97 protein-coding genes (2 of these 97 running past the window's edge) are annotated in these 115,343 nt (G+C 46.0%); 37 read left to right on the forward strand and 60 right to left on the reverse strand.

Features of this window, described 5'->3' with window-relative positions; translation table 11 throughout:
• From cysS to recG, 6 genes are all read right to left on the reverse strand, one after another.
• On the reverse strand, positions 1-966 hold the 5' portion of the coding sequence (cysS, locus tag ACLWBD_RS10400; RefSeq protein WP_413568132.1) for a cysteine--tRNA ligase. 483 nt of this gene lie to the left of the window's left edge; only the first 966 of its 1,449 coding nucleotides appear in the window; its start codon is at positions 964-966; the stop codon falls past the left edge of the window.
• A gap of 7 nt (positions 967-973) precedes the next feature.
• Complete coding sequence (gene gltX, locus ACLWBD_RS10405) at positions 974-2,455, reverse strand: glutamate--tRNA ligase (protein ID WP_413568133.1); 1,482 nt, start codon at positions 2,453-2,455, stop codon at positions 974-976.
• Positions 2,456-2,675: 220 nt separating this feature from the next.
• Positions 2,676-3,170, reverse strand: a complete 495-nt coding sequence (locus ACLWBD_RS10410; protein WP_063208489.1) for a CarD family transcriptional regulator — start codon at positions 3,168-3,170, stop codon at positions 2,676-2,678.
• 176 nt (positions 3,171-3,346) lie between these two features.
• Positions 3,347-5,488 carry a S8 family serine peptidase gene (locus ACLWBD_RS10415; protein WP_413568134.1) on the reverse strand — a complete coding sequence of 714 codons (2,142 nt, stop codon included), beginning with the start codon at positions 5,486-5,488 and terminating at the stop codon, positions 3,347-3,349.
• Positions 5,489-5,586: 98 nt separating this feature from the next.
• Positions 5,587-5,994, reverse strand: coding sequence for a hypothetical protein (locus ACLWBD_RS10420; protein ID WP_063208493.1), 408 nt, complete (start codon positions 5,992-5,994; stop codon positions 5,587-5,589).
• A 63-nt stretch (positions 5,995-6,057) separates the two neighbouring features.
• Complete coding sequence (gene recG, locus ACLWBD_RS10425; protein WP_413568135.1) at positions 6,058-8,145, reverse strand: ATP-dependent DNA helicase RecG; 2,088 nt, start codon at positions 8,143-8,145, stop codon at positions 6,058-6,060.
• Positions 8,146-8,204: 59 nt separating this feature from the next.
• Here recG and ACLWBD_RS10430 point away from each other — a divergent pair, with 59 nt between their 5' ends.
• The 6 genes from ACLWBD_RS10430 (at position 8,205) to ACLWBD_RS10455 (ending at position 14,027) form a co-directional block, all read left to right on the forward strand.
• Positions 8,205-9,152: an HD-GYP domain-containing protein gene (locus ACLWBD_RS10430; RefSeq protein WP_063208614.1), complete on the forward strand. Its 948-nt coding sequence runs from the start codon at positions 8,205-8,207 to the stop codon at positions 9,150-9,152.
• Positions 9,149-9,544, forward strand: coding sequence for a hypothetical protein (locus ACLWBD_RS10435; RefSeq protein WP_413568136.1), 396 nt, complete (start codon positions 9,149-9,151; stop codon positions 9,542-9,544). Before ACLWBD_RS10430 ends, ACLWBD_RS10435 begins: the two co-directional genes overlap by 4 nt.
• A gap of 94 nt (positions 9,545-9,638) precedes the next feature.
• On the forward strand, positions 9,639-10,382 hold the full coding sequence (locus ACLWBD_RS10440; RefSeq protein ID WP_413568137.1) for a hypothetical protein: 744 nt from the start codon (positions 9,639-9,641) through the stop codon (positions 10,380-10,382).
• An 88-nt stretch (positions 10,383-10,470) separates the two neighbouring features.
• Complete coding sequence (locus ACLWBD_RS10445; RefSeq protein WP_413568138.1) at positions 10,471-10,953, forward strand: hypothetical protein; 483 nt, start codon at positions 10,471-10,473, stop codon at positions 10,951-10,953.
• On the forward strand, positions 10,950-11,831 hold the full coding sequence (locus ACLWBD_RS10450; protein WP_413568139.1) for a trypsin-like serine peptidase: 882 nt from the start codon (positions 10,950-10,952) through the stop codon (positions 11,829-11,831). The genes ACLWBD_RS10445 and ACLWBD_RS10450 overlap by 4 nt, the downstream gene beginning before the upstream one ends.
• Positions 11,832-11,885: 54 nt before the next feature.
• The gene (locus tag ACLWBD_RS10455; protein WP_413568140.1) at positions 11,886-14,027 is read left to right on the forward strand and encodes an ATP-binding protein; all 2,142 of its coding nucleotides are present in this window, start codon (positions 11,886-11,888) and stop codon (positions 14,025-14,027) included.
• Here the strand turns inward: ACLWBD_RS10455 and ACLWBD_RS10460 are convergent.
• The 4 genes from ACLWBD_RS10460 to ACLWBD_RS10475 form a co-directional block, all read right to left on the reverse strand.
• Positions 13,961-14,413 (reverse strand): YiiD C-terminal domain-containing protein, encoded by a 453-nt coding sequence (locus ACLWBD_RS10460; RefSeq protein WP_063208505.1) that lies wholly within the window; start codon positions 14,411-14,413, stop codon positions 13,961-13,963. The genes ACLWBD_RS10455 and ACLWBD_RS10460 overlap by 67 nt on opposite strands.
• Entirely contained in the window at positions 14,404-15,249 is an 846-nt protein-coding gene (locus tag ACLWBD_RS10465) for a rhodanese-like domain-containing protein (protein ID WP_063208507.1), read from the reverse strand. The genes ACLWBD_RS10460 and ACLWBD_RS10465 overlap by 10 nt, the downstream gene beginning before the upstream one ends.
• Positions 15,250-15,401: 152 nt before the next feature.
• A complete protein-coding gene (lysS, locus tag ACLWBD_RS10470) occupies positions 15,402-16,880 on the reverse strand; it encodes a lysine--tRNA ligase (protein ID WP_063244721.1) in 1,479 nt (492 codons plus the stop codon).
• Positions 16,881-16,961: 81 nt separating this feature from the next.
• Positions 16,962-17,885, reverse strand: a complete 924-nt coding sequence (locus ACLWBD_RS10475) for a class I fructose-bisphosphate aldolase (protein WP_063208509.1) — start codon at positions 17,883-17,885, stop codon at positions 16,962-16,964.
• A gap of 197 nt (positions 17,886-18,082) precedes the next feature.
• On the opposite strand from ACLWBD_RS10475, the gene ACLWBD_RS10480 reads away from it, so the two are divergent.
• Both ACLWBD_RS10480 and ACLWBD_RS10485 read left to right on the forward strand, forming a co-directional pair.
• On the forward strand, positions 18,083-18,628 hold the full coding sequence (locus ACLWBD_RS10480; RefSeq protein WP_413568141.1) for a NifU family protein: 546 nt from the start codon (positions 18,083-18,085) through the stop codon (positions 18,626-18,628).
• Positions 18,615-19,958: an MATE family efflux transporter gene (locus tag ACLWBD_RS10485; protein ID WP_253696847.1), complete on the forward strand. Its 1,344-nt coding sequence runs from the start codon at positions 18,615-18,617 to the stop codon at positions 19,956-19,958. The genes ACLWBD_RS10480 and ACLWBD_RS10485 overlap by 14 nt, the downstream gene beginning before the upstream one ends.
• On the opposite strand, the gene ACLWBD_RS10490 is transcribed toward ACLWBD_RS10485, so the two are convergent.
• The 4 genes from ACLWBD_RS10490 to ACLWBD_RS10505 all read right to left on the reverse strand — a co-directional run bounded on the left by ACLWBD_RS10490 (position 19,955) and on the right by ACLWBD_RS10505 (position 27,306).
• Positions 19,955-22,654 carry a hypothetical protein gene (locus ACLWBD_RS10490; protein ID WP_063208512.1) on the reverse strand — a complete coding sequence of 900 codons (2,700 nt, stop codon included), beginning with the start codon at positions 22,652-22,654 and terminating at the stop codon, positions 19,955-19,957. The genes ACLWBD_RS10485 and ACLWBD_RS10490 overlap by 4 nt on opposite strands.
• Before the next feature lie 113 nt (positions 22,655-22,767).
• Positions 22,768-24,162 carry an MFS transporter gene (locus ACLWBD_RS10495; protein ID WP_063208514.1) on the reverse strand — a complete coding sequence of 465 codons (1,395 nt, stop codon included), beginning with the start codon at positions 24,160-24,162 and terminating at the stop codon, positions 22,768-22,770.
• Positions 24,163-24,259: 97 nt separating this feature from the next.
• Positions 24,260-26,335, reverse strand: coding sequence for an AarF/UbiB family protein (locus ACLWBD_RS10500; RefSeq protein WP_413568142.1), 2,076 nt, complete (start codon positions 26,333-26,335; stop codon positions 24,260-24,262).
• Between the two features lie 176 nt (positions 26,336-26,511).
• Positions 26,512-27,306 (reverse strand): MOSC domain-containing protein, encoded by a 795-nt coding sequence (locus tag ACLWBD_RS10505; protein WP_413568143.1) that lies wholly within the window; start codon positions 27,304-27,306, stop codon positions 26,512-26,514.
• A 300-nt stretch (positions 27,307-27,606) separates the two neighbouring features.
• Between ACLWBD_RS10505 and ACLWBD_RS10510 the strand changes: the two genes are divergently transcribed.
• A complete protein-coding gene (locus tag ACLWBD_RS10510) occupies positions 27,607-27,912 on the forward strand; it encodes a helix-turn-helix domain-containing protein (RefSeq protein WP_063208519.1) in 306 nt (101 codons plus the stop codon).
• Complete coding sequence (locus tag ACLWBD_RS10515) at positions 27,909-28,427, forward strand: hypothetical protein (protein ID WP_413568144.1); 519 nt, start codon at positions 27,909-27,911, stop codon at positions 28,425-28,427. Before ACLWBD_RS10510 ends, ACLWBD_RS10515 begins: the two co-directional genes overlap by 4 nt.
• On the opposite strand, the gene ACLWBD_RS10520 is transcribed toward ACLWBD_RS10515, so the two are convergent.
• The 7 genes from ACLWBD_RS10520 to ACLWBD_RS10550 all read right to left on the reverse strand — a co-directional run bounded on the left by ACLWBD_RS10520 (position 28,424) and on the right by ACLWBD_RS10550 (position 33,987).
• Complete coding sequence (locus ACLWBD_RS10520; protein ID WP_413568145.1) at positions 28,424-28,849, reverse strand: hypothetical protein; 426 nt, start codon at positions 28,847-28,849, stop codon at positions 28,424-28,426. The genes ACLWBD_RS10515 and ACLWBD_RS10520 overlap by 4 nt on opposite strands.
• 151 nt (positions 28,850-29,000) lie before the next feature.
• Complete coding sequence (locus ACLWBD_RS10525; protein WP_063208523.1) at positions 29,001-29,972, reverse strand: deoxyhypusine synthase family protein; 972 nt, start codon at positions 29,970-29,972, stop codon at positions 29,001-29,003.
• A 112-nt stretch (positions 29,973-30,084) separates the two neighbouring features.
• On the reverse strand, positions 30,085-31,140 hold the full coding sequence (locus tag ACLWBD_RS10530; protein WP_063208525.1) for a class I SAM-dependent methyltransferase: 1,056 nt from the start codon (positions 31,138-31,140) through the stop codon (positions 30,085-30,087).
• Positions 31,141-31,209: 69 nt separating this feature from the next.
• Positions 31,210-32,013, reverse strand: coding sequence for a hypothetical protein (locus ACLWBD_RS10535; RefSeq protein WP_063208527.1), 804 nt, complete (start codon positions 32,011-32,013; stop codon positions 31,210-31,212).
• Positions 32,014-32,145: 132 nt separating this feature from the next.
• Positions 32,146-32,295, reverse strand: a complete 150-nt coding sequence (locus ACLWBD_RS10540; RefSeq protein WP_172795340.1) for a hypothetical protein — start codon at positions 32,293-32,295, stop codon at positions 32,146-32,148.
• Complete coding sequence (locus ACLWBD_RS10545) at positions 32,292-33,182, reverse strand: ThiF family adenylyltransferase (RefSeq protein ID WP_063208529.1); 891 nt, start codon at positions 33,180-33,182, stop codon at positions 32,292-32,294. Before ACLWBD_RS10545 ends, ACLWBD_RS10540 begins: the two co-directional genes overlap by 4 nt.
• A 10-nt stretch (positions 33,183-33,192) precedes the next feature.
• Complete coding sequence (locus tag ACLWBD_RS10550; protein ID WP_413568146.1) at positions 33,193-33,987, reverse strand: TatD family hydrolase; 795 nt, start codon at positions 33,985-33,987, stop codon at positions 33,193-33,195.
• Between the two features lie 79 nt (positions 33,988-34,066).
• Between ACLWBD_RS10550 and ACLWBD_RS10555 the strand changes: the two genes are divergently transcribed.
• Positions 34,067-35,125 (forward strand): hypothetical protein, encoded by a 1,059-nt coding sequence (locus tag ACLWBD_RS10555; RefSeq protein WP_413568147.1) that lies wholly within the window; start codon positions 34,067-34,069, stop codon positions 35,123-35,125.
• Positions 35,126-35,168: 43 nt separating this feature from the next.
• Here ACLWBD_RS10555 and ACLWBD_RS10560 read toward each other — a convergent pair whose 3' ends face one another.
• Positions 35,169-35,846 (reverse strand): DedA family protein, encoded by a 678-nt coding sequence (locus ACLWBD_RS10560; RefSeq protein ID WP_413568148.1) that lies wholly within the window; start codon positions 35,844-35,846, stop codon positions 35,169-35,171.
• Between the two features lie 238 nt (positions 35,847-36,084).
• On the opposite strand from ACLWBD_RS10560, the gene ACLWBD_RS10565 reads away from it, so the two are divergent.
• On the forward strand, positions 36,085-36,798 hold the full coding sequence (locus ACLWBD_RS10565; RefSeq protein WP_413568149.1) for an RluA family pseudouridine synthase: 714 nt from the start codon (positions 36,085-36,087) through the stop codon (positions 36,796-36,798).
• A 267-nt stretch (positions 36,799-37,065) separates the two neighbouring features.
• Here the strand turns inward: ACLWBD_RS10565 and ACLWBD_RS10570 are convergent, their stop codons facing one another.
• Positions 37,066-37,995: a hypothetical protein gene (locus ACLWBD_RS10570; protein WP_063208539.1), complete on the reverse strand. Its 930-nt coding sequence runs from the start codon at positions 37,993-37,995 to the stop codon at positions 37,066-37,068.
• A 151-nt stretch (positions 37,996-38,146) separates the two neighbouring features.
• Here ACLWBD_RS10570 and ACLWBD_RS10575 point away from each other — a divergent pair, with 151 nt between their 5' ends.
• On the forward strand, positions 38,147-39,328 hold the full coding sequence (locus tag ACLWBD_RS10575; RefSeq protein ID WP_063208541.1) for an endonuclease/exonuclease/phosphatase family protein: 1,182 nt from the start codon (positions 38,147-38,149) through the stop codon (positions 39,326-39,328).
• Positions 39,329-39,430: 102 nt separating this feature from the next.
• On the opposite strand, the gene ACLWBD_RS10580 is transcribed toward ACLWBD_RS10575, so the two are convergent.
• From ACLWBD_RS10580 to ACLWBD_RS10600, 5 genes are all read right to left on the reverse strand, one after another.
• Positions 39,431-40,381: a hypothetical protein gene (locus tag ACLWBD_RS10580; RefSeq protein WP_413568150.1), complete on the reverse strand. Its 951-nt coding sequence runs from the start codon at positions 40,379-40,381 to the stop codon at positions 39,431-39,433.
• 83 nt (positions 40,382-40,464) lie between these two features.
• Positions 40,465-41,649, reverse strand: coding sequence for a THUMP domain-containing class I SAM-dependent RNA methyltransferase (locus ACLWBD_RS10585; RefSeq protein WP_413568151.1), 1,185 nt, complete (start codon positions 41,647-41,649; stop codon positions 40,465-40,467).
• Between the two features lie 3 nt (positions 41,650-41,652).
• Complete coding sequence (locus ACLWBD_RS10590; protein WP_253696857.1) at positions 41,653-42,714, reverse strand: hypothetical protein; 1,062 nt, start codon at positions 42,712-42,714, stop codon at positions 41,653-41,655.
• 14 nt (positions 42,715-42,728) lie between these two features.
• Complete coding sequence (locus ACLWBD_RS10595; RefSeq protein WP_413568152.1) at positions 42,729-45,029, reverse strand: hypothetical protein; 2,301 nt, start codon at positions 45,027-45,029, stop codon at positions 42,729-42,731.
• A complete protein-coding gene (locus ACLWBD_RS10600; protein ID WP_413568153.1) occupies positions 45,019-46,377 on the reverse strand; it encodes a hypothetical protein in 1,359 nt (452 codons plus the stop codon). Before ACLWBD_RS10600 ends, ACLWBD_RS10595 begins: the two co-directional genes overlap by 11 nt.
• Positions 46,378-46,498: 121 nt before the next feature.
• Between ACLWBD_RS10600 and ACLWBD_RS10605 the strand changes: the two genes are divergently transcribed.
• Both ACLWBD_RS10605 and ACLWBD_RS10610 read left to right on the forward strand, forming a co-directional pair.
• Entirely contained in the window at positions 46,499-47,542 is a 1,044-nt protein-coding gene (locus tag ACLWBD_RS10605) for a glycosyltransferase family 9 protein (protein ID WP_413568154.1), read from the forward strand.
• On the forward strand, positions 47,539-48,828 hold the full coding sequence (locus ACLWBD_RS10610; protein ID WP_413568155.1) for a 3-deoxy-D-manno-octulosonic acid transferase: 1,290 nt from the start codon (positions 47,539-47,541) through the stop codon (positions 48,826-48,828). The genes ACLWBD_RS10605 and ACLWBD_RS10610 overlap by 4 nt, the downstream gene beginning before the upstream one ends.
• Positions 48,829-48,879: 51 nt before the next feature.
• Here the strand turns inward: ACLWBD_RS10610 and ACLWBD_RS10615 are convergent, their stop codons facing one another.
• Positions 48,880-49,641 carry a substrate-binding periplasmic protein gene (locus tag ACLWBD_RS10615; protein ID WP_413568156.1) on the reverse strand — a complete coding sequence of 254 codons (762 nt, stop codon included), beginning with the start codon at positions 49,639-49,641 and terminating at the stop codon, positions 48,880-48,882.
• A 178-nt stretch (positions 49,642-49,819) separates the two neighbouring features.
• Between ACLWBD_RS10615 and ACLWBD_RS10620 the strand changes: the two genes are divergently transcribed.
• Both ACLWBD_RS10620 and ACLWBD_RS10625 read left to right on the forward strand, forming a co-directional pair.
• Entirely contained in the window at positions 49,820-50,953 is a 1,134-nt protein-coding gene (locus ACLWBD_RS10620; protein ID WP_413568157.1) for a hypothetical protein, read from the forward strand.
• Entirely contained in the window at positions 50,940-54,335 is a 3,396-nt protein-coding gene (locus ACLWBD_RS10625) for a hypothetical protein (RefSeq protein WP_413568158.1), read from the forward strand. Before ACLWBD_RS10620 ends, ACLWBD_RS10625 begins: the two co-directional genes overlap by 14 nt.
• Here the strand turns inward: ACLWBD_RS10625 and ACLWBD_RS10630 are convergent.
• On the reverse strand, positions 54,332-55,072 hold the full coding sequence (locus ACLWBD_RS10630; protein ID WP_253696860.1) for a helical backbone metal receptor: 741 nt from the start codon (positions 55,070-55,072) through the stop codon (positions 54,332-54,334). The two genes, ACLWBD_RS10625 and ACLWBD_RS10630, sit on opposite strands and share 4 nt — an antisense overlap.
• Positions 55,073-55,177: 105 nt before the next feature.
• Between ACLWBD_RS10630 and ACLWBD_RS10635 the strand changes: the two genes are divergently transcribed.
• Entirely contained in the window at positions 55,178-56,470 is a 1,293-nt protein-coding gene (locus ACLWBD_RS10635) for an enoyl-acyl carrier protein reductase FabMG (RefSeq protein WP_413568159.1), read from the forward strand.
• 2 nt (positions 56,471-56,472) lie between these two features.
• Entirely contained in the window at positions 56,473-57,315 is an 843-nt protein-coding gene (locus ACLWBD_RS10640) for an MBL fold metallo-hydrolase (RefSeq protein WP_413568160.1), read from the forward strand.
• 249 nt (positions 57,316-57,564) lie between these two features.
• Here ACLWBD_RS10640 and ACLWBD_RS10645 read toward each other — a convergent pair whose 3' ends face one another.
• Complete coding sequence (locus ACLWBD_RS10645) at positions 57,565-58,278, reverse strand: hypothetical protein (protein ID WP_063208564.1); 714 nt, start codon at positions 58,276-58,278, stop codon at positions 57,565-57,567.
• A 67-nt stretch (positions 58,279-58,345) separates the two neighbouring features.
• Here ACLWBD_RS10645 and ACLWBD_RS10650 point away from each other — a divergent pair, with 67 nt between their 5' ends.
• Genes ACLWBD_RS10650 through ACLWBD_RS10660 form a run of 3 tightly spaced genes read left to right on the forward strand, consistent with a single transcriptional unit; the run spans position 58,346 to position 61,924 of the window.
• Entirely contained in the window at positions 58,346-59,488 is a 1,143-nt protein-coding gene (locus ACLWBD_RS10650; protein WP_413568161.1) for a phospholipase D-like domain-containing protein, read from the forward strand.
• A gap of 43 nt (positions 59,489-59,531) precedes the next feature.
• A complete protein-coding gene (locus ACLWBD_RS10655) occupies positions 59,532-60,134 on the forward strand; it encodes an ATP-binding protein (protein WP_063208566.1) in 603 nt (200 codons plus the stop codon).
• Complete coding sequence (locus tag ACLWBD_RS10660; protein ID WP_413568162.1) at positions 60,134-61,924, forward strand: hypothetical protein; 1,791 nt, start codon at positions 60,134-60,136, stop codon at positions 61,922-61,924. The genes ACLWBD_RS10655 and ACLWBD_RS10660 overlap by 1 nt, the downstream gene beginning before the upstream one ends.
• On the opposite strand, the gene ACLWBD_RS10665 is transcribed toward ACLWBD_RS10660, so the two are convergent.
• From ACLWBD_RS10665 to ACLWBD_RS10675, 3 genes are all read right to left on the reverse strand, one after another.
• Entirely contained in the window at positions 61,921-63,855 is a 1,935-nt protein-coding gene (locus ACLWBD_RS10665; RefSeq protein ID WP_413568163.1) for a response regulator, read from the reverse strand. The genes ACLWBD_RS10660 and ACLWBD_RS10665 overlap by 4 nt on opposite strands.
• Before the next feature lie 104 nt (positions 63,856-63,959).
• A complete protein-coding gene (locus ACLWBD_RS10670; protein ID WP_063208569.1) occupies positions 63,960-64,430 on the reverse strand; it encodes a hypothetical protein in 471 nt (156 codons plus the stop codon).
• Between the two features lie 41 nt (positions 64,431-64,471).
• Positions 64,472-66,244 carry a SpoIIE family protein phosphatase gene (locus tag ACLWBD_RS10675; protein ID WP_413568164.1) on the reverse strand — a complete coding sequence of 591 codons (1,773 nt, stop codon included), beginning with the start codon at positions 66,242-66,244 and terminating at the stop codon, positions 64,472-64,474.
• Between the two features lie 173 nt (positions 66,245-66,417).
• Here ACLWBD_RS10675 and ACLWBD_RS10680 point away from each other — a divergent pair, with 173 nt between their 5' ends.
• Positions 66,418-68,586, forward strand: a complete 2,169-nt coding sequence (locus ACLWBD_RS10680) for a FecR domain-containing protein (protein WP_063208571.1) — start codon at positions 66,418-66,420, stop codon at positions 68,584-68,586.
• On the forward strand, positions 68,583-70,535 hold the full coding sequence (locus tag ACLWBD_RS10685; RefSeq protein WP_063208573.1) for an ATP-binding protein: 1,953 nt from the start codon (positions 68,583-68,585) through the stop codon (positions 70,533-70,535). Before ACLWBD_RS10680 ends, ACLWBD_RS10685 begins: the two co-directional genes overlap by 4 nt.
• A gap of 70 nt (positions 70,536-70,605) precedes the next feature.
• On the opposite strand, the gene ACLWBD_RS10690 is transcribed toward ACLWBD_RS10685, so the two are convergent.
• From ACLWBD_RS10690 to ACLWBD_RS10715, 6 genes are all read right to left on the reverse strand, one after another.
• Positions 70,606-71,085, reverse strand: coding sequence for a YcnI family protein (locus ACLWBD_RS10690; RefSeq protein ID WP_413568165.1), 480 nt, complete (start codon positions 71,083-71,085; stop codon positions 70,606-70,608).
• A gap of 110 nt (positions 71,086-71,195) precedes the next feature.
• A complete protein-coding gene (locus tag ACLWBD_RS10695) occupies positions 71,196-71,648 on the reverse strand; it encodes a hypothetical protein (RefSeq protein ID WP_063208577.1) in 453 nt (150 codons plus the stop codon).
• Positions 71,649-71,738: 90 nt separating this feature from the next.
• A complete protein-coding gene (locus tag ACLWBD_RS10700) occupies positions 71,739-72,152 on the reverse strand; it encodes a hypothetical protein (protein WP_063208579.1) in 414 nt (137 codons plus the stop codon).
• 152 nt (positions 72,153-72,304) lie between these two features.
• Positions 72,305-73,027, reverse strand: a complete 723-nt coding sequence (locus ACLWBD_RS10705) for a DUF3750 domain-containing protein (protein ID WP_413568166.1) — start codon at positions 73,025-73,027, stop codon at positions 72,305-72,307.
• Between the two features lie 104 nt (positions 73,028-73,131).
• Positions 73,132-73,539 (reverse strand): response regulator, encoded by a 408-nt coding sequence (locus tag ACLWBD_RS10710; protein ID WP_063208581.1) that lies wholly within the window; start codon positions 73,537-73,539, stop codon positions 73,132-73,134.
• Between the two features lie 62 nt (positions 73,540-73,601).
• Entirely contained in the window at positions 73,602-74,480 is an 879-nt protein-coding gene (locus ACLWBD_RS10715; protein ID WP_413568167.1) for a ChaN family lipoprotein, read from the reverse strand.
• 157 nt (positions 74,481-74,637) lie between these two features.
• Between ACLWBD_RS10715 and rpmG the strand changes: the two genes are divergently transcribed.
• The 3 genes from rpmG to ACLWBD_RS10730 are packed head-to-tail and all read left to right on the forward strand — an operon-like array spanning position 74,638 to position 75,973.
• On the forward strand, positions 74,638-74,817 hold the full coding sequence (gene rpmG, locus ACLWBD_RS10720) for a 50S ribosomal protein L33 (protein ID WP_061836191.1): 180 nt from the start codon (positions 74,638-74,640) through the stop codon (positions 74,815-74,817).
• Entirely contained in the window at positions 74,817-75,353 is a 537-nt protein-coding gene (dcd, locus tag ACLWBD_RS10725) for a dCTP deaminase (RefSeq protein WP_063244760.1), read from the forward strand. The genes rpmG and dcd overlap by 1 nt, the downstream gene beginning before the upstream one ends.
• Positions 75,335-75,973: a hypothetical protein gene (locus ACLWBD_RS10730; RefSeq protein WP_063208585.1), complete on the forward strand. Its 639-nt coding sequence runs from the start codon at positions 75,335-75,337 to the stop codon at positions 75,971-75,973. Before dcd ends, ACLWBD_RS10730 begins: the two co-directional genes overlap by 19 nt.
• Here ACLWBD_RS10730 and ACLWBD_RS10735 read toward each other — a convergent pair.
• From ACLWBD_RS10735 to ACLWBD_RS10750, 4 genes are all read right to left on the reverse strand, one after another.
• Positions 75,927-78,998: a hypothetical protein gene (locus ACLWBD_RS10735; protein ID WP_413568168.1), complete on the reverse strand. Its 3,072-nt coding sequence runs from the start codon at positions 78,996-78,998 to the stop codon at positions 75,927-75,929. The genes ACLWBD_RS10730 and ACLWBD_RS10735 overlap by 47 nt on opposite strands.
• The gene (locus tag ACLWBD_RS10740; protein ID WP_155722581.1) at positions 78,988-80,421 is read right to left on the reverse strand and encodes a transposase; all 1,434 of its coding nucleotides are present in this window, start codon (positions 80,419-80,421) and stop codon (positions 78,988-78,990) included. The genes ACLWBD_RS10735 and ACLWBD_RS10740 overlap by 11 nt, the downstream gene beginning before the upstream one ends.
• A gap of 169 nt (positions 80,422-80,590) precedes the next feature.
• Complete coding sequence (locus ACLWBD_RS10745; protein ID WP_413568169.1) at positions 80,591-81,331, reverse strand: alpha/beta fold hydrolase; 741 nt, start codon at positions 81,329-81,331, stop codon at positions 80,591-80,593.
• On the reverse strand, positions 81,318-82,337 hold the full coding sequence (locus tag ACLWBD_RS10750) for a M14 family zinc carboxypeptidase (protein WP_063208591.1): 1,020 nt from the start codon (positions 82,335-82,337) through the stop codon (positions 81,318-81,320). The genes ACLWBD_RS10745 and ACLWBD_RS10750 overlap by 14 nt, the downstream gene beginning before the upstream one ends.
• Positions 82,338-82,427: 90 nt before the next feature.
• On the opposite strand from ACLWBD_RS10750, the gene ACLWBD_RS10755 reads away from it, so the two are divergent.
• On the forward strand, positions 82,428-83,231 hold the full coding sequence (locus ACLWBD_RS10755; protein WP_413568170.1) for a DUF1338 domain-containing protein: 804 nt from the start codon (positions 82,428-82,430) through the stop codon (positions 83,229-83,231).
• Here ACLWBD_RS10755 and ACLWBD_RS10760 read toward each other — a convergent pair.
• On the reverse strand, positions 83,228-83,875 hold the full coding sequence (locus ACLWBD_RS10760; protein WP_063208594.1) for an HD-GYP domain-containing protein: 648 nt from the start codon (positions 83,873-83,875) through the stop codon (positions 83,228-83,230). The two genes, ACLWBD_RS10755 and ACLWBD_RS10760, sit on opposite strands and share 4 nt — an antisense overlap.
• Positions 83,876-84,054: 179 nt before the next feature.
• On the opposite strand from ACLWBD_RS10760, the gene ACLWBD_RS10765 reads away from it, so the two are divergent.
• The 3 genes from ACLWBD_RS10765 to ACLWBD_RS10775 all read left to right on the forward strand — a co-directional run bounded on the left by ACLWBD_RS10765 (position 84,055) and on the right by ACLWBD_RS10775 (position 86,295).
• The gene (locus ACLWBD_RS10765; RefSeq protein WP_063208638.1) at positions 84,055-84,717 is read left to right on the forward strand and encodes a hypothetical protein; all 663 of its coding nucleotides are present in this window, start codon (positions 84,055-84,057) and stop codon (positions 84,715-84,717) included.
• An 82-nt stretch (positions 84,718-84,799) separates the two neighbouring features.
• On the forward strand, positions 84,800-85,627 hold the full coding sequence (locus ACLWBD_RS10770) for a hypothetical protein (RefSeq protein WP_413568171.1): 828 nt from the start codon (positions 84,800-84,802) through the stop codon (positions 85,625-85,627).
• A gap of 158 nt (positions 85,628-85,785) precedes the next feature.
• On the forward strand, positions 85,786-86,295 hold the full coding sequence (locus ACLWBD_RS10775; RefSeq protein WP_413568172.1) for a hypothetical protein: 510 nt from the start codon (positions 85,786-85,788) through the stop codon (positions 86,293-86,295).
• Between the two features lie 36 nt (positions 86,296-86,331).
• Here the strand turns inward: ACLWBD_RS10775 and ACLWBD_RS10780 are convergent, their stop codons facing one another.
• The 3 genes from ACLWBD_RS10780 to ACLWBD_RS10790 form a co-directional block, all read right to left on the reverse strand.
• A complete protein-coding gene (locus ACLWBD_RS10780) occupies positions 86,332-89,451 on the reverse strand; it encodes an efflux RND transporter permease subunit (protein WP_413568173.1) in 3,120 nt (1,039 codons plus the stop codon).
• Positions 89,452-89,528: 77 nt separating this feature from the next.
• Positions 89,529-90,515: a DUF6976 family protein gene (locus ACLWBD_RS10785; RefSeq protein ID WP_063208601.1), complete on the reverse strand. Its 987-nt coding sequence runs from the start codon at positions 90,513-90,515 to the stop codon at positions 89,529-89,531.
• Between the two features lies 1 nt (position 90,516).
• Positions 90,517-90,750 (reverse strand): hypothetical protein, encoded by a 234-nt coding sequence (locus ACLWBD_RS10790; protein ID WP_063208603.1) that lies wholly within the window; start codon positions 90,748-90,750, stop codon positions 90,517-90,519.
• A 167-nt stretch (positions 90,751-90,917) separates the two neighbouring features.
• Between ACLWBD_RS10790 and ACLWBD_RS10795 the strand changes: the two genes are divergently transcribed.
• Both ACLWBD_RS10795 and ACLWBD_RS10800 read left to right on the forward strand, forming a co-directional pair.
• Positions 90,918-91,955, forward strand: a complete 1,038-nt coding sequence (locus tag ACLWBD_RS10795) for a sensor histidine kinase (RefSeq protein WP_413568174.1) — start codon at positions 90,918-90,920, stop codon at positions 91,953-91,955.
• A complete protein-coding gene (locus ACLWBD_RS10800; protein WP_413568175.1) occupies positions 91,952-93,301 on the forward strand; it encodes an HD domain-containing phosphohydrolase in 1,350 nt (449 codons plus the stop codon). Before ACLWBD_RS10795 ends, ACLWBD_RS10800 begins: the two co-directional genes overlap by 4 nt.
• A 58-nt stretch (positions 93,302-93,359) precedes the next feature.
• Here the strand turns inward: ACLWBD_RS10800 and ACLWBD_RS10805 are convergent, their stop codons facing one another.
• The 5 genes from ACLWBD_RS10805 to ACLWBD_RS10825 form a co-directional block, all read right to left on the reverse strand.
• Positions 93,360-94,277 carry a hypothetical protein gene (locus tag ACLWBD_RS10805; protein ID WP_373997706.1) on the reverse strand — a complete coding sequence of 306 codons (918 nt, stop codon included), beginning with the start codon at positions 94,275-94,277 and terminating at the stop codon, positions 93,360-93,362.
• Positions 94,278-94,325: 48 nt separating this feature from the next.
• The gene (locus ACLWBD_RS10810; protein ID WP_413568176.1) at positions 94,326-97,430 is read right to left on the reverse strand and encodes a S8 family serine peptidase; all 3,105 of its coding nucleotides are present in this window, start codon (positions 97,428-97,430) and stop codon (positions 94,326-94,328) included.
• A complete protein-coding gene (locus ACLWBD_RS10815; protein WP_413568177.1) occupies positions 97,427-100,837 on the reverse strand; it encodes a hypothetical protein in 3,411 nt (1,136 codons plus the stop codon). Before ACLWBD_RS10815 ends, ACLWBD_RS10810 begins: the two co-directional genes overlap by 4 nt.
• 178 nt (positions 100,838-101,015) lie before the next feature.
• On the reverse strand, positions 101,016-102,032 hold the full coding sequence (locus tag ACLWBD_RS10820; protein ID WP_063204415.1) for a hypothetical protein: 1,017 nt from the start codon (positions 102,030-102,032) through the stop codon (positions 101,016-101,018).
• 193 nt (positions 102,033-102,225) lie between these two features.
• Positions 102,226-104,283, reverse strand: coding sequence for a hypothetical protein (locus tag ACLWBD_RS10825; RefSeq protein ID WP_413568178.1), 2,058 nt, complete (start codon positions 104,281-104,283; stop codon positions 102,226-102,228).
• A 124-nt stretch (positions 104,284-104,407) separates the two neighbouring features.
• Between ACLWBD_RS10825 and ACLWBD_RS10830 the strand changes: the two genes are divergently transcribed.
• The gene (locus ACLWBD_RS10830; protein WP_413568179.1) at positions 104,408-105,130 is read left to right on the forward strand and encodes an FAD-binding oxidoreductase; all 723 of its coding nucleotides are present in this window, start codon (positions 104,408-104,410) and stop codon (positions 105,128-105,130) included.
• Complete coding sequence (locus ACLWBD_RS10835; protein ID WP_413568180.1) at positions 105,078-106,028, forward strand: DMT family transporter; 951 nt, start codon at positions 105,078-105,080, stop codon at positions 106,026-106,028. The genes ACLWBD_RS10830 and ACLWBD_RS10835 overlap by 53 nt, the downstream gene beginning before the upstream one ends.
• 19 nt (positions 106,029-106,047) lie before the next feature.
• Here ACLWBD_RS10835 and ACLWBD_RS10840 read toward each other — a convergent pair whose 3' ends face one another.
• The 5 genes from ACLWBD_RS10840 to folE2 all read right to left on the reverse strand — a co-directional run bounded on the left by ACLWBD_RS10840 (position 106,048) and on the right by folE2 (position 112,832).
• A complete protein-coding gene (locus tag ACLWBD_RS10840) occupies positions 106,048-107,082 on the reverse strand; it encodes a DUF475 domain-containing protein (protein ID WP_063204418.1) in 1,035 nt (344 codons plus the stop codon).
• 39 nt (positions 107,083-107,121) lie between these two features.
• Positions 107,122-109,725 carry an excinuclease ABC subunit UvrA gene (gene uvrA, locus ACLWBD_RS10845; protein WP_413568181.1) on the reverse strand — a complete coding sequence of 868 codons (2,604 nt, stop codon included), beginning with the start codon at positions 109,723-109,725 and terminating at the stop codon, positions 107,122-107,124.
• A gap of 66 nt (positions 109,726-109,791) precedes the next feature.
• Positions 109,792-111,063, reverse strand: a complete 1,272-nt coding sequence (locus ACLWBD_RS10850; protein WP_413568182.1) for a hypothetical protein — start codon at positions 111,061-111,063, stop codon at positions 109,792-109,794.
• Between the two features lie 245 nt (positions 111,064-111,308).
• On the reverse strand, positions 111,309-111,803 hold the full coding sequence (locus tag ACLWBD_RS10855; protein WP_063204421.1) for a Fur family transcriptional regulator: 495 nt from the start codon (positions 111,801-111,803) through the stop codon (positions 111,309-111,311).
• Between the two features lie 117 nt (positions 111,804-111,920).
• Positions 111,921-112,832 (reverse strand): GTP cyclohydrolase FolE2, encoded by a 912-nt coding sequence (gene folE2, locus ACLWBD_RS10860; protein ID WP_413568183.1) that lies wholly within the window; start codon positions 112,830-112,832, stop codon positions 111,921-111,923.
• Positions 112,833-112,955: 123 nt separating this feature from the next.
• On the opposite strand from folE2, the gene ACLWBD_RS10865 reads away from it, so the two are divergent.
• Positions 112,956-113,525, forward strand: coding sequence for a Maf family protein (locus ACLWBD_RS10865; RefSeq protein WP_413568184.1), 570 nt, complete (start codon positions 112,956-112,958; stop codon positions 113,523-113,525).
• Positions 113,522-113,926, forward strand: coding sequence for a cytidine deaminase (locus ACLWBD_RS10870; protein WP_413568185.1), 405 nt, complete (start codon positions 113,522-113,524; stop codon positions 113,924-113,926). The genes ACLWBD_RS10865 and ACLWBD_RS10870 overlap by 4 nt, the downstream gene beginning before the upstream one ends.
• 6 nt (positions 113,927-113,932) lie before the next feature.
• Here ACLWBD_RS10870 and ACLWBD_RS10875 read toward each other — a convergent pair whose 3' ends face one another.
• Both ACLWBD_RS10875 and ACLWBD_RS10880 read right to left on the reverse strand, forming a co-directional pair.
• Positions 113,933-115,015, reverse strand: a complete 1,083-nt coding sequence (locus ACLWBD_RS10875) for an endonuclease/exonuclease/phosphatase family protein (protein WP_413568186.1) — start codon at positions 115,013-115,015, stop codon at positions 113,933-113,935.
• A 144-nt stretch (positions 115,016-115,159) separates the two neighbouring features.
• Positions 115,160-115,343, reverse strand: partial view of a hypothetical protein gene (locus ACLWBD_RS10880; protein WP_413568187.1) — the 3' end only. The gene runs 464 nt beyond the window's last position; only the last 184 of its 648 coding nucleotides appear in the window; the start codon falls outside the window, past its right edge — the gene reads right to left on this strand; its stop codon occupies positions 115,160-115,162.

Below are 115,343 nucleotides of genomic sequence, written 5' to 3' on the forward strand. Positions count from 1 at the left end.
TGCGGAATAAATACGTGCTAAGCCCGACACAGCTCTTTCAACAGCCGCATCACTGAAGTCACTCATTGTACGATAGTGAACGGAAAGAACCATCCACTTGTAGATTTCCGCGTTGTTCGTTTCCAAGAACTCACGCATCGTCACAACATTACCTAAGGACTTCGACATTTTCTGTCCGCCGAAGTTCAGCATATTATTGTGCATCCAGTATTTTACAAAGTGCTTACCGGTGCACCCTTCACTCTGTGCGATTTCATTTTCATGATGCGGGAAAATCAAATCCATACCACCGCCGTGAATATCGATCTGATCACCAAAGATTTTTTGAATCATCGCCGAGCATTCGATATGCCAGCCTGGTCGACCTGGCCCCCACGGAGAAGGCCAAGACACTTCACCTGGCTTCGCCGCTTTCCAAAGAGCGAAATCCATCGGGTTGCGCTTTTTTTCATCGATATCTACGCGGGCGCCCGCCTGAAGTTCTTCAGGGTTGCGACCACTCAGCTTACCGTAGCCATCAAAAGCCGCGATGGAATACATCACGTCCCCTTGAGTTTCGTAAGCGATATTTTTATCCACCAAGGCCTTCACCATATCGACGATGCCGTCCATATGTTCGGTCACCTTTGGATTGTGATCATGAGGACGAAGACCTAAAGAGGCAAAATCCTTTTTATACTCGACGATGTACTTTTCAGACAACGCATGAGGATCCATGCCCAATTCATGAGCACGATTGATAATCTTGTCGTCCACGTCTGTGAAGTTCAAGGCGTAGTCCACTTTGTAACCAGAAGACTCTAGCCAATTTCGAACTAAGTTAAAAAAGACAACTCCACGAAAGTTTCCGACGTGAAGAAAGTTATAAACCGTCGGACCACAGACATACATTTTCACCTGACCTGGAGTCAGAGGTACAAATTCTTCAAGCTGCTTAGACTGAGAGTTGTAAATCTTTAAAGACATCTTTCACCTATAATTGAGCCAAGGCTTTTTCAGCACGCGCGATCAAAGAATCTTTCTTCATCAATGGCACCAGGATTTTTAATTCCGCGCCATGAGGTTTTCCGATCACGGCCACACGAATCGGCATGAAAAGGTTTTTACCCTTTGCACCCGTTTTATTTTTCACTTCATCTTGGATTTTCAAGAACTCTTCTTCCGTCATATAGTCAGACGTATGGGCGCTCACGAGTTCTTTCCAAGCCGTCAAGACCGCTTTCGTGCTTTCCCACTTCATCGCCTCTTCCGCTTCCGGAAGAATGACGTAAGATTTGTCATTCAGTGGCTTATAAAGCTCAATCGCATCCGACAAAATTTCCATATAAGGCTTAAACACCGTGATGGATTTATCCTGCCATACCGGATCTTGCGGAAGTTCCATTTTCTCACGCGCCAAGAACGGTTGAATCGCATTCCAAAGTTCCATATTTGGAAGAGCACGCAAATGTTGCGCATTCATCCATTTAAACTTCACGCGGTCAAAGATTGCACCTGAAGGATTCAAACGAGAGATATCAAAGGCTTGAATCATATCGTCAACCGACATGATCTCTTTACCTTCCGGATGTGACCAACCAAGAAGAGCAATGAAGTTCAAAACAGCCGACGCTAAATAGCCTTCTTCTTTTAGAAGACCACAAGCAACCGCACCCTTACGCTTTGAAAGCTTTTGGCGATCTTCATCTAGAATCAAAGCCATGTGACCAAATTCAGGAAGTGGCCAATTCAAACCTTCATAGATCATCATTTGACGAAGCGTGTTTGGCAGATGTTCTTCCGCACGGAAAACATGCGTGATCTTCATCAAGTGATCATCCACAACACAGCAGAAGTTATAAACCGGCATGCCATCAGAGCGCAGAAGAACAAAGTCTCCGACCATGTCTGAAGGGAATTTCACTTCGCCACGAACTAGGTCGTTCAAGGTGTAGTCTTTCGCCAAACCTCTGGTTTTAAAACGAACCACGCCTTTATTGCCTTTTTCGATATGCTCTAAAGCTTTTTGCAAAGGCCAATCTTGGTAAGGAGAATTCACATGCGGAGAACGGCCGGCCGCTTTCGCCTCTTCACGTTGCTTTTCAATCTCTTCGTCAGTCAAAAAGCAGTAGTAAGCTTTGCCAGCGTTTAAAAGCTGATCCGCATATTTTTTGTAGATATCTTGGCGCTGACTTTGGCGGTACGGCCCCAAGGGTCCCACATCTTTCAATGTTTTCGGATCCACACCTTCCGCCCAAAGAAGATTCAACCACACAAGGTCATCCACCACGCCACGCAAAGATTCTTCCGTGGAACGAGCCTCATCGGTGTCCTCGATACGAAGAATGAACTCACCGCCATTTTTCTTAGCGTAAAGATAGTTGTAAAGAGCCGTTCGAGCTCCCCCAACGTGCAAATAACCCGTCGGAGAAGGTGCAAAACGAACGCGAGGATGAGGCGAAATTTTTGAGGTCATGAGAACTCCAAGTTGCCCAGGCACAAATAAAAAAGGCCTGGTTAGAAACCAAGCCTCGAATTTATTATGTTTTTTATTCTAAGTCTACCACTCAAGGTCGATCAAAAGGGTTCAGCTGCAAGGCGGAGGGGGTTTTCCGAAACGGAAGCGTACTTAAAGTACGCTGGAGAGAAGGAGAACCCCCGACAACGCAGTCAGATGGGCCCTTTTCATCGACCGACTAGCCTGTGATTCCGAAGATGGCTTTCACTTCTTCTTCCATGAAAAGCTCTTCTTGGCTCGTCGCCAATGTCAGCTCTTTCAAAAGAAGACTGCGCGCAGAATCAAGCATCTTGCGCTCACCGAAAGAAAGCTCTTTATCTGCTTTCAAAAGGAATAAATCGCGTAAAACTTCAGCAATTTCGAAAACGGAACCTGTTTTGATCTTTTCCATGTACTCACGGTAACGGCGGTTCCAAGTTTGATTGTCGATTTTGATGTCTTTTTCTTTAAGAATGCCCACGACTTTGTTGGCTTCGTCTTTAGAGATGATAGGACGAAGACCCGCAGATTTTACGTTCGTAGTAGGGATCATGATTTTTAAGCCAGTGTCGACCAGTTGCATGTTGTAGAATGTTGTTTTAGTTCCCAACATTTCTTTGGTTTCAATAGAAACCACTTTTACAACGCCATAGCCGGGATAAACAGCATTATCACCAACATTAAACGTCTGCATTCGACCTCCCCCTTAATTGGACAGAGTTTCAACCTCGTCTGTTCTATCAAATCTGACGCAAGTTATCAAACGAGAGCGGGGTGTTAGGAAATATTTTCAGAGGGTTTTTCAGAACAAAAAAGGCCTGGGATTACCCAAGCCTTTTCTTAAGCATTTCAGCTATTTAAACTAACAAACTAGAGCTCTGTTGCAGTGTAAACAAGAGCGTAAGCTTGCGAGCCATTCTTACCTTGCGGAACTTTAAAGCCTTTTACAGTGAGCTTATAAGATCCAGCCGGAAGACCGGACTTTTCAATCATTTCAAGGTTATTGACGTGATCATTCATGCTGAGAGTCTGACCATTTGGAAGAGTCAAAACTAAGTCTAAGTCATTTACGAGGGCTTGAGCCGCGTTCGCTGACCCCGGAGCATCGGTCCAAACAAGGTTTGCGTAAAGCTTTCCTTCACGAGCCAAAGTGAACTCGTAAGAAACTTCCTGACCTTGCGCCACACCTTGGCGGTTGTCGATGAACTGAGTTTTTGAACCCAAATTCACGATGTTTTGAACGTCCACGCGACCATAACCTTCATCCGAATTTGGACGACGAGTCAAAATCTCTTGCCCGCGAGAAGCGCCGATTTCCCCGAACTGACCTGGATACATATCCACTGCCGTGTGAATCATTGTCGCTTTCATCAAAGCCGCTGATGGTTTCTGGATGTTTAATTTTTCAACCAACACCTGACGAGCTACTGCCGCAGCACCCGCCGTCAAAGGTGTAGCCATAGATGTACCACCCGACCAAACATAGTCTTTATTGTAAGCGCCCCATAATTCAGAAGCGTCTTTTTGTTGAGACTTCACGCTCAAGATGTTTGTGCCCGGAGCCACGATATCTGGTTTCACACGACCATCCGAGGTGGGTCCACGTGAAGAGAACATCGCAATACCGTTTTCGTTATTAGAAATGTAGTCGCTATAGATAGGCTCTGAAGGCCATTCGTCTTTAGCAGCTCTTAATTTGCTGATTGGAACTTGGATACCACCTGTCGTTACCACGTTTTCAGAAGCGCCGACAGTAAGAACGTTTTTCGCTGTTCCTGGAGAAGCCATAGAGTTTGCATCAATACGACCGTCTTTGTTTTTATCCGCACCGCTGTTACCAGCCGCGAAAAGAACAAGCATATCTGGGTTGTCGTACAACCAAGTATCTACTTGAACCGCAAAGTTATCATAAGCACCAAACGTACGAGCACCACCCCAAGAGTTTGTGTGAATGCTAGCGCCATCAGTTTGGGCTTTTGCAAACAAATCACCTAGTTTGGATGGAACGCTTAAGTTCTTAAGCATTGGTGACCACATACCTTCCGCCACCATTTTTGCTTCATAAGCGCCTCCTTTTAGAAGTCCACCAGAAGCTTTTCCATTTCCCATCACCGAACCCGCTACGTGAGTTCCGTGTCCCATGGGGTCGTCCCAAGTTTTTGACCAAAGACCGAAAGGATATCCCGAGATCACATTCCCCGCGAAATCCCCGTGAATCGCATTCACGTTTCCAGAATCTAAACCTGTGTCTGCCATAGATACGATTTGGTTACGACCTGTGAAACCCTGCGCCCAAGCCGCTTGGAATTTCATCACGCGCGTTCCTGGCTCATCACCAGTAAGATCTGAATAATCGCCCGCTGCCGTTGCATGAACATCTGCTGCCAAGTCTTGATCCATCACGAAATGGAAGGATTCAATCTCTGGAGTTGGTTGAACGTGCTCAACACCTGTTAAAGCCGCCACCTGAGAAACAAGTCCGCGAGGAACTAGCGCCATCACTGAGTTTCCATCAACAACTTGAAGTTCTACTTTAGGATTTAAGGCTGCTATTTTTGAAGCCACAAGATCTGCATCTGATGCTTTAAATGTCTTCACAAGAACGGATTGAATAGTGTCTTTATTGAAAACGCTCGCCACATCAAATGAGCTGCTGACTTTGTAAGAAGCAGAATATTTAACGACGGCTTGAACTTCTGGATGAGAATTTTTGAAGCTCAAAAGCTTTGCGTAAGTGCTGCGCACAACCAAAGCATCGTCAGGAAGATAGCCGAAAACTTCAAACTGAGCCTTCAACTTGGCTTTGTCGGCTTCAGTGATCGCCTTTTTAAACTGAACAATATACTCCGTTGGCTGAGTTTCCATCATCCAAGAAGCTGCGTAGTTGTTAGAGATTTTAGTAGTGTCAACCGAACCGCTGTTCATTTTCAAAACAGTTCCGGCACTAGCGGCACTCGCAGTCAAAGCTGCAATCGCCGTGGTTGTTGTGATGCTTTTCACAAGACGAATCATCTGATACCCCCTCATAGGGAAAAATCACATCACGACCGAGGTCGAGTATCAAATGGAATATTTATGTCGCACTGAGTGAAAACTCTAAGTCTGTCGACCTAGAGTTTGTGTGCCATGACGGCCAAGGAAAGATTTCCTGCCATTCTACCTTTGGAATTCATGCCGAACTCCATTTCTTGATTTTCTGGAGCGAAGATTTGCGCGCGCTCAGTGACTTTCGATTGCCCCTTCACACGTTTTGTTACGAGAACATCCATGTAAAGACCGTTTTTGTTTTTCACCTGAGACTTCTTGGCAAAGACCTCCACCAAAGTTTCCGTTTGCCCATCATCAGAAAACTGGCTCACGAAACTTTTTTTGCCGGATTTTGCCACCGTATTTACAGAAATAGGCGACTGACCTTTAATACCGACACGCATACTGACTTTATAAGAGGGAGGAGCTGCCAAAGCAGATAAAGAAATAAATAGAGAAGCTGTTACTACGCTGAAAAATCTTGTTGTCATCTGAACACATCCTTGTGATCCACATCAGAATGACTTAAAAAAAATTTCTTCGCAACTTTATTTTTATGCTATTCCCGCCAACGCTGCAGGCCCATGTTCGCGGAGTAATTCTTCACGCAGTCTTTGATTTTCTAGATAAGCAAGCTTCGGATCTTTTTTTAGAACTTCGAAAGCTGCTTCGCGCGCTTGCTGCAGGATCGCCATGTCACGAACCAAGTTTGCAAGTTTAAATCCGGAAAGACCTGATTGACGAGTTCCCATGAATTCACCCGGGCCGCGCATTTCAAGATCGAATTCGGCAATTTTAAATCCGTCGGATGTTTTTTCCATCATCTCGGTGCGCTGACGACCTTCTTCTGAGACCGCGTAACCCATGATGAGAATACAGAAACTTTTGAATTCGCCCCGTCCTACCCTGCCGCGCAATTGATGAAGCTGGGACAATCCGAAGCGCTCAGCGTGTTCGATGATCATGATATTGGCGTTTGGCACGTCGACACCGACTTCGATCACCGTTGTTGAAACCAGAACTTGGATTTCCTGATTGCGGAATTGAGTCATGACCTGATCTTTTTCATCGGGTTTCATTTTTCCGTGCAAAAGACCAAAGTGAACATCGGGAAACTGCGTTTTTAGTTTTTCGTATTCAGAAACCGCATCCTTGAGATCAATCTTTTCGCTTTCTTCCACCAGCGGATAAACGATGTAAGCCTGACGCCCTTTTTTTAATTGATCCAACATAAACTGCAAAGCTTGCGGTCGTTTGCTTTCATAAGTCACCCGCGTTTGAATCGGACTTCTGCCTGCTGGCATTTCATCAATAATAGAGACATCCAAATCACCATACACCGTCATCGCCAAAGTTCGCGGGATCGGTGTCGCGGTCATCACTAAAAAGTGGGGAGACTTGCCTTTGTTCTTTAAAACACCTCTTTGCTCAACCCCAAAACGATGCTGTTCGTCGATGATGACAAGACCTAAATTTGCAAACTGCACTTCATCTTCAATCAAAGCATGAGTGCCGATGATCAAGTCTATCTCGCCAGCCTGAAGAGCTGCTAGCATTTGCTTTCTTTCAGAGGCTTTTGATTTTCCCACCAGCAAAGCCAAGCGGACACCCAAAGGCTCAAGGACCTTACGGGCGTTTTTAAAGTGCTGCTCTGCTAAGATCTCTGTCGGTGCCATCAAACAGGATTGATAGCCGCTCTCCATGGCGTAAAGAGCCGCCATAAAGCTGACCAGGGTTTTTCCGCTCCCCACGTCCCCTTGAACCATACGATGCATAGGGTGGGTCTTTTCCATATCAGATTTGATTTCGCCAAAGACTCTTTTTTGAGCGTTGGTCATCGTGAATGGCAACGAAGCTTCCAGGGCTTTTAACTTTTCCGCTTTGTTTTTGATTTGCGGTGCACCCTCTTTTTGGAATCCCGTTTTTCGTGACGCTAGGTAGAGCTCCAACCAAAAGAACTCATCAAAAATGATTCTTTTTTGTGCGGCACTCTTAAACTCCGCATACTCCTGAGCACGGCTGGGCTCAGGGAAATGGATTTCCTTCAGGGCATCTTGACGCTTTTTTAGCTGATATTTTTCTAAAATCCATTTAGGCAGGGCTTCTTCGGGCCACTCTTCCATTTGCGCAAAAGCCGCACGAACAAGCTTCATGATTTTTGCCGTCGCAAGGCCTTCGATCTCCGTATACAGAGGAATCAAAGCATCCTGTGTTTCTTCGTCCGGCTCAATGTCGCGAATATCGGGGTGATGAAACTCAATGCGCCCACGATATTCGATCACCTTCCCCACGACGCGCACTTCGGTGAAGGGCTTAAATCTTTCAAAGTATCCCTTATAAGGAACGCGGAAATATTTGCAGTGAATTTGTCCCGAAGAATCGCGAACGACCACGTCGTACATTTTCCGCGTCGAGCGTCCCATGTTGATACTATGAACTGTCACAACTTGAGCCTTGATGCTGACAATGTCTCCTGGTTTGAGACTAGAAATGTTGCGAGCGGCTCTCTGATCTTCGTAGGCTCTGGGATAGAACTCAAAGAGGTCCCCTAGAGTCTTTAATCCCTTGCGGGAGAAGAGATCTCCGAGCTTGGGTCCGACTCCCTTTAGGTACTGAATCTGTGTGTCTAGACGAAGGGCCATCGCCTTCGATTATTCAGGAATTTCTATCTAAGTCAATGTATCCATGGCAGAATTTTCGTATGACGTCTCCATCCTATTTCCGTATACGTTTAAGCACCATCCGCCCCGATAAAGTCACTTCGTTCGATATCTACGTGCTCGTGGATCAGAAGTATATTTTATATCTTCGCGCGGGAGATCGTCTTTCTGACGGAAAGATTAAAAATCTGCACCGCAAAGACACTGGGGATTCATTCTTCGTATTAGCAGAAGACAAGCAAAAATATCGCGACTGGGTTCGTGAAGAAATGAACTCCAGCATGATCGATCCTTTCGAAAAGGCCGCGATTTTGCGCGAATCTTCGGTCGCTTTAATGGAAGATCTTTTTGAAAATCCAGATGTAAACCGTGCATTGGATGACTCGCGTCCGATCATTAAAGATTTTATTGATTTGATGGAAAATGCCCCTGAAGCCATGGGCTTTATGATTTCTTTGTCAGGACATGACTTCTACACTTACAACCACTCTTTGGATGTCAGTATCTATTCTTTAGGTTTGGGTAAAGCCTTGGGATACGATGCGAAGACTTTAGAAGAACTGGGTGTGGGCGCTCTTTTCCACGACATCGGAAAACGTAACGTCAGCTTAGACATTCTTTGCAAAAAAGGTGGCTTGACGGATGCGGAATGGGAGCAGATGAAAATGCATCCCCAATACGGACTTGTTATTTTAAATAACCATCCCAATATCAGTGATGCTATTAAGGCAGCTTGCTTTGAGCATCATGAATCTTGGTCTGGCAACGGTTACCCACAACAGTTAGTCGCCGAAGAAATTCATCCCTTCGCTCGTATTGTGGCGATCACCGACACGTACGATGCGATGACGACTCAACGCTCTTACAACGTGCCGATGACTCCCCTTGATGCCGTGACGATGATGAAAGAAAAGCTGGCGGGTCGTTATGATCCGGACATGCTTAAGGCGATGTACTCGGTGCTATTTAAAATCAAGGTGGCTTCATGAGACTTGCGATAAAGTCTGTCGTTTTGATCGCAAGCATTCCGCTTTTTGCTTTTGCCATAGAACCTACAAATCCTTCCGGATTCTGCGATCGCTTCATTGGTGAAAAAGACATTGAAGCCTGCAAAACTCGCACAGAAAATGAAGAAGTCGACTGGTATGCCGTTACCGTCTGCAACTTACAAAAAGACGACAAAGCCTTTTGGAACTGCTGGGAGAGCGTTAAAGGAAAAAGCTTTGACCCCAAAGCTTTAGCTCAGTGTACGGAGTCTGAAGACTTCAGCGATGAAGACCGCCAAGCTTGCGTTCTTAAAGCCGGTGGCAATCGAAAACCCGCCTCGCAAAATACGAGCCCTCCTTTTCAAAACATGAAAATCGACAAACGGGGCAAATAAGTCCCGTTTACTTTTTAGACATCCCGGAATTTATTTCTGGGGTTCTTCGTTACTTCCCCACAACTCTCTTAAAATTTGATAAAAGCCAGGCCTTATGAAAAAGGCACTTCTTTTTGTTGGCGCATTGATGGGACTTAGCTTGACCGGTTGCAGTTATGCACTAGAAGAGCTGGGTGTATTTAAAACGGATGGTTCCGGTCTTCCGCAAATAGGTTCTTTTGCAGCCTTTCGTGATCAATCTGTTTCATTCGAGGTGGTGAAAGCCACGTCCCTTCGCACATGCCAAGAGTGTCATGCCAGCGGCAGCCGCGCCATGGATACAGCTGAAAAAGTATTAGCACAAAAGGACTCTATTTTAGGCGCCGTTCAACGCGAAACCATGCCTCCCCGCTCTGCAGGGTACAAAGCATTGAACGCCTGTGAAAAACAGATTTTAGAAACTTGGTTGGACGATCAAACTCATGATCGCAAAGACGTACAGAAGGTCAAAGACTTAGCGGCGTGTGCGGATGCCGAAGCGCCTAAAGAAAAGCCAGCCACAGACTTTAAAGCTTTGGAGCTGAGCTTTGAAAACTTAAAAGCGGAAATCTTCAATGCCAAGTGCATGGTCTGCCATTCTAAGGAAACGGCCAAACGCACGGTTCTTGACGACCTTCAGGTCATCAAAGAAAAAGGGCTTATAAAAGAGAGCGCCGCAGACAGCGTGCTTTATCAAATCGTCGTCCCCGGCATGTACAAACGTTTTATGCCACCTCAAAATGGCAAATACGGAATCAAGCCATTAACGCCAGAAGAAACGGACTATCTAAAGCGCTGGATTGATGCTGGCGCCAACTAAGCTGTCGAAATTTTAGACACGATAAAAACTTTTCCTAAACACACTGTGCAGGGCGAAGCTTCGCCCTGTTTTTGTTATATTGGCCTTCATGAAATCTATGCTTCTGCTACTCACTCTTATCGCAACCTTCCCCTTGTATTCCTTCGCGAAGCCACCAGCATGTTTGGATAAAAAAGATCGCATGGATTTTAACGAAAGCCGTCTGCTCTCATATCGTGACGAGATGGAAAAGAAGTTTACCGCTCGCGCTTTTATTCAAGGCCGCATCGTCGAGGTGATGGAAGACCGCCAGAAGCACGTGCATTTTGAAGTGGATTTGGACGAGGATTTATCAACCAGTGATGACCGCATCGAAGTCATTTATAATACTAAATTTGGTCCTTTACCCGACTTCAGAGCCGGAGATATTTTAGTAGCATGTGGTGACTTCGTGGTGGATCCTTACTCTCCATTTAAAGCTGTCGTGCATTGGTTGCACATGAGCCCGAATCTTAAATCTCATGAACATGGATATCTTTCCATCAATGGAATCGTCACAGGCCTAATCAACCCGAAACCGGAGAAGAAATGAAATATTTTATACTTCTTCTACCATTTTTGGTTGCAGCTTGCGGTCAAGGCCCCTCAGCCACTTCGAATGTTGTTGTGAACGACGGCCAGGGTGTTATTTATGGCGAAGACACGCGTAAAGATGTCGACTCTGTCGGAGACATCTCACAAGTGGCGCAAGCCACCGCTATGCTCGTGCAAGAATATAATCTTGCAAAAAAAGACGGCACATGGAAACCACGTCTTTCGACCTTGGGTCGCAGTTGGCCGTTGTGCGAAGACGAAAAATTTTTGGATCAACCGCTATTAGGTTTTTGCAGCGGTGTTTTGATCGCTCCAGATAAAGTTCTTACAGCCGCCCACTGCGTGCAAAAGAAAGACTCTTGCACCGACACGAAGTTTGTCTTTGCGTGGACGTCGAATAAAGCCCTTCAAACTTTCAAAGAAGAAGAGGTCTTTCACTGCAAGAACATCGTAAAACAGGAAAGCAGTCTTTCTCGCGGGACGGATTACGCTATCGTTCAATTGGACCGTGAAGTCCCTGGAGCAAAGCCTGTGCAAATTTCTAAAAGGAATCTAGAAAAAGGCGAAAAAGTTCTGAGCCTTTCTTATCCTTTAGGTCTTCCGATGAAACAAGATGCCGGCATCGTGACAGAATACTCTGCAGAAAAGCAGACATTCAAAGCTGAAGTCGACACCTTTGCTGGCAGCTCAGGATCTCCTCTTTTTGACAGACAAGGAAACCTGGTCGGCATCTTAAGTCGAGGCCAGGAGGATTTCCTAGAGGACGACATCTATCGCGTTCGCACCCAAGGCGGTTGCATTCGCTTTAATCGCTGCCAAAGCGGTTCCTGCTTTGGTGGAGAGATGTTCTTTAAACCTTCGACTATTGACCTTTAGCACATTTCACAGTCGTTCTTAGCCCGCATTTCTTATTCTGCCTAGAATAGAAATATGGATAAAAAACGTTTGCCGTGGTGGACTTGGGTTCTTCCTTTCATTGTTCTCTCGCTGGGGACGTGGGCCAGTCTGCCTTTTACATCGATTCAAGGCGTTTATTGGATTTACTTTCCAATCAATTTAGGTGTGGCAATGACCTTGTGGTGGGGACCGCGAGTTCTTATTGCCGTATTTTTAAACGGCCTTTTAGCGGCTCCGCTTTTAGATTTACCCCGCCCTGTCCTGTATCCCGTTTACGCTATACCTGAAACTTTAGAAGTTTTTATGGCATGGATGCTTGTTAAAGAACGCTTTAAGACATTTTCTTCGTGGCGCCCCAGCCCCAAGAACATCACTTTATTTTCTGTGTATGGAATTTTGATTCCTTCGGTTGTCGCCTCGGCCCTGATCCAAGCGATTTTTGTTTTCACAAAATTCAGTTCTCCCGAAGCCTTTTTGTGGAACACCCTGGTCACCGCCATTGGAGATATGACAGGAGCTGTTTTCATTACTCTTCCTGGGATGATTTTGTTAACACCTTCATTATTTAAGAGGGAGCTTTCTCTTTTTCCGATCGACACACGCCCCCCTCTTCGAATGTCTTACTTAACTAAGAAAGAACGTCTGGTCTGGATCGCGGGGATCACGGGATCGGTATTCTTAGGAATGTCCGCGCCTTTTACACAAACTTGGTATGTCTTCGGGATCGGGCTTTTGCTTTCTGCGGCTTGGTACGGACTTTATGCCGCTATCTTGATGAACACGATCATTATGATGTTGGCGGTGCCACTTCCTAAACTTCTGAGCCTTCCTTGGGCGAACGATCCCTTTGTTTTACAAACACCCGCGACACTTTTGACTCTTTGTTATTGTTCACTTTTAACGGGTGCGGCAATCACTACTTTGACAGACAAACTTGTCAAACTACGAGAAACAGAGACCGAACTTAAAGCCGCTCGCGATCAGGCGGAAGATGCTTCACAGGCGAAGTCAGAGTTTTTGGCTCGCATGAGCCACGAGATCAGGACGCCGTTGAATTCTGTTCTAGGTATGCTAGAGCTCCTTAAGGAAACTCAGCTATCCAAAGACCAAGCCCGGTATTTAACTTTATTCAGTCATGCGGGTGAAAACTTAAAAGCCCTTATTAATGACCTTTTGGACTTTTCTAAAATCGAAGCCAAAGCGTTGAGTGTTGAAAACGTCAGTTACAACTTACACGCGACCATTCGCAGTGTTTTTGAAATTCTGCAAATTAAAGCCGAAGAAAAAGGTCTGCACTTTGAACTGCAACTGGAAAACTCTGTTCCGGTTCAACAGTGGGGGGACCCCACTCGTCTGCGCCAAGTGCTTTTTAATCTTATCGGGAATGCCCTTAAATTCACGTCAGAAGGAAACGTTAAAGTCATTGTGAAAATCGTAAATGAAGGGGGCGAAAAGATTTCTATTGAGGTGCAAGACACCGGTATCGGTATCCCCCGCGAGAAACAAGCCAAACTCTTTTCACCGTTCTTCCAAGCCGATGTGGGCATTTCGCGAAAATATGGAGGCACGGGATTGGGTCTTGTGATTTCTAAAAATCTTGTCGAGATCATGGGCGGAGTCTTGGAGATGAAAAGCCTCTCCGGCCGCGGAACGACTTTCCGCATTCTTCTGCCTCACCGACCAGATACCACCACTCATTTGGAAAAAAAATCTTCTCCGGCAGCGGCTTGGAATACATTGTTCCCAAACAAGCGCTTCCGCATACTCTTAGTGGATGACTCTGAAGACAACCGTGTTCTGATCATTCACTACTTAAAAAATCTTCCTTTTGATTGTGAAGAAGCCGTGAACGGCCAAGAGGCCGTTGAAAAATTCAAAGCCAAACGTTACGACCTGATTTTTATGGATATGCAAATGCCTATCATGACAGGATACAAAGCCACCGAGACGATTCGTCACTGGGAGGAAGAAATGAAAATTCCGCACACGCCAATAATTGCTTTAACGGCAACCGCCGTGGTGGAAGATTTAGAGCGCACTTTGACGTCGGGATGCGATGCCTATGCAGTCAAACCTGTGAAGAAGGCCGAAATTGTGCAGATCTTAGTTCAAAGTTTAACGACGAAGTCACCCTTCAAGGAAGACTTCAATGAACCGCCGTCAGCGACGATGTGAGACTGGATAATCCCACGAACTTTTCCCTTTTCTTGAAGAGTTTTATAAAATTCCTCTTCCTCTTTTTTTGACGGAAACTTACAAATCACTTCGAAGTCCGTTTCAACCGGGCGAAGATATTGGATCTCCCCTTTGGCGATCACAATATTTTCCGTGGGAATGTTCCGCTCTTTAAGGCCCGCTAGAACCAATGCATAAGCAGACAATACGGCGACGGCATACTGGCTTCCACCGAAGGCCGTGCCTTTGTGATTCTTGCTTTTTTCTAAAGCCACTTTGAAATGCACTTCGTGAGAGCGAAAAGTAATAAACTCAATACCAAGATGCTCGTAAAGAGTGATCTTATCTTTTAGAATATTTATGAGCTCTTGCGGATTTACTTCCACTGCTCATAACCTCCGGCAAAGTTCGTGGCTTTTTTAAAGCCGAGGTATTGCAAAGCATAGGTGGCAGCACCCGAACGAACACCGTGATTGCTGATCACTAAAATGCGTGTGTCTTTGCCAATATTCTTTTCAGATAGAAGTCTTTCAATTTTTTTGTCTGGAAGACCTTTTTCACTAAAGAATGAGGTCCAATCAATATTAAGAACCGGCGTTTTCACTTCGCTCATTTGGGCCAAACTACGCAGAGCAAATTCTTGCGAAGAACGCACGTCAAGGATCACGATCCCATGACCGCCATTCAAAGCCTGATTTTTAAATGTCTTAAAATCCACTGCCAATTCATCTTGAACCACAGGTTTCCAGTAAGGTTTATTTTGAACCGGAGGGACTTCGCGGGTTGTATTCATTTCGCGATAAGAGTTGTGAAGGACTGTGTACACTTCTTTCACGCCCAGCACTTTTAAAGTCCAAGCAACACGCCCTTCTTCTCCGGCACCTTGAGGGCCCTTTCCCAGCACTAAAACCTTGGTGTCCGGATCCACACCAATCAAAGACAAACGACGAGCCAAAGCAAACAAATCCCCTTGCAGCAAACCGCGAGATTTAGGATTTTGCGAAGAGAAGTCTTCCCATCGCACATTGATAGCGCCAGGAACATGAACAAGATTAAATTCAAATGGAGGACGCGCATCCAAAATCACCGGATTGCCCTTGATGAGTTTTTCCGCCGTGACACTTTCACCCATCACCGGTTCTTCAGAAACCACTTTCGTAGGCTGTTGCTGACACCCTAAAAAAAGCACCACACTGATCAATGTTAAAACAAAGCTTTTCATCAAAGAGTCCTTTAAAAAATAAAAAGGGGCATATCGTCCCCTTTTACTCACCCGTGCGTAACAAAATGGTCGCGGCCGCGGCGCGAGGAGGAAGGCGTACTCCTAGTACGCCGACGACGAGCAACAAAGGCCCCGGCCATTTGGTTAGCACCCTACTTGGTAATTCTCATTGTAGGGAAGAAGATGATATCACGGATACTTGGACGATCGGTCATGATCATCACAATACGCTCGATACCAATTCCCACACCACCTGTCGGCGGCATACCCGCATCGATCGCTAACAAGAAATCTTCATCCATCGGATGAGCTTCTTCGTCATTTGCACGATTGGCTTCTTGCTCTTTCAAACGGGCCAATTGATCTTCTGGATCATTCAACTCGGAATAAGCATTCCCGATTTCCATGCACGCAGCAAACGGTTCAAAGCGCTCGACCAAACGGCCATCGCGACGGTGAATTTTCGTCAACGGAGAAATCTCTACCGGGTGATCCATCACGAAGGTCGGTTGCCACAAGTGCTGTTCTGCTGTCAGTTCGAAAAGTTCCATGATCATCTCGCCTTTTTTACCCGGCTTTTCGATGTCACCACCGTTTTTGCGGATGGCTTGGAACAACTCTTCTTCCGTCGCTTTATCGGGATCAATGCCCGCGTATTCGCGAACACCATCAAAGACCGTCAGACGGCGCCAAGGAGGAGTAAAATCAATCTCTTTCCCTTGGTAAGACACCTTCATGCTGCCCGTGATTTTCAAAGCCAATTGCGAAATCAGCTCTTCAAACTGTTTCATTTGATAGTTGTAGTCTGTGTAAGCTTCGTAGAACTCAAGCAACGCGAACTCTGGATTGTGAGTACGGTCGATACCTTCGTTACGAAAGTTTTTAGAGATTTCATAAACTTTTTCAAAACCACCTACGATCAGGCGTTTCAAATAAAGCTCTGGTGAAATTCTCATGTACAGCTTCATATCCAAAGCTTTGTGATGAGTTGTAAATGGAGTCGCCGCGGCACCACCGTAAACCGGTTGCAAAGTCGGAGTTTCCACTTCCATAAAACCACGGTCGTCTAAGAAACGACGGATTTCTTTGATGATCTTAGAGCGAGTTTCAAACACCTTGCGAGACTCGGCATCCGAGATCAAATCCAAGTGACGATGACGATATTTGATTTCGATATCTTGAACACCGTGGAATTTTTCTGGCAAAGGTTCAATTGTCTTCGTCAAAATTTGGAAGCTTTTTACGTAGATTGAAAATTCGCCTTTTTGAGATTTAAAGACGTAACCTTCGATACCGACGATATCGCCCAAATCCACTAGATTGAAAGCTTCACGGTCTTTTTCCGCAAGCTCTTCAGTTTTTACGTAAACCTGCACTGTGCCTGTTTGATCCTGCACGTTGAAAAAAGAAGCCTTCCCCATCATACGCAAAGTCATCAAACGACCCGCGATACGATAAGAGAACTCAGGCTTCTTTTCACCGGCTTGCAAAGTCGCCGCATGTTCAGCTACGACTTCCGCGATCTTCGCTTTGTTTTCAAAAACGTACGGATAAGGATTGATGCCTTTTTCGCGAAGAGCATGAAGTTTTTTACGTTTTTCTGCTCTGAGTGGATTTTCATGAATGGACATTAAATTGAGCTCCAAAAATTATTACGAGGAAAAAGAACCTGGTACCTTTTTCCCACGAAGGGAAGCAGGTACCTTTGATGACTATAGTTTTTTGCCGGCGAAGGCTTCCATGACGTTGTGAAGAAGTTCAAGAGCTTCTTTCTTAGGACGTTGGAAGGCGTTACGGCCCATGATCGAACCAAAACCGCCACCTTGAGCTAGATCAGAAACCTCTTTTAAGATTTCTTCTGTGCCTTTAGCTTCTCCACCAGAGAAGATCACGATGCGTTTGCCTGCAAAGCAAGATTGAACAACGTGACGAGCGCGGTCTGCCAATGAAGATACTTTGATACCTTGTTCTTGGTAAACTTTCGCCGCTGCGGCTTGTTCGATGTGAGCTGTTGGCGGTTTTACTTTGATGATGTGAGCGCCCAATTGAGCAGCGATGTGTGCAGAGTACGCGATCACGTCGATAGCTGTTTCACCCTCTTTAGAGATTTGTTCGCCACGCGCGTAAGACCAGATCACGACAACAAGACCCGCCGCCTTCGCTTCACGAGCCGCTTGTGCGATTTCTTCGTATTGACCTTTGCGTTCTGCAGATCCTGGGTAGATTGTGAAACCAATACCCACGCAACCCAATCTCAAGGCATCGTCGATGTAAGACGTCAATGCAGAGTGCGGGCGCTTGTCTGTGTAAAGAGTGTCAGAGTTATTGATTTTAAGAATCAATGGGATTTCGCCAGCGAAGTCACGAGCTACAGCTTCGATAGCGCCTAGTGGAGCGGCGTAAGCATTGCAACCCGACTCGATCGCCAGCTGAATGTGGTAAGCAGGATCATAACCATCTGGATTTTTCGCGAAAGAGCGAGCCGGACCGTGTTCAAAACCTTGGTCCACCGGCAAGATCACCATTTTACCTGTGCCTGCAAGTTTACCGTGATTCATGATGCGAGCCATATTAGCTAGCACTCCAGGATTATCAGCTCCGTACCAACTCAAAATCTCTCTAACTCTAGGTGTCATCTCTGCTTCCCTTTCGATTAATCAGCGTAACTTCAAATAAAGCTCACAAAATAGACTGCAAAACCGCATAAATTGAGGCTTAAGCCGAGATAAGTTAGTAATATTTTTTGAGATAATCAAGCGCGTCTCATGGATTAACACGCTTGGCAGAAAACACTCTGTGATATACTGTGCCTTGTCCGCAAAAGAGGTCTTTTATGAATAAAGTGACGTTCGAAAACACACCCAATCCATCGACAATGAAGTTTCTTTTAGGAAAACAAGTGACTTCAGAAGGATTTGACTGCCCGACAGCAGAAGAAGCCGAGCGTTCACCATTGGCCTCGAAAATCTTTGGTTTTCCTTGGACAAGCTCCGTTTACGTCGGTCCTGACTTTATCACTGTGACGAAGCAAGACTGGGTCGAGTGGGACCTTCTTGCTCAACCTTTAAGCGGATTGATTCAAGAACACATGGATCGTGATGAACCGGTCGTGGTTGAGTTTGTCGCCATGCCTGAAGACGATGAAAACGACTTGCCGATTGTTCGTAATATCAAGTCTGTTCTAAACCGTGAAATCCGTCCGGTGGTGGCTTTGGACGGCGGCGACATCGCTTTCTATAAATACGAAAACAATATTCTTTACATCCACATGAAGGGTGCATGCTCCGGATGTCCAAGTTCGCAAATCACGTTGAAAGACGGCATTGAAACGCGAATGAAGGAACTTTTCCCGGAGATTCAAGAAGTTGTCTCAGTCTAAGTTTTTCCACGAAAGTAAACTCTTAGCCAAACTTTCAGGCCCTATCGTTATCGGACAAGTTGGTCAAAATCTGATCACCTTGGCTGATACGATCATGGTAGGTGCTTTAGGTCCTTTGGCTTTAAGCGCTTCGGCTTTTGCCGGCAGTGTTTTCATTGTCTTTTTGATTTTTGGTATTGGCATGTTGTCCCCGATCACCGCTCTTTTTGCGCGGATGCAAGGGCAAGAAAATTATCCTTATGGAGGCGTGCTACTTCGTCACAGTGTTTTTGTGGCCTTGGGAGTGAGTGCTTTCACCATTGGTTTGCTTTATCTGCTTGCGCCGAACCTGCATTGGTTTGGACAAACGCCCGACGTTTTGGAGCTGGGAGGCAGTTTCTTTAAGATCATCACCTGGTCCATTCTTCCCAGCTTGATTTATCAGACTTACAAACAGTTCACCGATGGAATCGGTAAAACAAAAGTTGCCATGTATGTGATGATGTTGGGCGTAGTCCTGAATATCGCCGGCAACTATGTTTTGATTCATGGGCATTATGGATTTCCTAAAATGGGACTTGATGGCGCCGCCTGGGCGACGCTGATAGCGCGTATCGTGATGGCTGTTATCATGATGCTTTATGTTCACGTACATCCTCACTTTAAGCATTACATGCAAGAGCGTTGGACTCACCGCTTTGATCATCATCTTTTAAAAAATCTGATCCGCTTAGGTATCCCGAATGGACTGACTTACATCTTTGAAGTGGGGGCCTTTTCAACGGCTGCTGTGATGATGGGATGGTTCGGTGCCGGACCGCTTGCCGCTCACCAAATCACAATCAGTCTGGCAAGTACGAGCTTTCTTATCACTTTAGGTATTGGCATCGCGGCTTCCATTCGCGTGGGTTATGAGCTGGGTCGTGGAGATTACTCCTTAGCGCGCTTTGCTGGATTCACGGCGATAAAACTGGGCGGCGCCTACATGAGCTTATGTGCTCTGGGATTTTTCTTTTTACGTGAATGGTTTCCGACCTTCTACGTGAAAGACGCTGACGTTATTGCGTGGGCGGCGCAGTTTTTTATTGTCGTTGCCATCTTTGAAGTCTTTGACGGTGTTCAGGCCGTGGCGATCGGCGCTTTGCGCGGAATGAGCGATACGCAGTGGCCAAGTATTATCGCCTTTTTTGCTTATTGGGTTATGGGTTTGCCGTTGGGGTACCTGCTGGCTTTCCACTTAGGTGTAGGACCTGTGGGAATTTGGATTGGTCTTTTAATTGGGCTGATTTTCGCAGCGATACTTTTAACGTGGAGATTCCACGTTCTTAGCAGAAGATTTTTAAAAGTCTAAAACTCGTAAACGCAACGGAATCCGCTGTCTGATGATAACGTCATCGCGTCTCCGTAACGAAGAGTGCTAAATACACCAATGGCTTTGGCACTTGTTGTGACAGAACTTCCACCTCTCCAAATGGCGCTGACTGAAGTTACTGACAGATCTACTTTTCCGAATCCGCAATATTCAGGGCTGCCCGGTAGATCACAGGACTGTGTTGTTCCATATTTCGTCTTTACGCTTCCGGTGGCAAGAGCAGACACATATTCTAGCGTCGCCGCTGACACAGAGTCTGCGTCGGAAACAGGTTCTAGCGCATTTCCGGCCATATCCCAGACGGATTGATTAAACGGCAGTATGTGTTTACGTTTATTACCAGTACTTGCACAGACAGAGGCATTGGACTGCGGATAGCAAGGATCACTTTCTACCACTTCACTCAAAGCTATAATTTGATTGTTCCCTCGATGAAGGACACCAGAGCCGACAGCAAAATTTGTCCAGTTGTCTGGTCGTTTCGCAATTAGGTCAGCCACGGCATTCCAATGAGTATTGCTGATAAGACTGTAACCCGCTCCTAAATTGTTACAACCTTGCGTCGCTTGCATAATATTGGCATTCACAGGCAACCCACTAGACACGAATTGCGGCGCATGCGACGCTCCTTTGGCTTCATAACGGGCGACGCAAAAAGGTTGTGTTATAAACGTGGGGTTATACACGTAAGCAAAATTGGTCGGACACGCGGTAGAGACGAAATACCCTTGAGTGATGCCACTCGCGTTTGAGAAGGGATCCTTCACTTGAACTTCAACTCGATATTGCACACCTGGTTCCACCAAGGCTGCATTTAACGGCAACCCGGAAGTGGACGAAGCCACTTGCGACCATCCCATGATTTGCAGGTTGTCACTTTGGCGAGAAATCTTCATCCAATAAGTCAGGGCATCAGGATCAGCCGGTGGCGTGAAGGTTATCGAAGGAGTTATGTCGATTCTTTTAGGAACGGCGGTAATTGAAAGTCCCGTCACCGAAGCAGGAGCCAAAGAGTCAATACCTAGATTCCAGGCCGACAACCGATTTGACGCTTCAGTTGGCAATACAAGGCTTGCATCAAGCCCATTGATAGAATCTTTGATGCTTCCCCCATTTAAAGTGACACTTGTCACTTCCAAAGGATTCACATCTATATTCATACCGGGCACGTAAGTAAAACGAACTACCTTACTATCCGTTCCAGAAACGATAGCAGCAGAAGTGAAAACAACATTTTCTCCTGTATTTAATGTCACTTTCGGAGAACCCGTAATAGTGACACTGCGACTGAACTGAATATTAAGAACAATGTTTTGCCCGGATATGTAAGTGATACTTGTCACATCACTGTAGACTTTAGCAATTGTTGGCACTGGCAGCTGTACAGTGAATGAATAAGCATTGTTTAACGCCGTGGTGACCCGATTTAAATTATCTTTGGCGCTAGCATAAACTTTATAAGCTACACCGTTTGTCAGCGTGCAAGAATTGAAGATCGCATAGCCTGTCGTCACATTTTGTGAAGGGCATATTACCGCACCGGCCGTATCTTTGATCTGGACATCATAAGAAACGGCATCAGGAGAGTTAGAAAAATCCACGCGCAAGACTGTGCCCGTCAAAAGATTATCAATCGTATTATCGTCCGCTGTGGACTGAACACCTGTAATGGTGAAGTCACCCGGTCCTGAGGTATCTTTCGTTACGCTAACCGTGACGCTCGTTGCGTTTCCTACCGCATCGGTTTGCTGAACCTGTATATCTGAAAGCCCTTCTGGAAGAATGATATCACCTGAAAACTCTTTCGTCGCAGAGCACGTAAAAGAAGTAGAAAGAATCCCATTCACTTTCACGTTCACCGGCATAAGGTCTTCACTGCATGTTCCTTCCATGGCAAATGAAGTTCCCGTTGAATAATCCGCATCCGTAAGTATGGCACCTGCCGCGGGAGTAATGATATGAATTTCTGGTGGCGTAAAGTCGGCGGTGACCGTCTTTTCAATTTCTGCGTAAGCACGGCTGGCCGCGGAAGCTGTGTGCTTTACTTTGTAAGTGAGCGGGCCCGAAGCTATCGAAGATTTTAAGGTGGCATTTAAAGAATAAGTACCGCTATCACAGGTCACCGTTTGTTTCGTTTCAAACACGTCTGTGATCTCAACAAACCCCGCCTGCTTTGAGCATGTTCCGGAGACAGTGTAACCACTCGCAACTTGATTCGGCCCGATCAACGAAGATGTTGCTGAAACTTCTGGAGCTTTGAATAGAACATTCAGAGTTTTATAATAAACAGAAATTTCGCCTTCGTGACTTTTCACCGCCCAACGAATTTGAAAAGGCTGACGGAAATCCCCGGGAGCAGACGGCATAAAAGGAGCCGCATAGGAACTTGGAATGCTGAAAGAGATCTTACTGTCATCGGCGCAATTCGCGTCACCACCGGCGATGAGGTCTGTGCTTTTCGTCCACGCTTTTGTCTCGGGATTTTGAATTTCTATGTATTGAATATTTGCGCTGCATTCGGCTTCGAGTTGAACTGAAGACTCATTCGCATCCGGCAGCAGATCACCGCTCGTTTCGTTCGTAATTTTAAATTCAGATTTATTCAGAATGGAGGGATTTAAGAAAGCCATTTCCAATGAACGTTCCGTGCATGCCGAAAAAAGCATGGCGAACATAAGACATACAAATACATGGATTGGCGCCCCTAACCGCATACTAGACTTATCGGAGCGCCCCTCGCGAATCTGAGATTCAAATTGAGAATACCCAGATATTTATCGATATTTGTTTAGAGCCGCGTCTTCCCATTTTGAGACGGAGCAATCGAGTGCCAGCGAACACTGCGATCTTCCTTGATATAAAGGCTTCCAATAACAAAAGTCATCAAGGCGATTCCGATGGGATACATCAACCCCGCGAAATGATTTCCCGTTGACGCCACAAGCGCCGTCCCAATAAAAGGCACAAGCCCACCGAAAACACCGTTTCCGATGTGATAAGGGAGGGACATCGACGTGTATCTGATTTGCACCGGAAATAGCTCCACTAAGAATGCCGCTATCGGACCATACACCATGGTTACGTAAATCACCTGAATGAACACTAAGACGGTTAGCATAACGACGTTAGGATTCAAAGCCGTCGCCGTGGGATTTGCAGGATCCCAACCTGAGTAAGTTTCCATCGCACGATAAATCGGATAGTAAGTTAAAGCGGCAATCAAACATCCCGCCATCATGATTTTCTTGCGACCGATTTTATCTGACATCGCCCCAAAAACAATGAAGAATGGAGTCGCAAAAAGAAGAGCCATGGCAATAATCTGATTTGCCAGAACAAACTCCACCTTCAAGACGGTCTGCAAATAATAAAGAGCATAGAACTGACCCGTATACCAAACAACACCTTGCCCGGCCGTCGCTCCCAGAAGTGCTAAGATCACCATGCGACGATTTTCAGGTTGCATGAAGCTTTCGCGCAGAGGACTTTTCGAAGTTTTTCCCTGAGCCTTCATTTGCATAAAGACAGGAGATTCTTCCATACGGCGACGGATCAGGTAAGAAACAACGACTAGAACCACCGACAACAAGAAAGGGATACGCCAGCCCCAGTCGGCAAACTCTTCTTCCCCCATGGTTAATCGAGTCACTAAGATAACCCCGAGTGAAACGAATAGACCTAATGTGGCTGTGGTCTGAATAAAGCTTGTGTAAAACCCGCGCTTCCCGTCAGGACTGTGTTCCGCAACATAGGTGGCTGCACCACCATATTCCCCTCCTAACGCCAAACCTTGAAGCAAACGAAGCAATAGTAACAGAATCGGAGCAAAAATTCCGATGCTTTCATAGGTCGGAAGTAAACCAATCACTGTGGTCGCAAGCCCCATGATAAGAAGCGTGATCATGAAGGCATACTTACGACCGACAACATCCCCGACTCTCCCGAAAACCAAAGCTCCGAAAGGTCGGACGATGAATCCCGTCGCAAAGGTTGCTAATGTCCCTAATAGGGCGACAGTCTCGTTCCCCTTCGGGAAAAACTGCGCCGAGATAATGGTCGCCAAACTTCCAAAGATGTAGAAGTCGTACCATTCAATCAAAGTACCCGCACTGGAAGCGGCAATGACCTTCCAGACGTTCCGTTTTTCTGTTGCACTAATGGTTGCGTCCGCCGATGAAGCCATGACAGGGTCCCCCTTTTTTCTCCATTGTGGAGAGGGGAACACCTGGCAACAATCAAATAGTTTATTGATTACTCACTCGTAATTCGGCGGAGAGGGACTAAAGGAAAATAGCTTCGCAGCGCAAGCCCACTGCCGCCGGAGCCGTGATCTTTTCACTTGGGCCGAAGATCACGCCCTTCATTTCGCTCCAACCCAACTTCATTAGATCGGTGCGAGAGATCTTTTCTTCCACTACCAGCTTTTGATAAACCATGGCCGGATGCGCCACCGCGTAACTCTTCATCATGCTCGTCACGGTCAGCTTACTTCCGGCATCCGCTAAAAGCTTGTTCACGATAACGATACCGCGGTTCAGACTGACAAACTCATAAGGAAGTTTGATTCCATTATCCATCGCAAAAGCTGTCCAGTGCTCTAAAGACGTATTCACTTCGGCACCAGATTTGATTCGGCGAATGCGTTCTGCCACCAAGCTTTGTAACTGCGTCTGGTTCACCGTGTTTCTGTTCTTATCACTTAAGTTCCAGAAGGCACGCGCAATAAGCTCGGCGTTCATAAGCTCCGTTCCCGCACCCAACACCATCACTTGACGCTGCATGGATTCAGAGATCACTCCGCCCATACCGAAGTCAAGAATGTGCAAACGAATTTTAGGATCCGTGACATGCATCATGAAGTTACCTTGATGAAGATCCGAGTGATAAAAGCCGCCACCAAACATCACTTCGTTCGCCCAAAGTTTCGCCATATTTTCGATAACGGCTTTTTTCATTTCAGGAGCCACTTCTTTATAAAGCGCCACTTCTTTATCCAGCTTTTTACCGATCACCATCTCCTGAACCATCAAATTTGATTCACCTGTGGACTCGTAAATACGAGGCACATTGAATTCGATGTAGTTCTTGTATTCTGGCGTTTTCATCAACACAGTCCCGTCGTAACGAGTCTTTGCTAGTTTCTGACGGCGAATCGTATCTTCTTGACTAAGCTCTGCCGTCACCGTTGCGGTGATATCTTCAATAATCGGCGTGAGCTTTGGCGCACCCGTTTTACGGAACTCAGGATTGTTATCCAGAATCTTCGCGACTTCAGTCAGGATCACTTTATCTTCTTGCACTCTTTCAGCAATGCCGGGTTTGATAAAACGAACAACCACGTCATGACGTTTTCCATCGACCATGATCTTTGCGCGATGAACTTGCGCCATTGTTCCTACGCCCAAAGCTTTTCTTTCAAAATAAGTGAACTTGTAGTTGCCATGTTCTTTGCTGACGATTTGCTCTACCTGCACCCAAGGCACCGGACGTACAGAGTTTTCAAGAGCACGAAAGACCTCGAGCATTTCGGGACCTAGATCGGCTTGGCGAGCCACAACTTGCAAAAGCTTTTGCAATTGAGGACCACTGTTTTGAACCATGATCTCAAATTTTTTCATATCCGAGACCAAAAGGTCTCCGCCTAAGTAAGAAGACACGATGAGCTTTTTTGATTCTGGCGACAAGCGCGAGAAGTACTCACTGAACATGGTCTCCATGAAGATTCGCATAGTCTTATCTTGTTGTTGCGCGAAACCGTTTTGCGCGATTTTTTCACCCACGCGGTCTAACTCTTTCATACGGTCGGCCAACAAAGCTTCACTTTCCTGCAATACCCAATTCTCTGCAATTTTTTGCGCTTCTGGATTTTGCAAAAGAGCCATCGCTTGACCCGCTAGCTTCTCCATATCCAAAGGCTCAGCACCATTTTGCTTTTGCGCCATGTTTTTGAGCTGCTCTTGCTGCCACTCTAAATAGGTATCAATCTGCTTTTGAATGCGCGGGCTTTCGGCTTCAAAGATTTTCATAGCGCGAGGGCCTTGCTTTTCAAGGATTTCAAGATCTAGTTTCACGCTGTGAGTATTGGGCCAGGCCCCTTTATGAAGACGCAAGAACTCTTCAAAGTTCTTCACTTTCACATGCTCCACTTCTTTATTATAGATGCCCTGAAAGTAAGCTTTGGCGCGCTCTAGAATTTCTTGCTTATTTTCTTGCGATTCGCCCTGAGCTAAAAGTGCATAAGTCAAAGCCAGTCTTTGCTCAAAAGACAGGTGCAACCCAGTGGAAGCCGGAGTGGCCGCCACCGCAAACTTCACAACAAACACAAACAAAACAAATATGAATTTTGCCTTAAACATTGCTTCAACCTTGGAAAGAGACGTTCATTCGGGAAGCAAGAGTGCACGGACCAGGCCGATGTTAAGATGCGATGAGGATTTTATGGACTGCTAATGGATTTTACAGCGACGTAAATTGGCAGCCCCTGGGTCATTTTTACCTGTTGATTAAAGGGAGGCTCAGGATTGAAAAAACCTTACGCCAGCACCTGTACGGTATCTGTTTTTTGGATCAGACCTTCGTTTTCAGGTATCCACAGAGTCCCGAAAAAGACCCCCGCTCCCTCCTTACGATAAGTCGAAAGAGTTTTTAACGGCTCAGGGCCTTTCTTTTCGCCCGTGATTTGATCAATGGTGATCATCACACAGCGAGCACTTTTTTTGGGTTGGGAAAATGTGACCTCCCCGACACGGATGCGACTCCATCCGTCCTCCTCAAAAGCGGTCTGGCCATGAAACACGATATTAGGACGAAAGCGGTCGATACTCACGGGTTCAGATAAGCGCGAATTAAGATCTTCAAGACTTTTCGTATTTACCAGTAATAAGGGTCTTGCGTCAGCAAACCGCACTTCAGGCTTCCAGGTTTCTTCTTGTAAAGAACGCACACGTCGTTGCGAGAACGGAGCATAGCGGACAAGTTTACAGTTCACACCCAAGTATTGTGAAATACCCTGCGAGTATAAATCAGGCTCTAGGGCTGCCTCAAAGCTGTCATTCCAAACCTGCACCGTGATTTTTCTTTTGAAAGAATTGTTCTTTGAAATTTTAAAGAACATTTTTTGAAAACCGATGGTTAAAGAAGCCTCATCTTGAAAGACCTCAATCGTCGCAATCTTGGGTAGCGTTCTTTGCGAAAGAAATTTTCCATTTTCATCGACGAGCATCCATTGGCGATCCCCTTCCGGGCCTTCCGATGTGATTTTCATATCTTTCACGCTTTGGGCTCGCGCGGATTTAATGGGATAGATAAAAAGCTCTTCGATTTTCATGTTAATGATGCTTTCGTTTTGTTTCAGCAAATGCAAGCCTTAACTGGCAGTGTTGCATTCCCCGCTTGCATTTCTAAGGGGCCTTTATATACTGACCTTGCCAAACGGCTTTGAGGCTTTTGTCTGTTGCCTAAATAGACTACTCGTAGGGCTGATGTTTTCAACTCGTTATCAGCTCGATTAAGACACATCGAAATAATTATCCGTTCACGAGAACTTGTTCTCTGAAACGAGAATTTTGTACCTGAATCATGAAAGTTTTTAAAAACTAAGATTGGTTTGGTCGAAAGGTCTTTTTCTATGAGCCTGACTCAAAGTTTACGTCGCATCTTAGATGATCGAAAGCTCACCGTAGCCCAGCTCTCTCGCCTTTCCGGCGTGCCCGCAAAAACCATTTACCATTGGCTGGCGGGACAACAGCCACGCAAGATCGAACATCTGTTTCGCATCAGCGATATTTTAAATCTTTCCATCGAAGAGCTATATGGTCGCAGCAAGAAAGAACCCCACGTGGATCTGATTCCCACCCAACTGACCGAACAAATCAATGCCGGCATCTATGAGGTGATACTTCGTCCTTATGGAAAACGTCAGGATGAGCCGTGAAGGAATCCTGGCGTTTAGCTATCATCGCGCTGGGCTTGTCTATCTGCCTTCTTCTTTTGGCAGAGGCCAACTCTTCACAGCCCTTTTTATGGAGTGAGATCATCGAGCGTTATCGGTTTCATCGGAATACCGCGCACTTTTTATCCGAAACCCAGGATCTTTTCGAAAACTCACAAGCCTGTGGACTCTTTTTACTTAATAAAAAGCAAAACATCTTCTATCAGGGCCTGGCTCTGGAATCTTCCGAGACGCCTTTAGAAATCACCGACCAGCTGAAAGGTCGCGTTCCCTCGGGAGTTGAAATTCAAAAACTATGGTTCGGTGATTATTTACAGAAAAAGAATATTCGTAAGATAGACGGCAAGTCCTACATCCAATTTTCAACGCGGCTTTTCTTTGAACTGAAAGCGATCCCCCATCCTTGGATTGAAGTTAAGAAGGCTTCTTTTCCTGCTCATGTCGTCACCAATCACGAAGGAGAGATCTTAGATTGCGCAGCTCAGGCTTCGTACTAGCCAGCCTTTCTGATTTCCGCCGTTCCCGAAATTAAAATACCTTGGATGTTATCCCCTGAAAAAATCGGCACGGCCATCTTCACTTCGTGCGTAGCCATAAGTCCCTGACTGAAATTTTCTTTAGTTTCGTAGGTGCGGGTTTGACTTAATTCTTTCCCTAAGAGGGCCTGAGCTACCAGTGCTTTAAAACGGTCGTACCCATCATTTTGAAAGCCCCACAGTGTTTTAAGATCATAGTAACAAAGATCTAATGGTGTGTAAGAAGTCACTCGTTGCATAGTCTTATTATAAAAAAGCAGATCGCCGTTGGCGTTCCAAAGGCGCACCAATTGAGAATCATCCAACAAGCGGATGGCCGTATTATCGACTTCTAAATTTCGTGAGTTTAAAAAAGACTTTAAGAGCATAACGGATTCTGCCATACATCCCCCACCAGTACTGCCATAGAATAGCGAACAGGGGGCCGGACTTCCAACTCGCAAACCGAAATCTTAACGCTCGTGTTTCAAAAATAAAAAGGGTCTCTGTTCGAGACCCTTTTCTTAACTGACTTTTTACTATGGGTACAAAAACTTACCAACCCAAAACATATCCGAAGATCAAAGGCGCACAAATAGTCGCATCTGATTCAACGATGTAGCTTGGAGTTGTTGGAGCCAATTTACCCCAAGTAATCTTCTCATTTGGAATAGCGCCAGAGTATGAACCGTAAGATGTCGTAGAGTCAGAGATTTGGCAGAAGTAGCTCCACAAAGGAACATCTTCGTGACCCAAGTCTTGCTCAAGCATCGGAACCACACAAATTGGGAAGTCCCCAGCGATACCACCACCGATTTGGAAGAAGCCTACAGGAGCCGCTTTAGAAGCACCCATGTACCACTCTGCCCACGTCTTCATGTACTCGATACCACCTTTAACCGTCGTCGACTTTTTGATGTCACCTTTAATGCAGTGACCAGCAAAGATGTTACCCAATGTGGAGTCTTCCCAGCCCGGAACAACCATTGGAAGATTTTTTTCAGCCGCAGCTAACAACCAAGAATTTTTTGGATCAATTTGGTAGTACTGCTCAAGCTTTCCAGAAAGAAGGATTTTGTACATGAATTCGTGTGGGAAATAAGACTCGCCTTTTTTATCAGCGTCTTGCCAGTATTCCAACACCACGTTTTCAATACGACGGATGGCTTCTTCTTCAGGAATGCAAGTGTCCGTCACACGGTTTAAGTGCTTTTCCAAAAGTTTTTGTTCATCTTGCGGAGTCAAATCACGGTAGTTCGGAATGCGCTCGTAGTGATCGTGAGCAACCAAGTTGAATACGTCTTCTTCAAGGTTTGCACCAGTACAAGAAATAGCGTGAACTTTTCCTTGGCGGATCATCTCTGCCAATGAAAGACCCAACTCAGCTGTCGACATAGCACCTGCTAGTGTCACAAGCATTTGGCCTTTGTTATCGATGTGCTTTTTGTAGCCTTTAGCTGCGTCTTTCAATGCAGCGGCATTAAAGTGGCGGTAGTGATGATCGATAAACTGTGTAATAGGTCCCATTTCAGCTCCTTGTGTTTTTAATGAAAGCTGAAAGGCTTCACGCCGGGTGAACCGTTTAAAGACTTCTAGCTACCATCAAAGGACCCCGAAAGTAGCACTTTTAACGTAAAACTCAAGAAGAGAATGGCTTTTGCCCGACAACGGCCTTGGCGAAAAAGCCTTGATCCTTTTTAATCTTCGCGAAGCCTTGGTAAGACAGCAGCCCTTCCATCGGATTCATGGTGTAGTTCTTGTAAAAAGGTTCATGAAAATCCACCGGGAATTGCTCTAAAGCCCAATCAAAGTCTTTGGCATCTTCTTTTTGCACAGAGTCGACAAAGCCAAAAAGCCCCCCTTCTTTAAGGACACGGTGGCCTTCAGCAACGGCTTGGCGACGAATCTCTAAAGGAAGTTCATGAAACAAAAAGCAAGAATAAACAAGATCGAACTTGCCGCCTTGGAAAGGCAAATCTTCTGCCGCCCCTTGCACAAAATCCAGGCGATCGAAATCGTGCAAATTGTCCTGCGCCTTTTTCAAGTAAGGGTAACTTAAATCCAAAACCGTGATACGCGCCTTCGGGAAAGCGAGCTTCATAAAACGAGTGAGTCTTCCCGTTCCGGCAGCGACTTCTAAAAAGTGAAGCCCTTCCCCTTGCCCCGGATAAACATCCTTCACTAATGGAATAATCAGTCGGCGCATGGCATCCGCAGCACCGGAAAACAGAATCTCCACTTGGTGCTCATAGAGATCCGCAGACTCTTTCGTCAGATAACCACCGGTTTGAAAATGAAAATTACGTTGGTAGTATTCAGGAAGTTCTTTTAGAAATTCATTCGCTTCGTCATTAAAATCTTTTTGATTTCGATCCGTACGACGTTTGGCGATCTGATAGCCATCCATGATAATCCGCGGATAACGACGAAAATGTTCGGCCAGATTTTCAGGCTTTAAAACATCCATCGGATAATAGCCGTGCTGAATGTTTTCAGCGTCTTTCTTTAAAAGACGATACAACTCTGTATAGGCCAATTTCATTTTCTGCGGTTCAAGAGATTGACGGTGCTTGCGTTTGCCCGTCGTTAAGAATTCAAAAATGGGAAGAGAAAACTGCTGGGCTGCAAAGTGAGCGGAGCGTGCTAAAGAGTATCCAAGAGTGATTTTGTCCTGATAAGGAATTCGCAGCTTCATAGAAACCTTCTTTCCTTATCAGAATACCCTTGCGTCCCTGGATACACAAGGACCGACGATACGATGATGCTACTGTTCCTTGGCAATTGGCAGCGTGCAACGACCGTAGGCCACAAGCCCCTGCGGGATCTGATCCTGCGTCAAAAGGGCGGAATCCCGCTGTCGAGTGCGCGCCAAGGCATGTGTGCTTTCTAAGGAAGACTCGAAATACTCAACACCCACCACTTTGTGTGTTTTTGTTTCACGGTAGATGACGGTGTGAGTGATAGAATAAGGCACGCGGTCGGAGGTCTTTGCCAGTGCCGCTTTACCTTTATTTTGATAGGCTTCCATTTGTTTTTGATAGAACTCATTCTGGTGACGATCAACCGATTCAATCGTGGCCTCAATCACTTCTGTCGCGACAGCACTTTGCCCTTCAGCCAAAGCGAGAGACAAAGAGGTCCCATGTATTTTTGCCGAGTTAAAATAGGCATTGATATTTTTAAATCCAGAATAAAAACGACGAGAAATTTCGGCTGCAGATAACTCTTTCACTGAGGCTTCTTCAGAAACCTCAAAACCGACACAGTTTTCGAAGTGCCGAGTCAGGTCGGTTGTTTTCACACGCTCTTGCCAGGAAAGAACCCCGGGAATAACGACAGAGTATTCGGTGCTGTAAATATCATTCGTCGGCATTTTAAAAAGTTCAATACCGGGCCTAGGAGCAATACGTCCGCGAGCATCGACAGAATAAATATTCTTAAGAAAAGCATAGGAGCGATCGAACAACACCGCGTCTTCAGAGCTGAGCGAGGTCATGGCCGCTTGGGATGACAAAGAAAGGCTGACAATAAAAGACGAAAGAAGGAAGGCCATTCTGGGCTTTTTCATAAACGACTCCAATGAATTTCTAAGGAGCCATAAGTATGCCATCCCAAAGAGCATCTGAAGTCTTTATGAAGTCAGGGCTCTGCCTAAGAATCTAGGCAGGCCGCCAAAAAATGGCACCGAATAGGCTGAATGCTATTCGAGAGAGGCAGACACTTGAGCGGCTGCGGCCGCCTTGCGAGCGATCTTTTTCTCTTTATACCAGTGAACGAAAGTGGCTCCGACCAGAGCAAAGCCAATAAGGATAATAATTCCGATCAAAGTGAACCATGCTAAAACTATCATTCTTCACCCACATTTTTTGTTGGTGCGTTGGCCGCTTTAACATCAGCATGGATCTGGTTCACGATATAAGAAGCCATCGCTAAACCGAAAGATCCCGTTACGAAGCTGGCCGTTCCGTGAATCACATTGCGATTGTCACAACCGTGAAGACTGCTCTTTGTGGGACACACACATTTGAAGCCCTGACCATTATCGTATTTCAGTTCTTCTGGTAAGCGTGGAATTTCGTCGGAGAATACACAAGGAATGCCGAATTTTTTGGTATCCGGAAAGTTGAACTTTTGGCGCAAAATTTTGCGCACAGAAGCGGCCATCGGATCGGCGTAAGTTTCGCCCAAGTCCATCAACTTAATACGGAGTGGATCCATTTTCGCAGCTGAACCACCAGAAGTGATCACTTTAATACCACGTGATTTGCAAGTCGCTAGTAAGTGAGTTTTTGCGGTCATGTTGTCGATCGCATCGACAATGAAATCTGGATTGTGCGACAACATCATCTCCGAATTTTCTTCGTTATAGAATTCAGGGATCACATTCACCGTCGCTTGAGGATTGATCTTACGAAGACGCTCCCCCATGACCTCGGCTTTTTTCTTTCCAACAAGACCTTGAAGTGCGTGAAGCTGACGGTTGGCGTTGGTGATGCAGATTTCATCGAAATCAATAATCGTCAATTTGCCTACGCCCGAACGAGCCAATGATTCCGCAGCCCAAGAGCCGACGCCACCCAAACCAATCACCATCACGTGCGTGTTGAAAAGTTTTTTCATCACATCATCGCCCACCAAACGGCCCATGCGATCAAAACGACGGTGCAAAACGTATTGCGTTTCTGGTGGTTGAGGCAGATTTGTTTCTGGAGTTTGTTGTTCAGGAGTTTGGTTCATGGTCTCTCCGTTACTTCCCTATCAGTCTGTGAAAATTACCCGTAGTGATATCTAATATTTCTAGAGGATCAAGTGATTTTAGCTCCCCTATAGTTCTTGCCACCTCCCAGATACTCTCAGGAGGGTTTAAGCCATCTTTATAGGCAGGTGGAGGCTGATCCGGGCTGTCACTTTCGATCAGAAGATACTCTAAAGGCATTTCTTTCACGGCCTGATGCAACTTCTTGTTGTCAGGGCGACACACCGGCCCGCCGATGGAAAGATACAAGCCTCTGTTTAGAAAATCTTGCGCCTTCGCCCCGCTGCCGTTGAAAGAATGTACCATACCTTTTTGTTTCGGAACGCCGTACAGGTCTAAAATTTTTAAACTTTCTTCGTGCGCCTGCACTAAGTGAAGAACCATCGGTTTTTGCGAAAAGTGCGCAAGCTCAATCTGCTGAGCAAAAACATCCAATTGGCGCTCGCGGGAATCCTTCATGATGTGAGGGCGAAAATCCAAACCCATCTCGCCGATGGCTAAGGCTTGCGGTAAGGCGGAGGCCAAAAGATTTAAAGCCTCTTCACACTCCTCATCGTCGTGAGCCGCCACCCAATAAGGGTGCAGGCCGAAGCACAATCCAATGTGCGCCGGGTGCCGCTTTTTAAGCTCTTGTTGTTTAGCCCAATCTTCGGGCCCCACTCCGCCCTGCATGAAGAAATGCAGGCCACGGCCGCGCGCTTCTTCGATAATGGCGTCCTGCTGCCCCTCCCAACGAGGGTCGGCCAAATGTCCATGAGCATCGATCCAGAATCCAAAACCAATCATAGGTCCTGGTTATATCGTGAAAAGCAGGACTCGAACAAGGTTCAAATTCCGCCGATATGTTCCAGGTGAAGGAGTCTCTATGAAGCATAAAAGCTTACGCTTGGGTTTTGATGTAACGATGGAAAAGGGTGCAACGTGGCGTCCTTTGAAAGTGCAATTCTGGAATCAGGAAGAAAGCTATAAGAAGTTTTCTCCGACAGCGCCGTTTAAATATCACGCGGACGCATTGACCGGATTGTCGTTGGTCAAATTGAACCACTACATTAAAAGTCCCGTGGCGACTCCCCACCTTGATTATTCCTTCGCCGTGGAAGCGTGGAAAGCCTTAGATCCTCACTCAGAGCTTTATGAGCGTTCGCAAAAACGTGTTCGGGCTTTGCAATCTCATCTTGCCGTTGTGAATCCTGAATACTGTGCTGAGTTTGAAGATCAATTTAACGAGCACTTTGAGATGGCTATTAAACCTTGGGGCGTAGATCTTACGGCTTTGTGGCCTCTGTTGGATACTTTTGCTTCGTTTGAAAATAAAATCGGTGCGCCTTTGCTTTATAACTTTGGCTTGAATTTCTCAAAACCCTTCACAGAGAAATTGCATGCTTTGTACTCGTTCCTTTATCACCTCAGAAGCCTTGTTGCGATCGATCACAATGCTCACGTTGAAGATCCTTCACATGAGGCTGTGAAGGTCGATGCGATCACAGACTATTTGCCTCGCGCAGAGTATGTCGTGAATGACGCTCTTCTTTACTGGAATTTCAAAAAGTTTTCTCAACCTTTTTCGGCTCCAAAGACTCCAGACACTCGCGTCGATAAACTTTTTGTAAATCCGATGGAAAAAGCTTTCCACAAGTACTCGCACAATGCGTGTCACTTGGTGGACAATCTTCCAAAAACTTTCGTCTCTTCATTAAATCCGGTAGAGCTTGAAGAAGCCTTCTATTTGGTGCAAATGGATTGGCTCTTGGGTTCTCCAGCGGGACTTCTTTTCAAAATCCGTGAAGAAATTTACGGCTTGCAAAGTGGTTACGAAAAGATTTTCTGGAAGGACGTGGAACCCGTCTTTCACTCTAAACCCGTTGCTTTGCACTTGTGCTGTGAGCTCAGCCCAGAAACTGTTTACGGCAAAAAAGCAGGATAGTCTGCAAAAGAAAAAGGGCCTTCAAAAGGCCCTTTTTTTATTCCTAACCGTTATTCGCCGCCGCCCTTTGAAGCCATTTCTCTCTTAGTTTTTTCACGACAAAATAAACAATCAACAAACCGATGATTGCAAACACGACCAGTTTGAATTGACGAAGGTATTTTAAGATGGGCTCGCCATAATGAGCCAATAGGTAGATCTGTGTTGGAACACTGATCAAAGCCGCAATTCCGTCAATCACCAGGAATTTCCAAGCTGGATAGCGCAGCATACCGCAGGCTAAGTGCCCTGGGAAACGAAGGCCTGGAGTGAAACGGAAGATACCGCACGCATAGGCACCGTATTTATGAGTCCACTCTTCCACTCGTTTCATCATGTGCTCAGGAAAGAACTTACGAACACGCGGATGATAGAGCATCTTTCGCCCGAACACCCGCCCTATCAGATAGATTATGAAATCGGCCGCGACGACGGCGGTGAAAGCAATAATAGAAGCTGTATGCACGCTGACGACCGGCGCACCCTCATAAGGAGGTGGAAAATGCTGCGGATGAGCCCCCATGAAGGCCAAAATCCCCACGCTGATCAACGTCACTTCTTCCGGCAACGGAAAACCGACTGCCGAAAGCATCATCATACCAATTAAAGCCGCATAGACCGTACCGGGTTGGTAGGCAAATTGCGACATCCATTGAAATATGGGCTCGTTAGCAAATTCCAATTACAGTTCTCCTGAGGCACCCACTATGCGGGAAAGCGTCGCACTTGAACACACTTACCACACCGTGCTATGTGTAGTTTCTTTGTTAAGGAATAGTATGCAGAGTGCCAGAGGTTTTGAATATGGAGTAAGACACATAATAAGTCCTCAGTCCGGAAGACTTATTGATGTTTTATTGAGCACTTTGTCCCTCGACCGGACTGAGATCGAATTTTTGTTGGGTCTTGGCTCAATTTATTTGAACCACAAAAGAGTTAAAGAAGATTTCTCGGTTTCTACTGGAGACTATCTTCGCGTACACACAAAACCCCGCCGCTTCCCGGTTTTCGATATCAATTGGAATGAGCGCGTGATTTTTAGCGACGAAAACTTCATCGTCGCCAACAAAATTTCCGGCATCCCCGTGCACGCCAGCGTCGACAATGATCAAGAGCATCTGCAGTTCTATCTTAGCAAGGCGTTGGACTGCGAGCTTTTCGTCACTCACCGCTTAGATGTGCCCACCAGGGGCCTCATCGTCTTTGGGAAGAATTTAAAATTTCAAAGCGAGTTCAACAAACTGCTGTTACAAAGAGAGATGACAAAAATCTATAAAGCCATCGTCGAAGGCCAAGGCCTGCAAACCGGCCTTCTGACCCATTATATGGAGCCCTCCCCTCGTGCACCAAAAACAGTTTCCCACAAACCCCACGAAGGCTGGCAAGACTGCGTGCTGGAAATTTTAGATATCAAATTACTCGCAGAAAACCGCAGCGAATTAAAAATTCATCTTCTAACAGGAAGAACCCACCAAATCCGCGCACAACTAGGCTACGAAAAACATCCGATCATCGGCGATCACGCCTACGGCGCAAAGAAAATCAGTGACATCGAAAAAATCGAACTCGAAGCCAACGAGCTTTCGTTCGTAGATCCAATCACGAATCAAAAACATTCATTTAATTTAAACTAAGATTGAAGAACGACGGCTTTTAGCAATGATTTGGAAGTGGCGTAGGCCCTTCTACAAACCCATCCGAAGGAAGGCCTTTGCCGGCGCCACGATGGCGCGAACCGCCGAAGGCGGCGGCAACTGAGCCTGGACAAAAATAGCAAGATGCTATTTTTGTCCAGGCTCAGTTGCGAAGGGGTTGAGGGCAGGAGCCCGAAACATCGCGTGCTGACCGAAGCGACGGGTTTGTAGAAGGGCCTACGCCACTTCCAAATCCGTCGCAAAAACCTAGAATACCCAAGCGTTCGTCATTAAAGAATACTGCGTATTTTGCGGTTGGACGAAAGCGATGTCTTGACCACGGTAGCTGTTTAACATGGTGTCGTTACTAACACCCAATGTGAATGAAAGACCGCGCATAGGACGGATCCACAAGCTTGCACCCAAACGAAGAGCCGTTGTGTGATTGCCTTCTAGATCTTCCACATTCGAAGTGTGGTACCAGCTTTCATTGAAGCCTGATTTTGTCGTGATACTGAACATCGAGTTGATGTCCCATTGGAATTGAAGATAGTGCTCAAGACCAAATTGCTTTGTGGTTTGACGAGGGTCAAACACGTAACCACCATCATCGAATTGCGGTACGTCTTGGTTGAAGGACGCTGTTTGGCTTTGCAAGTAAATGTCCGGCTTCGCTACGTAAGCCACAAGAATGGAACGAGACAAAGCCAAATCGGCATAACCTTCAAGACGGATTTTACTGATTGTTTTTTGGTTCTGAGAAATACGGCTTGTTGGCAAATACCATTTCACTTTACCAGAAAGATCCACGTCCCCGATGTAGCCCAAGTCGTAGTTTGAATACACGAAGTGAATGTCGTTTAAAGAAAAATCAGAAGTGACTTCGTCACCGTATTCGTTTTGACCTTGAGTCGTGAAGTTAAATGGAACGCGCAAAGAAGCGCGGCTGTTGGAATCCAATTTGTAGTTCAATGAAAGGTAGCTGTAAGTGTCCATGGAGCGTGTGTCGGTTGCTGTTTTTCCGGGCTTCATGTTTTGTACTGAAGCGATCGAAAAGAACGACATATTCCAGTCATTGAAGCGCCCCGCATCCGTTGAGATCTGAGCACCGAAGTCCTCTCCATCCAAAACCGCCGCAAAAGAGGGGGAAGCCACAAAAAGGCAGGAAAGGGCTAAAGCGAGCGATTTTCTCAACATACGTACTCCTAATATTCCAGTCTGGATCGGGGTGTTTATGCCATAGCGCTGCGCATTGCGCAATATCCAAAGTTTAGACATAGTATGTCTCAACCTAATCCTAAAACTCTTTCGACTTGAGATGAGTCCACAAACCCCTTAGTGTGACGTCATGAAAAATTTACGACTCATTCAAAAATTCATCCTTTGTATCGCCCTTCTAGCTCTGGCTGGATGTGCTGTTTCCTTTAAAAAAGAAAAGTGGGATCTGCCTCCAAAAGCCGCTGATGAAATCAGCGTGATGTCCTTCAACGTCGAGAACCTTTTCGACACAGTAAAAACACCGGGCCACAATGATGAAACCTATTTACCATTGAGTGCGAAAAACGCAGACCCTAAGCTGCGCGAAGCTTGTGTCAAAAATAATGACAGTAGCTACCGCCGTGGCGAGTGCCTCAGCACTGATTGGAGCGAAGAGGCTTTGAATAAGAAACTTGCTAACGTTGCTAAAGTTATTTTAGGCGTTGATGGCAAAGGACCGGATGCTTTGATGATCATGGAAATCGAAAGCGATGTGGTTCTTCATAAATTGAATACAGAGTATTTGAAAGAGGCTGGCTATATCACAGAAGTGATTATTGATGGCCCGGATAAGCGTGGCATCAACTTGGCGTTCTTATCTCGCTTCCCTGTTGTTGGAAAGCCCATCCTGCACCCGGTCCCTTGGAAACCGAAAGAAGAGAAAGACCGCGAGTGGATGGAGCGTTCTCGTCGCATCTTAGAAGTGACGGTGAAAGCTCCAAATGGCGATCCTATCACATTTATGGCGGCGCACTTCCCGTCTCAGGCGAATCCTACTTACTGGCGCCAACAGATTGCGACTTTCGCCACGGACCTTATCAAATCAAAAGGCCCTGATGCCATGGTGGTCTTCGGTGGTGACTTAAATATCACGCATGAGGAAGAAAATAACCATCACATCTTCCGCGATATCTTCCAACAAGGTGGCGCCGTTTCTCACTTTGTCGGCTGCAAAGAGTGCCCGGGAACTCACAACTACCGTAAATCTTGGTCTTTCCTTGATGCACACATTTACAGCAAAGCCTTGCTAGCAGACGGCAAAGGCAGTTACCAAATGCTGCCAAACACGATCGATGTGATTCGTTACGATGATGTTCACTTGTCTAAAGGGAAATATCCTAAGCGTTGGGACTATGACAAAATGGAAGGCGTTGCCGACCACTTCCCACTGTATGTGCGTTTGAAGCAGAGAAGTGAAGCAAAGACGCCGGTAAAAGAAGAAGCTCCTGCAAAACCTGCGAAGGAAACAAAGAAAACCAAAGGTAAGAAGTAGATTTCTTTAATTCCTGCTGAGGAGATCGAAAGACCTCTTCAACAAATAAAAAAGCCGCGAAGTTTCGCGGCTTTTTTTTATTTCAGCTTTTGATTTTTTTATTTACCAAATGAAAAGGCGGCTGAAATCAACTGTCGGGCTCTCACCACAAGTCGCTGTCGCGGCTTTGAACTTTGTCCCTTCAACAACGATCTCTGTCTTAGTCAGAATCATGTTTTTAGGTTTCGAACCACCCAAAACCAATTTTCCTTCTGCCGTTGAACAGAACGGATCCAAGATGACATTCAACTCACCTTTAGCAGTGCTTGTGTTAGCTTTTGTGTCGTCTTTCTTTGTAAATACGAATTTACCATCAAACTTTGTGATAGAAGCTTTGCCGCTTTCAAGGCCGGCCGCATCCACTTCAAAGCTCAATTCAGTCTCCATACTTCCTGTGTTGGCTGCTTTATTCAAACGACCGTTCACAGTGCCTTTAGAAACCAAAGATGCTTTGTAAGAGTCTGCACCTTCAACCGCAGTTAAAGTCAGCTTCATGTCGTTTTCAAAAACATTTAAAAACGTGACGCCTTTTTCTTTATCGATAACAGTTTTTGCGTTAACTACAGTCGCAGTAAGTGACTGGATTTTGCCTTCAGCCGTTTTTACCGTCACATTCCACTTTTTATTCAAAGTCGATTTATACTCAACACCCGCGACATCGTAGGAGATGACATCGTTAGCGGCATTCAAAATGACCGAATAACCTTCACCGTCTTTCAAAGCGACCTTATCAGAAATTTTGTATTGAGATTTAAGATCTTTATTTTCTGAAGTGGCCAAACGAACAACATCCAAAACTTCGATGGCTTTATCTGCAAGCACGGTCACACCCGAGTATCCGCCAATTCTAAACTCACCGCCAGCGGCAACGGGCTTTCCGGATTTACGGGCATTTTGAGCCTGAATCTTCGCACGCGTGTTCTTATCAGTGACAGAGACATCACGAGGCGTACAAGCCGTTGTTAATAGAGCAGAAGAAACGAATAAAGCAGATAAAATGACGGATGTTTTCATGGCTCGGGAATTTATCCTGAAACAGGGGAAGATTCTAGTGGAACCTCTGCCGCCCTCCGCAAATCTAACCAATTCCTAAAAATTTACAGACGTGTCAAAACAGTAAACAGGCAGCGAAGTCCACCGTTGTTGATTTTAAGCTCTTTAAGAACTTTATACCCCCCCGGCGGGTTCTGGACGCGTTCCTTATCAGGGTAAAGAATACCCAGCCTATCAGGCCTATATTGATCGCAAAGAACTTCGACCAGCCCTTTCAGGCCCCCTTTTATAGCTGTGGGTAACCGCTCTCCATAAGGAGGATTTGAAATCAACCACAAAGGCCCTTCGGATTTATACGTGCCCTCCAGGGCGTCCTGCGCTTTAAACTCACAGGGAGCTGGGGCAAACAAAGACTTTTGTACATCCTGAATCTGACGCTCGACTTCCGCAAAATTCTTTTCTGCGGCAGGAATCATATCTTCGTTAAGGTCAAAGCCTACGAACTTTTTAAAACCGAAGGTTGCCGGCAGCTCGTAGTTAAATGCGAAGCTTGGGGAAAGAAAAAGTTTAGGGACTTTCTTCCATTTTTGAAAGGCAAAGGGTCTTGCAAATTGGCCACTCCATAAAGCGCGGGCCTCACTTAATAAAGTTCCGGAGCCCATCATAGGATCCAACAATGTCACTTGAGAAAGTTCAGCCGGAGTCAGGTCTTCCATCATCTCTTTTAAAAGAAAAGCCGCGATGGTTTCTCTGAGAGGCGCTTCGCCTTTAAGAACCGACCATCCGCGCTTATGCAGATGCTCGCCAGTACTGTCCAGACTGATCGTGCAAAGATCGTCATCCATACGAATATAGATAGAACCGCAAATATCTGTGGCGGCAGCACCTTTGAATATTTCATTTAAAGCGGACTCAGCACTGTCTTGAAGTCGCTTTTCATTATTCAAGCGACTTTTTTGTGCTGCTACTTCCCACTCGACATTTGCGGAAGCCAGGTACTCTCTCCAAGGCAGGGATTTCATTTTTTGATAGAACTTTGGCAGGTCGCGGGCCTTGAATGAAGCCATTCTTAAAAGGACGCGATTCGCGGTTTTCAAAAAGAAATTCAACTGAAGAGCGGCAAACAAGTCCGTTTCGAATTCTAAACCACCTTGCACCACTTCGACTTCGGGAAATGGCAAGGTGTGCGTTTTAGAATCTTTGCCCAAAAGATAAGGCCAGACCTCTTTCATTTCCGCAAGTGTGCGCTCTTCATAATCCAACGGAGTTGAAACGAAAAAACGATTCATGAATTAAAATCTCCAGTAGGCGTCAAAGAGCGCGTAGTAACCATCTGTCGGCGATAGTTTAAAGGACGTGATATCTGTCGAGTTGATCGAAAAACTGAGATGAAACTTATCCCAGATTTTAAGGTAAGTAAGATACCCCCCGACGGCTTTCTTTTCGAAGTTGTAAGAAGGACCTAAAAGAACGCGGTCCCAATTTCCTAAAATAAACTCATATCCCGATTGTAAAGAGCTCGTCCCCAAGGATTTGATGGCTGTCGCATCAGCAGCGTCTTCAAAACTAAAAAGAGCCAATGTCAGCAATGTGTGTGATACGACGGATTCAGAAGAAATAGAGTCCCAATAAATATTCAAATTCAGTGTGCTACGACTTTCGCTTGGAATCTTCGCGAAGCTCAAGCCGGTAGAGACGACGTTAGAGTAGGACTCATAGACATTGGCTTTTGCGGCTGCATTGTAGGCGCCGATAAAGTTTGCCGGAATGATCGTGTTGACCGTCAGCCATTCCGTAGCGCCATAACTCAACTGACCAAACCAGGTGACCATGTACTCCCCTTCCCACAGGGTTTCGGCCGTTTCACCCACAGCAAGCCCTTGAGTGAAAAGAGGTTTGTACTTCGATGAGATATTTTTATCAGACTCTTTAACGATAAGGTCCGTAGAGCCTTTGTACTTTTCGTTTTCCGTGCTGAGATCCAAGTGCATCAACTGATCGCCCACTTGCACGAAGTTCAGACGGGATTGGCGCAAAAGTTCACAAGTCAGAGTGTAAGTGCCATCCTGATTGTTTTCGATCCCCGAGACCTCCACAAAGCCAATAATGCCGATCGAAGGAGTGTGGGACTCTAAGGCCAGGACCTCGCCGATATGCCAGTCATTAAAAGTAGATTCTGCCTTCAGGGTTTTGTGATCGATGATGTTTTCAATGCGGGCGCGAGCTTCCGGCCGATAATCACGCGAACCTTCCGCCGCGGGTCCACGCAAAATAATAGGAACTTCATCCTCCATCGAAGAATGTGCCTGCGCTGTCGTCACAAGAAGTAGACAAAGAAGAACCCTTAAGATCATGAATTGACCTTAACTTAGTTTTTGGGCTTGTTCAATTGATCCTTCAATGTTCCAAAGATACGCACGATTTCCATACGGCGAGCGTCGTCGATGCCCCACATTTTATCCCATTGGAAGCGCGCAAGGCCACCCGCTCCTGGTATAGAGCCTCTAAAGACGAGATAAGCAAAACCCTCTTCCAAAAGAGTCTCGGATTTTGTATCCGTGACGGTTTTAAAGAACGACATAAAACGCGGTGTGGCTGCGTAAATCTCATCCAACGAAAGCGTGCTGCTGCCGTCAGCATCGTACATCACCATCAATCCTTCAATGTAGTGAAGAATCGTGACCATTGTACGAATATTCGCGGTTTCAACATAGCCGCGCTTTTGCGATGGAGCTTCCGAAGCCACAGCGAGGTGCCGATAAAACTGCTCCCAGTCCGCCGTACTTAAGCTGCGCACATACTGTACCATTCCCGGAAGGTTGTTAAAGTAAAGATCGAAGTGCTTTCTAATCTGCGACTTAAAGCATTCTTCTTTGATAAATGCATTTCCGAAGACGTCTTTTTCTTCGATCAAGCATCCCGCAAGCCCCATGTGGTCTTGAACAGCTTGGGACGAAGAAAGTCCCGCCGCAACCAGAGTACTCACGAATTCATAAGTTTCACTTTGGTCCATCGCTTGGTCGCCATTTCCACTGAAGGTGAAAAAGTTTGCTTCAAGGAAGCTGCGACCGCCGGAATTTGCAGAGCGAGGATCAAAAGCTTTTAAATCGCGCCCGATTTCTTGAAAGTCATCATACCAAGAAATCAAACCTGGTTGGGAAATGGACGCTGAAGTCATGCGACCTTTGGTGTTGTCACCCCAACCCAAAGTTAAAAGACGAGCCAAGGCTCTGACGAAGTTTGCTTTCGTCAACGACTTCCATGTTTGCTTCATATTTTTGGCGTCACGAGCAATGATCAAGCGACCTTGCTCGTTGAAGCTCACGGGCGTTTCTTTCTTCAAGATTTCACCATAATCCTGCCACGCCAGCTCCAGAGCTTTTTGCTCAAAAGCATCGTCCACCAGACCTTTTTCAATGACGAAGCTGCGATTGAACTTCGTGTAGGCCTGATAAAGTTCGCTTTGAGTGTAACCACCACCCATTTCGTCGTACTGAAGACTGTCGACAAAACTTTGATGCAGACGCCAGATATTAAACTCGCGAGCAATGGTTGCTAGGTGTTTGCGCTCTAAACCTTGCAGATCGCGTGTGTCGGATTTTCTTTCAGGATCTAAGACTTTAATGAGCACCGCACGGTAAGTCTTTTTCAGGGCTTTCCCACTGATAGAACTTGGAAACTTCGCAGTCAGTTGTTCTATCAAATTATCGATATCCTTGATCGTGATACGTCCCGTCGTTTTTAAGCCGTGAGAATTTTGAATCAGCTGCAAAGACTGCCCTAAAAACTGACTGACCTGACGCAATTTACTGCGGTCTTCGAATTTCAAATCGCTCAATGAATAGTGATATTTCAGTGCGAGTTCATAAAGATTGATCAAAGTATCAAGGCTTTCGCTCCATTGCAGCTTGCTGGTGAACTGGGCGCGCTCTCCCATGAGGATGTTTTTGACGGACTCAACCACAGGAATCCACTCACCGTATTGATCATAAGGTGCAAAAGGAGTTTCACCGCGGATGAACTCAGAAAATCCCGCCAACGCCTTTTTAGCATCCTCAAAACTATATTCTGATTTCGCAATCTGGGTTTTATCTAAAAGACGCTGCAAAGCCAGACGCAATTGATCGGTCGCCAGGGTGATCTGTTCCCACTCGGCCGTTTTTTGGGTCTTTTGATTTAATAAGATTTTTACGTGCGGGGCCAACTGAACGGCCTCCTCGCGCACGACTTTCAGGATCTCCACAAGGCGAATGATTTCTTCCTTCGTGATATACGTTGTCGCTCCACCCAGAAGAGCCTGTTTGATCTTCATCAGTTCCGCAGCAAACTGAGGAGTCACGTTGTTTTCTTTTAAGAAATACTTTCCGAAGAATTTACGCATTTCTTCAACCGTGTAAGCATTAGGCAAAGACCCAAAGGTGCGCTTATTAAAGTACAAAAGCGCTTCAATCATGCAGTCAGAGCCGTCACGAATATCTTTCTCTTGAGCGTCACCCACGGAAAATTTTTGCAGTTGATTGGGCAGACTTTGCAGACATTTAAATCTTGCATCTGAAAGCTCCATCACCTGAGGCTCTGCTTTTTTACCATTTAAGAAGTCGCTGCAGCCCACAGATGTGAACGCCAAAGTAGCGGCCATCGCGATGTTGATTTTGCTCTTAGAAAACATAAGCGGCTCCCAACATCAAGCGGTCGTTATTCACGAATTGTGCAATTTCATTTTGATTCGAAGCCGTCAATTCTCCCGCCTTCACCATCTGCATTTCGCCCACCAAGGACCAAATACCCGATAGACGGAAGCGCGCGCTCAAACGAACCAGGTCAAACTGGTTTTTATCTGAATGAGTGATGCTGAGTTTTCCAATCAGGCGACGATTCTTACGAAAAGCATAGTTCGTCATAAGAGAAATCTGCTGAGCTTGTTTGTAAGGATAGCGTGTCATTAAAGCCGCGCGATCCGGGTTCGCAAGCTCCCCTTCTTCACGCACATCTCCGCCGATAATATCTAAATGCTGAAGATTCACTCCCCAGCGCCCATTCGTCCATTCGACAAATGGGCTTAATAACACCGCATCTTCAAATACGGGATGAGTCCATTGCTCTTCGAAAATATCATCTTTATTCGGGCGATCATAAAGACCGCTGACACCCATGCGCACCTGATTCACTTTATAGCTGACATCCATTCCTGCCAGCGAGTGATAAAACACCTGCGGTTGAAGTTCTACAGCGCCCTTGAGCTGAGCCATGTCTAAGTTTCCGTCATAGCCGATCGCCAGTTGATTGGCGGGTTTATAAATATAGCTAAGCTGAGCCCGGAAGCTTTGCGGATCACCGAAAGAAATCTTGGCTCCAAAAGAATTTTGCAGGACGACTTGGGTTTCATTCGGACGGTCAAAGTTATAATCGATAGCTGTGGCTTCGCTGAAAATTTTAATGCTTTCAGGGGGACGACGGAACCAAGGGTTCCCCTTCACGAAACTGCCGTTTTCAATTTCAAAACTAGGGCCTTGATCCGGCAAGAAAAGAGGCGACGCAAAAAGAACCAAAGTGTAATAAGGTTTATCGACTTGATAGAAGAGTCCGACCAACCCCTGACGTTCTGGCTGAAGCGGGTTCCATTTAAAAAGAGGCTCCCACACACCCAAATCCCAGCGCGCATCCAACTCGTTCCACAGCATGCGTTTGCGACCAATATAGTAGGTTTCATTTTCGTTTTGACGACTTTGAACATAGAACTCAGAGATATTCAGATAGTTTAAAAGAGGGGCCCCCATAGCAACGCCACCTGCCACATCCATCTTAAGGACGTCCTCAGTGAATGGGTCGGTTTTTAACTGAGCGCCGACAAATTGATAGTTTGTTTTTTGCGTGGCTTCAAAGGTCGGGCTGATGAAGGAATCCGAAAATAGTCTCATCTCGGTTTGGACCTGGGCATGAGCCGGCGCTAAGTTCGCAATGAACCCCAACAAAGATGTTAAAATGGCCCCTAATATGGGTCGGACTCTGAAAGCCATGGGCCTCCTTCTTAGGGATATAGATCAAAGCCTGTGCCCGGCGAGGCCCACTTTATGAACCCGCCTTTTATAAACTTTTAAACAAGTGACCTTTTTCGGCGGCTTTGCTAGGATTTGTGGGATGTTAATACGGGATCCTAAAAGTGCTAAATTTTTAATCATTCGCTTTTCAAGCTTTGGCGACGTCGTCCAAACTTTGAGTGTTCCCGCGGCCATTAAAAAGACCTATCCTGAAGCGCAAGTTCACTGGGTCACCCGTAAAGACATGGCCTCTTTGTTACTCAATCATCCCGCGATTGATCGCATCTGGGAGTTTGACCGTAAAGCGGGCTTAAAAGGCTTGATCCGCCTTTGCCTGCAAATGCGCCAAGAAGGTTTTACGCATATTTATGATGCTCACAACAACACGCGTTCTCGTGTGATCAGTTTTCTGCTTCGACCCTTAGGTTTTGTGGGTTTGGGACCGGCCTTTATCCGTCGCTCGATTCGTCGTTGGAAACGTTTCTTACTATTCCGTCTTCGCATCAATACTTTTGAAATGCCCTTTTCTGGTCAAAGAGATTTATTAGAACCTCTTTTGTCTTGGGGTATTTCCAAATATGCCCCACCCGCACCCCAAATTTTCCCTAGCGAGGAAAGTCATCGCAAGGCTCATGACGTCTTGGGTGATTATGCCGGCTCTGTGGCCTTGGCTCCTTCTTCCGCCCATTTTTTAAAGCGCTGGCCGAAGGAGTACTGGAAAGAATTAATTCTTCTTTGTCCAGGTCAGAAGTTTGTTTTGCTGGGCGGCCCTGAAGACTCTTTTATTGAAGACATTCATGATGTGGCTCCAGAAAGAACTTTGAATCTTGCAGGAAAATGCTCTTTGCAAGTGAGTTCCGCCGTAGTCGCTCAGTCGGCAGCTTTGATCAGCGCTGACACAGGTCTTCTTCACGTCGCTGAACAGTTAGGCAAAAAAGCCATTGCGATGATGGGACCTGCCCCGTTCGGCTTTCCTTCCCGTCCTTCGACACGCATCATGGAAATTCAACTTCCTTGCCGTCCTTGCAGCAAACACGGCCAGGGTCCGTGCGTGAATAAAGAAAAGTTTCATCAATGCATGGTGGATATCACCCCTCAGCAAATCGCTGCTGAACTCAAAATTCTATTAGGTCGTTCAGTATGAGTTCTTTGATGTTTTATTTTTACAAGTTTGTTCTTGTTCCTTTGGCTTATTTTCTTTTGCAGCTATTCCGTCCCTTCTTGCAAGGCAAGTTGCGAGAGATGATCGAAGATAAAAATCATGGTTTTTATAAAATAAAAAAAACCGGCGCAGAAAAAGACATCGCCGAGGCTCGCCCTTTCTGGATTCACGCAGCCAGCGGAGAAATTGAGTACGCGCGGCCCGTGATTCGTGAATTGAAAAAACAGCATCCAAACACTCCGATCCTGGTCACCTACTCTTCCCCTTCAGCGAAAAAGATTCTGGAGAGTCTGCATGATGTTGATGTGTGGGCGGCGCTGCCGTGGGATCTGGATTTTGTTCTGACTGAGTTTGTAGAGAAATGGAATCCACGCGTCTTGTTATTTTCTCGTACTGATGTGTGGCCGGTTTTGGTCTCGGTCGCAAAAAAGAAAAACATTCCGGCAGCCCTGTTTTCCGCGACGTTTGCGGATAATTCTTCACGCCTCAAAGGGATCACTCGCTATCTGACTCGCTATACTTTAAATCACTTGGCAGAGATCCATTGCGTTTCTGCCGAAGACATTCAAAATCTAGATGATTTAGGGATTGATGTGCCTGTGGTTGCCAGTGGTGATACTCGCTTTGACCAAGTCTTTCATCGATTGGAAAATCCAAAGGTTCTTAAAAGTGAATTGATTCCCAGCCCTGAAGATTTTATTTTTATCGCAGGCTCTACATGGCCGGAAGATGAAGCCATTTTACTGCCTGCTTTAGAGAAATTAAAAAACGTCCATATACGCATTATCATCGCACCTCATGAAACGACGGCGGCCCATTTGGAAGCGTTAGAAAAACAAATGACGGCTTTAGGACTTCGCTATGTTCGCTATTCTCAGGCGGATGTGTGGCCCGCAGGCTCTATTCTGATCGTCGATCAAGTTGGAATCTTGGCAGAGCTTTACACGTGGGGCGATATTGCCTTTATTGGTGGCTCCTTCAAAAAACAAGTTCACAGTGTGATGGAAGCCTTAGCTGCCGGCTTGCCTGTGATGGTGGGGCCTCATCACCGCAACAATCGCGAAGCCCTGTTTTATCAAAAGAAAAATTATTCATCAGGAATGATCGTGCAAGTGGTTCACTCGGCCGAAGACGTCGTCGTTCTACTTCAACGCATGAAGAAGCAGCAGTCGCAGATCCCCCACATCAAAGAAGAAATTCGCAACGAGATCGGTAAAAACCGCAACTCCACCCTGCGCGTCCTCTCCGCCATCGAAAAATTCGAATAGTGCCTGCTTCTTTTTTGGGTCTACAGTGCATCAATTGATGCACTGTAGACCTTAAAAAGAAGCAGGCACCTTTAAGGTGATTCCGTCGAGTTTTTGTTTTTTGTCTTTATTGTATTGATTGAAGGCCAAGTGCAGGCTTTTGTTTTCGACGATCTTTGGATTGATCGCAATCTTATCAGCGTACCTTGCAAAGTCGTTTTTTAAATAGTGTTCGGCGACTTTTAAATCCATCAGGACACCATCAACACTGCCTTGGACAAGTTTTCTTAACGTCGAATCTTCACTCAGAACTGTGATGGTTTTCAGATCGCCATTTTTTACAAGCGCATTGAATTCGGCCGTATTGCCATAGCCACGTGTAACGGCGAAGGTCTTGCCTTTAAGGTCTTTTAGTTCTTTCCAAACGAGAGGCTTGTCTTTGCGCTCTAGAAAAATAACCGGCGAATAGAAAAGACTTTGCGAGGCCGTGAAGCCTGGCAACACTTCGTCTTTCCACGACGGAAAATAACCCACAAAATTCTTTTTACCACCATTCTTCTGCGCCTGCACCCAAGGATAGAAAACAAATTCGATGATGATTCCTTGGGCTGCCAACGCCCTTCTTAAAGCATCCGCCGCTGTGCCATTGCGATGACACTTAGAACAGGTATAGGGAGGCCAATCTAGAGTCGCAACCAACCAAGTTTCTCGGGCCGAGGCTGTCGTACTAACTAGAAGAGAGAAGAAGAACATTTTCCACATAGAAACAACATACCTGTGAGACATGCTTGGAACAAGAAAGCTCTCAGTCTCAGGACGAGAAACTACTGACATCTTAGTCTCCGAGGATGACCGCATGGGAATCGAAGCGCTACTCACATAGCAAAAAGCGGCCCTGACAATTCACGGCAGCTGTACAAGCCTTTGCTGCCAAGTCTTGTATTTTTGAAATGATTGGGCGAAGCCCGAGCACGGAACTTGAAATACTCCATAGCAGTTACTAGGGGTTGGCATGAATAAGTTTGTAACTTCAACAGTTTGTCTCATTTTGATACTGAGCTCACAGGTGTTTGCTCAGAGTCAAAACGTTTTGACTTTACCAGAGGCAAAACAAGATAAGAAGTTTTCAGCGGACTGGCGCATTCGCCTTTCTGGCTCTGACGTGCGTGATGACCAAAGCCAATCCAAAGTCGTCGATATCCGCACTGAAATCAAAGCAAAGTACAACTTAAGCTCTTCCCTTTTGTTAGATGTTCAACCTGTCTTGCGTTTGCAATCAGGACAGACTCAAAGCGTGAATGGCGCTGATCAACCGGACAATAGAATCACTTTAAAGCAAGCGGCGGCTCAGTACACGCCGTTTTCTTTCTTCCGTTTGACGGCAGGGGCTTTAGATCAAGACTATATGCACACCGCGATTCTTTTAGACTCTATCGCTTTCCCGGCAGCCCGTGCAGAAGGTGTTTTAAAAACTGGAAACTTTAAAACATTGTTGGCCGTTGAAACAGCGATTCCGACATCCACTTCATTTAGCACGAACACGAAAGAGCTTGAGCCGACGCCGTCATTGAATACAGCCGCTTTACAGGTAAATTGGCAAGCCGCTCGAAACCTTTACTGGAAAAACTCTGTTGGCTATTTCATCTATAATAATCTTCCTTCGGCAGTAGCGGAAAAATCTCGTTTGCTAGGAAACGAAGTGAATAAGATCTCGGACGCTCAATACGCCTTCATGCACAAATATGAAGGTATCGAGGCCTCTACAGCTCTTGAATTTCCAGTGTTCAGTCTTTTGGACCTTTCTATAGGTGGTCAATACGTCCTGAATCAAAAAGCTCCTTCAGATGAAAACATGGGTTACCGCTATTACGTAGGTTCTGAATTCCACTTTACTAAGGGCTTAGATCTGGTTGTCGAGGGAAGTTACTTTTCTATCGCGCCAGAAGCCGCTGTGTCGTACTTCAATGCTTCGGGATTTGAAACAAACCGCATCGGTTACGCGGCAGAGACTTATTTATCGTTTAAAAAAGAAGGCTTTAACTTAGGCATTAAGTACATCGATGCCGAGGTGATGTTTTCTAATGCCATCCAATCACGCGAAAAGACTTTGTTGATTAAGCTGGAGACTTTCTATGCAAACATCTAAGATCACACTTGTAAAAGCCCTCTTAGGACTTTCACTATCGACAGTCTTAGCTGCGTGTAACTTACCCGCTCCTAAAGACAAAGAGATGGACAGCTCAACGGCGGCCACTTTCACGGCTCAAGCCATGGCGGATAAATCCAAGGCTCTTGAAGTGCGTGTTTCCGGAGACTTTGCTTTACCTTCTTCTAAAGTTTTCAATCTTCAAGCTTGCGTGAAAGATGTGGCTTACGACAAAGCGATCGCGGGACATGATTTCCTCATTGAAGACAACAATATCAAAGTGACCAGTGATAAAGCCGGCTGCTTGACTTGGGCCGAAAAAATCAATTTTAACTTCTTGGGAGAATCTCAATACATTCGCATCGAAAGAAGAATCAAAGGTTTGGGTCTTCATAAAGGGATTCAAAAAGTCGCTTTCGCTATCAATCCTTGGTCACACGGCGAAAACTTAGCACCGGTTTTAAACCCGGACGACGGTGCAAATATTCCGGCCCTCGTGAATGGCGCCGAAGAATCCAAACAAGCTCTTAAAGGATTTTCTGCAGACAATAAAATGACGTCTCGCCCATTGTGGGTGGAAGACGGTCGCTTATTCGTAACAGAACAAAAATTAACTACAGCTGGCGTTGAACTTTTAGTGGAAATGCGCCCAACTCCATCGCTTCAATTGACAAAAATGAATGGCGAGATGGTGCTATATCCCTTGAAAGCTGGTTCATTCAAAGCCCGTCTTAAAATCATCCACATCTATCAGCAAGGTGGAAAGGAAGTTCGCCGTCTTTTGAGCGAATCCCCAATGATGGATGTTAAGATGGAAAACGCAAGTTTGGGCATTAAGTCCGTGATGTCTTTACCGGCAATCCCGACTCGTGGCCAATTGATGTTGGGTCTAGAGCTAGAGCCTGTGCAAGCCCCTCAAGGTTTGACAAGCTTCGACGGTATCTACCTTTTGGGTGAATACGACCAAATCAAGGGCGCGTCTTTCCTTCGCTTAAACACGGTGGTCGCACAAACAAAAGACTTTAAAATCGCAAACTATATCAATTCGACAATTGCGGATGTTGCAAGAAAGTCCCCGGTGAATTCTACAACGACAAGCGACTCTAAAGCTTCTGAGTCACCAGGCACGACATCGACTTCTTCTGATGATGAAACCACCTCTTCTTCAGAAATCGTTTTTGATTCGGATGCTTATCAAAAACCGAAAATTGAAGTTTCTCAGTTAGAATTCCGCTTCGTTCGCGTGGGACAAGAAAAAACGGCGACACGCGAAGTGTTTTATACAGTGAAAGCTTGTGTGCGCAACGGTTTGGACCAAAAGAATGCGCGCGCCCACTCTTTCAAAGTCACGAAGTATCGTCAATCCGAATCTGAGCCTTCAACAACAGTGACGGTGAAAACAGATAATAATTCATGCATCAACTGGGACGAAAGCATCACGTTTAAATATTTCGATTGCCAACGCTATCTTAAGGGTTTTGTGCAAATTGAAAATGCCGATTTGGGAATGAAAGAAAAGCTTGAAATCATCGTCAACCCTTGGGAATCGATGGGAGTTCTAGCTCGCGACATGCGCTATGTGGATCGCAGCGAAAAGCTGGTTTTAAGCTGTACACAAGAAAGCCGTCCACGCACCCAGGTGTTGGTCGAAGGTTTCAGCTACAACACACTTTCCTACAACTATGGCATTGATTCTTTATTGAATTTAACAGTCACGAAAAAGATCCAAGTTAAAATGGAGCCGCGTCTTTTGGTTTATTCAAGCCTTGCTAACGGTCGTGGCGAGTCCGAACGTCTTCGTGACGGCATCTATCTTTTGAAAATGGCCGTCGTGCAAAACCGCGACTATGATTCGAACAACTCTTATGTCACAGCGGCACAAAAGCTTGTGACGGTGATGAGTGGTCAAATCAACACAGAAATGACTTTCCAGACTCAAGATCTAAAGGCTTTAGGCAACCGCAACAACATGCTTGTGGAAATCTATCCTGTTGATGAACAAAAAATCGTTCTTGAAGGCAGCACTCTGCGCTTGAAAGATGACAAGGCGACATTGGATTCAGCTATTGATACAACGACAGGCCTTGAAACACCGACATTCATCGGTCCCGTGACTCTGAATATTGATGAGGCTTCTCGTCCATTGCGCACAATGGAGCCTTCTTCAGTGAACGCCTACTTGCTGAATGGTCAAGGCGACAATGCGGGTAATGGAAAATTCATCATCAACAAAATCGTGGCTGAAGGACAAAAAGTCGCCGCAGAAAAACGTCAAAGAATCCAAGCGCGCGCCGATAAAACTCAGTTCGCTAAGGAAAACAACCTTGAAATCATCAACGTGAAAAACGCTGATGAAAAAGCGCCTTTGGTAAAAGCCCTTGTCGGTTCAACTAAACTGGTTGAGCGCCTCATTGTGACGAAAGCCGACCTTCAAGAGATCATCGAAAAGGGAACGATTTCTCCAGCGACGGCACAAAAGCTTTGTGCCTTCTGGTCGAGCGACTTTTTTAGAACTATGCAGGCGGATAAAGGCGGCGTGATTTATGAAAACTCACGCATGGCATTCGGTATGGATTGCTACAATGCAGTTCGCAAAGATCCGAAACGTTTCTTCCAAACTGAAAAACACATCCTGGTGAAAGAAGTCGGTGGATCTCAATTTCAAAAAGGTTTCAATCAAGGTTTGACGGTGGGTACAAGCTTCTCGCTTTCGACTTCACACTCAAATTCAAAGAGCCGCTCGACAAGCATCACATCTAAAGTGGGTCTTTCTAAGAAATTCTTGGATTTATTCTCTGTCGGTGTGGATTTGAACTACACGCTTTCTTGGTCGGTGTCGGATTCAAATAACGCGAGCAACTCGATCAGCGTGAACACATCTACTTCCATGACAGTTCAACACAACGTCTTCAAAGTACGCGTGAACAAACACGAGCAATGCGCGATTGTGCGCTTGAACCCGACGTTGTTCATGAAAGATCCCAACGCAGGTTGGTTCACCGGCCGCCGCGACTATCTTTCATTCTTGAACGCGCGTATGTCGGAAGAAGAAATGGCAACTGCGGCGACACGTGGTCTGATGGTGTGTGACGGCGAAATTCGTCAGAATGCCATCGACATCACAGAAAATTACTACTTAATCGCTCAGGAGTCGAACAGCTCGCAAATGCAAGACAATGGCGATGCTCGCAACAGAAACTTCTTCATCGCTCTTCGCTCTAAAAACGACTACAACCGTTTTGTCTTGGCGATGAAAGGCGACGCGAAAATGCCAACGACGGCGACAAAAGAAGAAGATCCGGCCGTGCAAGCGGCACGCAACATGGAGCAATTATTCCAAATGTCGGGCCCTGCTTATCCAGGAACTTTCTTAGCAAACTAAAGTGTTGTGAAGTGCTTTTCTAAAAATTCGAGGCTGCGGATGCCGAACCACGAGTAAGACTCCCCGTTCACCACAGCCCCTTCAATGCCGAGCTCTTTGAGTTCGGCTATTTTTTTATGAAATGGAAAAGGCTCAGAGGAAAATAGAAAAAACGCATCTTTCATCTCTTCTTCGTCAATGACGGGATATTTTTCCCCTTCAGGGAACTCAACCAACGTCGCTCCCAATTTTTCCAAGACTGAACCAATATAGGTTTCACGAGTCACGCCCATCCAGGGCTTCTTCCAGATCATGTACATGACCTTGTCATAAGAACGCGATGGCGGTTTTACCCACTCTAAAAAATCAGGAATCTTTTGGAAGTCCCATTGGCGGGCCGGAGCTTCGACAATGTCCAAGCACTTTACCGACCACTCCATTAAGGCGGCATTTTCAAAATGCTCACCGAGTCTTGAAAGTTCACTTTGCAAACTTGAAAGAGAGGAAACATGAGTCGCTAAATAAGGAACCGGGCACTCTTCGGCCATCTCCAAAGGATTTTCCTCTTGATCTAAAAGAACAAGATCGGGCTTTAAATCCATCACCAAATCCCAGGACACTTCTTTGGTGCCACCGACAATGGGAATATTCGTGATCATCTTTGGTGGATGAATACAAAAACGCGTGCGTCCAACGACGTTGACGCCTGCTCTTAATAATGTCTCCGTCCATGACGGAACCATGCTCACCACTCGCATTAAAACCTCTCTAGACAGATTACCCGCCGAGCCAAATTGAAGTCAAACTTGACCGTCCCATCGGCTCAGCAGACTATAGGCCCTTAACTTTGTGAGGTGTATTTTATGACGCAACTTTTCCCTCTTCGTGAAAAACCCGCTTTGAGTGCTTACAAAAAAGGCGATGTTCTTGTGCTTTTTGGCGAGCTCTTTTCCCGCGGTTACGCCAATGGTTTGGTCGAAGAAGCCGAACGTCGTGGAATGACCATCGTCCGTGCCACTGTAGGACGTCGTGAAAAAGACGGCTCTTTGCGCGCTTTGACAGCCGAAGAAACAGCCCACATTCCTCAACCCTTCATCAATGTTCCTTTGGAAGCCGGTTTCGATATGGATGCGGCTGCAAATGGTGTGACTCCTTGTGATCAATTGAAAGATATCAAACTGAGTGATTGGGATAAGGCCGAGTTGGATTGGAAAGCCATCGACGAGTCTCAGGCTCATGGCGTGGCTCGCTTTAAGAAAAACACCGAACTTTTCATGAAAGAGTTAGAAAAGCATGTGCCTGCAGGTGCGAATGTTTTGTTTGCGCACTTGATGGCTGGCGGTGTTCCTCGCACAAAAATCATCATGCCTCTTTTAAACCGCGCGTTTAAAGGGACGGGCGACCGTCACATCCCGACACAAGCTTTGCTTGATTCTCAAATCGGTCAATTCTGTCTTAGAAACTTTAACGAAGTGACGGCAGAAACTTTCCGTCATTTGATCGAGCTTTCGGCACCTCTTCGTAAAAAATGGGAGTCTCAGGGTTCTCATGTTTCTTACACGGCGTATGGTTACCATGGCACAGAGGTCATGATCGGCAGCCAATATCAGTGGCAAACTTACACGTGCTACTTCCAAGGCTGGGCAAAAATGGCTTTGGAAAAACATGCTGAAAATTTCTTCAAACAAGGTGTGCACTGCTGTGTTTACAACTGCCCAGAGATTTTGACGAACTCAAGCTCGGTCTTCCAAGGTGTTGAAGTATCACTTTATCCTTTGCTTGCAGCTATCCAAAAAGACGCTGGAGATAAAAAACACGCTGAACAAGTTTTGAGCGATTGCAAAAAACTTTTGAAAGACGATGTGACCTTTGAGCAAATCAAGTCGTTTACAGATGACTACTTGAAAAATCCGCTGACTTTAGAATTCACAAACTACGAAAAGTGGCCTCAACACTCTCGCCAAGACCAAATGGAGTACATGTTGAAGAGCTCAGACCATCTTTTCTCATTGCATAAAGATGAGAAAAATTTAATCACGGCGGTTTTGAGCGAAGTTGTCTTTAAATCCTGCGGCTATGTGATGCTTCATGATTCATGGCAACCAAAAGCGCCTGTAGCTTGGATTGGCCATGATCTTGTAGCACGCTGTATGTAATTATGTCGGTACAAGCTGGAGAAAGCTGGAGCTATTCCAAATTCAAATTTCACGGACTATCGCTGTCGGGCATCCGCACAGCGATAGCTATGCCCGAGCTTTCTTTAAGCTTTGATGTGGCCCAAGGCTACCCTTACCTTTTAAACTTAAAGCAGTACTTTATCACTCACGGCCACCTTGATCACGCGGCGGGAGTTCCCTACATCATCTCGCAAAAAGCCATGAACTCCCAAGAACCCGGGAAGTTCTATATGCCGCCCTCTTTGGTAGAACCCCTAGATAAAATCATGAAGCTGTGGGAACAAATTGAAGGCCATCAATATCGCTACGAGTTCATCTCCGTAAAACCCGACGACGAATTTCAAATCAACGGCAACACCTATGTGAAAGTCTTCCCAACCACTCACCGTATTGAGTCTTACGGTTACACCGTTTTTGAAACCGTTAAAAAACTTAAAAAAGAATACGTGGGCTTAAGCCAGGACGAAATCATCGAACTGCGCCGAAAACACATCAACGTCAACGAAGTCCATGAGATCCCGATGGTCAGCTTCACCGGCGACACCCAAATCGAGTTCCTGGATTCCAGAGACTGGGTTAAAAAATCAAAAATCCTCTTCTTAGAGGCCACTTACTTAGACGAAAGAAAAACCATCGACCAAGCCCGCCAATGGGGCCACACCCACATCGACGAAATCATCCCCCGCCTGGACGAAATCGAAAGCGAACAAATCGTCTTCATCCACGCCTCGAGCCGCTACAGCGACAAAGAAGCCCTACGCCTCATTCGAGAAAAAGTCCCCCAACGCCTCCACAACAGAGTCGTCCTCTACCCCGGCCGCTAAACACATACACACGACAAACGCGCCCATGCAGCGTAATAAAAAAAACATACATGAATATTGATTGGAATAAATGACCTAGCGTTAACTGATTGCTTGGCGGAGCGGATTAGGGAATGAGTCCGAAGTGAAGGGCCTTCAGCGGGCCAGGATGGCCGAACCGGCAAGGCCGGCGCTGATGAGCCACGATGGCGTGCCCGAACGAAGCGACTCATTCCCTAATCCGCTCCGCCAAGCAAACCCCGTTCAAGGCTAGAACATATCGTTCAGCCCCATCCAAATCTTACGACTCTTAGACTTTTTATTACGCAAATAATCCACCCATTCTTGTGGCGATCTTTTTTGCCAATTTTCCGCCAAATTCGCGGCGAAAATCAAAGGACTGTAACCTTGACCGATATGATCTTTCGGAGGACGAAGAGCAGTCAACATTTCTGGGCCATAGAAACCTGTTGGCACCAAGCGATCACGCTCACCCAATTCACCGATAATCAAAGCGCCCGGAACTTGTCCCAGCACGGTACGACTCAGGGGACCTGAAGCTTCCGCCGCAGGTGGAACGCCCGCAGATCCGACGATAACCAAACCCGCTTGCGATTTTTTACTCAGAAGTTGAACAAGGTCCTTCGTGGAATCATTCACTTTCATGTTGAAATCAAAAAACACGAAACTTGTGCCTTCTGGCAAAGAGGTGATGCGCTCTTTCAACGCCTCCATGTCCACTTCTCCCGTAGAATCGTAAGGAGTGTAGTTCACCAATTCACAGCTCTTGCAGGGACGAGATTGTTCTGCAAAGAAAGGCTTAATCTTACTATCAAACTCGGCCGCTTTTTGCTGACCGAAGTAAATCACCGTGGTTTTTCCATTAGGAAGTGCCGCTTGAGCCCATGTCGCCCCGCAAGACGCTAAGACCAAAAAACTTCCCGCCAAAATTTTTTTAAAATTCCATAGATTGCACGTCGTCATAAAGTCAGTTTGCCCCCACCCCTGCTTTGCTGTCGACTTTTTTAATAATATATTGAACAATCGACATATGGAGTCATGGAGTCAGGTTCGCATATTTCATTCGGGCGATGAGTACTATCAAAGCCTTCTCGAGGATATTCGTCATGCACAACGAAGTATCACGATCGAATCTTACATCTTTGCTCTGGATAAACTCACGACTCCACTCATTGAAGAACTTGGAAAAGCACGCGCTCGCGGTTGCAGCGTCAAGATTGTGGTCGACGGTTTTGGCTCGTATTACTACATTCCTCAACTAGATCGTCTATGCACCCAACTCGGCATTGAGTTCCGGGTTTTCCATCCTTTCCCCTACCCGCTTTTGTGGGCACGAAGTCTGTTTGCAAAGTATTCATTGCATGGAAGTTTTTTGATGAAGCACATGAACCGGCGCAATCATCGAAAAATTTCAATTATCGATGAAAAACGCGCCTATCTAGGAAGCTTCAACTTCGTTCAAGATCACTGTGCGAGCATTGTGGGGTCTCACGCCTGGCGAGACACGGGAGCTTGGGTCGAAGGCGATGCTATCAAGTATTTAGTTCTAGCTTTTCAAATCAGCTATCTGCGTACTTATATCAAAGGACTTATCAACTGGGTCGGACGCTGGCGCTCTCGCGTAGAGCCTCACGAAAAGATTTTACGCCTGAACACCACGCAACGCACGCGACGACGTCTGTATCGGGATCTTTTACACCGAATCGCTTTCGCGAATAAGCGACTTTACATTACGACAGCCTATTTCTTACCAAAAAGATCTTTGCTTCGAGCCCTCCTGAAAGCCGCGCGCCGTGGAGTTGACGTCAAGATTCTGATTCCAGGAAAATCGGACGTTCCTGTCGTCAAATGGGCCGCCTTTTACATTGTTAAATTCTTGCTTCAAAAGCGCATCCCCATTTATGAATATCAAAAAACCATCTTGCACGCGAAAACAATGATTCTGGATGACGAAGCCTTTATCGGCTCTTTCAACCTGAATCACCGCAGTTTATTGCACGATCTTGAAGTGGAAGTGGTGCTGAACGATGCCGACAGCCTTCAAAACATGACCCAACAGTGGGAAACTGATTTGGCCAATGCGAAACTCGTGTCTGAAAAGGATCTTGCGGCCCGCTCTTGGCTCGCCCGCATGATCTATAATATCGCCTTCCGCCTGCGTTATTTGCTGTAGTTTTTATTTTGACCCTGCCCTATGAATTGGCGATCCTATCCGTATGAATTCATACGTCAAAATCGCAATTACCGGTGGACCTTCGGGTGGCAAGACTACATTGATTGAAGCTTTGAAAAAAGAGTTGGGACAAAAGTGCGCAGTCGTTCCAGAAGCTGCAAGTATTCTGTATCGCGGTGGCTTTCCTCGCTTTAAGGAAGCTCAAGGTGTCGTTCATGCGCAAAAAGCGATTTACTACACCCAAAAAGAACTCGAAGAGATGATCTCGACGTTAAGTCAAAAGTCTTTGATCGTTTGCGACCGAGGATCCTTGGATGCCATTGCTTATTGGCCCGGGCAAGCAGACGAATTCTTCAAACTTGTACAAAGCTCTAAAGAACAAGAGATTGCCCGCTATGACTGGGTGATTCACTTAGACACGGCTTCCTCTGACTTCTACGACACAACGAATACGATTCGCACGGAAACTTTCCAAGAAGCTTGGGACTTGAATTCAAAAATTAAGCACGCGTGGGAGGGACATCCTCGTCGCGTGGTGATCACTCACAACGAAGACTTCCTTTCAAAGATGACAACGTCTTTATCTGTGATCAAAGCTATTATGGCTCATAAGAGTGCTGACGAAATCAAAAAGGAGCTTTTGTAATGTCCAAATGCCTGCTCGCTTTGCTTTCTTTAATGACGGCGTATTCTATCCAGGCTCAGGCGCAAGCGCCCTCTCGCACAAGCAAATTAAAGCCTCTGTATTTCCAGGCGGATAAGAACAATCTGCAAGTTCTGCCGCAGCGATTTGAGTACACATTGATCGACGAAGACCGTTTAAAAATCGGTGATATTTTAATCGATACAACTCAAATCACCTTTCAAATTGAACCTTCCACTCAAAAAGGTCTTTATCGCATTCGCTTCACTTGGCCAGCGGGTTTGGTTAACGAAGGCGAACTCTCGGTAAAAAACAACTCTGGTAAAGCTATTTTCACGACGGTACTAAGCAAAGAAAATGTCACTATCACCGACGGTGCTCCTGCTACAGGTGAAGATGAGCATCTGCGTTCACAAGTGGCTACTTTTTCTGCTGATGAAGTCGAAGCATCGCTTGTCGATGATATGAAGTACTTCCCATTCATGAGTTTTTGCATTTATCGTGAAAGCGAAGAAACTCGCATCTACATGTGTTCCAAGGAACTCTACTTAAGTTCTCAACAAGGGCAAATGGTGGTGAAAACCCGCTCTAGCACGAAGAAAGCCGCTCAAGTTGAAATCAACGGCAAGATCGTTGGAAACCAAGGCATCATTTATTTGAATGATCGCAGCGAAAACGTGGCCTTCAAAGCCCAAACTCAAACCGGCGCTTTCTTTGAAATTGAAACTCGCAAAAAAGACGTCGATTTCAAAGATGCCGTTGTGTCTGACGATGGCAGCCGCATTATCCTGACGGCGTCCGGCGCCGAACCCGTAGACGAAAAGAAAGTTAAGAAGATTTCAGAGACAGACTGGCAGATTTCTCTTTCTAAAAATCGCCCCGTACTTTACTTAAAAGGCGATGGCGATATTCCGATGCGCCAAGAGTTTTACGTTCGCGGTGAGCTGCCGAAAGCTAAAAACCGTCCGTATCTTTCGCAAAAATCGGCGTCTCGCACTTACGCTTCAAAACTTTCTTTTACCGGCATCAGCCCTGAAGGTGTGCAAGTCCGCGCCCCTGAAAATGATGGAACTTCTCAGTTAGAACCACTTAAGAAAAACCAATTTCAATGGACAGTCAGCGGAATTCCAGCGGGCGTAGAAACGCGCCGTTATTTGAATGTGCAAGCTGACGGTCAAAACTTTGTAGCTGGTTATGATGTGTTTCGCGGCCAGCCTTTCGGACTTGGCGTGGGAGCCTCTTACCAGACCCCGTCAGGCATCGCTTTTGGTGCCTTAGAATTTCAGTGGTGGTTTGAAAACTTCTTAATGATCAACGCCGACTGGTCCCGCTTTAAGTGGGGTCTTTCTGTAGAGCGATTGCAGCACTTCACTGAAAAAGACGATGTTGCCAAAGTCGACTTCACAACCTTGGAGTTAAAGTGGCGTGCGCACGAAGGTTTCAATCTTATTGATGCCACCTGGGGACTGACTTTACCATTGCAGATGGTTCAAGGTGAAAATGCCAGTGCTACAGCTTATGGTCTTGGCGCGTTCTGGCTCAAAAAACCAAATCGCTGGATGAAACCTTTCATGCATTGGACAGAGTATAAACTGCAATATTTTGCGGGCTCTTCAGGCAGTGATTTCAAAGTTTCTTCCGCCTACAATCTGAAAGCTCTGGCTTACTGGCAGTTCAACTCAGACTGGTATTTGCGTTATGGTTTAGGTCTGAGCGATTACAAATACGATCCGGCTGCCGCAAAAGAAGAAATGCAGATTGATTTAAATGCAGGAATTTTCTGGAAGTTCTAACGCTTTTTAAAGAAGCCTGAAACAACCTGTTTCAGGTCCATATTGAAGACGTCTTGTTTTTTGTTGGCCGCCGTTAAAAGGGAAATCTCGCGACGGGCTGGAATGAATGATGGATCCAAAGCCACGCTCTTCTCAAAAGATTTTCTAGCGGCCACGACATCCCCTTTGATCTTATTGAAAAGACCCACCACGAAAGGGAATAAAGTGTCATAGCGCTCATCTGGCGGAACTTGAACTAACTCTAACTCAACTTCTTTAAGAACAAATTGTTTCTTTGCTGGATCCACGGCACCCAACTTTGCCCAAGAGCTGTACAAGTGAAGCTGTTGAGTTTGTGGATTGAGTCTTGCAATCTCGGCCAATGTCTCTAAGGCTTTCGCGTATTGATTATACTGAAGTTGTTTTTTAACTTCTTCCATCAAAGTGGTCGCGCGAAGCTTAGCTTCCGCTTCTGATTTCTGCGTAGCCTGGCGGTATTGATCGATCTTATTAGAATCTTGAGACGCGGTGACGGCATCTTCGGCCGTTCTTTTGATCTTACTCCAGACAGCAAAAGCTTCTGAAGCGGCATCCTGGGGCTGATCGCCCAACATTGTTAAGAACTCTGCCAATGCGGCTTCCATGGACGCCCCACCCGCAGCGGTTTCCATGTAAGAAGTGATTTCATAACCATTCTTGCCATCAAGTTCGGCCCAGATTTTTTTCAAAACCTTCAACTGCTCTTGCGGATTTGCAAAAGCTGCGCGCTGAGCAAAAACCACCAATCCTTTAGTTAAAAGGAAGTGGATGGCTTTATACACAGCAATTTCACTATAGCCTTTGACGTCCAAAAGCTGCGAAAGCGTCATTTGGTTATTGAGCTTTAAAGGCAGACCCTCTAAGGTTTTGATCAAAGACATTGTCAAAGCAGGATGGTCATCGCGGAATGTCGGACTTTTCACGATGACGTTTCCAGACCACATCACATACAAAGACTTCAACCAGTTCAAAGAAATCTTGGAAGCGATCCAGTCATGAAGGTAGTAAGACAAAGTGTCAGCATCAATACTTGGATTACTCATCTCAACTTCCGCCGAAGCAAAATTCACGCGGATTTTCTGATCAACAATCGTACGCACCAAGCGGATGTTCATTTGCTCCATCAAAATCAAATCAAACGCATGGGGGCTCAGCTGATTGTTCTGAATCAGATAGTTTCCGATACGGCGATTGTTTTTATCGCGCAAAGCATTTTGCACGTCTTTGGGAGTCGCATAACCACTTTGAATAAGCATTTCTCCGAGGAAAGTCGTCTTATCATCCACGTCGACACCGACGATATTCCCGTTACAGAATGAAATACCAGAGACAGATCCGTCTGCATTATAGATATTCAGATAGCCACTGCTCTTAGTTTCTACCAAAAGCGAATACAAGAAAGGCAAATCAAAGCCGCTGACTTCCTCAATCGACTCAATCACTTTTCTTTTTTGACGGCTGGTCACCGTGGGGTTTGCGAACATTTGATAAAGAAGCTTACGAGCACTCGAAGACTCTTCGCGCTTAGGAGCTTCTTCTTTTTTGACGAGCTTTAAAACTTGCTCCATTTCAAACGGCTTTTTCAGAAAAGCAATCGCTTGCGTGCTTTGTGTCGCCTCTTGAATGAATTGTTTATCCGTGTAGATGCCGCTCATCAAAACTACTTTGAAACGAGCATTAGGATAATTGTTACGGGCCTGCTTGATAAAATCCAAGCCGGTCATTTGTGGAAGAAGACAGTCACAGAAAAGGAAATCTAAATTATTTTGCGTGGATAGAATCGTATTGGCTTCATCCGGACGAGCCGCCAAATAGACTTGATGACCGGCGCGACTTAAAATTTCTTTTAAGGCGTTTCCGATGGCCTCGTCGTCTTCCAGAATTAAAATACGGTTTTTACTGCTTGAATCCACGTTTTTCTTGTCGGTGTTTTAAAGGAAAGCATTGAGCTTAAAATAGGAAAAGCGGGACTGAAGATCAGTTCCCGCTTTCTTTTCTAGACCTAGGACTTGCTGGACTACTTCTTAAGGAACTTGAAATATTTGGACTCAATAACGTCCATCTCCATTTCATTGCCTTCTTCATCTTTCACGGACGCCGGCGGAGTCACCCCACCTTCGTTGAACTCTGTCCCATAACGAAACAAGACATTCTTTTCAGAACCGGAGTCATCGTTGTAGTAAGGTACAAAGAAAGAGTTCACTTTACCGGTCGCGGGTAAGAATCCATCCACCATGTTGATTTGGTCAACGATCACCTTAGGGCAGTTGCTGAAGGCGATTTGTGAGCCGGAAGCAGTTCCCATCCACTTAATCCATTCGCGGATTCCACAAGAGTTGATGCTTTTAAGACCACCCAATTCGACTTCAATGCTTGGATTGCCAGCGATATTGAATTGAGAAAAGTCGACATCTTCGTCAATAGTCCCCGCCATTTGCACCACAAGTTTGTCGGCGGCTTTATTCATTTTTACATCGAGTTTACCCATTCTCTTCTCCTCGTCGTTCACGTTCAAATCGTATTATAAATTTAGTTAAGACCTTCATTTTTTACCACAAAAAAGGTCACATCATCGACCAAGGGCGCCCCTTGACGGTGCTCTTGGAAGCTGACAGCGAAGCGATCAACCGAATCGCCCACTCCCGGGAAATCTTTATTTGCGGCAATGAGTGCTTTGATAAATTCTCGTTCGCCCCAGGCTTCTTTTCCCGGATTCTGGATGTCAGGGATGCCATCCGTATAAAAGAAAACGGCATCACCTTGTTCTATCTGAATACTGGTCTGCTGGTAAACAGAATCTCGCGCTTGTCCCAATCTGGGATTGTTCACTTCATTTAAAGGGATTAAATCTTTTTTCTTAAGGGCGCCGTCTGTTTTTTTGATCAAGAAAGGTGCTTCGTGAGAGGCATTGCAATAAACCAACTCCCCAGTCTCTAAATCGAAGGACGCCAAGAAGAAAGTCATCATGATGCGACCTTTAGAAACGTCGTAAATCGAACGATTCAATAACTCCAATGCTTTGTTCGGAGAAATATTCAATCGTTCAATAATCGTGGAAGCACTTTTCGCGGCACTCGTAATCAACGCGGCCGGAGCTCCGTGCCCGGTGGCATCCCCGATCCACAAAAAGATTTTATTCCCAATTTGACAGTAGTGCCACCAGTCGCCACCACACTCACTGGCCGGCTCGTAATAACCCGCAATCGCTAAAGGCCCGATCTTGGCGCGTGTTTCTGGGAACAGAGTTTCTTGCACCGTTTTGGCCGTTTGCAGCTCGGATTCCATGCGCGCTTTTTCTGCCGTTTGCTCAAGCAGACGCGATACTTCCGCCGCCATGATGTTGAAGTTTTCAGCCAGGCTGCCCACTTCATCATTGGACTTCACATCAACACGGATATTGAAATCCCCTTCTGCCACTTTTCCTGTTGCGGTGAAAAGCTGAGTCAAAGCTTGCGTGATACCACTTGAGGCAAAAAGACTTAAGATCACCGTCAAAGAAATCAAGATACCGAAGAAGATTAAAGATTTGCGGATAAGAATTTGCACCGCACCCAAGGCTTTTTCTTTTTCAACCGTTGTCACAACAATCAAATCACCAAAGCCTGCGCGCGAATAAGAAACCAAAAGTTCTGTTCCATCAACGGCTTTGTCCGTCTCGGCCCCTTGAGCGATCGGCGATTTTCCTTTTAAGAATGACGGCGTTACAACAGATTGCAAGCGTTTCCCTGGCATGCCATCGGGACCAAAAAGAACAAGTCCGTCTTGAGAAATCAAATACATCTTCTGAGATGTCACTGCACGGAACATCTCGGAAGCTTCACTCATACGCACGATCACCATGAAAATCGTGTTGCGCGTCTTTGTTTCGTCGCTCACTTTTTCAAAAATAAAAACACGGTCGTCAACATAAGGCACTTTTACGACACGACGATTGGCATCGGCTTCGGCAAAATATTGAGGAAGGTATTGCTGAAGTGATGTCAGAATGCCATCAGTCTGTCCGGGAACTTTTTCTAGCAGAGCTTTTTTCTCGTAAGAACCTGTCGCCCCGGCACCAAAAACTACGATGGATTCAAGAGTGAACTCATTGGCAAAAATAGAATCCGAAATCGACGTGAACTTTTGCTGAGTCAGATAATCTTGAAAGATCGGCTTCGTCGTTCCTAAGACACCATTGAGCTGTGTCTTAATTTGAGCCGCCATGGTTCCGGACATACTGCTTGAAGAATCAAAGACATAGGCGATCTTATCGTCTTCAAAAATTTGTAAAGCCAGCACCAGATACACCGATAATGTAATCAAAGGCAGCGAAGTTAGAAGCAATAGAATCTTATATCTTATTGATATGCCACGTTTTTTCACGAGTTCAGTATGCCCGTTAACAGGAAACCCGAAAAGAAATTCTGATTTAACTTAGCCTAAGGTCCGTAAATGATTAGCCATTTCCCGCCGATAAGCCCTCAAGCAGGAGTGTTATGTCACGTTTTGGACAAACAGAAAAAATCATCTTTGTTGGAGCCCTCATTTTGTTGGTGGCCTTCTCGTATTTTCTGTACGACGACTCTTTGCTCTTCCCAAAAGCTAACAACGGAAAATTAGAACTGATTGGTGACGTGGCGATCTCTCAAAACGACGTGCGCCGAAAAAATTTAGACACTTTCAGCTGGCTTCCCGCTTCTCGCAAAGACTCTGTTTATCAAAACGACTCCATCTTTACGGGAGATCGCTCTGAAGCTACGATCCGCTTGCAAGATGGAACTCAAATTCGCATCGAACCCAACTCTTTGATCACTTTGAATCTAAAAAACGGTCAAATGAATCTGGATTTGCGTTACGGAAACTTGGTTGGTGAACTGGCACAAGGTTCTTCTTTAACGGTGAAATCTGGCACCGAGGAATTCAAACTTGAATCCACTCCGGGCACCGCGGAAAAACCAAAAATTCAATTCAATAAAGCTCATAGCGGCACGGTCGACTTAAAACTTATTTCGGGTGATGTGAAGTACGTTGATAAGAAAAAGAAAGCCGTGAAGGCGTTACCTAAAAACACTGTCGTGGCCGTTGATAAAAAAGGCGAAGTTAAACAGGTGGAAAAACCTCAGTTAAGTTTGACGACAGCCAATAATGTCAATTATCTGCGCATGAATCCGGACGATCCACTTCCCTTTGAGTGGCAATCGAAAGGCCCGGTCTCTCGCTATGAATTAGAAATTTCTCCAGCGCAAGATTTCAGCACGGTGGCGGTTTCTAAAATCACGTCGGAAACAAAAACTGCGGTCACTGAACCTTTAGAACCGGGCGCTTACTATTGGAGATTGAAAGCCTTCGATCACAATGGTCAGGTCAGTGCAGTTTCTCCGGTTCAGAACGTGCAGGTCACGCATCTGGCGGGTCCACAAATCGTGACCCCGACGCAAGCAGCGCAAATCAATTTAGAATTGAAAGTAAAGCCAAAGGAAGAACTTGCGACAACAACAGAAGTTCAGTGGCGCGCTCAACCAGTGCTTAAAAACTTCACTTGGCAAGTGTCCCAAGATCCTGAGTTCCAGACTATTCTAAAAGAAGAGCAGACGACGAACTTAGCCGCGGTCACTCCCAAACTTCCTTCAGGAACTTATTGGGTGCGCGTGCAAGGACAAACGGAAAGCCAAAAGGTTTCGCCTTGGTCCGAGCCGGTGTCCTTCACTTTGAACTTGCTCGCTCATAAAGAAGAGCGTCCTGACCGCCCTGTCTTGGTTACAAAGAAAATTGAATTCAAAGCTCCAACAGGCAAAGATCGCAACCCTGCTTCACCAGAAGCACCGAAGTTAGCATGGAAACCTGTTTTACAGACAAAAAACTATCATTTGCAAATCGCAAAGGACGCCAGCTTTAAAGACGCCGAAAAATACGACATCACGCAAACTCAAGCCGCGTGGTCTCAGTATCGCCCCGGTAAATACTTCTATCGTGTTTATGCGCGTGGACTGAATGGTTTAATCAGTGAGCCCAGCGAAACCGGCACTTTGGAAATCTCTGTGGGTGGTTTGACTCTGGATCCTCTTAAAACCATCAATGCCGTGGGCCAGGCACCGGGCCCCAAAGAAACTCCTGTAAGTTGGAGCGAAGTCCCGTTTGCGAAATCATATTTAGTTCAAGTGGATAAGAATAAAGACTTCTCTGCTCCACAGCTTTTGGAATATTCGTCCAATGCGGGTGTTTTGACATTGAATGATCCAGGTCGCTACAACGTGCGCGTGCAAGCGATGGATGAATCGAATCAGCCATTGACCGAGTTTTCAAATATTGAAGAAGTGCTTTATACATTCCGTGCCCCGTTGGTGGCGCCGACATTAATGGAACCTTTCAATGCCGCTTCGATCTTCTTGCAAACCGAGATGGAGCCTTTTATCTGGCTTGAATGGAAAAAAGTCGAAGGGGCCTCTTCATATCGTATTGAAATTTCTGACAAGGCTGATTTCTCTCGCACTTTAATTGCGAAATCTATCGACGGAAATCGTTACCTTATCAAAGACCGCGTCCCGCTAGGCAAAATCTATTGGCGCGTGCGTGCAGAGTCCAAAACAGACTCTGAAGCTTCCGAATGGGCATCAAAACGTGAATTCACCCTTTACCATCAGAAGAACGAGACTTTTGTAAAATGAAGATTCAGTACTCTCTCTTCGATACATTGTTAGAACCCGTGTTCGTTCTAAATGCCGAACAAAAGGTCGTCTATTGCAATGAAACCGCAGCCATTGTCGCCGGCCTTTCTATTCGCAAAATCACACGCGGGATGAAGTTTGGTGAACTCTTTGCTTTTAGCGAGCCGATTGATGGTTTAGACAAGCTCATTGAAATCTGTGATGCCACTCCCTACAAAGAAGTGAATTTCAAAAGCTCTCAAGGTGGCGAAGGAAAAATCCAAATCACTCTGCAACCTATTTTTGATTCAATGGGTGATAAAAACTGGATTGTTTTCGTGCGTGACGTGACTCTAGAAGAACGTCTGCAGAAAAAATACCGGGCTGAACTTGAACAAAAAGAAGATGTCATCAAAGCCCTTGAAGATGCCAAGTTGCAACTTGAAAACTACAGTAAAAACTTGGAACAAATGGTTGCAGACCGCACCCGTGAATTATCCCGTTTGAATCAGACCATGTCAGCCTTACTCGACAGTTTGGGCCAAGGTTTCTTTATCTTTAATGCCGATGGAAAAATCTTGGATGTCTCTTCAAAAGCCTGCGAAAGCACGGTGGAATGCAAACCTGATGGTCAGCTTATTTGGGATGTTTTAAAACTTCCAGAAAACAAAGTCGAAGGTTTCAAGAAGTGGATGCAAACCCTGTTCATGGAGATGCTGCCATTTGAAGACCTTTCTCCGTTGGGTCCAACGACCTACCCGCACTCTGCAAACCGCAATATTGCCTTAGAATACCACCCGCTTCGTTCTAGTGAAGGAGCGATGGAAGGTGTCGTTGTTGTTGCTTCCGATATCACTTCACTGATTGAAGCGCAAAAACAAGCAGAGACAGAAAAAGAACACGCCAAACTGATCATCAACATGATCAAGTCGAAACGCGAAATCCATCGCTTTATCCAAGAAGCACAAGGTCTGTTGATCTCGGTGCGAGAAGAGGTCTCTAAGGACCAAGCTCCTTATGATACGGAAACTCTGTTCCGCCATCTTCATACTCTGAAGGGAGGCGCGGCGCTCTTTTCCATCAAAGAAGTGGCCGAAGCCTGTCATCAAGGTGAAACGTTGCTGGCTGAACTTAAAGACAACTGGACTCATCCCGCCTTTATTTCATTACGTGCAAAATGTTTTGAGATCGAAGAGTATTTCTTTAAGTTCTTAGATGAAACAAAAGAAATCTTGGGGTCTTCGGCCCTTCCTGAAGAACGTCAAATTGAAATTGCCATCAGTAAGTTGAATGATATTGCTCGTAAAGTCGGTTCATTGCCTGGGGGCGGACACGTCGCGCAGGAACTTCTTTTAGAACTGGCGATGGAGCCTGTATCTCGTTTCGTTGAACCTTACAACGATGTGATGCTCCGCTTGGCCGAAAAAATCGATAAGATGATGGCGCCATTGAAGATCAACAATGGCAACGTTATGGTCATTCCTGAAATTTACAACTCGCTCTTTGCTACCCTGGTTCATGCTTTCAGAAATGCTGTGGATCATGGAATCGAAATTCCCGACGCGCGTATTGACGCCGGCAAACCTGCGGAGGGCCAGGTCGAAGTGAGTTTTGAAATTCAACCTCACCCTCTTCAACCGAAATTCTTGATCAAAATTCAAGATGACGGTGCCGGCATTGATCCACAAAAGATTCGTGAAAAATTGGCGAAGCGCTTAGTCGATACGAAGAACAAAACCGATGAGCAAGTCATTCAGCACATCTTTGATAGCCAGTTTTCAACTCGCGAACAAGTGACAGATATTTCCGGTCGCGGTGTGGGTATGGACGCTATTAAAGTCGCGGCAGAAGATCTGCAAGGTCGCGTGTGGGTGGAATCGAAAGTGGGAGTGGGCTCTACCCTCTTTGTCGAAGTTCCCTACATCACGGAGTTCAAAAAAGACACTCGCAAAACTCCAGCAGCAGCTTAAAAAGTTCTTACTATCAAATACAAAAAGGCATCCGTGCGGATGCCTTTTTTGTTTTCAGCACGAGCGAATTTTAATGAGCGCCGGTCGCTGGGGTGATTTTCAATGACGGCGCGGGTGCCAGTAACGAATGTTCGTCTTGACCCGGTACAGGAACGTCCGCCCAATTAATTTGTCCGCTTTCACAGGTTTGAAGAACTTTGAAATAAAGAGTGCTTCCTGCTGCCGCCATGATTTTTCCACGAAAAACAAATTCATCGTAATGAGCATCGGCCAAGCGTCCACCAGAAAAGCGAATCTCTTCAATTTGTCCCAAATCATTTTGAACAGTCTCGACATTCCAGCCTGGCTTAGGCATAGGTTTCGGAGTTACAAATCCTTTAGGAATCGAGATATGGACCGCCGTCGTGGGTGAGCCCTCGCAACCATGAGGAACACGCGCCACTGCTTTATAGTAGCTACCCGCCGCTGCACTCGGAACTTCGAAAGAGACATGGCCGTGAGCCGAAATGGATGCGATTATAGTAGATAAAAAAAGAAAAGACTTAAACAAAGAACACCTCCTTAAGAGGTGCTATTTGTATGTCAGTCTAAATGCATTTCCAATGCCGCCATTTGTTGCGGCCCTTGTTTTTGTCAATTTACTGCTCCGCCTACGAAGTTCTATTCAACAGTGCCTTCTGAACCCATGTTGCCCGTGTTTCCTTTTTCGCGTCCCATTCCAGTGCCGGTTTCAGCGGGTGTTTTATTTTTCTCGTCGAAACTTTCTGCACGTGAAGTGGTGGGACCAGGAACTTTCTTTTTCTTCTTAGCTGTTTTGGATTTTGCATCTGGCGTTGTGGGATCTTGATAGCCTCCGCCGGCGGTGCCAGTTCCTGTCTGGCGACTTTCGCCAATAGAATCTCTTTCATGTCCTGAAGAACTTGGACTGTTGGGATCCGTTTCTGCTTGAGTCTTCGTCGTACGAGCGTCATAGCCTTTTTTAGGTTTATTTTTCGCCTCTGACGAACGAGTGGCTTCCGTCTGTGTCGTTGATGAAGAAGATGCACCTTCGTCGATGGCCCATCCCGATGAACATAACAACGCCGTCACCGCGGCCGTGATTGCTGTCTTCATACAAACTCCTTTAAGAGCGACAGAGAACTTGCTTTGAGCCAGGCCCACAGCAAGTTCGTTTTATTGCTCGGTCTCGTATCTGAGTGTGAGTTACTCAGTTGTGCCTTCTGTGCCCATAGTTCCAGAGCCGCTAGAATCCGTTCTAGTGCCAGAACCCGTGGCAGATCCTGTTGAATCTGAAGTACCTCTGTTCATGCTGCCTGTGGATTCACTTTCGTAACCACTTGCATCCGCTCTGTTAGAGCTTTTTTTGGCTTTCTTTTTATCTCGCTCTTGGCGTTCAATTTCCGACGCCACAGAGCCAGATGGTGATGAACTTGACGACATATCAGCGGAATCAGATGTGCCTGTTCCCGATCCTGATGTTGCCGTATCAGTATGAGCGCCTGAACCTGTGCCCGTCGACGAACCGGTACTTGAGCTTGAGCCCGAACCGGAGCCGGCTGCAAAGGCAGAGCCCGAAACCATCATGGCCGTAGCCACTAAGACTGTTAGTAATTTCATATCATCCTCCTTTGCGAGAGATGGTTGAGCCCATCCTGCACCACCCATGGGAGGCATTCAAATTTTTCAAAATTTTCTGAGTGAAAACATAGAATATTTCTGAAGAAAGACGAGTCGGGCCCGCTTTAAGACGGGCCGAAAATTGCGGATTATTAAAAGGCCTTGTCCTTCATCCCCACCCTTCCCACCATAGGAAGTTTTAAAGCGGGACGAAGAAAATCGACGCCGAAGTTAAGTCCTAAAAGATTCAACTCCACACCTTCATTCAAGCCGACGGTAAAACCAAATAGGCCGAACAACGAAAATTGCACGCCGGTTTTGGCTTCACTCCAACCCACGACGTCACCTTGATTAATCCAGTCTTTTCCAATAGCGGTCGGTGGAAGCTCTACTTTCAATTCCGGCACATTGCGAATAATGTGCGAGATAAAAGTGTTGCTGTTGGGGCCCGGGTAAGCTCGGTACGTTTTTTTATATGCATAGTTCGCGGCTAAGTTGGCAATTTGTGGAATCGCTTTTTCCGCTTCTTCTCCGCGCAGATCTTCCAGCAATTCAGGGCGCGCCCCAAACCAGTGGCGATCCGGAATATCTTTTTGTACGACGACCGCTTCTTGCCCGCGACGCACGCGCCAGCCAATCACATGATAAGTCGTATACTCGTTCGCATTTTTTGCTTTCGTCGCAATCCAAGAGTGCACGGCAAAATAACCGCGCCAATCCACGGTGCGAGCGGCATACACTTGCACCACCGCACGTTTTTCAGAGTGAGGATCTGGCGCAATGCCGGCGCTATCACGGGTAGCCGTTCGCCAGTCTTGAGCAAAGGAATTTGAAAATGCAAAAAAGCCCACGAAAAATGAGAACAGTTTTTTCATGAAGTTATTATGAGACATTTCCCCCGGATTGGGGAAAAAATGTTGGGAGTTTTCCTCGAAAAGAAAACTAAAAGACCTCAAGGTCGCTTGAGGTCTTAAAGAATTTAAGCTTTGTTGTGCTTAGCATAGGCCGCTTTCAGCTTATCTTCGAAAATCTTCGCTGAAAACGGTTTCACGATGTATTGAGAAACACCGGCAAGAACGGCTTCTGTCACTTGATCGCGTTCTGATTCCGACGTCAAAAGAACAAACGGAAGATTCGCCCACTCCGCTGTCGCACGAACTTGCTTCAGCAGATCAAGGCCTTTCATCTTCGGCATATTCCAGTCAGAAATAACCAGTTGAAATTGAGTTCCTGGAGAGTTGTGTTGTAAAAGAAGTTTCAAACCTTCTTCGCCGTCTCCAGCTTCTTGGATGTTTTTATAGCCCATCGCTTTTAGTGTATTCTTCACGAGATCACGAATGGACGGCATGTCGTCGATAACTAAAATGCGGGTTTCAAGAGGAAACATAGTTGGGACTCCTGTAAAGCTCTTCCCATTTTAGAAAAGCTCACAGGAATCTCAAAGAATCTTTACAACCCTAGACTTTGTGCTGGTGCAAGCCACAGGTAATCTGCACGAAGTCCGTCTTGAACTGACGGTTGGATTTCAACCGCGATCTCGTCCTCTTCCATTCCCAGAGTATTGATCTGCGAGAATGTCACAATAGGTGTGTTCGGCAAGCGAGCACGCAAACGGTCGGGAAGGCCTCCGCCGTATTGGACGTGAAATTCGCCAACGACAATCACCAGGACTTGATCGGGATGAGTCTTTATAAAGTCGGCCGCTTTCCAGGCCATCGTATCATCCCAAATGGACTGAGCGGCGAAATAGCGCTCCCCTGCTTCTGGCGTTGGCAAATGAGGCATCATGCTTAAGAAGCGACGTTTGTAACTATCGCGCCCTAAAGTGAAGTTTGGAGGCAGCATCGCCTTCTCGTCCGCTGAAAGTCCTTCAAGGCCTTTCTTTGCCGCAGAGCTCGTCACACTGCGCGGAGCATTTAAAGCCAAAGTTAAAGCGCCTTCCGTTAAGTTCGGAAATAAAGCCTGAGAGCGATAATAATCATAAGAGGGGCTTCCCCACTGAATAGCTTTTAGAAACTCGGGCTCAGTCACTGTTCCTGCTCGGTAGGCATCAACTAAGTGCTGATGAGTATATGTAAAAAATTCCAGTCCCACAGAGACCTTCAAACCTTGAGTCCGCAAGCCTTGCATAACAGCGACCTGTTGGTCACGGTGTTGAACAAATCCGTGGTTTTCTCCGATAACAACGATGCTGCCAGGGCGGACCGAAGCCACAGATTCTTGCAAAGTCATGGGAACCAGGTCGCTTCCCCGCAAAATGCCTTCAGATTGGGCATGGGCGCAGGCCGACATCAGGATGGAGATCAGAAAAAGGCTCCAAGTCTTCATAAATACTCCTCGAAGATCGTCAATAGACGTGAATTTGCCTGTTGAAGTTTCCTTTTTCTTTTGATACCTTGAGCCCCTTTGAAAAGGTATTGTCATTTTTTCCATATTACGCATGGCAGTACAAATGATTTAAAAGGTTCTATTAAGGGGCATTGCAATGGCAAAAAAGTCAGGAAGAATCATCATCACTCTTGAGTGCACTGAAGCTCGCGCTGAAGGCAAACCTGTTTCTCGTTACACTACGACTAAGAACAAAACTAAGACTCCAGGTCGTCTTGAAAAGAAGAAATACAATCCAAACTTGAAACGTCACACAGTTCACAGAGAAACTAAGTAATGATTCTTACGGATCAGCAGATTCTCGAATGTATGGAACAAGGGTCTATTAAAGTAGAGCCCTTCCGCAGAGAGTGCCTAGGAACGAACTCTTATGACGTTCACTTAGGTAAAACACTCGCTGTCTATGAAGAGAAGACGCTGGACGCAAGAAAGCATAACAAGATTCGCACCTTTGAAATTCCTGAAGAGGGTTTTGTCCTTATGCCTGACACCCTCTATCTTGGCGTGACTTTGGAGTATACTGAGACTCTGAAGCATGTCCCATTTTTAGAAGGTAAATCGAGTGTCGGTCGCCTAGGTATTGATATCCACGCTACAGCGGGTAAGGGCGACGTTGGTTTCTGCAATTATTGGACTCTGGAAATTTCGGTAAAACAGCCGGTTCGTGTTTATACTGGCATGCCGATTGGGCAGTTGATATACTTTGAGGTGAAGGGCGATATTTTAACGTCTTACAACGTTAAGCCTTCAGCGAAGTATAATGACAAGAAACCCATTCCAGTAGAGTCAATGATGTGGAAAAACTCATTCTAAAATCGTTTCTAGCTTTAAGTTTTCTAACAATCGCTGCTTGTTCGCCTGCTGAAGTCACCGATGTGTCCGGTATTGATTCTAATACGGCTATCAGTGGTTCTTTTCAGGAATACGATGCCAATAAGATTCAAGGTATCGGCACGATTCGTTTTACAACGGTTCTTCCCGTTTCTTCCAGCCGTTCTCTGGCCTTAAAAACATCCTTAGACAATGTCTCAAGCAGCTGGGTATCGACGGTATTCTATTCTTCTAATGCCGCAATTCCTAGCACGAATGGTGTGGCAGTGACTTTCACCCGCTCCGGCGCTAGCGTGACGGCGCAGATTTCCATTAACGGAAATTCTTCGATGGTGTCTTCTTCACGTTTGACCTTTTTGGTTCCAACGGCTTTGGATTTGATTGTCGAAGTTCACAATGTGAACTCAAAAGCGCGCGTTTTGATCTGGCGTCGTGATCAGATTACTTATTCCCCGACGGCTGCCGATGTTGATACCGATCGCTCGGGTGACCTGGTATCTTCTCTGCCAACGCAAACAGGTGGCGGCGGGTTCGTGGGTTTGATTATTCAAAACTCTACTGTGACTGCTGCGCGGGTTGATTTACAGAAAGTATTGGATTAACCAGCTCACCTTCCGTAGTTTTACTGGCCTTCGCGGATTTAGTAACCTGGTCCGCGATATAACCTAAAATTTCTGACAGCTGAACACGATCCGCCCAGACATCCCATTTTTCACGTTTACCCTTCCAACTTAAGACGAAGCGAAGCTTTTCTTTGATCGTCTCTGGCGGTTTTCCATAGCGAAGGATGTAAGTGAACAGATCCAAAAGATCGGCTTCTTTGATCGTTCCACTTTCAATCTGTTCTTTAGCTAGCTCTAGCAGGATGCCCTTAAATGCGGGGAAGGCGTTCAAAGATTCCGGTGTATTGATCACGCCGTCTTTGTTTTTATCAAAACGCGCATAAATCATTTCGATATACTGAATCACGTGCGGAGCCAGCGAAATATCCTCAAGCAGCGCCATGTTCTTATCGTTGGGAACATAGCCCGCAGCCTTAAAGATATTGTTCATGTAAATAGCCCATGAGTCTTTATCCGCCGCCTTTTGAAACTTCACATATTCAGGCATGGAGATCGCAGCCGCAGGCAAAGAATCTTTATAAGACGCTCGAGCACAGCTTAAGCTGACAAGCGCATCGTTTTTCACATCGGTATTTCCGTTAAAGCATTTCTTTATAAGCTCTTCACGCAACATCGAATTGATGTTTAAGCCTGACCAAATCATGCCGATGAGGTCTGTCAATTCAGCATAAGAAGCCAACGTGCTGCCATCGGAATGAGGAACGAAAATATTTGCTTCACGAAAACGTGAAGACGCAAACGTCGTATTTTTAGAGTCGAGGATTCCCGCCTCCACCAACACTGGACGCAAAGCCATAAAGGCGCCTTGCACTTCTTCAAGGTTCACACCCTTATAGGTGTTCACTCGATCCGCCGTCCCTGCAAATGAACGAACAGCCAATCGACTGATCGCACGATATAGATTCAATTGGCGAAGCGTTTTCGCCGTGTACTTCTGTTGCAGCTTGTTCGAGATCAAAACGCGCGACTCATTGTCCACTGTCAGCGGCACCGGACTTTGCACAGTCAAAAGAAGCTCATAAAGACCTGAAGCCAAGGGCTGTCTCGACATCGTAGAGACGGAGGCCTTCTTTAAAACCTCTTGAAGCTCTTTCGCTGAATAGCCCTCATCTTCGCGCCAATTTTCAGTCGTTTGAGCGATGAAAAGCTCGGTGTCCAACCACACTTGAAGTTCGTTACGCAGAACTTCCAAAGAAGATAAGTTCAACGCATCGGGGACATGGCCTTCCAAGCGGCGCTCTGGGGCAGTCAAGATATTGTTCAAAACAACGCCCACGACTTGATCGATGGACTTCGGCTTCAGACCTTCTGGCAAAACTCCTAAATTGGACATGTGCTGGATTATTTTATTAATCTCGGCACGAGAAAACTGAGTTTCTTTTTTTGCGGCTAAAAGGTCACGAGCGATGTTGATACTTTGATTTGCAAAAATGGAAAGATAGCTGATCGTCAACGGCTTCTGGAACGACTGCTCTTTCAAGAAATAATCGTAATAAAGGAAGTCAGAGTAAAACCGCGCGGCAAATCCAAGAAGAACGCTCCAGTTGGCTTTTCTTAGAGAAGAATCGTTTCCACCCAGGATCATGTTTTTCACGTCGATGATCATTGGCATGTAGTCCTTGATCATGTCTGCGTAACTTTCACCCTTTGGCGGATATAGTGCTTCTATTTCGCGAATCAAAGGTACGAGATCTTGAAGGTCATAAGCCCCCTCAAATAGCACCCCGGCTTCGCGCACCGTGGATTCAAGAACGAATTGAGACTCCATGAAAAGCTTCTGCGCTTCTTCATTTTCGTAAAGCTCAGGCTCCCACTCACGACCATAAATAGAGTAATAAGGCAGGAACCGCTCGATGAGAATTTTAATGCGGCTGACTTTCAGGCGGGCCGTTTCAAAATCCGTTGTCGTAAAGGAATCGACACTTCCACCAAAGAAGAGCTGCTTCACTTTCATCGCTTCAAAAACCAGATTGTTTGATACTTTGAAGTCGGGCCACACCACTTGCAGGGTTTTTAAAAGATCATTGACCTCGTCACGAGAGACCACGCCTTCGGGTTTTTCAGCGACCAGATCCTGAAATACGGACAAGACGTCTTCGACCGTTCTGGAAAGATAAGAAAGACGGTACCCCGTCCCCGTTTCAGGCACTGACTTGATGAAGTAGTAATAACGAAGATATTGGATATAACCACGCGCGCCCAATAAAGCAAAACGACGCCATTCGCTGGGCGCTACATAGTTTTCATCGCCACCAGCCAAGGCCTTTTTAACTTTTAGAACGACGGGCATGTACTTCGCGATGGTCTTTGGGAAGTCCCACTTTTCATTAAAGAAGACACCCATTTGCTCCATCAAAACAACGAAGTCCGCAAGCTTATAACTACGACCATTGGATTCGATCAACGAAGCCAATGTGCGGGCAGCACTTTGAATTTCTTTATTCGCATCTTCGAAATAACGAACGTCTGATTGGATGTTGTTCGCTTCAGATACTGTCCAATTCAACGACAGCACCCGCATGTACGGAGTTAAATTCACCGTCATTTCACGGAAACTTCCAAAAAGTTTAATGATCTTATCGATCTCACCTTTTGAAATATACTCTGCGCTTCCGCCGACGAAGATCTGCTTCAGTTTCATCACTTCGACTTGCAGGCCGACAGGAATGGTTTCGTTTTTGGAAGCATCAAGGAAGTTTTTTTCTAAAAACGTCGCAAGCTCTTGAGATGTGTAGCGATCTGAAGAGTTCCCGCGCACATATCTTTTGAAAGTTTCAATCGCGGTTTCAGCACAATCCCAACCCGCAGCAACTTCAGCCTTCGTCGCCGTTCCGTCGATAAAGTTTTTTACGACAGGCTTCACTTCCGTTAAGCACTTCGTGCCGCCCAATTCGTGACTCTCTGGCGGAGGTGGCGCTTCGCCGACTTTTGAATCACAGCCAACAAAGGCCCCTGCTGCCATAACGGCCACAGTGATAAGCTGCACACATTTTTTAGAAAACATAAGTCATGCCCCCGTAGACACGGTCGTTGGCGCGGTACTGGTTCAGGAAGCTTGAAGGATTGTGATTTTCATCCTGCACTCCCAGCACGTCTCCACCAAGGACAACGGCCCACTTCTGATTGGGATAATAAAGGAACTCGGTATTCAACAAAGAACCCCGTTGGTCATAGTCATAGAGATATTTAAAACGAGTCACAAATGGACGACGGAAAATCGAAGCCAACTGGCCTTCCACACGGAATGAAAGAGCATTGGTGAATTTCAAACGAGCGTCGAACAGCGTGAAGTCATCGGGCTTTCCATCGCTGCGGATATCCACAATGCCCCCACCTTCGACTTTCAAGTATTCAAGTTGGAAAGCCAAAGTGCGAGTCAGAATATTGTTCAATGAAAAATCAATCGCCGCAGAATAAGCTTTCAAAGGCATAAGCTTTTGGATCGCCCAATCTGCGTCGGGACGTTTTTCCGTAGGTTCATCTTGAAGATAAGAAACAGAGGTCTTCACATTCTCGAAGGCGTAACCCATATCGACTGAATAAAGATCGTGATATGTCAGATCTGGTGAAACCGTCACATCCACGCCGCCTTCTGAGGCGTCCATTTGAATTTTACGTTTTAGAATCAGTTCGTTGACGGGAAGATGACCGGCACTGGCAACAACCCAAGGACCGCGATCTTTACTTCCAAGGCGTCCCATCATAGCGACAGCGCCATTACCTACGAGCTTTGCAGTTTCCGGAATATCGAGTTCATAGACGATCTTGTTTACGCGGTTATTTAAAGCAAAATCTCTGGAAGGAGCCCGGTACCAGCGGCTGTCGGCCACCAAGCCCCCACCCTCCTCACGGATGTCAGGCCCCATGCTAGGAATAAACACAGGCGTTGCAAACGCCACGACTTCCCAGCCACGCATATTGTAATCTGCAAAAAGACCGGTCAAACCTTGCTCGTCGGGACGAAGAGTGTCGATGGCAAACTTCGGCTGCCACAACCCCATTTGCCAGCGGCGATCCATCTCACTCCAGCCGTTTTTCTTGCGACCGGCATAGACCTTCAACGGCGTGTTTCCGTGATTGGCGATGTAAGCTTCATGCACGACGAAATGAGACTGTCCACGACTGAAGAAAGTACCGCCAGAGATATCGGCCACCATGTCGACCCAAGAGGTCTCTTTAAGGGCGGAAAGTCGCGCGGAAAGAAGCTGACTGTATGTGAGGTTCGGAGTTTCAGGAATGGGTGTGAGGTACTGCATTCCTTCCATACGGATTTGACCATAGACTTGCGCAGGCGTGGAACGCTTCGGCTCTTCAATAGAGCTGACTCCCTCAGCTTGAAGATTCTTCAAGTTCAGGGTCTGAGTTTTCGCATGTGTGTTTACCGCAACGCTCGTCAGCACCGCAGCAAGGTAGCTTCTTACCCTCACGTCCGCCTCTGGCTTTTAGTCCAGTCGATAGAGAATAAGAAAAGGGCTCAAGAGTCAACGGAGCCCAGTGTCGAGGGGGTTCTTCTCGAATATAGAGGATCTCAGGGTAAAAAAACGTCGCCTTAATTGAAAATCTTACCCCTAAAAAAATACCAGGAACGGCCTCGATTTAGAGTAAGTGTTCTAGAATCCAATGCGGGTCGTCAATTGGAATATCATGCCCGGCCCAAGGATGCATTGTGGGTTTTAGACCCCACTTCTCGCCGATCCGCAAAGTGCATTGCGGGGACACCAGCCGATCGCCATGACTTCCGAAAAGATGAATATCTCCGGGAGCCTCTTTGGGGAACTTGTACTTTGAAGCCGCCAACAGCTGGCGGAAGACGTTTTCCATATTCATGGGATTGTTTTTGGTGAAAGCCATCAGTGATAACATTTCAGCCTCACGACGTTCATGACTGTTGGTCACCATCTCCAGAATAGTTTTTTCCCACAAGGCCTCGTTGTTCGAAGCCGCCAGAAGTTTTGAAGCACGCAAGAAATTCATGGGATAAAAACGGTGATAAAAAGGCGAATGCGCCGACGAACTGGTACAGAACAAGTAGGATTTCTTCACTTCGTGCGGAAACTCTCGCATCCACTCAACAGTCACCATGGCACCCAAAGAAACAGAAAGAATATTAAAGGACTCGCCTTTTTTTACAAACTCAGAACGCGCCCGCAGATCTTTCACGTATTCGGAAATTTTTAACGGACTTTTTTCATTATAGCGAGTGCCATTTCCGGGAAGATCAATCAGTTCGATTTTGTCCTGCGGAAATTTCGTTTTCATTTTGTCGACGAAAGATCCCCAGTGCCCTACTCCGCGAGCCAAGCCACGCAATAAAATCCAATTTCTATTTTGTGCCATACCAAAGCTCCTGAGCTTTCAACGCCCATTCTTTTTCTTGTTCGCCATTCATATTAGCCCACGCCTGCGGAGAAGCCACTGCGCGGATCAAAAACTCCATCAAGGTATTGTGTCGACGAAGAGTGCGACGATGACGATGTCCTTTCAAAGGGTTAAAAGGCCCGTCAGAACGGAAGATTTGCCATGGGTTCTTTTTTACCCACATCCACGAACCCATCTCTAGACATAACGGCAGATATTTCTGATGGCCGGCAGCAGTTTTTAAGTGTTCGTCGTAAATATAATCCCACAAGTCCCCATGAGTCGTGTAACTTTGCGCCTGAGGTTCGACACGATAAAAATGATGGGGATATGTGCGGTCCAACAAATTTTTAAGGGAATAGGTCATCGGTAAATCCGGAAATGGCTTCACTGTTTTCGCATAAGGAAACCAAAGTCGATCTTGAAAACCGAAACCCGAGTGCAAATCCAAAGTGAGTGCCAAAGGGCTGTGTTTAATCTCTTCTTGCACGGCTTGCACCATCGCTTGCGCTTCCACTTCCATCGGTGCGCCTTCAACTCCGCGATACCAAGGCAAACGAGAACTGACACGATGACCGCCCACCCAGCGAGCCGGCTGCTCACCATCAACGGGGGCGTTTCGCATCAAGTCTACTCCGCGGGGGTTGGATCTTGTTTTGCGATATATGCCGATGGGATTCACGGTCGGGATGAAAAACACACGAATATTTTTTAAGGTGCTTTGCAGAGTTTGATCCCAGACCGCAAGTTCCGCCAAAGAATTCATCAATGCCACGCAGACCTGGGCACCGATGCGCTCTAGGCCGTGGACGCCGCCCACAAATCCAAGGACCGGAGCTTGGGGATCTTCACTGCCGAAAGTGATTTTATAAATTGGAAAACGCAAAGACTGATCTTCGCTGTAGGCAAGAATTTCTGATTTGACGGCCGTCCCCAAATCCTGGATTCGTTTTTCAATTTGCTGAATTTCAGGAAGTGTGGTCATAAGCCTCCATGATTAACGCTCGAAGCCATTGAACGAGCGTTGCACCTCGATTCTAAGAAGAGTAACCTTCGTTTATCAGGAGAACAAGTTATGATGAGTCTAGAAACTCTGCTTCAAAAAATGTGGGTCGACTATTGTGAACTCAACCCTGCCGCAAAACGTATTCATGACATTTTCACTCAAGAAGGCGAAAATGTGCTTAATGACCACATTGCCCTTCGCACCTTCAATCATCCCCGCTTAGGCATCGAGTCTTTGGCTCAGCACTTTAAAAAATATGGTTATGTCGAAAAGGGTGAATACACTTTCGTTGAAAAAAAGCTTTACGCAAAACACTATGAGCACCCCAATGAGGACATGCCTAAAATCTTCATCAGCGAACTTGAGCTTGAAAAAGTTTCTCTGTTCATTCGCGAAACTGTGAATAAACTGGTCGAACAATTGCCGGATTCTTTAATCCAGAGCGAATCCTTCCCTATGTGCGGACGTCCTTGGAAGACTTCTTTTGAATTGTATTCGCAGTTGGCCAAAGAAAGTGAATACGCTTCTTGGGTGGCGGCCTATGGCTTCCGTCCGAATCACTTCACAGTGAATATCAACAAACTTAAAAAGTTTGAGGACATCGTCCAGTTGAATGATTTCATCAAGAGCAAAGGCTACACCTTGAATAAGGCTGGCGGTGAAGTGAAGGGAACTCCTGCGGACTACCTAGAGCAAAGCTCTACGATGGCGTCAGAAATTCCTGTGAAGTTTGACGACGGCAGCACTCACAATATTCCTGGCTGCTATTACGAGTTCGCAAAGCGCTATCCACTTGCGAACGGTAAGTTGTATCAAGGATTTGTCGCGAAATCCGCCGACAAGATTTTTGAAAGTACAAACAAGGTCAACTAAGCAACACGTTTGATAAGCTTATCAAACGTCTCTTTATCCGCCTCTTGCTGGCCCCAATGTTTGTGGGCCTGCAAGAACGTCTGAACTAGTTGCGGGTCAAATTGAGTGCCCGAACAACGTTTCAACTCTGCATAGACCACGTCCAAAGGAAGGCCCTTGCGATAAGCGCGGGTTTCCGACATGGCATCGTAAGTGTCGACAACCAAAATAATGCGCGCAAGCAACGGAACTTCGTCTCCCCGCTTTTTATCGGGATACCCTGTTCCATCCACACGTTCATGGTGACCACGAATCGCGGGAAGAATTTCAGAAAAGAAGGGATGTCTGGCTAATGGTTTAATGATCTCTTCACTCATCACCGGATGACTCTGCATGACCAAATGCTCTTGATCATCAAGCTTACCAGGTTTAGCGATAATACTTTGAGGAACACCGATTTTACCGATGTCGTGGAAAAGGCCAGAAAACTCAGCAAGCTTTTGCTGATATTCGTTTAAGCCGGCATCACGCGCGAGTTTGCGCGACATCTCACCGACTCTGCAACAATGCGCATACGTCGCTGGGTCTACAGCTTTCAATGATTGCATCAAGGCCTGTGCAGCTTCATAAGCCCACGGCGGAATGTCACCCCAGGAAGACGACATATGGCTCCCTTCTCCCCTTACCTTACATTTTTCGGAAATTAAGACGTAAAACTTAAATAAGAGAAATTTTATCGTCTTATCTTGAGTCAACTTCCGGTTGACAGTTGGTTGCGTGATTGAAAGACTTTTCAATGAAAGTGAATCACATTGAAACAGCTTTGAATCTGGGAAGGGTTTTTATGAAAAAGTGGCTTCTTGTTGTATCTATTCTGACTTTTTCGTCGGCCTCATTTGCGCAAAAAATTAAAGTCCGTAAAGTGAAAGGCAACCAGGCCGTGATTGAGTTTTCTGGCGGCTCTTTGCAACCTGGAAACGTCTATGAGCTGGCTCCGGACGAATTTGGTGAATCCTCCGCCGTTTCGACATCACGTAGATACTTAGTAGGCTTGAGCTTTAATTTCGAAAATACCAAAGCCGACACTTCTGGAGCGGAAAACGAAACGGACATCAACTTGTTGGCAAAGTTTGGTTGGAACTACGGCACTTTCGAAGTTGGACCTATGGTTAGCTATTCATCAACGGCGATCGGCAGTGTCACTACGACGACTTATAAGTTCGGCGGATTCGGTGATTACAATATGATTGCTAATACTCCGGGCGAAGCTTTTATTTATGGCTTGGGTGGTTATGCCACTATGGGACAACGTGATAGCGGCACTGGAAGCAAAATTGATGTCATGGATTTCTTTGTGGGCCCTTTTGCAAAATGGTTCCCGACAGGAACAGGCGTGGGTTTCCGTCTTGATGGTGGTTATATCTATCAAAAAGTTTCTGGCGGCGTGGGTGGGGATGCCACGATCACGGGCTTAGCCTTTACTGCCGGCATTATTGCCTACTTCTAATAAAATCTTAACCGAATCATGCGTTGAGGGCTCTTGTAGAGCCCTCTTTTTTTTAGTATTTGATTCTAAAAAAGGATGTCGCATGAAGCCCTCTGGATTGCTTTTCTTCTTGCTCCTATTTTCGCCGCTCGCACTTGCTCAAACTCTTTCTTTGACGGCACCAAATAAGTCCTGCGCTTGTTCCTCTGAAATCGAAGACCCACTAGAAGAACCCCAAAGTTTTAACTACGGAAAATTCCAGGGCCAATGCATCGACTCTTGTCGTTTTCGACCTGCCCGTATTTTAGAAAGTTCTTCCCATCTCATTGTTGGGAATATTTTGCATTTAGGTGGCTACTATAAAGCGAGCATCCCCCTGCAAAACCTCGCCAAGGTCGAAATGGGTTTTGAGGAGTTTTTGCCCGGTGTTTCCCACGTCGTTTTAAAATTCACTTTGGATGAAAAGGCCCCCGACATTATTTTACTCAGTCAGGTGAATCAGCAGAAAGCGGCGATTCCCATCCGTTCTTTGGTTCTGTCTTCAGAAGGCGTACCACCCAAAGATCATCCGTATACTTTGATGGAAGCTTATTTCGGAAACTTCTTATTGGCTCACCGCTTGGTCACCGGGGATGAACTCGCTCGCTGGATCGCGGAATATGCTCATCCCTTGAAACTTGTGGAGCTTAAAATTCCAACTGAAACCGCAGGGAAGATTTTTTTAAAGGGCGTTCAAAAAAGCGACACGCAACGCATGCAAGATGTGTATGCGTTGTTTTCAAATAACTGTTCGACAAGTGCCTTTTCATTTATCGATTCACAGTCTAATATCACACGCACCGGATGGCAGCGATTTTTGGATGCACTTCCTATTGCAGGTCCTTGGGGCACGTTGCAGTCTTTGCAGGAAAGACAATTGGTGACTCAATAACGCGAAGGAATTTCCGCTTTTGATTTTTACTCAGAAATTTCCCTGATTTCTCGGTAAACTTACCTAGTTTACTGTTAGAAAAACGACGATCGGTAAAATAATTCGAAGTCCTTCCCGGTCTGATAGACAAGACAGCTCGCTCTCTTTAGATTGCGGGCATGACACGTTATCTGATTTTTTTAGCGCTGCTTTTTCCACTGACTTCAGTTGCACAAGGGAACTGCTTTCCGAGTGAAAACTCTTGTGATTTCTATCAATGCAAAGAACAAGAACGACAATGTGGGGCTGAAGGTTACTGGATGAACTTCGGTCATCCTTATTGTGAGAGTTTCTTAAAAGATCAACAGCAGTTTTACCCACGCACTCAAGTGTGGCTGAAGGATGTGCGTCTGTGCCTGCAAGAACGCGTTCAGCAGGTCTCGCAAGAAGCCTCGTGCAATGATCTTCATAAACAGGCCATGCACAGCCATGTGAGCTGCTACGTCGATACGGGTTTTTGCGATCTTACTTACCTCGAGAGAGCTCGCGTTTACTGGTATCTAAAAGGCGCTTTGCGAAGTGCCAGCACCTGGCAGGAAGCCGCTCTTCTTCATCAAGCTTGCTGGAATCATAAAATGCAGACTTACGGTTGGAGTGATGAAACGTTGTTGAAGGACGCAGGTCTATAAAAACAAAAAAAGGAGCAGACATCTGCTCCTTTTTCTTTAAACCACCGTTTCATCGTGTCCGAAGATCTTACGGTATTTACCCATGAACCAGGCCTGGAATCGGTCAATGTATAAGTGCACGGCCGGAATCACGTAAAGAGTTAACAGTGTTGAACTGATCGTACCACCAATAACGACAATACCCAGTGACGTACGAGACTTTGAAGCCTCATTCAGACCAATCGCTACGGGCACCATCCCCGCGATCAGCGCCAAGCTCGTCATGATGATCGGGCGAAGGCGCGTCTCACCGGCTTTGATCAAAGCATCGTAACGAGATTGACCTTCTTTTTGACGCTCCATTGTTGAGTCGATCAACAAGATCGAGTTCTTCGTCGCAAGACCCATCAACATCACGCAACCAATCATCGAAAACAGGTCGAAGCTAGAACGTGTAATGAAGAGTGAAAAGAAGGCGCCACAAGCTGCCAACGGAATCACGGCCATAATAGTGAAAGGCGTAATGAATGATCCATACAAGCTCGCCAAAACCAGATAGATGAACATCACACCAAGCCCCATAGAAACCATAATATTGGTCATCAATTCTGCGAAACGCTCGGCTTCCCCGACAAAACTAAATGTCACACCCGGAGGAGCTTTGAGCTCGCCTTGCCCTAAGGCGTTGACTTCCGCCATCACGCCCCCCAAACCTTTACCGCCAGGAGTAAGATCAGCTGAAATCTGAATATAGCGGTTGCGATTTTCGCGTAGAATAACGGACGGCCCCTGAGCTTCCTTTAAAGAAGCCACATTTTGCAGTGGGACCAAACGGCCGCTTAAGTTGGGTACTCGCAAGTGGGCGAACTCTTCACGAAGATCCCGTTGGTCAGGCTTTAAGCGCACCCGCACATCATAGTTCACGCCGTTTTCACGATAGATTGCAGGCGTAAGACCTTCAATCAATGTACGAAGCTCCATACCAATGCCCGTAACCGTCACTCCGGACGCTTTGGCGACGTCGCCCTTCAGTTTTACTTGATACTCTGGCTTACCCGCACGGTAGCTGCTATCCACTTGTTGCAAACTTGGATTTTCTTTGAGCTTTGCTAATAACTTTTCAGAATACTGAATCAGTTCATCCATGTTTTGACCAACAACGTTTAAGTTGAAGGCCCGGCTGCTTTGTTGGCCCGGGTTGTCCGTCACGATGATATTGTATTTTTCTAATCCGGTGTAAGCCTTGCGAAGCTCATCCTTCATCTGTGTGGTGTTCTTATTTCTTTGTTTAGAAGGAACAAGATGAACGTAGACACTTCCTTTATGCGCTTCTCCATTTGCTGAGCCCACGAAAACTAATACATCCTCAATTTCTTTAAACTTGCGCGTGCGAGCTTCAATTTCTTTAGCAACTTCATCCGTCCCGTCCAAACTCGCCCCTGGAGGAAGCTCGAACATCACGTAAAACTCGCCGTTGTCTTGCGGCGGCAAGAATGTAAACGGAACTTTCGTCGCGATAAATAAAGAGAAGAAGAAAATAAACACCGAACCTAATATCGTTTTGATCGGATGATTCAAAGCCCAGCGCAATGTGATGACATAAATTTTCTCTAGCCAAGTTTGAAAACGATCGAAGTCTTTAAGTAGTTTCTGATTCCAGCGACCAAAACGAGACGTCGGTGGCTTGTGTGAATGCTCCCCTGCCACATAGGCCGATAGCACCGGCGCCACAAACAAACCGTCGAACAAGGATACAATCATCGCAAAACAAATCGTCAAACCGAACTGTTTGAAGAACTGCCCGACGATGCCTTGCAAGTTTCCGATGGGCCCAAACACAGCAAGAATTGCCAGTGTTGTGGCAATAACGGCCAAGGTCACTTCGTTTGTACCCACGATCGCGGCTTTTTTAGGTGAAAGCCCTGCCTCTAGTTTACGGAAGATATTTTCGCGCACCACGATGGCGTCATCGACCAAAAGCCCCACAACTAAGCTCATCGCAAGCAAGCTCATGATGTTGATAGAAAAGCCAAAGATGCCCATGACGATACACGCCCCTAAGAGCGAGTTCGGAAGAGCGAAGCCTGTAATCAAGGTGGACTTCATACTTCCCAAGAAGAAATAAACCACTAAGACCGTCAGGAGGACCCCGAAGAAGATTGACTCATAAACGTCAAATACGTTCGCACGAATCTTACGGCTGGTATCCTGAACGATCTTCATTTCGGCATTCATGCCTTTGGCTTTGAAATCCGCATTGATCTTTTTAACTTTGGCGGCAACGTCATCCGCCACTTTCACCGAGTTCGCACCTGATTGCCGATAGATACTAAAGTTAATCGCCTTTTTGCCGTTCAAGCGGCTGCGCGTTTTTTCATCTTCTAATGTGTCTTCAATCTTACCCACAGAAGCAATTGTGATCGGATGATAAACGTCGGCCAGACGAAGAACAGATGAACCGATCTCTTCGATGGATTGGTACTGCGCTAAAGTTCTAAATGAATATTGGGTGGGACCTACATCGATCTTCCCTGCCGGGACGTTGCGTCCCCCACTGCGCAAAGCCTCAGCGACGGCCGTTGCCGAAATGTCAGTGCCATTAAGACGATCACGATCCAAAGAAACATGAATTTCTCTTTTACGGCCGCCTAAGATATCCACTTGACCGACTTGATAAACCTGCTCGAACTGCGGAGAGATCACCTCTTTCGCTAAATCGTAAAGTTTTGCGTCGTCCATATCCGCCTGCAGGGAAATATACATGATCGGCGCATCGGAAGGACTGATCTTCCGAATCACGGGCGCATCAATATCATCTGGAAGTTCGCGCAAAGCATTTGATACTTTGGCGCGCACTTCTTGTTCAGCGAAGTTCAGATTCGTCTTTAACGAAAACTCGATGGTCAAAATGCTGACGCTCTCCATGTTTTGAGAGGACACTTTTTGAACGCCGGAAATCGTTGAAACTTCATCCTCAAGAATTTTAGAAACTTCCGTCTCAATTTCCTGAGGGCCCGCACCGGCATAAGTTGTTTGTACAACGACCGTTGGCAAGCTCACATCTGGATAAAGATCGATCGGAAGACCTTTGAGCGAAATCATTCCCAGCGTCAGCATGAGAATAACGATAGACATAATAAAAACGGGATGACGGACGGATAATAAAGCTGGTGACATGGGTGCGCAAATTATCAGCTTCAAAAACAAACAACAACTAAAGAGAAGTTCGAAGCCCGAAGGATTGGCACAGCCCGCTAACGGTCTTCGAACGTCAGGTACACCATTGTCTGATTTAAAAGCATATAGGCAATTTCACCGAAGGTCATCGGGCCTACGATATCTGCTGTCTTCTTGCCTTCTAAATTCGCGTATAGAAAATTTAGAATACAGTTACACGTGAAAGTAGGATTTTTCATATCCGAGTTCTTGATAACTTTTTCAAACTCGGCTTCATAATCCATAACTGGATTCGCAAACTTATAGTCGACATCCGAAAAAACCGGAGCATAAAACTGAACGGACTTGTTCGCTTCATTCAGTGACATTACGCTGACGTTGATCATGGCACCTGAATAGTTCGCTACCAAGGGCAATTGCGTGTCAATCCCACGTTCTTTAATATATTCAAATAAGTTTTTACTTTCCCCGTTCACCAGGCAGGTCGTTGCCTCAAAGCCTGTGGATTGAAAACGAACGACGTCCCCGTATCCTTGTTTAAACAGATTCAAAATATTCACTTTGCCATACTTGTGTTTAGCCAGACCTAAATGAAGAACAACAGCTCGATCAGAATAGGCTTGTCCCGTGAAGCCATCATAAACTTTAGCGACCTTCTTTGAGTCTTGCTGTAAATGATAGCCGCTCACCCATCCTAACAAGGGGCTGTCAAAGAGGCCCGAAAAGTTCATGCATTCTTTGGCAAATACCTTATGCACTTCCGAAAAAGCGGGAATAATAATAAAAGAAACACCATTGTCTTTATAATCTTTAGGAATATGTTGAATCTCTTTCGCGCCATAACTGATCAAAGTCTGACTCGAAACAAAATCCGGCAACTCAACGACCTGAATCATATCAGACGTATCGATGCCTCCCCACTCCGACATGAAGTACGGGATGGTTCCACCAACCCAAGCACCGCGAGGAAGCTGACTCATTAACGAATCGTTTCCCGCAAGAAGAAGCTTTTTGCCTTCCTGGATCATGGCGCTAACTTCTTTTACATTAAAGAGTGTCTTCAAATTAACTTCCTTTTCCAAAGATACATTGGATGTCTTCAGAAACTGCGTGTTCATTTTTCTTAAAAAATTCATAGGCAATAGTCACTGCTTCACCGATTTTATCGGAAGACGGGTTTCCTTGGACCAAGCGCCTCACACGGGTCAGAATCATTTTGCTAGCGAGAGCCTGTAACGGGACTTCGTTTTGATCGACAACAAGACTTCGCCAGCGGGGATCATCTTTGGGTGGAAGCATTTGATTCACTTTCAAAAGGTAAAAAATCCTACCTGATTCTTATCGGTTTCACTTGTAGTAAGGTATATAGAAAAAATTCGTAATAACATTACAAATGGGATCAGTTACGAAATCGCATTGAGAACAAACTAAACAATCCGAAAAGTAATGGCAGAGGTTATAACCAGATGAAAGAGCTTCTTTCGGATGTGAACCCAGTGAAATCCATTGTTCTACAGCTTCGTCGTATTCATCCTAATGCTATTATCACTGTTGTTGCACTGTTCATTTTTACGATACTCACGGCAAGCCTGTTTCAAAAGGAGTCGTTTTTAAACCATTTATTTGACGTCATTTGTCTTTTGGTTGCACTTTGCTCTATCGTCGCTATTTCACTATGCCATCTTTATCTAGAGAGCCAAAAACACGCCGCTCAAACGATCGCTGTACTTGAAAGCAAATCTCAAGAGCTGCAAGAACAAAAGACCATTGCTTTGCAGTCGGCGAAAATGTCGGCGCTGGGTGAAATGGTTGCCGGCATGGCTCACGAAATCAATACGCCGTTAGCGGCCATTAAAATGTTCTTATCAGAAGCGCTTTACGAAATTGAAAACAACAAAGCCGATAATTCGACTCTTATAGGTTACCTCCATAAATCAGACGCAACCATCGACCGCATCTCTAAAATTATTAAAGGACTCCGAACGTTCGCTCGCTCTGGCGAGTCGGATCCTTTCCAGCCCTACTCTGTTCAAGAAGCAATCGAAGATGCGATGATTTTATGCGGAGACCGTTTTAACACCGAAGGAGTCGAACTTCGTTGGGAAATTCCCGCCGAAACAATTCCAATCGAATGCCGTCCCGTGGAAATCACTCAAGTTCTTCTGAATTTAATGGGAAATGCGTTAGATGCTGTTGGCAAACTAGATCAGAAATGGATCGAACTCAACGTTTCGCAAACGCCTGATTTCGTTCAAATGAGGGTGACAGATTCTGGCCCGGGGATTGACCCGTTGGTTTTAGACAAGATATTTCAGCCCTTTTTCACGACGAAAGATGTAGGAAAAGGCACGGGCATTGGCCTAAGTATTTCGATGGGAATCGCCAAGGGACATAACGGAAGACTCTTTATTGATCCGGGACATGTGAACACGAGCTTCGTAATTGAAATTCCTAAACGGCAGAATCTTCAAATCGAAGATCTTTCTTTAGAAGGTATTATATGATGAAGAAAATTCTTTTAGTTGAAGACGATGAATTCTTTCGGTCGGCCGTTAAGGACTTCCTCGGTAAGACTTATGAAGTGCACGAAGCCGAAAACGGACTTCACGCGCAAAACCTATTAAATGAAAATCTAGATCCTGATGCCATTCTTACAGATATCAAAATGCCAAAAATGACCGGCATCCAGCTTTTAGAGTGGGTTCGCGAACACAGGCCAAAGATTCCAGTTGTACTAATGACTGGTTTTTCAGAGATTTTAGAGACGAAACGCGCACACGAACTGGGGGCCAAAGACTTTATCCCTAAACCTTTTAAGTCCGCGGAGCTTCTTTCTAAGCTGAATAATTTGTTAGCAGGCGCTTCTCAATGGAAGATTGATGACGGTAAAGATGAAGACTTTTGTTCTTTACCTGTCGAAGACTTTCTTACGGAAAGAAACACGCAGTTCGGTATCTTCGTCAAAGTCGCTTCCAACAAATACATCAAGATCGCCCATCATGGTGGAAAGATCGCAGAAGAAAAGCTGCGCGTCTTTAAAGAAAAAGGTGTTAACTTCTTATATGTAAAGCAGGCCGACTTTTCAAGTATCGTGGGTTTTACGGTCCACATATCCAAAGTGGTCAGCGCGAGTGAAAAAGTCGACGATTCAAAAAAGTTGCGGTTCGTAAAGTACACCGGGGGTTTGATTGTACAGCAGGCCTTTGTACAGGGCACAGATAAAGCTTTATTCAATAATGCCAAAGACTTTCTTTCATCGAGTGTTTCGGTCATCACCGAGTCCGAAGATGCAATGACCGTTTTAGATCAATTGAATGATCATAACGACTACCTCTATTCGCACAGTTTAGGTGTTAGTATGTACTCGGTGATGATCGCAAAAAAAATGGGAATCAACTCTCCCCAAACTCTTTTTAAGCTGGCGATGGCGGGCTTGTTTCACAATATTGGATTTAAAGAACTGCCTCAGGATGTTCTACAAAAAAGTCGTTTTAAACTCAGCAAAGAAGAACGCATGCTGATTGAATCGCACCCGGCTCGGGGAAAAGAAATCCTAGAGTCCATTAAAGGCATCCCTACTGATGTTATTCAAATGACTTACGAGCATCACGAGGATCTGATGGGAACGGGCTATCCCCGTCGAATCGATAAGAAGAAGATCCATCCGCTCACAAGAATTATCTCTGCGGCAGATGCGTTTTGCACCCTGACGCTGAAGAATCCAGATAATGAAGTGCCCTTGGATGGAGCCGCGGCTATCGCCCGATTACATGAAACCAAACAAAGTCTTTTGGATCAAGATTGCCTCAAAAGCCTGGCGTCCCTTTTTTCGGCTAAGCAGGTGGCTTAAAATAAAAAAGCCCACGCTTAGAAGCGCGGGCTTTTGAAACTCTATTATCGGCCAGGAATTACCAACCGAAAGAGTCTACGTCGTAACCCCAGTTAGCAAGAGCTTTTTTGTACATGCCCTTCATGAACTTTTGAGCTTGGTGAGGTTTCAAACCAAGTTCAGAAGCAGATCTGTTTGTGATGTCTTGCATTCCTGCAGAGTCACCCAAAGCCAAATCTTTTGCTGCTGCCAAAGCGTCAGAGAACTGAACACCGAAAACAGCTTTGAAAGTTTTGTCCATGTCTTTTTCAGAAGTTGTACCGCGTTCCGCAGCTGCAACCGCCCAAGAGTTCAATGCAGAAGCTACCGCTACCGCTTTGTCTTGTTTGAAGCCGTATTCTTTCATCAACTTCTCAGAAGCTCTTTTAACAAGTTGTTTGTTCGCGTCAGAGTTCAAAGCCGCAAAGTTTGTATCAGAAGCTGAAGAAGAAGTTTTGTCATTGATAGCTTGACCGTAGTTAGACTCACCTGTGTTCGCATTGTATAGAACACCGTTTTTACCTAACCAGTATGTACCGTTACGGATATCTTCCCAGAAGAAACCAGTTGTACCTACACCGATAGATGTGCCACCCACATAACCCGCGAATTCAGAAACGTCAGCGTAGTATTGGAATTGACCAAGATCGTTGTAAACAGCGGCTTCACCGTTAGCATCGAACTTTACATACCAAAGGTCATCAGAACCGTAACCTTGGCTGTTGTAGTCTGGATCTCTAGTTACAGTGATACGAGTTCCATCAGACGCCAAGAATGTGCAACCAGGAGTCGCTTCTTGAGTTGTACAAACATCGCCGTAAACTGTTTCGTATGGGTAGTAGATAGCTCCGCCGCCACCAGTGCCGCCGCCGCCTCCGCCACCACCACCGCCGCCACCGCAGGCTGCGAAGCTAGTTGCTACAACTGACGCAAGAAGAGTGCGCATTACATTTTTCATTTGTGGTTCCTCCTATGTGTTTTCGTCCCTATATGTGTTTTGTATTTACTAATACGTCAAATTAACTCTGAGTAACTTGTCTCCGCAGTAGTAATCGAAAGAGTGAGCCCCTTTCGCTCCGTCGAAGACAGGTGTCTCCATCGAACGGCATCCCGAAGACTTAAATCTTAAGCGCGCCGGTGACACCAGTTCGATCGCAGATCCATCCTTTGCAAAAACCGGTACCAACATTTTGACACCACGGCTGAGGCCGGCACTTTCAGTAGTAAAGATCCCAGGAATCTTTGTTGATGCATTGCGCGCATCACGTAAAGTTAATGGGATGTACAGACTGATAAAGAGGTTGTCTGGGAAGAACGTATAACGATCTAAACTCTTGCTCCAAACCTGCCCCGAAAGCAGGTCATGATACTGAATTTCAGAATTTGTAAGAACGAAAGCCCCCTTGCGTTGCTGACCGGCGAAGACCGCACGAACGCGCAAAGCGGAGTCAAATTGGGACCGCTGAGCCCCCAACTGACGATCCAAAAGGTCAAAGTCCTTGTTATCAAAAAGCGTTAAACGCTGCTTACGACTCAAGCCTTCCCCGAACCAGAAGCTCCCCGCGAATTCGTCCTTGTTGTAATCAAGGTTCTGAATTTTATCCACGCGGGTGTCTAGGATGTTTCGGTAAACATTTGAGTCATGAAATAAATCAAGCTCCATGAAGTTTTCAATCTTCCCGTTAACCACTTCCGCCACGGCGAAGTCATATAAATAGGAAGGCTTGGCTTCCGTCCCCTGATTCTTCGCTAAAAGAATCGCGATGCGACCGGCTTCAACCTGATCTTGACGAGGTTGAATGATATCCACGATTTGATAGTCTTCGTGATCACGCAAAGCTTTCAGCTGATTCTTTTCGTTTAAGAAGTACAGACGAAGCTTGGATTGTTCATAGTTATCTGGATTTTCCCAGTAATCTTTGAGATCACGCTTACGATCCGGGTCTTTACCACCACCCAACCATGTGGGGCGCTTCGTACCGCCGATGGATTGCCAGTAAATTTGCGACGCATCCACAGGCATTGGCGCCATCACACCGTCATACTTAAAGCTATCGACTAACTTCAAAGAAGAATCAAAAACAAAGAACGACGTTGGAGAACCTTTGTAGTCTTCCTCTTCGGTCTTATCTTCCAAAACTCCCAAGACATATTCACTGCGACCATCGCCATTCATATCCATGCGAGCCGTGACTTTATCAAGAAGGTTGTCGCTATTTCCTTCGATTTGAATTTTCGTACCGCCGGAAGCTTTGTAAGTGCCGTTGCCAGCATCTGCCACGAGGTAAAGCTGCCATGTATTTTTATTTTCAATCAACGCCAGGTAATCACGTTGATTCGTATCTGCATCTAAGTTTTGATCGAGCGGAATGAAAGAAAAGCGTCCCTTCGGCATGCCCACGATGGGGAACGTTTGAATATCACTTCCTGCTAAGTTCGCATTCACTTCCACAGTCACTTCGCTTTCTAAAACGTAGCGACGAGCTTCTTGGCCGTTCACAGAAACATCCACAGTCAGGTCCAGCTCACTTGGAATGCGAGATTGCGAAGGATCAGCAGCATCCACGATCGTCATCGCCACCGTATACTTACGAACTTCGCCCGTTTTCCATAAAGCCGCGTAAGGAGCAATTTCTTTAATCGAAGTCACCCACGGACGAGCCGCTTCGGGATGAGGTTTTAAGAAATTAGCGGTCATGCGCACTTGAGAGATATCTACAGGTGCCCACTTATTCACAAAAGAAATTTCGAAGTTAAGATCTTTACTTTTACGATCCCAAACGATTTCGGCTTTTTCCTTATTGGCGATAGTGATGAGTGGTTGCGCAGGAACTTTCAGAGCGCGTTCCACGTCCATATTTCCACCGACGGAATACTTCTTATAGATTTCTTTTTCAGGTGATAACACGCGTCCTTGTTCATGTGAACCACCCGACACCAACGAAAGATTCGAAAGCAACGGACGAGATCCCAAAACCAGACGAGCATACACTTCATTCGCTGGCACACCACGAGCCAAAAGTTCCGCCACGGCGGCTGCTACATAGGGAGACGCCTGAGAAGTGCCCGAGAGGTATTCGTAACCCAATGTAGAACGGAAACGCACTGGACGACGTCCTTCAGGATACGTACTTAAAATATTTAAGCCCGGTGCAACGATATCAACACCACTGCCGAAGTTAGAAAAGTGAGCCATCGCACCGTCGGGACCCGCTGCACCGACGCAAATCACGTTAGGGTAAGCACACGGTCTTAAAAGAGCGCGAGTGGAGTCATTTCCCGCCGCCGCGACGATGATGATGCCGCGAGCTTGAGCCTCCTCAATCACCTTCCGCATAAATTCAGAATCCGAAGTCTGTGGCCATCCCATAGAGAAGTTGATCACTTGAGCACCTGAGTGCATCGCATAGATCACACCGCGAGCAACAACATCACCCAGACTCTTTTTGATATTTTCGCGACCTTCTTCAGAAGGAGAATCATAGATGGAGAGTGGCTTAATCGGTTCACTGGGTTGAACCCCAATAACCTGCACTGGCAGGATTTCAACGTTTTCGCTTAAACCGCGAATGCCGACGTTATTGCCAACTTCCGCTGCGATAATACCCGCGACATGAGTTCCGTGACCTTGGTCATCACCAAAATCAGGACGACCCATGATTTTATTCGTCGGGTTCACCGCGCCTAAAAGACTCCAGCCTTGGCAATCTAATGGATAACCATTTTTATCCATATCGACTTCAGGATTTTTTAAATCCATCCATTTTGCTTCACACTCTTTGCGATCTTTGTCTTCCAGGCAGGCATTGAACTTCGCTAAAGCGCGACATTCGGTTTCGTTACGGTGAATGACGTTTTTAAGATCTGGATGATCTTTCTGGATACCCGTATCTAAGACAGCAACAAGCACTTTCTTTTTGGCCTTTTGTGGAGCTGGCAGGCGCACGTCTTCTTGGGCGCGAGCAGGAACCTTGTAAGTATGCAAAGGATCCAAGTCCACTGTTTGCGGTTGGCCTTGATTATTAATCCCCCACTGATAGATAGCAAAGGGATCCGCCGCGAAGGCCGAAACAGTTCCTAGTGTCAGCAAAACAAAGAGTGCGTTTCTCATCGGAAGCTTCCTTGTGAACGATCTAACTCAATCGGAGAAATACGAGTCTTATTGGCAAACATCGCAATCAAGCCGCTGGCGTAATCCATGTTTTTCTTAGGATCACCCAAAGTATTTGAGAAGTACTCTAAGTCTCCGTCTTCATCACCACTGCGGAAACCATTGATACGAACAAAGAAGACATAGTTTTCTTCACCTAAGAACTTTAAAAGCTGTGGAAGAGGAATTTCTTCTTCCAAAATATAAAGAACATTCGTCATCCACTGCGTCTGAGACTTTTTGTCTTTAGGATAACTAGCGGAAGCTTTCAAAAGCTTTTCCATCCAAGGAATCATACAGTCGTAGTTTGTACCATTGAGCCAAGCCGAGGTCGGCGTGTTTTGCGCACTGTCGTTCTTGCCACCACCATGACGATTTTCATGGTACTCATAGCAGGCCGCCATGTAACGATTCTTACCGGCGTTGTAATTGCCATTTCCTAGAACTTTCAACATGTCGTCGAACATTTCTTTATCGTTAGCGCGCGCCTTACGACCCATTTTTTCACTCAGCTTTTGGAAAACGCCGCTGATAAACTTAGAACGTTTGACAGACTTCCCATTCGCATCTGGCTGAAGAACTAAATCACGCACTTTATCAAGGCCACCTGGCAAGATCGAAAGATTCGCCGTGATACGATAGAAATCCACGGCCGTTACTGTCGAGAAGGCCTCAGGCTCAATCAAACGGTAAGACATCAAAGGAGCTCCGTTTAGTTCTTGTTGAACTTCATCTAGAAGCTTAAAGAATTTTTTGCGGTTCAAATGCCATCCGCCCCACACGTGTTGAATCACGGCAACGGAAGGATATTGAGTGCCTTTCACCGTCAGATCGGCCTCTGTAGTGACTGTTCTCCAGTAAGCTTTACCGAATGGCGTGTTGGCTGGATTTGGATCATTTGTTTCAGCCAGATCAATCTTGTTGTCAGGCTTCCACTTGCTGAGAATGCCTTTAATCCAGTCCGTCGCAAAACCCAAAAGATCACGGCCTTTCAACTCACCACGTTTATTAGCAAACAGAGTCACCTCAGAATCCTTAGGATCTAGATCTGGAGCGTCGGGCGAACGTGGGTAACGGATTTTCAATAAATGATCCTCTGTGAAAGAGTTCATACGGATCGCAAAGACCTTTGTGCGCATCTCTTTAGTTTTAAGCTGGTGATCAATCTCAAATTTCTTATGCGCGAAGTTTGCGTAAAGAAGTTCAGGATCATTGCTCTTAAATAACGAGCGCAAAGCAGGCTTCAAATTGTTACGAGTGGCCAAAAAGTCTTTAACGAATTTTGAATCCGCGTTTTCAGTATCTAGGAGTTCCGCGTATTCCGGGTTGTAATCAATAACGAAAGCATCCGTATTAAGATCCGTCCACGTTGTGCTGGCGCGAACACGCATCAAATTAATGAAGTAGTTCACATCCAAGCTCATCCCCAAAGCACTGGCTTTTTGGTTACGAACGTAGACTTGGATACCTTCCTTCGTCCGCATAAAGCTTGTTTGACGAAGAATCGCGCGAGAACCATCAGCCCCAACGGAGACAGAGTTGATGAAACTTAGCGGAGTAATCCCCATCAAGACATCTAAGGAAGATGTTAATTGCGCATAAGCAGATAGCGCCACAGAGTCCGTGATTGTGAAGACTTCGCCTTCACGAAGTTCCGCCAAGAACGCATCCAAAGGCTGTTGCTTCTTACCATCTTCAGACGTGATGAGGTCTTTTTCCGTCAAGACTTGAGAAAGATTGTTCATGTAACGAGGAAGCAAGATATTCTTCCACGGAACTTTCGCACCTTCGGTGATGGAAAGAAGAGGACGTACGTGAGTGTAATCCCGCATCACCATGACGTTGGCACCGGCAAATGGTACGACGTCAGGAACTCCGTCCAAAGTCATAAAGTAGCCTAAACGACCCGCCACGCTCATGTTATCGACAAGCTGAATCGCCGCCGAACTTCCATAGTAAGTGCCCGTCGAAACATGGCGAGTGGCAGCTAAGTTAAATCCACCAACAGGTCCACCCCAAGCCTCCACTTGTTGGTAAAGTGGCTCATTCGGTTTAGTACGGATATGGTCCATGATACGATTTGTGATCTCTTCACGGCGGTTGGCATAAAGGTCATTCACCTTCAGCAAATCCAATTTTTCGTTAAGGTAGTTGATCACGGTTCCAATCGCCATGGATTTAGAGCGGATTCCAAGGTAGCGCTCTAAATCACCATCTTGGAATGGCGACTGACGGTCTCCGTGCGCAAAACGCTGTGGGTAACCAGGAACGAATTCCTTCATCACCTTCCCGTTTTGCACCAGCCCACTCTTCGTAGAAATATCCAGACGAGGAAGCGACCAGTTCGCCGCACCTTTAAGATTGAAAAGTTCCAAGGCATTGTGCGCGCGGTGGATAAGTTTTGCTAACACCAACTCTTCAAGCTCTGACGGGAAGGCCCCTGCCTTCACGATGTCTTGAAAGTCTTGATAACGAAGTTGGGCCAAACGACGCACCAACCAACGAGCATCTTCATAAGTACACGCAGAAAATGACTCTGCGGAAGGATGTGTAAGAACGACGTGGCCCGAAAGAACAGAACCTAATTTCGGAGAAAAACGGTTGATACTTTCAGGCACATCCACCAAAGCAAAAGGAAGAATCAACGCACGGTAAGCGCGGTAACGAGAGAATCTTTGCACCGTTGGCAATTGATCTGGATTGTTTGGATCTGGAGCATAACCCCATTGAATATCAAAGTATTCAGCGACAGCCGGTTCAAGAACCGCATCTGAAAAGACAACCGTGTGATTGGTTTTGTTATTCTCCGTCACCCAGCCACGACTTTCAAAGTCAGAAATCATGGATTCTTGAGCATTCTTCAAGAAAGCTTCTTTTTCTTCTTCATTCGCGAACTGAACGCGCAGGTTGCGGTAATACTTTGGAGACGGAACGTAATAGCCGAGTTTTCTTAAAAGAGCCGCTCTCATCAAAGTAGTGTGAGAGTAACGGCTGAGGCTTAAGCGATAGAAAAGCCCTGGGCTCTCAATCGATTGAACGCGCGACATGTATGTGAATGGCAAGGCGGCTTCTTCAGAAAGGAACTGCACACCGCGAGCGGCCGCAGGATAAGCGCCAGGAACGTTTTCCACCGCATCGTAAATACGGTTTTGCCACATCTTGTTTTCGATAGGATTGAAGGTGCTAAGGTCCGTTCCTTGATTAGCGAGGGCTGCGGCCTGACCGACGTCTAAAGGGCTTCCAGAGCGGTTTAGAAGGTCTGCGGAGGGCTTTTTGACTGACTTTAGCGGTAGTGACACACTCTCCGCACTCGCGATAGAGAGCATCATCAGGCATAAAGCGCAGACAATAACTATTCTTAAAGACATTCACGCCCCCTTTTGGGTAGGGTCAAAAATTCGTGTTCTAGCACCGTCCGCGAATTTAGCAATTAGCGGGCCAGTAAGATGGTTTCGTTTTGATTCCAAAATTGCTTAAAAAGCTCTCACCCAAGATCAGTCCCTGAGGACTTCAGGGACCTGAGAACTTTTTATAGGTCTGTTCTGTTTATCTACATTGACCCTTGTAGTGCGCTAGCATCGCTTTTTCCAATGGAGCGCGCTCATCTTCACTTACGATAAATGCTCCGACAGGACGGGACGCATTTTGGTAAACAAAGCCGCCAACAATGGCTGGAGAATAAAATTGTCCACTCGTTCCATCGAAGTACAGAAGAACGTCACGAGAAGGCTGATTTGAGTCGTAAACTGTGAATTCATAGACATTGCTTTTTGTTTTCTTATAAGACTTCACCATCACCACGTGCTGGATTGTTCTTTCCACACGCAGATTCATCAAAGTCAAACGCTTGCCATTCAGGTTTTTGAGAAGTTGTGCCATTGTCGCCCAGTTGGCTTTTACAGAGCGCTCACCACTTTTGAATGTCATACCCAAGTTACCGAAGCGGAAGAAACGATTGGCTTGATTGGCTTCGATCTCATCGGTGAAGTTACGGCGCACGCGAGCTCCGCTGATCCATTGATCATAACCGTCACGCATTTCGGCCCACAGACCGTTATATGTATTTGTCGCTTTCAGAGTGTTTCCTTCAACCGCAAAAGTGGAGTAAGAAGCAGGTCTTGTATCGTAAGGGGCATTGGAGTTGTCTCTCGTATTTTCAACCAGTTTATTCCCGCGCACCATATCCAAAATTACGGGCACACGAACGCTCATCGCTTGCGCTCCAACCGTGTTATAGCGAGCTAAGTAAGAGACCATACGTTGAGTGCTCGAAAGGGCCCAGCAGCCCGCAATCGTCGCGACACCACTTCGGAAAGGCCAATTGGTCACGGGCATATTTCTTTCTTCTGAAAACGCATCCGCGCGAATGGCTTTATAGATATTGTCTACTGAAAGAGTTGAACAACGAAGATTTTCAACTAGTGAGTCATTGATCACACGAGACTGTGCCGCCTTCGAGATGTTTTTAGTTTTATCGGTTTGCGCGAAAGCTTGCTCCGCAGAAACCACAAGAGAAGAAAATAATCCCACAATAAAGAGGAAGAACAGCATAAGTGCTCGCATTTGACGTTCCTTTCATGACAACGATTGGGACATAAGCAAATCCCCGTCCACTGGGAGAACTGATAAAGACGTTTACAGCTGTCAAAGATCTAAACAGGTGACATTTCTGCGGGGCTCTTAGCGTTCGGGCAAAAAAAAAAGAACACCTGGAAGCCAGGTGTTCTTTGAATTTCCGTAATGTTCTCGATACTTATTAGAAGTTAATACCTAGACCGACAGTTCCATAGAACGTGTTCAACTCGGCCTTTTGATTCAAAGAAGAATCCGTGAAACCGTAGCGTTTGATACCAAAACCGGCTTCACCGAAGTAGCGGTCTGACCACAGAACCTTACCGTGGAAATTAAGAGACATGGACGAATTCAGCTCCACATTCGAATCCATCGAGTTCATGTAATAGATGAATTCCATATCCACCCACTTCGGATAACGAAGAAGTGGAAGCAAGTTGAATAGATCATCAAACACCTTCGGCATAGAACGCGCCCAGAAAGCCCCTACCCCTAACATAGGAGCCTTCAATTGATCGAAGGTCACGCTTTGATAAGAAAGCATTCCACCCACCGTTTCGTCACGGCCCCACAAACCTGGAGTTGCACGGTATTTTAAATCCACTGTCATAACGCTGAGTGGAGCTGTATTACCCGCATCATCCACTTTCAATTGATTGAAGGATTGGAAATACTTCGCACTAAAACCCCAACGTTGACGAGAAAGCCAATAATTCGTCCAACCAAAGAGATCTTCGAACCATTGGTTGTACGCCACTTCGCCCATGACGATGAATTCACCCGAAGCTTGGACACCCGTGAAGCGACCTGAAAACTCACGAGGGAAGCCTTTATAGATTTCATAGAAAGACTTATAAGTCTTTCCGTCCATCGTTACATTTAAGTACGAGCGATTGATCGCACCGCGCTCTGTAGCTTTGAAATTCCAAACGAAAGATGCTGGATCTTTATCGCTGACAGTGACGGAGTTTTGTTCTGAAGAAATATCCGCAACAGGTTGTTTACGCCCCTCTAACTTGATGCCGTCGATATAAGTTCCGGTCGGAGCACGTCTATTTAAATAAACACGAGCCTGCGCGCGAGGGATTTCTGAAAGCTCAAAACGTTGTTTGAAAACGCCCCCGCCCTGACCTGGAAGATAAATTTTTGGATCATTCTTAGCTACGGCCGCCGCCCAAAATTTTCTTGGATCACCGATCGTGGATTCAAAACCCAAAAGTTTCGTTAAAGCACTGTATTGATCTGGATTCAAGATCACCGAACGCCCCATAGGGCGCGTATCGTAACCCACGATACGAAGCACCGTTGGTTTCTTCGTGTCTGAGATATCCATCAACTGAAGCTTGTTCGGCAATGTCACAAACTCATATGACTCACCACTTGCAAGCTCAGCAAAGAAAGCGGCTGGCATATCTGCGCCGACAGCAACGGAGTTTTTCAACGGAGCTTCTTCATTTTGTACAAGCACGCGCGCTGGTGTTGGGTCCATACGAACTTTACCCATCACTACGTTTTGCCCCGAAGACTTCGTACCGTAACGTTGCGAACACATTTTTGTCGAGTTACGACCGTCTGATTGAGTCACACAGAACCGGAAAGATTCTTTCTGTCCCCAAAAAGGCGCATTTGCGGCTCTGGCGTCTAAACCAAACTGCGTTCCAAAAATTCCTGAACGACCGATTTGTTTTGCTTCAACACCTTTTCCAATAAGGTCCTTGCGCCACTCTTCAAGTTGTTTAATCCATTTATCATGATCCGCTTCCGTGAAAGTATGACTCCAAAGAACTGTTCCCGTTCTTGAGATCATCTCGATCGTTCCGTGAGTCATTAACTTGTCCGGCCAAGACATCAACAGCATGACTTTATTGGCATCACCACCGCTCAGCACTTGATTGATTTGCGAATGTGTCTTACCCAGTGGCAAAAGCGCGAAGAAAAAGTTCTTCTCATGCAGGGCCACGTTCCCGATTTTCAATTGCTTTCCATTCGCGCCCGTTAAGTCGTACTCCAGCTCCAAAGGCGGCAGAATGACGCCGTTATCCAACTGATCGAAGTAAAGGGCTTTGTTGAACTCCCGCGTCGCTGCTGTTTTAAGCAGGGATCTTTGTGGAGCAGGAATCTCTTCCTGAGTTTCTGCGGGGGGCTGAGAGGCGGCCTCTTGAGGAGCCGGAGTCTCTTGAGCCTGCGCGAACGTTGTAAAAGACAAGACAAGGGATAAGACCAGATGCTGCGCAATATTCACGTAGATACCTCATTGCTGTGTTACTTACTAAATTTTATTGAATGCGAGGTTTTGTAACAAGCTAAAATATTGGACTGTCTGGGATTTTCGGATTATTAAGACCTTTTAAAACTGAAGGAGCCTTATGTCTTCCGCTCGCAAAGTCTACCACATGAGAGTCACGGAAATTATCGATCACACCCCGACCGTGCGAGAATTGGTGCTAAAAACCGAGGAACCGGGGGAATTTACCTTTAAAGCGGGTCAATTCGTGATGCTAAATGTGCCGCAAGGGGAAGCAAAACCGATTTTAAGAGCTTATTCCATCGCTTCTGACGACAGAATCAAGAACGGTTTCCGTTTGCTTTTCAAGTTCGTTGAAAATGGTGTGGCCTCGACATTTGTATGGGCTCTTAAAGGTGGCGAACTCATAAACTTCACAGGTCCTTTCGGAAAAGTCTTCTTCCAAGAGCCGCCAACGGAACAAATTGTGTTCTTGAATACAGGCACGGGTCTTTCTCAACATATCTGCTATCTACTTTCTAAAAAAGAACAGTATCCAAATCTTCGTTATCGTATGCTCTTTGGGGTGCGCTCTGAAAAAGACATGTACTACCAAAAAGAAGTCGAAGCTTTGATGAAAGAGCTTCCTGATTTCAAATTTGAATTTGTCTTAAGCCGCCCTAGCGAAGAGTGGAAAGGCAAAAAAGGCTACGTGCAAAACTTCATTTCGGAGTTTGATTATAAAAACATTCCAACGACGTTCTATCTTTGTGGTAACGGCGGCATGATCAAGGAAGTGAAGCATCAACTTCTTGAGATCGACGGCTTCGATAAAACTCGCATCTGGTCCGAAGCGTTTGACTAAAAATCGCGCGGCCTTAGAGCTGATTTTCGCCGGAGTCCTTTGGGGCTTCGGCTTTATCGCCACAGTGTGGGCACTGCGTGCCTTTACCCCCACAGAAACCCTGGTTTTTCGTTTCATCATCGCCGCGATCGTCGGTGAAGTTTTTTATCTGCTTGCGAAGGGACCTAACTTCACCACAATTCGTGAAGAGCTCTTTCGCGCCCTGCCCGCCGGACTTCTTTTAGGCGGAATGCTGCTACTGCAAACCATCGGTTTGAAATACACAACCGCGACGAAGAGTGGATTTTTGACCAGTCTTTACGTCATCATCGTGCCTTTGCTGAATGCTTGGTTTTTCAAAGCGCCTTCGACATTGAAAAACTATTTGATCGTGGGTTTGGCCTTGGCAGGAACTTTTATTTTGGTCGACGCGAATCTTTCCGGCATTAATGCCGGTGATCTGTGGACCATCGGCTGCTCGGTGTTTGCCGCGTTTCATATTATTTACATTGGGAAGATTTCAAATCGTGTTGGTAATGCGTTTCGCTTTAATAACTTCCAATCGTTTTGGTGTCTGCTAGCTTTAATGCCTTTGTACATCGCTCAAGAGCGAAGTCCGATGCCGGTAGATTGGACTCCGTGGCTGGGTGTTCTTTGTCTGGGATTGGGTTCCAGTATTATCGCGTTTTATTTGCAGGTGCGAACTCAACGAGTGCTTTCGGATTCCACGGCCAGCATGCTTTTTCTTTTAGAATCCCCGTTTGCGGCGGTCTTCGGTTTCTTGATTCTCAACGAAAGACTTTCATTGTTTCAAACCCTTGGAGCGATCACGATCATGATTGCCTCTGTGTTGCAGATTTGGCTTGATCCTTCCAATAAAAAAGCCGCCGTTTCAGAAAATAAAAAAGGCTCTGTTTAAGAGCCTTTTTTTTTATTACCTAGTGAGCTTTAAGCTGTTTTTCGTTTTTCTTTAAAGACCAGATGAATGAAGTCACGATGATGACTCCACCACTCAGTCCGGTGATCCACTCGGGGATGTGTAAGAACGGATCAGATAACATGATCATGGCTAATAAACCAATCGCGTAAAAGGCACCATGTTCTAAAAATGCAAACTTCGTTAAAGCCTCTTTTTCTACGAACATGATTGTTAAGCTACGTACGAAGAACGCACCGATACTTAAACCGATCATGATAATGAAAAGATTGTGCGTGATCGCGAATGCTCCGACAACACCGTCGAAACTGAAAGAAGCATCTAGAACTTCCAAGTATAAGAACATACCAGCACTTGCTTTATGCACGTCTTTCATTTGATCATCTGAAGCTTCAAGCCATGAACCGATACCATCGACGATCACATAAGTGATAAGACCCGCCATCCCCGCTTTGATGAAGCGCAAAGATTCATCATCAGGAAGGAATTGGGAAATGATCGCTAAGATAATAAGGCTTAACGCCACTTCGATGGCTTCGACTTTACTTCCCAAGTAAGCTGTCGGCTTTTCAATCACTGGAATCCAGTGCAAGTCTTTGCTTTCATCATAGAAGTACTTCAACGCCACCATCAAAAGGAAGGCACCACCAAAGGCCGCTACTTCCAAATGCGCCCCTAACATCAACTGCGCGTAATCATCTGGTTTTGTTGCTGCCATCACCAAGGCTTCCCAAGGGCTGACATGCGCCATGAAGGTCACGATCAATAGTGGGAACACCAAACGCATGCCGAAAACGGCAATCAACATCCCCCACGTCAAAAAACGATGACGCCATACCGGAGTCATCTCTTTAAGTACGACGGCGTTAACAATCGCGTTGTCGAAAGAAAGAGAAATTTCAAGGATAGCCAAAATGAAAGCGATGAAAAGAGCGCTTAATCCTGCGCCGACTGTACCGCCGTAATAGTGACCAACAAAATAGGACGCAATAAGTCCCAGAATCGTAAATGCAAAGGAGCCTGTGAAGTATTTCATGCTCCAAAAATTCGTCGATTCTGGGCGAAGAATCAAGCCTTATTTAAGAACGGGTTTTAGGAATTTACCTGTTTCGCTGCCTGAAACTTTGGCAACTTGTTCTGGGGTGCCAGTGGCGACAATCAAACCGCCGCCTTTACCACCATCCGGTCCCAAATCAATCACATGGTCGGCGGTTTTAACCACTTCCATATTGTGTTCGATGACGAGAACAGTATTGCCGGCATCCGCCAGCTCTTGAATCAGTTCTACAAGTTTTCGAACGTCATCAAAATGCAATCCGGTTGTAGGCTCATCCAAAATATAAAGCGTCTTGCCGGTGCCGCGACGAGAAAGCTCTTTAGAAAGCTTCACCCGTTGCGCTTCTCCCCCAGAAAGAGTCGTCGAGCTTTGACCTAAGGTCATGTAATCCAAACCCACGCGGTGCAAAGTTTCTAACTTGCGATAGATCTGGGTGTGATTGCGGAAAAACTCTAACGCTTCCGCCACACTCATTTCCAAAACATCGGCGATGGATTTATTTTTATACTTAATATTCAAAGTCTCGCGATTGTAACGTCGGCCTTGGCATGTATCACAGGTCACGAACACATCACTTAAGAAGTGCATCTCAACACGAATCTGCCCGTGCCCCATACAGGTTTCGCAACGTCCACCTTTCACGTTAAAACTAAAGCGGCCCGGTTCGTAACCGCGCAACTTAGAATCGGGAAGATTGGCGAAGAGATCGCGAATCATCGGGAACAAACCGACGTACGTCGCTGGTGTTGAACGAGGCGTTCGACCAATCGGACGTTGATTGATATCAATGACTTTATCAATTTTATCCAAGCCTTCTATCTTTTTATAAGGCGATGGTTGCGCCAAAGCTTTATAAAAGTGTTGTGCCAGAATCTTATAAAGAGTGTCGATGATCAGCGTACTTTTTCCTGATCCTGACACCCCGGTAACTGCGGTGAAAGTTCCCAACGGAATTGAAAGATCCACGTTGCGAAGATTGTTGCCTGTAGCTCCGGTGATCTTTAAAAAATCACCGTTCCCTTTTCGGCGCTCTTTAGGAATAGGAATGCGCACGTCGCCTTTAAGGTATTTACCTGTTAAGGAGTTCGGATTTTTTTCTAACTCTTGAGGTGTTCCTTGTGCCATCATCTGGCCACCTAAAACACCCGCGCGAGGTCCTAAGTCGACAACGAAATCAGCATAGCGAATCGTGTCTTCATCGTGCTCGACTAGTAAGATGGTGTTACCTCGGTCTTTGAGCTCTCCGATGATATCTAACAAACGATGGTGATCTCTGGGGTGAAGACCGATACTCGGTTCATCCATTACATAAAGCACGCCGATCAAGGAAGAACCGACTTGAGTCGCCAGACGAATCCGTTGTGCCTCACCACCCGAAAGAGTTCGAGCCGGGCGACTTAAGGAAAGATAAGACGTTCCGACGCGTACCAAGTAATCTAAGCGTGACACGATTTGCTTCACGATTTTTTCAGCAATCAATTGGTCTTTGGATTTCCATTTGATTTTAGAAATCCATTCGCGCAATTCTACCGAACTTAAATCGGCCAGCTCTGCGATTGTTTTTTCGCCTACGCGAATATTCAGCGCTTCTGGTTTTAAGCGTGTCCCCTTACAGTCAGGACAAGCATTAAGAACCATCTCTTCGCCTTCTTCATCATCCTCGTCAGAAGTCTTTTTACCTTTGTATTTATATACGACCTTATCAAGCTTCTTGCCACCGACTTCGGAATCAGAAAACTGTTCTTCTTCTTCCAAATCCAAAGTGCCCAGCCCGTTACAGGTCTCACAGGCTCCACGAGGATTGTTGAAACTGAAAATACGCGGTTCAATTTCCGGAAAGCTGTATCCACACTGAGGGCAGGCCGAATGTAAAGAGTAAGCCGTACGCTCGCCATCCAAAGTTTCAATGATCACGCGGCCATTGGCCATGCCTAGTGAAGTATTGATACTTTCAGCCAACCGAAGCTTCAGCGTATCTTTCAAAATCAATTGATCAACGACCAAGTCGATATCGTGGGTTTTGGTTTTCGCTAATTTAGTGGCTTTATCAAGATCGATCATCTTTCCATCGACCTTGGCCTTCACGAAACCTTTTTTTGCCCAACGTTGGAACTCGGCTAAAAACTCCCCTTTTTTTCCAGAGGCCATGGGAGCTAGAACATAGAACTTTGTACCCATGCTCTTTTTCATCACATCTTCAATAATCTGCTGCGGAGTCTGACTGCTGACCGGAATATGGTGAATAGGACACTCAGGAATACCTACTTTTGCATAAAGCAAACGAAGATAGTCGTAAATCTCTGTCACGGTTCCAACCGTCGATCGAGGATTGGTGCTGACGGACTTTTGATCGATGGCGATAGCTGGCGACAATCCCGAGATCGAATCCACTTCGGGTTTTTTTAGCTGTTCAAGGAAGTTTCGCGCATAGGCCGAAAGACTTTCCACATAACGGCGCTGTCCTTCAGCGTAGACCGTGTCAAAAGCCAGAGACGACTTTCCACTGCCACTGAGGCCTGTGAAGACAGTGATCTTATTTCGGGGAATAGTCACACTGACATTCTTGAGGTTATGTTCTTTGGCGCCTTTTACTATGATTCCGTCTTCTTCAGCATGCGACATAAGCCCTCATTCTAGGATGAGGGGTGAAGAACAGCAAGGGCCAGTCGTTGAAATGCAGTGCTTCTATTATAAGCCAAACCCACATTTGCGCTTGATATAAGCGTCAAAATCAGAGTCCGAGAAGTATTTAAAGCGAGCCGAGGAGCTGCTAGATTGATCGGGCCACAAATCCACCACGGGTACTTTGCAGGACCGACCTTGTTTGCTGATTGTCGCAGTGCCATTGCGTTGAAGGCGCGGTTCTTCTCCAACGCGATCCACGCGGACCATCACGCCGTTACCGCTGTAAGAGATCTTTGCGGGGTTTAAGGCCTTTCCTCCCGAGGTCAAGGCGCCCGTTTCTGAAAGCACACCACCAATAACTTCTTTGGTTTGAGTATTGAATGTCACCGTTTCACCGGTAGGCAACGTGACGATTTGCTGATTTCCTTCCACACGGATGTGCGGCAAAGTTTTGCGCGGCAAAAGCACGATATAACTTTCTTGTGTCTGACTGATCGTGGAATTCGGCATATCACTGATCGAAAAACCAAGACTTTGACGGGCCCCCGCTTCAAAATCAAAACTCCACTCACGCATACGCGACTCACCACTGCTCACGATTTTATTCGGTCCGCGATTATAGAATTTAAATTTACCCGGCGTCGGATCATCGCCATAGGAACAAACGTCGTAACCGCCTTGTTTGGAGGAACAACGCACCGAACGCAATCCATAAGGATTCACGGTGCGCGTCGGTGGATTGATCACCGGAGAATCTTGCGTCGGTTTTGCCGTCCAATTAGCTAAGCCTTCAGGTGCGCCGATAGGAGTGACAGATTCTCCACGTGTGGTTAGTTGCGCGACTTCACAGTCTGAACAAGGTCCACCCGCTTTTCCCTGCTCTTGCACGACACGATTGGCTTGAGACACATTTTCGATTACTTTTTCTGCAGTCTCCGTAGCGGGAACACGCAGCGCCGGCGTTTCCTTTGTCGTCTTCACTTGCGTCGCGACTTCCACAGTTTCTGTCGAAGCATTCTGCTTCATCTCTTTTTCGCCCGGATACAGTTTCATCGATGGGTTTGCGGTGTTGTAGTAAACCCAGACGGACTCGCCCTTATGAGGGCCGGATGTCAGTTCCACTTTCAAACCGTAATTTCCAGAATTAAACTTTTTAGTTTCTTCGATACGCGCACGCGTTCCAGGCGGCATCACAAACTTTACGTTTTTTGTGGATTTTAGAAAATTCGCAGAGTAACGAGCGTTGAAATATCCTTCAAGCTCAACGATATCCCCACCCTTGAAACCAAGACAAAACACGATGAATAAAATAAGGGCTTGTTTCAGAAATCGCATCAAAAGTCCTATCGGACTTTCCAAAACACTTCGCAACCCCAACCCATAAAATTATTGAAGTTTCCCTAGTATAGCGACGGTAATTCTCACTTTGAGACACAGTCATTATACAAAATTAAGGTCGATCAAAAAGGTGCGGGCGCAAGGCGGAGGTGCTTCCCGCAGCGCAGGCGTGCTAGAAGCACGTCGGAGCGAGGACAAGCGCCGACAACGAAGTCGAACGGGCCTTTTTCATCGACCGCCGTTTAAACCTTAGCTTGGCAGGACGGACATACACCGTACAGCTCTAAAATGTGGTGGGTCAGCTTAAAGCCGAACTGATGCGCGACTTTTTCTTGAAGACCTTCGATGGCTTTGTTTTCAAACTCGCAAATCTTTCCGCACTTCACGCATGTTAAGTGGTCGTGGTGACCTTTCGGAGTCAGCTCATAGCGCGCTGGCAATCCGCCCATGCGCACTTCCGTAACGAAACTGCCCTCTGTCAGAGTGCGAAGGAAACGATACACTGTCGCAAAACCAATATCTGGATGATCTTTATTTAGCTTTTCATAGAGCTCTTGAGCTGTGACGTGGCGGCGGCCATCGTGCAAAGCCTTTAGAATCGCCATACGTTGAGTTGTAACTTTAAGATTCAAGGCACGGATAATACGTTTGAGCTCGGGCTCATCAAATTGTTCCGTATGAACTACGATGTCTTCATCATGTTGTCTTGGAAGAAATGGAACTGCGTCTTTACCCATGGGCACCTCGAACGACCATTTATAGGAGAAGTGCCCTCAGAAGTCCAAATAATTAAGAATCATTTTCAGTTGATTCTTAATTACCTGGCAGTTTTTTCAAGAAAAACAACCTAAGTCCTAGAAAGTACGAAGGTTTTTACCTTTAGATATATGAGAAACGGCGTTATGTGGATGCAGGCTTTCGACGTGGCTGAACTCAGCAACGTAATCCAGAATCTCCGCTTTGACATCCAAAGCTTCTTTAACCCGGCGAGCCGCATCTTCACAGAACATCAAGTTTTGACCATTGCGAAGAGCGAACTCTTGCTCGTCTTCCCTTTTCACCGCACCTTGAACGGCGGTTTGCAGAGCCTCTTCAACCACGTCAATCAAATCGCCGTAGTTAAAGTTCGGTCCCACCTCTGCTTTGACACGTGCAAAACTTCTTTGCGCGTGCGGAGTCGCGACGATCCCTTGCGGAGTTCCCAACCAAGAATGAACGACGTCAAAATCCAAAGAGCGCTCTTCAAATTGTTGTTTGAAACTATCTTGAATCAATTGACGAGACAAAGCCGCTGAAGCCGGGCAAGTACTTGAATAGGTCACAACCACTTCAACGAAGTAATTCTTGGCGCCTTCCTTGTTGAATGAAGAAAGAATCACGGGATAAGAGCGCCAAGCTTGGTTTGCACTCTTTAAGGCTTTGCGTACGAGCGGAGCTTCAAACTGCACTTGCACCAAAGCTTGCGTCGAAAGATCTTCATGCGTGCGCAGGAACTCATCCGTCGTTTGACCAAGAAGACCCAAAGACATTTCGTTCTTCGACAAGGTTTCTTGAGTGATAAGATACAAACGCGACATATGAATGCCACGTGAAGGAGTTTTATCTAAGCTGACTTTTGCATCCACGCGAGCCGGAATGCGATACACGCCATCGGTTTGACGAAGCAACAAAGGCAATTCAATCGAACCCATTCCTACCCAGTCAATCGGAGCGTATTTTTCAGCGTGAGTTTCTTTAGCCACATCGGGCAGAGTTTTTTTAGTCATACAATTCTTCAGTTCTCTTCTGGAAATCAGGTTATTCCAGAGACCCACTGTTTACCCCAATTTCATCGCGTTGGCTCTTAAATTATAGTTTTTACAGCTATTTTGACATATAGTTGAAGCCCTATGGCAGAAAAACAATTGATCCTCGCAAGTACATCGAAATACCGCCAAGAGCTGCTTTCTCGTTTGGCTTACAAATTCACCGCAACCGCCCCTTTGATTGATGAAGAAAAAGAGAAGGATCCTAGCCTTTCCCCTCAACATCTTGCAGAAAAGCTGGCGATGTTGAAAGCAGACAGCCTGAAAGGGGCCGGCCGCGTTGTGATCGGAGGCGATCAACTGGTGGCCTTTGAAGGTCGCATTCTTGGCAAGTCGCACACGGCAGAAAAAGCCGTCGAACAGCTTTTTTCCATGCAGGGTAAGACGCATGAATTGATCACAGCGATCTGCGTGTTTGATGGTGACAAGATGATCCCCTATACTGACATCACGCGCATGCATATGAAAAAACTTTCGCGCGAACAGATCGAGCGCTACGTGCAACTTGATATGCCGACGGATTGCGCTGGCAGTTATAAAATTGAAAAGCACGGCATCATGCTTTTTGATAAAATCGAAAGCCAGGATTTCACCGCCATTCAAGGTTTACCCTTGATCGCACTCAGCAAAATATTAGAGAATTTAGGACTATGACTGATATTCAAAAAAAACTTTTCGAAGCTGCTTGTGATGCTCAAAAAAGAGCTCACGCCCCTTATTCTAGTGCCTTTATCGGCGCCGCTGTTTTAATGGCAGACGGCTCTATTTATTCTGGATGCAATGTTGAAAACGCTTCTTTCGGCGGAACTGTGTGCGCTGAGCGCGTGGCCATTTTTAAAGCTGTCAGCGAAGGCGCTCCGAAACAAGTGAAAGAAGTTTTAGTCGTCAGCGACGCTGAAAAACCCTGGCCTCCGTGTGGATTCTGCCGTCAAGTCATCGCTGAATTCGCGACCGAACAAACCCTGATTCACACCGCGAACCTTCAAGGAAAAATGAAGACCTTCGCCTTCCCAGAAATCTTCCCCGAAGCTTTCACCCCAAAACACCTCGACTAGAGGTGCCTATCGGTATTTTTCGAAGTAGGTGTTGAATGTGCCTTGGCGGTTTTTTAGTTGGGTTGAAAGTTCGTTGATCATTTGGGCGTAGCCTTCGAATTCTTTGGCGTCTTCTTGTTGAAGGATGTAGCTCGCGACCGCTAAAGTTTCTAGGGCCTCGGTGCGGCGTCTTTCGATGTCGCTTGCCTCGACCACAGACGTCGTGGGCTCTACGGAAAACTTCACGCGAACGCCGAAATGGTCGGACCATGGTTTGCGCGGAGTTCCGCGCATGTTCACTTCGCCCTCAAGAGCTTTTAAAGTCGTTCCTGAATTTCCGACGTTGGAGAAGAAGATATAGTCAAATGTGTGATCGCTCAGCATCCAGCCCAAGGGGTTTCCCGTGCAGTACGTGCAGAAGGATTTTGGATAGGCTCCACCAAAAGATTCTTCCATAGAGTCATGAGCACCCAATGTTAGCATCAGGAACTTTCTTTCGACGCTATCGATGTCGGCATTGAAATCGCCGGATAAAACTAACTTTTCATTTTGGTGCTTTAATCTCCAGCGCAAGATATCCAGGATTTGCGTCAAGCGCACGGCAGGAGACGTAGGGTGAAGATGTGTGTTTAAGAAAAAGAAATCTTCATCGATACCGAAAAATCCGGCACGAACGACGTGATAGGCTTTTTTGACATTAAAGGCGACACGTACTGAATCCAGGACGCCGCCCTCGTTATTGACTTGAAAGTCTTCCGTTTGACTCCCCTTCACGTCCGCCATGAAAAGTGACATCAAGCCGATACGTGATTTTTTATTGGGAGCACTGATTTCGTATTGGCGATGCAAATTGTTTTCGATTTGTTGAATATGGCCTTCGTTCCATACTTCTTGTAAATGAACCACATCACATTTAGGGATGGATTGAAGAAAGCCTGTCATGCGTTCGGTGCGCTCTTCGACCTTAGAAGCATAGATCGGACCGTAAGCATTGAAGTTTTGTAAGCAGAATCGCGGAGGATTCGGATCGGCAGAAAAGTACATTTCCGCACGCGCACTTTGAGCACCTAAAACAAGCAAACCCAGAGTTAACATCTTTGAAAGAGTCATCACGTTCCTCGCAGACAAAAAGTCTTATGGTCCTTTATTCAAGTTCCATACAAAGGCGAGCAGCTTTTTAATTTGAAAACGGCTGTCTAACTTTGAGACAGGGCGACTAATTGGCAGAGTTTTATCGCGGAAAACGCAGCTTCCTTAGGGAAGAATAAGACTGTGCCCGGAAGTTAAAAATTCTATTTTCACCTGTTCCAGGAAACTCTGTGAAGGAAGCATTTTCCCCACCCACGAATCCACTTCTTTGAGGAATTCATCCGAGGTTTTTTTCGAAGCGGATTTCAATAGCTTAAAGCCTTCATGGCGATAGTCGTCTTGGTTGATA

The sequence above is a fragment of the Bdellovibrio sp. HCB117 genome, assembly GCF_047305915.1.
GTDB classification, from domain to species: domain Bacteria; phylum Bdellovibrionota; class Bdellovibrionia; order Bdellovibrionales; family Bdellovibrionaceae; genus Bdellovibrio; species Bdellovibrio bacteriovorus_B.

What these genes read in the sequence shown, in the direction of transcription:
- ACLWBD_RS10800 (WP_413568175.1), top strand. Translation starts at nt 91,952, where the DNA reads ATGATGAAGAAAATTCTTTTAGTTGAAGACGATGAATTCTTTCGGTCG.
- ACLWBD_RS10580 (WP_413568150.1), bottom strand. Translation starts at nt 40,381, where the DNA reads ATGAAAACATCCGTCATTTTATCTGCTTTATTCGTTTCTTCTGCTCTA.
- ACLWBD_RS10610 (WP_413568155.1), top strand. Translation starts at nt 47,539, where the DNA reads ATGAGTTCTTTGATGTTTTATTTTTACAAGTTTGTTCTTGTTCCTTTG.
- ACLWBD_RS10765 (WP_063208638.1), top strand. Translation starts at nt 84,055, where the DNA reads ATGAAAAAGTGGCTTCTTGTTGTATCTATTCTGACTTTTTCGTCGGCC.
- ACLWBD_RS10465 (WP_063208507.1), bottom strand. Translation starts at nt 15,249, where the DNA reads ATGAAAAGCTTTGTTTTAACATTGATCAGTGTGGTGCTTTTTTTAGGG.
- ACLWBD_RS10770 (WP_413568171.1), top strand. Translation starts at nt 84,800, where the DNA reads ATGAAGCCCTCTGGATTGCTTTTCTTCTTGCTCCTATTTTCGCCGCTC.
- ACLWBD_RS10695 (WP_063208577.1), bottom strand. Translation starts at nt 71,648, where the DNA reads ATGAAGACAGCAATCACGGCCGCGGTGACGGCGTTGTTATGTTCATCG.
- ACLWBD_RS10595 (WP_413568152.1), bottom strand. Translation starts at nt 45,029, where the DNA reads ATGTTTTCTAAGAGCAAAATCAACATCGCGATGGCCGCTACTTTGGCG.
- ACLWBD_RS10635 (WP_413568159.1), top strand. Translation starts at nt 55,178, where the DNA reads ATGACGCAACTTTTCCCTCTTCGTGAAAAACCCGCTTTGAGTGCTTAC.
- ACLWBD_RS10790 (WP_063208603.1), bottom strand. Translation starts at nt 90,750, where the DNA reads ATGCTTCCACCCAAAGATGATCCCCGCTGGCGAAGTCTTGTTGTCGAT.
- ACLWBD_RS10685 (WP_063208573.1), top strand. Translation starts at nt 68,583, where the DNA reads ATGAAGATTCAGTACTCTCTCTTCGATACATTGTTAGAACCCGTGTTC.
- ACLWBD_RS10450 (WP_413568139.1), top strand. Translation starts at nt 10,950, where the DNA reads ATGAAATATTTTATACTTCTTCTACCATTTTTGGTTGCAGCTTGCGGT.
- ACLWBD_RS10830 (WP_413568179.1), top strand. Translation starts at nt 104,408, where the DNA reads ATGTCTTCCGCTCGCAAAGTCTACCACATGAGAGTCACGGAAATTATC.
- ACLWBD_RS10750 (WP_063208591.1), bottom strand. Translation starts at nt 82,337, where the DNA reads ATGACCACACTTCCTGAAATTCAGCAAATTGAAAAACGAATCCAGGAT.
- ACLWBD_RS10500 (WP_413568142.1), bottom strand. Translation starts at nt 26,335, where the DNA reads ATGTTTAAGGCAAAATTCATATTTGTTTTGTTTGTGTTTGTTGTGAAG.
- ACLWBD_RS10555 (WP_413568147.1), top strand. Translation starts at nt 34,067, where the DNA reads ATGAAGCATAAAAGCTTACGCTTGGGTTTTGATGTAACGATGGAAAAG.
- ACLWBD_RS10575 (WP_063208541.1), top strand. Translation starts at nt 38,147, where the DNA reads ATGAAAAATTTACGACTCATTCAAAAATTCATCCTTTGTATCGCCCTT.
- ACLWBD_RS10590 (WP_253696857.1), bottom strand. Translation starts at nt 42,714, where the DNA reads ATGATCTTAAGGGTTCTTCTTTGTCTACTTCTTGTGACGACAGCGCAG.
- uvrA (WP_413568181.1), bottom strand. Translation starts at nt 109,725, where the DNA reads ATGTCGCATGCTGAAGAAGACGGAATCATAGTAAAAGGCGCCAAAGAA.
- ACLWBD_RS10495 (WP_063208514.1), bottom strand. Translation starts at nt 24,162, where the DNA reads ATGGCTTCATCGGCGGACGCAACCATTAGTGCAACAGAAAAACGGAAC.
- ACLWBD_RS10780 (WP_413568173.1), bottom strand. Translation starts at nt 89,451, where the DNA reads ATGTCACCAGCTTTATTATCCGTCCGTCATCCCGTTTTTATTATGTCT.
- ACLWBD_RS10510 (WP_063208519.1), top strand. Translation starts at nt 27,607, where the DNA reads ATGAGCCTGACTCAAAGTTTACGTCGCATCTTAGATGATCGAAAGCTC.
- ACLWBD_RS10795 (WP_413568174.1), top strand. Translation starts at nt 90,918, where the DNA reads ATGAAAGAGCTTCTTTCGGATGTGAACCCAGTGAAATCCATTGTTCTA.
- ACLWBD_RS10475 (WP_063208509.1), bottom strand. Translation starts at nt 17,885, where the DNA reads ATGACACCTAGAGTTAGAGAGATTTTGAGTTGGTACGGAGCTGATAAT.
- ACLWBD_RS10640 (WP_413568160.1), top strand. Translation starts at nt 56,473, where the DNA reads ATGTCGGTACAAGCTGGAGAAAGCTGGAGCTATTCCAAATTCAAATTT.
- ACLWBD_RS10480 (WP_413568141.1), top strand. Translation starts at nt 18,083, where the DNA reads ATGAATAAAGTGACGTTCGAAAACACACCCAATCCATCGACAATGAAG.
- ACLWBD_RS10710 (WP_063208581.1), bottom strand. Translation starts at nt 73,539, where the DNA reads ATGTTTCCTCTTGAAACCCGCATTTTAGTTATCGACGACATGCCGTCC.
- ACLWBD_RS10620 (WP_413568157.1), top strand. Translation starts at nt 49,820, where the DNA reads ATGAATAAGTTTGTAACTTCAACAGTTTGTCTCATTTTGATACTGAGC.
- rpmG (WP_061836191.1), top strand. Translation starts at nt 74,638, where the DNA reads ATGGCAAAAAAGTCAGGAAGAATCATCATCACTCTTGAGTGCACTGAA.
- ACLWBD_RS10855 (WP_063204421.1), bottom strand. Translation starts at nt 111,803, where the DNA reads ATGGGTAAAGACGCAGTTCCATTTCTTCCAAGACAACATGATGAAGAC.
- ACLWBD_RS10440 (WP_413568137.1), top strand. Translation starts at nt 9,639, where the DNA reads ATGAAAAAGGCACTTCTTTTTGTTGGCGCATTGATGGGACTTAGCTTG.
- ACLWBD_RS10865 (WP_413568184.1), top strand. Translation starts at nt 112,956, where the DNA reads ATGGCAGAAAAACAATTGATCCTCGCAAGTACATCGAAATACCGCCAA.
- ACLWBD_RS10735 (WP_413568168.1), bottom strand. Translation starts at nt 78,998, where the DNA reads ATGTTTTCTAAAAAATGTGTGCAGCTTATCACTGTGGCCGTTATGGCA.
- ACLWBD_RS10600 (WP_413568153.1), bottom strand. Translation starts at nt 46,377, where the DNA reads ATGGCTTTCAGAGTCCGACCCATATTAGGGGCCATTTTAACATCTTTG.
- ACLWBD_RS10630 (WP_253696860.1), bottom strand. Translation starts at nt 55,072, where the DNA reads ATGCGAGTGGTGAGCATGGTTCCGTCATGGACGGAGACATTATTAAGA.
- lysS (WP_063244721.1), bottom strand. Translation starts at nt 16,880, where the DNA reads ATGTCCATTCATGAAAATCCACTCAGAGCAGAAAAACGTAAAAAACTT.
- ACLWBD_RS10455 (WP_413568140.1), top strand. Translation starts at nt 11,886, where the DNA reads ATGGATAAAAAACGTTTGCCGTGGTGGACTTGGGTTCTTCCTTTCATT.
- ACLWBD_RS10645 (WP_063208564.1), bottom strand. Translation starts at nt 58,278, where the DNA reads ATGACGACGTGCAATCTATGGAATTTTAAAAAAATTTTGGCGGGAAGT.
- ACLWBD_RS10540 (WP_172795340.1), bottom strand. Translation starts at nt 32,295, where the DNA reads ATGATAGTTTTAGCATGGTTCACTTTGATCGGAATTATTATCCTTATT.
- ACLWBD_RS10430 (WP_063208614.1), top strand. Translation starts at nt 8,205, where the DNA reads ATGACGTCTCCATCCTATTTCCGTATACGTTTAAGCACCATCCGCCCC.
- ACLWBD_RS10525 (WP_063208523.1), bottom strand. Translation starts at nt 29,972, where the DNA reads ATGGGACCTATTACACAGTTTATCGATCATCACTACCGCCACTTTAAT.
- ACLWBD_RS10410 (WP_063208489.1), bottom strand. Translation starts at nt 3,170, where the DNA reads ATGCAGACGTTTAATGTTGGTGATAATGCTGTTTATCCCGGCTATGGC.
- ACLWBD_RS10820 (WP_063204415.1), bottom strand. Translation starts at nt 102,032, where the DNA reads ATGCGAGCACTTATGCTGTTCTTCCTCTTTATTGTGGGATTATTTTCT.
- ACLWBD_RS10745 (WP_413568169.1), bottom strand. Translation starts at nt 81,331, where the DNA reads ATGGCACAAAATAGAAATTGGATTTTATTGCGTGGCTTGGCTCGCGGA.
- ACLWBD_RS10535 (WP_063208527.1), bottom strand. Translation starts at nt 32,013, where the DNA reads ATGAAAAAGCCCAGAATGGCCTTCCTTCTTTCGTCTTTTATTGTCAGC.
- ACLWBD_RS10815 (WP_413568177.1), bottom strand. Translation starts at nt 100,837, where the DNA reads ATGTCTTTAAGAATAGTTATTGTCTGCGCTTTATGCCTGATGATGCTC.
- ACLWBD_RS10700 (WP_063208579.1), bottom strand. Translation starts at nt 72,152, where the DNA reads ATGAAATTACTAACAGTCTTAGTGGCTACGGCCATGATGGTTTCGGGC.
- dcd (WP_063244760.1), top strand. Translation starts at nt 74,817, where the DNA reads ATGATTCTTACGGATCAGCAGATTCTCGAATGTATGGAACAAGGGTCT.
- ACLWBD_RS10650 (WP_413568161.1), top strand. Translation starts at nt 58,346, where the DNA reads ATGGAGTCATGGAGTCAGGTTCGCATATTTCATTCGGGCGATGAGTAC.
- ACLWBD_RS10715 (WP_413568167.1), bottom strand. Translation starts at nt 74,480, where the DNA reads ATGAAGACTTGGAGCCTTTTTCTGATCTCCATCCTGATGTCGGCCTGC.
- ACLWBD_RS10680 (WP_063208571.1), top strand. Translation starts at nt 66,418, where the DNA reads ATGTCACGTTTTGGACAAACAGAAAAAATCATCTTTGTTGGAGCCCTC.
- ACLWBD_RS10870 (WP_413568185.1), top strand. Translation starts at nt 113,522, where the DNA reads ATGACTGATATTCAAAAAAAACTTTTCGAAGCTGCTTGTGATGCTCAA.
- ACLWBD_RS10585 (WP_413568151.1), bottom strand. Translation starts at nt 41,649, where the DNA reads ATGAATCGTTTTTTCGTTTCAACTCCGTTGGATTATGAAGAGCGCACA.
- ACLWBD_RS10655 (WP_063208566.1), top strand. Translation starts at nt 59,532, where the DNA reads ATGAATTCATACGTCAAAATCGCAATTACCGGTGGACCTTCGGGTGGC.
- ACLWBD_RS10805 (WP_373997706.1), bottom strand. Translation starts at nt 94,277, where the DNA reads ATGAAAAATGTAATGCGCACTCTTCTTGCGTCAGTTGTAGCAACTAGC.
- ACLWBD_RS10810 (WP_413568176.1), bottom strand. Translation starts at nt 97,430, where the DNA reads ATGAGAAACGCACTCTTTGTTTTGCTGACACTAGGAACTGTTTCGGCC.
- ACLWBD_RS10760 (WP_063208594.1), bottom strand. Translation starts at nt 83,875, where the DNA reads ATGTCGTCTTCCTGGGGTGACATTCCGCCGTGGGCTTATGAAGCTGCA.
- ACLWBD_RS10545 (WP_063208529.1), bottom strand. Translation starts at nt 33,182, where the DNA reads ATGAACCAAACTCCTGAACAACAAACTCCAGAAACAAATCTGCCTCAA.
- ACLWBD_RS10435 (WP_413568136.1), top strand. Translation starts at nt 9,149, where the DNA reads ATGAGACTTGCGATAAAGTCTGTCGTTTTGATCGCAAGCATTCCGCTT.
- ACLWBD_RS10875 (WP_413568186.1), bottom strand. Translation starts at nt 115,015, where the DNA reads ATGACTCTTTCAAAGATGTTAACTCTGGGTTTGCTTGTTTTAGGTGCT.
- ACLWBD_RS10520 (WP_413568145.1), bottom strand. Translation starts at nt 28,849, where the DNA reads ATGGCAGAATCCGTTATGCTCTTAAAGTCTTTTTTAAACTCACGAAAT.
- ACLWBD_RS10570 (WP_063208539.1), bottom strand. Translation starts at nt 37,995, where the DNA reads ATGTTGAGAAAATCGCTCGCTTTAGCCCTTTCCTGCCTTTTTGTGGCT.
- ACLWBD_RS10505 (WP_413568143.1), bottom strand. Translation starts at nt 27,306, where the DNA reads ATGAAAATCGAAGAGCTTTTTATCTATCCCATTAAATCCGCGCGAGCC.
- ACLWBD_RS10705 (WP_413568166.1), bottom strand. Translation starts at nt 73,027, where the DNA reads ATGAAAAAACTGTTCTCATTTTTCGTGGGCTTTTTTGCATTTTCAAAT.
- ACLWBD_RS10670 (WP_063208569.1), bottom strand. Translation starts at nt 64,430, where the DNA reads ATGGGTAAACTCGATGTAAAAATGAATAAAGCCGCCGACAAACTTGTG.
- ACLWBD_RS10615 (WP_413568156.1), bottom strand. Translation starts at nt 49,641, where the DNA reads ATGTCAGTAGTTTCTCGTCCTGAGACTGAGAGCTTTCTTGTTCCAAGC.
- ACLWBD_RS10840 (WP_063204418.1), bottom strand. Translation starts at nt 107,082, where the DNA reads ATGAAATACTTCACAGGCTCCTTTGCATTTACGATTCTGGGACTTATT.
- ACLWBD_RS10660 (WP_413568162.1), top strand. Translation starts at nt 60,134, where the DNA reads ATGTCCAAATGCCTGCTCGCTTTGCTTTCTTTAATGACGGCGTATTCT.
- ACLWBD_RS10530 (WP_063208525.1), bottom strand. Translation starts at nt 31,140, where the DNA reads ATGAAGCTGCGAATTCCTTATCAGGACAAAATCACTCTTGGATACTCT.
- ACLWBD_RS10625 (WP_413568158.1), top strand. Translation starts at nt 50,940, where the DNA reads ATGCAAACATCTAAGATCACACTTGTAAAAGCCCTCTTAGGACTTTCA.
- ACLWBD_RS10415 (WP_413568134.1), bottom strand. Translation starts at nt 5,488, where the DNA reads ATGATTCGTCTTGTGAAAAGCATCACAACAACCACGGCGATTGCAGCT.
- ACLWBD_RS10550 (WP_413568146.1), bottom strand. Translation starts at nt 33,987, where the DNA reads ATGATTGGTTTTGGATTCTGGATCGATGCTCATGGACATTTGGCCGAC.
- folE2 (WP_413568183.1), bottom strand. Translation starts at nt 112,832, where the DNA reads ATGACTAAAAAAACTCTGCCCGATGTGGCTAAAGAAACTCACGCTGAA.
- recG (WP_413568135.1), bottom strand. Translation starts at nt 8,145, where the DNA reads ATGGCCCTTCGTCTAGACACACAGATTCAGTACCTAAAGGGAGTCGGA.
- ACLWBD_RS10490 (WP_063208512.1), bottom strand. Translation starts at nt 22,654, where the DNA reads ATGTTCGCCATGCTTTTTTCGGCATGCACGGAACGTTCATTGGAAATG.
- ACLWBD_RS10420 (WP_063208493.1), bottom strand. Translation starts at nt 5,994, where the DNA reads ATGACAACAAGATTTTTCAGCGTAGTAACAGCTTCTCTATTTATTTCT.
- ACLWBD_RS10755 (WP_413568170.1), top strand. Translation starts at nt 82,428, where the DNA reads ATGATGAGTCTAGAAACTCTGCTTCAAAAAATGTGGGTCGACTATTGT.
- gltX (WP_413568133.1), bottom strand. Translation starts at nt 2,455, where the DNA reads ATGACCTCAAAAATTTCGCCTCATCCTCGCGTTCGTTTTGCACCTTCT.
- ACLWBD_RS10850 (WP_413568182.1), bottom strand. Translation starts at nt 111,063, where the DNA reads ATGCGATTTCTGAAACAAGCCCTTATTTTATTCATCGTGTTTTGTCTT.
- ACLWBD_RS10445 (WP_413568138.1), top strand. Translation starts at nt 10,471, where the DNA reads ATGAAATCTATGCTTCTGCTACTCACTCTTATCGCAACCTTCCCCTTG.
- ACLWBD_RS10775 (WP_413568172.1), top strand. Translation starts at nt 85,786, where the DNA reads ATGACACGTTATCTGATTTTTTTAGCGCTGCTTTTTCCACTGACTTCA.
- ACLWBD_RS10605 (WP_413568154.1), top strand. Translation starts at nt 46,499, where the DNA reads ATGTTAATACGGGATCCTAAAAGTGCTAAATTTTTAATCATTCGCTTT.